The sequence below is a fragment of the Terrabacter aerolatus genome, assembly GCF_007991735.1.
Lineage (GTDB): Bacteria > Actinomycetota > Actinomycetes > Actinomycetales > Dermatophilaceae > Terrabacter > Terrabacter aerolatus.
This window is the reverse complement of sequence record NZ_BJYX01000004.1, coordinates 114,482-227,661: the sequence shown is the minus strand read 5'-3', so window position 1 is coordinate 227,661 and position 113,180 is coordinate 114,482. Positions and strand designations below refer to the sequence as shown.

General features: G+C 71.8%; 101 protein-coding genes, 1 pseudogene and 1 riboswitch (2 of these 103 running past the window's edge). Of the genes and pseudogenes, 51 read left to right on the top strand and 51 right to left on the bottom strand.

Annotated elements, in window-relative coordinates; genetic code table 11:
* Together TAE01_RS20830 and TAE01_RS20825 are read left to right on the top strand one after the other, a co-directional pair.
* Positions 1-68 carry the final stretch of a hypothetical protein gene (locus tag TAE01_RS20830; RefSeq protein WP_147064488.1) on the top strand. Its footprint begins 118 nt before the window's first position, so the window shows 68 of its 186 coding nt (coding positions 119-186); the start codon falls outside the window, past its left edge; its stop codon occupies positions 66-68.
* A 148-nt stretch (positions 69-216) separates the two neighbouring features.
* Positions 217-408 carry a hypothetical protein gene (locus tag TAE01_RS20825; protein WP_147064486.1) on the top strand — a complete coding sequence of 64 codons (192 nt, stop codon included), beginning with the start codon at positions 217-219 and terminating at the stop codon, positions 406-408.
* A gap of 288 nt (positions 409-696) precedes the next feature.
* On the opposite strand, the pseudogene TAE01_RS21160 reads toward TAE01_RS20825, so the two are convergent.
* Positions 697-945, bottom strand: a pseudogene (locus TAE01_RS21160) (phage minor head protein); the annotation flags it as partial.
* A gap of 845 nt (positions 946-1,790) precedes the next feature.
* Here TAE01_RS21160 and TAE01_RS06190 point away from each other — a divergent pair.
* Entirely contained in the window at positions 1,791-2,585 is a 795-nt protein-coding gene (locus TAE01_RS06190) for a maleylpyruvate isomerase family mycothiol-dependent enzyme (RefSeq protein WP_222594076.1), read from the top strand.
* Positions 2,586-2,724: 139 nt separating this feature from the next.
* On the opposite strand, the gene TAE01_RS06185 is transcribed toward TAE01_RS06190, so the two are convergent.
* Positions 2,725-3,348, bottom strand: a complete 624-nt coding sequence (locus tag TAE01_RS06185; RefSeq protein WP_246111176.1) for a dihydrofolate reductase family protein — start codon at positions 3,346-3,348, stop codon at positions 2,725-2,727.
* Positions 3,349-3,646: 298 nt separating this feature from the next.
* The gene (locus TAE01_RS06180; protein WP_147064482.1) at positions 3,647-4,516 is read right to left on the bottom strand and encodes a hypothetical protein; all 870 of its coding nucleotides are present in this window, start codon (positions 4,514-4,516) and stop codon (positions 3,647-3,649) included.
* Positions 4,517-4,752: 236 nt separating this feature from the next.
* Here TAE01_RS06180 and TAE01_RS06175 point away from each other — a divergent pair, with 236 nt between their 5' ends.
* The 5 genes from TAE01_RS06175 to TAE01_RS06155 all read left to right on the top strand — a co-directional run bounded on the left by TAE01_RS06175 (position 4,753) and on the right by TAE01_RS06155 (position 12,189).
* Positions 4,753-6,315, top strand: coding sequence for a phosphodiester glycosidase family protein (locus TAE01_RS06175; RefSeq protein WP_222594075.1), 1,563 nt, complete (start codon positions 4,753-4,755; stop codon positions 6,313-6,315).
* Positions 6,316-6,443: 128 nt separating this feature from the next.
* Positions 6,444-8,654 carry an FUSC family protein gene (locus TAE01_RS06170; RefSeq protein ID WP_147064481.1) on the top strand — a complete coding sequence of 737 codons (2,211 nt, stop codon included), beginning with the start codon at positions 6,444-6,446 and terminating at the stop codon, positions 8,652-8,654.
* Positions 8,655-8,774: 120 nt separating this feature from the next.
* Complete coding sequence (locus TAE01_RS06165; RefSeq protein WP_307723830.1) at positions 8,775-10,433, top strand: DNA polymerase IV; 1,659 nt, start codon at positions 8,775-8,777, stop codon at positions 10,431-10,433.
* Positions 10,434-10,865: 432 nt separating this feature from the next.
* On the top strand, positions 10,866-11,696 hold the full coding sequence (locus TAE01_RS06160; protein ID WP_186815061.1) for a hypothetical protein: 831 nt from the start codon (positions 10,866-10,868) through the stop codon (positions 11,694-11,696).
* A 7-nt stretch (positions 11,697-11,703) separates the two neighbouring features.
* The gene (locus tag TAE01_RS06155; RefSeq protein ID WP_147064475.1) at positions 11,704-12,189 is read left to right on the top strand and encodes a hypothetical protein; all 486 of its coding nucleotides are present in this window, start codon (positions 11,704-11,706) and stop codon (positions 12,187-12,189) included.
* On the opposite strand, the gene TAE01_RS06150 is transcribed toward TAE01_RS06155, so the two are convergent.
* From TAE01_RS06150 to TAE01_RS06130, 5 genes are all read right to left on the bottom strand, one after another.
* Positions 12,171-12,368 (bottom strand): hypothetical protein, encoded by a 198-nt coding sequence (locus tag TAE01_RS06150; RefSeq protein ID WP_147064473.1) that lies wholly within the window; start codon positions 12,366-12,368, stop codon positions 12,171-12,173. The two genes, TAE01_RS06155 and TAE01_RS06150, sit on opposite strands and share 19 nt — an antisense overlap.
* A gap of 56 nt (positions 12,369-12,424) precedes the next feature.
* Complete coding sequence (locus tag TAE01_RS06145) at positions 12,425-13,570, bottom strand: alkaline phosphatase family protein (RefSeq protein WP_246111173.1); 1,146 nt, start codon at positions 13,568-13,570, stop codon at positions 12,425-12,427.
* A complete protein-coding gene (locus TAE01_RS06140; RefSeq protein WP_147064543.1) occupies positions 13,567-14,838 on the bottom strand; it encodes an alkaline phosphatase family protein in 1,272 nt (423 codons plus the stop codon). The genes TAE01_RS06145 and TAE01_RS06140 overlap by 4 nt, the downstream gene beginning before the upstream one ends.
* Before the next feature lie 187 nt (positions 14,839-15,025).
* Entirely contained in the window at positions 15,026-16,324 is a 1,299-nt protein-coding gene (serA, locus tag TAE01_RS06135; protein ID WP_222594074.1) for a phosphoglycerate dehydrogenase, read from the bottom strand.
* Positions 16,321-17,055: a GntR family transcriptional regulator gene (locus TAE01_RS06130; RefSeq protein ID WP_246111172.1), complete on the bottom strand. Its 735-nt coding sequence runs from the start codon at positions 17,053-17,055 to the stop codon at positions 16,321-16,323. Before TAE01_RS06130 ends, serA begins: the two co-directional genes overlap by 4 nt.
* Here TAE01_RS06130 and TAE01_RS06125 point away from each other — a divergent pair.
* Positions 17,054-19,864 carry an FAD-binding and (Fe-S)-binding domain-containing protein gene (locus TAE01_RS06125; protein ID WP_222594073.1) on the top strand — a complete coding sequence of 937 codons (2,811 nt, stop codon included), beginning with the start codon at positions 17,054-17,056 and terminating at the stop codon, positions 19,862-19,864. The genes TAE01_RS06130 and TAE01_RS06125 overlap by 2 nt on opposite strands.
* Before the next feature lie 104 nt (positions 19,865-19,968).
* Here TAE01_RS06125 and TAE01_RS06120 read toward each other — a convergent pair whose 3' ends face one another.
* Both TAE01_RS06120 and TAE01_RS06115 read right to left on the bottom strand, forming a co-directional pair.
* Positions 19,969-21,432, bottom strand: a complete 1,464-nt coding sequence (locus tag TAE01_RS06120) for a glycoside hydrolase family 3 N-terminal domain-containing protein (RefSeq protein WP_147064465.1) — start codon at positions 21,430-21,432, stop codon at positions 19,969-19,971.
* Between the two features lie 145 nt (positions 21,433-21,577).
* Entirely contained in the window at positions 21,578-21,913 is a 336-nt protein-coding gene (locus TAE01_RS06115; RefSeq protein ID WP_147064463.1) for a MerR family transcriptional regulator, read from the bottom strand.
* Positions 21,914-22,059: 146 nt separating this feature from the next.
* Here TAE01_RS06115 and TAE01_RS06110 point away from each other — a divergent pair, with 146 nt between their 5' ends.
* The 4 genes from TAE01_RS06110 to TAE01_RS06095 all read left to right on the top strand — a co-directional run bounded on the left by TAE01_RS06110 (position 22,060) and on the right by TAE01_RS06095 (position 25,016).
* Positions 22,060-22,500, top strand: a complete 441-nt coding sequence (locus tag TAE01_RS06110; protein ID WP_147064461.1) for an Hsp20/alpha crystallin family protein — start codon at positions 22,060-22,062, stop codon at positions 22,498-22,500.
* A 10-nt stretch (positions 22,501-22,510) separates the two neighbouring features.
* The gene (locus TAE01_RS06105) at positions 22,511-22,804 is read left to right on the top strand and encodes a hypothetical protein (RefSeq protein WP_147064459.1); all 294 of its coding nucleotides are present in this window, start codon (positions 22,511-22,513) and stop codon (positions 22,802-22,804) included.
* Positions 22,805-22,971: 167 nt separating this feature from the next.
* Positions 22,972-24,570: a phytoene desaturase family protein gene (locus tag TAE01_RS06100; protein WP_246111171.1), complete on the top strand. Its 1,599-nt coding sequence runs from the start codon at positions 22,972-22,974 to the stop codon at positions 24,568-24,570.
* Positions 24,567-25,016, top strand: a complete 450-nt coding sequence (locus tag TAE01_RS06095) for an SRPBCC family protein (RefSeq protein ID WP_147064457.1) — start codon at positions 24,567-24,569, stop codon at positions 25,014-25,016. The genes TAE01_RS06100 and TAE01_RS06095 overlap by 4 nt, the downstream gene beginning before the upstream one ends.
* Positions 25,017-25,070: 54 nt before the next feature.
* Here the strand turns inward: TAE01_RS06095 and TAE01_RS06090 are convergent, their stop codons facing one another.
* Together TAE01_RS06090 and TAE01_RS06085 are read right to left on the bottom strand one after the other, a co-directional pair.
* Positions 25,071-26,393 (bottom strand): PIG-L family deacetylase, encoded by a 1,323-nt coding sequence (locus TAE01_RS06090; protein WP_147064455.1) that lies wholly within the window; start codon positions 26,391-26,393, stop codon positions 25,071-25,073.
* A 95-nt stretch (positions 26,394-26,488) separates the two neighbouring features.
* Entirely contained in the window at positions 26,489-27,496 is a 1,008-nt protein-coding gene (locus tag TAE01_RS06085; RefSeq protein WP_186815060.1) for an acyl-CoA/acyl-ACP dehydrogenase, read from the bottom strand.
* 248 nt (positions 27,497-27,744) lie between these two features.
* Here TAE01_RS06085 and asnB point away from each other — a divergent pair, with 248 nt between their 5' ends.
* Genes asnB through TAE01_RS06070 form a run of 3 tightly spaced genes read left to right on the top strand, consistent with a single transcriptional unit; the run spans position 27,745 to position 32,704 of the window.
* Positions 27,745-30,501: an asparagine synthase (glutamine-hydrolyzing) gene (gene asnB / locus TAE01_RS06080; protein WP_307723829.1), complete on the top strand. Its 2,757-nt coding sequence runs from the start codon at positions 27,745-27,747 to the stop codon at positions 30,499-30,501.
* Complete coding sequence (locus tag TAE01_RS20820; protein WP_246111170.1) at positions 30,498-31,412, top strand: polysaccharide deacetylase family protein; 915 nt, start codon at positions 30,498-30,500, stop codon at positions 31,410-31,412. Before asnB ends, TAE01_RS20820 begins: the two co-directional genes overlap by 4 nt.
* Positions 31,409-32,704, top strand: coding sequence for a YncE family protein (locus TAE01_RS06070; protein ID WP_147064451.1), 1,296 nt, complete (start codon positions 31,409-31,411; stop codon positions 32,702-32,704). The genes TAE01_RS20820 and TAE01_RS06070 overlap by 4 nt, the downstream gene beginning before the upstream one ends.
* A gap of 78 nt (positions 32,705-32,782) precedes the next feature.
* Here TAE01_RS06070 and TAE01_RS06065 read toward each other — a convergent pair whose 3' ends face one another.
* Positions 32,783-34,003 carry a hypothetical protein gene (locus tag TAE01_RS06065; protein WP_147064449.1) on the bottom strand — a complete coding sequence of 407 codons (1,221 nt, stop codon included), beginning with the start codon at positions 34,001-34,003 and terminating at the stop codon, positions 32,783-32,785.
* A gap of 485 nt (positions 34,004-34,488) precedes the next feature.
* On the opposite strand from TAE01_RS06065, the gene TAE01_RS06060 reads away from it, so the two are divergent.
* From TAE01_RS06060 to TAE01_RS06050, 3 genes are read left to right on the top strand one after another with little or no spacing between them, the layout of a single operon-like run.
* Complete coding sequence (locus TAE01_RS06060) at positions 34,489-35,322, top strand: ABC transporter substrate-binding protein (protein WP_147064447.1); 834 nt, start codon at positions 34,489-34,491, stop codon at positions 35,320-35,322.
* 43 nt (positions 35,323-35,365) lie between these two features.
* Positions 35,366-36,157, top strand: a complete 792-nt coding sequence (locus TAE01_RS06055; protein WP_147064446.1) for an amino acid ABC transporter permease — start codon at positions 35,366-35,368, stop codon at positions 36,155-36,157.
* Positions 36,154-36,924 carry an amino acid ABC transporter ATP-binding protein gene (locus TAE01_RS06050; protein WP_147064444.1) on the top strand — a complete coding sequence of 257 codons (771 nt, stop codon included), beginning with the start codon at positions 36,154-36,156 and terminating at the stop codon, positions 36,922-36,924. Before TAE01_RS06055 ends, TAE01_RS06050 begins: the two co-directional genes overlap by 4 nt.
* 91 nt (positions 36,925-37,015) lie before the next feature.
* On the opposite strand, the gene TAE01_RS06045 is transcribed toward TAE01_RS06050, so the two are convergent.
* From TAE01_RS06045 to TAE01_RS06025, 5 genes are read right to left on the bottom strand one after another with little or no spacing between them, the layout of a single operon-like run.
* On the bottom strand, positions 37,016-38,248 hold the full coding sequence (locus tag TAE01_RS06045; protein WP_147064441.1) for an MFS transporter: 1,233 nt from the start codon (positions 38,246-38,248) through the stop codon (positions 37,016-37,018).
* A gap of 26 nt (positions 38,249-38,274) precedes the next feature.
* Entirely contained in the window at positions 38,275-39,024 is a 750-nt protein-coding gene (gene narI / locus TAE01_RS06040) for a respiratory nitrate reductase subunit gamma (protein WP_147064439.1), read from the bottom strand.
* The gene (narJ, locus tag TAE01_RS06035) at positions 39,021-39,710 is read right to left on the bottom strand and encodes a nitrate reductase molybdenum cofactor assembly chaperone (protein ID WP_147064437.1); all 690 of its coding nucleotides are present in this window, start codon (positions 39,708-39,710) and stop codon (positions 39,021-39,023) included. The genes narI and narJ overlap by 4 nt, the downstream gene beginning before the upstream one ends.
* The gene (gene narH / locus TAE01_RS06030; protein ID WP_147064430.1) at positions 39,707-41,425 is read right to left on the bottom strand and encodes a nitrate reductase subunit beta; all 1,719 of its coding nucleotides are present in this window, start codon (positions 41,423-41,425) and stop codon (positions 39,707-39,709) included. Before narH ends, narJ begins: the two co-directional genes overlap by 4 nt.
* Positions 41,425-45,192 carry a nitrate reductase subunit alpha gene (locus TAE01_RS06025; RefSeq protein ID WP_147064428.1) on the bottom strand — a complete coding sequence of 1,256 codons (3,768 nt, stop codon included), beginning with the start codon at positions 45,190-45,192 and terminating at the stop codon, positions 41,425-41,427. The genes narH and TAE01_RS06025 overlap by 1 nt, the downstream gene beginning before the upstream one ends.
* 355 nt (positions 45,193-45,547) lie before the next feature.
* Between TAE01_RS06025 and TAE01_RS06020 the strand changes: the two genes are divergently transcribed.
* Together TAE01_RS06020 and TAE01_RS06015 are read left to right on the top strand one after the other, a co-directional pair.
* On the top strand, positions 45,548-46,219 hold the full coding sequence (locus TAE01_RS06020) for a helix-turn-helix transcriptional regulator (protein ID WP_147064426.1): 672 nt from the start codon (positions 45,548-45,550) through the stop codon (positions 46,217-46,219).
* A gap of 61 nt (positions 46,220-46,280) precedes the next feature.
* Complete coding sequence (locus TAE01_RS06015; RefSeq protein ID WP_147064424.1) at positions 46,281-46,526, top strand: ANTAR domain-containing protein; 246 nt, start codon at positions 46,281-46,283, stop codon at positions 46,524-46,526.
* Positions 46,527-46,610: 84 nt separating this feature from the next.
* Here TAE01_RS06015 and TAE01_RS06010 read toward each other — a convergent pair whose 3' ends face one another.
* Positions 46,611-46,865, bottom strand: a complete 255-nt coding sequence (locus TAE01_RS06010) for a hypothetical protein (RefSeq protein ID WP_147064422.1) — start codon at positions 46,863-46,865, stop codon at positions 46,611-46,613.
* Between the two features lie 38 nt (positions 46,866-46,903).
* Positions 46,904-47,359: a hypothetical protein gene (locus TAE01_RS06005; protein ID WP_246111169.1), complete on the bottom strand. Its 456-nt coding sequence runs from the start codon at positions 47,357-47,359 to the stop codon at positions 46,904-46,906.
* Between the two features lie 245 nt (positions 47,360-47,604).
* On the opposite strand from TAE01_RS06005, the gene TAE01_RS06000 reads away from it, so the two are divergent.
* The 3 genes from TAE01_RS06000 (at position 47,605) to TAE01_RS05990 (ending at position 50,724) form a co-directional block, all read left to right on the top strand.
* Positions 47,605-49,881 (top strand): molybdopterin cofactor-binding domain-containing protein, encoded by a 2,277-nt coding sequence (locus TAE01_RS06000; RefSeq protein WP_147064421.1) that lies wholly within the window; start codon positions 47,605-47,607, stop codon positions 49,879-49,881.
* An 11-nt stretch (positions 49,882-49,892) separates the two neighbouring features.
* On the top strand, positions 49,893-50,369 hold the full coding sequence (locus tag TAE01_RS05995; protein ID WP_147064419.1) for a (2Fe-2S)-binding protein: 477 nt from the start codon (positions 49,893-49,895) through the stop codon (positions 50,367-50,369).
* A 172-nt stretch (positions 50,370-50,541) separates the two neighbouring features.
* On the top strand, positions 50,542-50,724 hold the full coding sequence (locus TAE01_RS05990) for a hypothetical protein (protein WP_147064417.1): 183 nt from the start codon (positions 50,542-50,544) through the stop codon (positions 50,722-50,724).
* A gap of 162 nt (positions 50,725-50,886) precedes the next feature.
* Here the strand turns inward: TAE01_RS05990 and TAE01_RS05985 are convergent, their stop codons facing one another.
* On the bottom strand, positions 50,887-52,614 hold the full coding sequence (locus TAE01_RS05985; protein WP_186815058.1) for a serine/threonine-protein kinase: 1,728 nt from the start codon (positions 52,612-52,614) through the stop codon (positions 50,887-50,889).
* Positions 52,615-52,864: 250 nt separating this feature from the next.
* Here TAE01_RS05985 and TAE01_RS05980 point away from each other — a divergent pair, with 250 nt between their 5' ends.
* The 9 genes from TAE01_RS05980 (at position 52,865) to TAE01_RS05945 (ending at position 61,279) form a co-directional block, all read left to right on the top strand.
* Complete coding sequence (locus TAE01_RS05980) at positions 52,865-53,974, top strand: YihY/virulence factor BrkB family protein (protein WP_147064413.1); 1,110 nt, start codon at positions 52,865-52,867, stop codon at positions 53,972-53,974.
* A gap of 38 nt (positions 53,975-54,012) precedes the next feature.
* Complete coding sequence (locus tag TAE01_RS05975; RefSeq protein WP_147064411.1) at positions 54,013-55,290, top strand: FUSC family protein; 1,278 nt, start codon at positions 54,013-54,015, stop codon at positions 55,288-55,290.
* A 393-nt stretch (positions 55,291-55,683) separates the two neighbouring features.
* Positions 55,684-56,079: a MerR family transcriptional regulator gene (locus tag TAE01_RS05970; RefSeq protein ID WP_307723828.1), complete on the top strand. Its 396-nt coding sequence runs from the start codon at positions 55,684-55,686 to the stop codon at positions 56,077-56,079.
* A 183-nt stretch (positions 56,080-56,262) separates the two neighbouring features.
* Positions 56,263-56,916 carry an MBL fold metallo-hydrolase gene (locus tag TAE01_RS05965; protein ID WP_147064409.1) on the top strand — a complete coding sequence of 218 codons (654 nt, stop codon included), beginning with the start codon at positions 56,263-56,265 and terminating at the stop codon, positions 56,914-56,916.
* Between the two features lie 22 nt (positions 56,917-56,938).
* On the top strand, positions 56,939-57,745 hold the full coding sequence (locus TAE01_RS05960) for an ABC transporter ATP-binding protein (protein WP_147064407.1): 807 nt from the start codon (positions 56,939-56,941) through the stop codon (positions 57,743-57,745).
* Positions 57,721-59,292: a hypothetical protein gene (locus TAE01_RS05955; protein ID WP_147064405.1), complete on the top strand. Its 1,572-nt coding sequence runs from the start codon at positions 57,721-57,723 to the stop codon at positions 59,290-59,292. Before TAE01_RS05960 ends, TAE01_RS05955 begins: the two co-directional genes overlap by 25 nt.
* A gap of 120 nt (positions 59,293-59,412) precedes the next feature.
* On the top strand, positions 59,413-59,586 hold the full coding sequence (locus tag TAE01_RS20460) for a hypothetical protein (RefSeq protein ID WP_186815057.1): 174 nt from the start codon (positions 59,413-59,415) through the stop codon (positions 59,584-59,586).
* Positions 59,583-60,341, top strand: coding sequence for a cytochrome b N-terminal domain-containing protein (locus TAE01_RS05950; RefSeq protein WP_246111168.1), 759 nt, complete (start codon positions 59,583-59,585; stop codon positions 60,339-60,341). Before TAE01_RS20460 ends, TAE01_RS05950 begins: the two co-directional genes overlap by 4 nt.
* On the top strand, positions 60,338-61,279 hold the full coding sequence (locus TAE01_RS05945) for a serine/threonine-protein kinase (protein WP_147064402.1): 942 nt from the start codon (positions 60,338-60,340) through the stop codon (positions 61,277-61,279). The genes TAE01_RS05950 and TAE01_RS05945 overlap by 4 nt, the downstream gene beginning before the upstream one ends.
* A 151-nt stretch (positions 61,280-61,430) precedes the next feature.
* Here the strand turns inward: TAE01_RS05945 and ppgK are convergent, their stop codons facing one another.
* A complete protein-coding gene (gene ppgK, locus TAE01_RS05935; protein WP_147064400.1) occupies positions 61,431-62,189 on the bottom strand; it encodes a polyphosphate--glucose phosphotransferase in 759 nt (252 codons plus the stop codon).
* A gap of 155 nt (positions 62,190-62,344) precedes the next feature.
* Positions 62,345-63,226, bottom strand: coding sequence for a type I methionyl aminopeptidase (gene map / locus TAE01_RS05930; RefSeq protein ID WP_147064398.1), 882 nt, complete (start codon positions 63,224-63,226; stop codon positions 62,345-62,347).
* A gap of 134 nt (positions 63,227-63,360) precedes the next feature.
* Between map and TAE01_RS05925 the strand changes: the two genes are divergently transcribed.
* The gene (locus TAE01_RS05925; RefSeq protein WP_147064396.1) at positions 63,361-63,567 is read left to right on the top strand and encodes a methionine aminopeptidase; all 207 of its coding nucleotides are present in this window, start codon (positions 63,361-63,363) and stop codon (positions 63,565-63,567) included.
* A 79-nt stretch (positions 63,568-63,646) separates the two neighbouring features.
* Here TAE01_RS05925 and panB read toward each other — a convergent pair whose 3' ends face one another.
* A complete protein-coding gene (panB, locus tag TAE01_RS05920) occupies positions 63,647-64,537 on the bottom strand; it encodes a 3-methyl-2-oxobutanoate hydroxymethyltransferase (protein ID WP_147064394.1) in 891 nt (296 codons plus the stop codon).
* 278 nt (positions 64,538-64,815) lie between these two features.
* On the opposite strand from panB, the gene TAE01_RS05915 reads away from it, so the two are divergent.
* From TAE01_RS05915 to TAE01_RS05900, 4 genes are all read left to right on the top strand, one after another.
* Positions 64,816-67,152: an immune inhibitor A domain-containing protein gene (locus tag TAE01_RS05915; RefSeq protein ID WP_246111167.1), complete on the top strand. Its 2,337-nt coding sequence runs from the start codon at positions 64,816-64,818 to the stop codon at positions 67,150-67,152.
* Positions 67,153-67,344: 192 nt separating this feature from the next.
* A complete protein-coding gene (gene glnA / locus TAE01_RS05910; RefSeq protein WP_147064392.1) occupies positions 67,345-68,682 on the top strand; it encodes a type I glutamate--ammonia ligase in 1,338 nt (445 codons plus the stop codon).
* Positions 68,683-68,761: 79 nt separating this feature from the next.
* Positions 68,762-71,794 (top strand): bifunctional [glutamine synthetase] adenylyltransferase/[glutamine synthetase]-adenylyl-L-tyrosine phosphorylase, encoded by a 3,033-nt coding sequence (locus tag TAE01_RS05905; protein WP_147064390.1) that lies wholly within the window; start codon positions 68,762-68,764, stop codon positions 71,792-71,794.
* A complete protein-coding gene (locus TAE01_RS05900) occupies positions 71,791-73,059 on the top strand; it encodes an MFS transporter (RefSeq protein WP_147064388.1) in 1,269 nt (422 codons plus the stop codon). The genes TAE01_RS05905 and TAE01_RS05900 overlap by 4 nt, the downstream gene beginning before the upstream one ends.
* A gap of 100 nt (positions 73,060-73,159) precedes the next feature.
* Here the strand turns inward: TAE01_RS05900 and TAE01_RS05895 are convergent, their stop codons facing one another.
* The 4 genes from TAE01_RS05895 to glnA (TAE01_RS05880) all read right to left on the bottom strand — a co-directional run bounded on the left by TAE01_RS05895 (position 73,160) and on the right by glnA (TAE01_RS05880) (position 77,849).
* Positions 73,160-74,143, bottom strand: a complete 984-nt coding sequence (locus TAE01_RS05895; RefSeq protein WP_147064385.1) for a peptidoglycan-binding domain-containing protein — start codon at positions 74,141-74,143, stop codon at positions 73,160-73,162.
* 149 nt (positions 74,144-74,292) lie between these two features.
* Positions 74,293-75,843 carry an MFS transporter gene (locus tag TAE01_RS05890; protein WP_246111166.1) on the bottom strand — a complete coding sequence of 517 codons (1,551 nt, stop codon included), beginning with the start codon at positions 75,841-75,843 and terminating at the stop codon, positions 74,293-74,295.
* The gene (locus tag TAE01_RS05885) at positions 75,840-76,283 is read right to left on the bottom strand and encodes a DUF1810 domain-containing protein (RefSeq protein WP_147064383.1); all 444 of its coding nucleotides are present in this window, start codon (positions 76,281-76,283) and stop codon (positions 75,840-75,842) included. The genes TAE01_RS05890 and TAE01_RS05885 overlap by 4 nt, the downstream gene beginning before the upstream one ends.
* 141 nt (positions 76,284-76,424) lie before the next feature.
* Positions 76,425-77,849, bottom strand: coding sequence for a type I glutamate--ammonia ligase (gene glnA / locus TAE01_RS05880; RefSeq protein ID WP_147064381.1), 1,425 nt, complete (start codon positions 77,847-77,849; stop codon positions 76,425-76,427).
* A 196-nt stretch (positions 77,850-78,045) separates the two neighbouring features.
* Here glnA (TAE01_RS05880) and TAE01_RS05875 point away from each other — a divergent pair, with 196 nt between their 5' ends.
* Entirely contained in the window at positions 78,046-78,531 is a 486-nt protein-coding gene (locus tag TAE01_RS05875) for an RDD family protein (RefSeq protein ID WP_147064378.1), read from the top strand.
* 89 nt (positions 78,532-78,620) lie between these two features.
* Here TAE01_RS05875 and TAE01_RS05870 read toward each other — a convergent pair whose 3' ends face one another.
* The 7 genes from TAE01_RS05870 to lipB all read right to left on the bottom strand — a co-directional run bounded on the left by TAE01_RS05870 (position 78,621) and on the right by lipB (position 85,018).
* Positions 78,621-79,355 (bottom strand): DUF4191 domain-containing protein, encoded by a 735-nt coding sequence (locus TAE01_RS05870; protein WP_147064376.1) that lies wholly within the window; start codon positions 79,353-79,355, stop codon positions 78,621-78,623.
* Positions 79,356-79,360: 5 nt separating this feature from the next.
* Complete coding sequence (gene lipA, locus TAE01_RS05865) at positions 79,361-80,386, bottom strand: lipoyl synthase (RefSeq protein ID WP_147064374.1); 1,026 nt, start codon at positions 80,384-80,386, stop codon at positions 79,361-79,363.
* 105 nt (positions 80,387-80,491) lie between these two features.
* On the bottom strand, positions 80,492-81,766 hold the full coding sequence (locus TAE01_RS05860; protein ID WP_147064372.1) for an RNA polymerase sigma factor: 1,275 nt from the start codon (positions 81,764-81,766) through the stop codon (positions 80,492-80,494).
* A gap of 7 nt (positions 81,767-81,773) precedes the next feature.
* On the bottom strand, positions 81,774-82,130 hold the full coding sequence (locus TAE01_RS05855) for a YciI family protein (RefSeq protein WP_147064369.1): 357 nt from the start codon (positions 82,128-82,130) through the stop codon (positions 81,774-81,776).
* 171 nt (positions 82,131-82,301) lie between these two features.
* Positions 82,302-83,348 (bottom strand): hypothetical protein, encoded by a 1,047-nt coding sequence (locus TAE01_RS05850; protein WP_147064367.1) that lies wholly within the window; start codon positions 83,346-83,348, stop codon positions 82,302-82,304.
* A complete protein-coding gene (locus TAE01_RS05845; RefSeq protein ID WP_147064365.1) occupies positions 83,345-84,304 on the bottom strand; it encodes an ABC transporter ATP-binding protein in 960 nt (319 codons plus the stop codon). Before TAE01_RS05845 ends, TAE01_RS05850 begins: the two co-directional genes overlap by 4 nt.
* A gap of 54 nt (positions 84,305-84,358) precedes the next feature.
* Positions 84,359-85,018 (bottom strand): lipoyl(octanoyl) transferase LipB, encoded by a 660-nt coding sequence (gene lipB / locus TAE01_RS05840; protein WP_147064363.1) that lies wholly within the window; start codon positions 85,016-85,018, stop codon positions 84,359-84,361.
* A gap of 36 nt (positions 85,019-85,054) precedes the next feature.
* Here lipB and TAE01_RS05835 point away from each other — a divergent pair, with 36 nt between their 5' ends.
* Together TAE01_RS05835 and TAE01_RS05830 are read left to right on the top strand one after the other, a co-directional pair.
* Positions 85,055-86,122, top strand: coding sequence for a Gfo/Idh/MocA family protein (locus TAE01_RS05835; RefSeq protein ID WP_147064361.1), 1,068 nt, complete (start codon positions 85,055-85,057; stop codon positions 86,120-86,122).
* A gap of 183 nt (positions 86,123-86,305) precedes the next feature.
* The gene (locus TAE01_RS05830; RefSeq protein ID WP_147064359.1) at positions 86,306-87,889 is read left to right on the top strand and encodes a serine/threonine-protein kinase; all 1,584 of its coding nucleotides are present in this window, start codon (positions 86,306-86,308) and stop codon (positions 87,887-87,889) included.
* Here TAE01_RS05830 and TAE01_RS05825 read toward each other — a convergent pair.
* The 3 genes from TAE01_RS05825 to lpdA are packed head-to-tail and all read right to left on the bottom strand — an operon-like array spanning position 87,867 to position 92,006.
* The gene (locus TAE01_RS05825; protein ID WP_147064358.1) at positions 87,867-88,775 is read right to left on the bottom strand and encodes a TIGR01777 family oxidoreductase; all 909 of its coding nucleotides are present in this window, start codon (positions 88,773-88,775) and stop codon (positions 87,867-87,869) included. The genes TAE01_RS05830 and TAE01_RS05825 overlap by 23 nt on opposite strands.
* A 26-nt stretch (positions 88,776-88,801) precedes the next feature.
* Complete coding sequence (gene sucB, locus TAE01_RS05820; RefSeq protein WP_147064356.1) at positions 88,802-90,595, bottom strand: 2-oxoglutarate dehydrogenase, E2 component, dihydrolipoamide succinyltransferase; 1,794 nt, start codon at positions 90,593-90,595, stop codon at positions 88,802-88,804.
* A gap of 31 nt (positions 90,596-90,626) precedes the next feature.
* The gene (lpdA, locus tag TAE01_RS05815; RefSeq protein ID WP_147064354.1) at positions 90,627-92,006 is read right to left on the bottom strand and encodes a dihydrolipoyl dehydrogenase; all 1,380 of its coding nucleotides are present in this window, start codon (positions 92,004-92,006) and stop codon (positions 90,627-90,629) included.
* Between the two features lie 200 nt (positions 92,007-92,206).
* On the opposite strand from lpdA, the gene TAE01_RS05810 reads away from it, so the two are divergent.
* On the top strand, positions 92,207-92,554 hold the full coding sequence (locus TAE01_RS05810; RefSeq protein WP_147064352.1) for a hypothetical protein: 348 nt from the start codon (positions 92,207-92,209) through the stop codon (positions 92,552-92,554).
* A gap of 144 nt (positions 92,555-92,698) precedes the next feature.
* Complete coding sequence (locus TAE01_RS05805; RefSeq protein ID WP_147064350.1) at positions 92,699-92,887, top strand: DUF5302 domain-containing protein; 189 nt, start codon at positions 92,699-92,701, stop codon at positions 92,885-92,887.
* A gap of 74 nt (positions 92,888-92,961) precedes the next feature.
* On the opposite strand, the gene TAE01_RS05800 is transcribed toward TAE01_RS05805, so the two are convergent.
* Positions 92,962-94,431 (bottom strand): leucyl aminopeptidase, encoded by a 1,470-nt coding sequence (locus TAE01_RS05800; protein ID WP_147064348.1) that lies wholly within the window; start codon positions 94,429-94,431, stop codon positions 92,962-92,964.
* Between the two features lie 194 nt (positions 94,432-94,625).
* On the opposite strand from TAE01_RS05800, the gene gcvT reads away from it, so the two are divergent.
* The gene (gcvT, locus tag TAE01_RS05795; RefSeq protein WP_147064347.1) at positions 94,626-95,744 is read left to right on the top strand and encodes a glycine cleavage system aminomethyltransferase GcvT; all 1,119 of its coding nucleotides are present in this window, start codon (positions 94,626-94,628) and stop codon (positions 95,742-95,744) included.
* Positions 95,745-95,830: 86 nt separating this feature from the next.
* Here gcvT and TAE01_RS05790 read toward each other — a convergent pair whose 3' ends face one another.
* From TAE01_RS05790 to TAE01_RS05765, 6 genes are read right to left on the bottom strand one after another with little or no spacing between them, the layout of a single operon-like run.
* A complete protein-coding gene (locus TAE01_RS05790) occupies positions 95,831-96,640 on the bottom strand; it encodes an adenosylcobinamide-GDP ribazoletransferase (protein WP_147064345.1) in 810 nt (269 codons plus the stop codon).
* Positions 96,633-97,247, bottom strand: a complete 615-nt coding sequence (locus tag TAE01_RS05785; RefSeq protein ID WP_147064343.1) for a bifunctional adenosylcobinamide kinase/adenosylcobinamide-phosphate guanylyltransferase — start codon at positions 97,245-97,247, stop codon at positions 96,633-96,635. Before TAE01_RS05785 ends, TAE01_RS05790 begins: the two co-directional genes overlap by 8 nt.
* A complete protein-coding gene (locus tag TAE01_RS05780) occupies positions 97,244-98,137 on the bottom strand; it encodes an ECF transporter S component (protein WP_246111165.1) in 894 nt (297 codons plus the stop codon). Before TAE01_RS05780 ends, TAE01_RS05785 begins: the two co-directional genes overlap by 4 nt.
* On the bottom strand, positions 98,137-99,759 hold the full coding sequence (locus tag TAE01_RS05775) for an ABC transporter ATP-binding protein (protein WP_147064341.1): 1,623 nt from the start codon (positions 99,757-99,759) through the stop codon (positions 98,137-98,139). Before TAE01_RS05775 ends, TAE01_RS05780 begins: the two co-directional genes overlap by 1 nt.
* The gene (locus TAE01_RS05770) at positions 99,756-100,841 is read right to left on the bottom strand and encodes an energy-coupling factor transporter transmembrane component T (protein WP_147064339.1); all 1,086 of its coding nucleotides are present in this window, start codon (positions 100,839-100,841) and stop codon (positions 99,756-99,758) included. The genes TAE01_RS05775 and TAE01_RS05770 overlap by 4 nt, the downstream gene beginning before the upstream one ends.
* 15 nt (positions 100,842-100,856) lie before the next feature.
* Positions 100,857-101,600 carry an SCO2322 family protein gene (locus TAE01_RS05765; RefSeq protein ID WP_246111164.1) on the bottom strand — a complete coding sequence of 248 codons (744 nt, stop codon included), beginning with the start codon at positions 101,598-101,600 and terminating at the stop codon, positions 100,857-100,859.
* 93 nt (positions 101,601-101,693) lie between these two features.
* Positions 101,694-101,842, bottom strand: a riboswitch (cobalamin riboswitch).
* A gap of 34 nt (positions 101,843-101,876) precedes the next feature.
* Here TAE01_RS05765 and TAE01_RS05760 point away from each other — a divergent pair.
* Together TAE01_RS05760 and TAE01_RS05755 are read left to right on the top strand one after the other, a co-directional pair.
* Positions 101,877-102,092, top strand: a complete 216-nt coding sequence (locus tag TAE01_RS05760) for a hypothetical protein (RefSeq protein WP_147064335.1) — start codon at positions 101,877-101,879, stop codon at positions 102,090-102,092.
* Positions 102,089-103,456 (top strand): serine hydrolase domain-containing protein, encoded by a 1,368-nt coding sequence (locus tag TAE01_RS05755; protein WP_147064332.1) that lies wholly within the window; start codon positions 102,089-102,091, stop codon positions 103,454-103,456. The genes TAE01_RS05760 and TAE01_RS05755 overlap by 4 nt, the downstream gene beginning before the upstream one ends.
* Positions 103,457-103,564: 108 nt before the next feature.
* Here TAE01_RS05755 and TAE01_RS05750 read toward each other — a convergent pair whose 3' ends face one another.
* The 3 genes from TAE01_RS05750 to TAE01_RS05740 all read right to left on the bottom strand — a co-directional run bounded on the left by TAE01_RS05750 (position 103,565) and on the right by TAE01_RS05740 (position 105,642).
* Positions 103,565-104,143 (bottom strand): DUF3043 domain-containing protein, encoded by a 579-nt coding sequence (locus TAE01_RS05750; protein ID WP_147064330.1) that lies wholly within the window; start codon positions 104,141-104,143, stop codon positions 103,565-103,567.
* A 69-nt stretch (positions 104,144-104,212) separates the two neighbouring features.
* Positions 104,213-104,800, bottom strand: a complete 588-nt coding sequence (locus tag TAE01_RS05745) for a protein-L-isoaspartate O-methyltransferase family protein (RefSeq protein ID WP_147064328.1) — start codon at positions 104,798-104,800, stop codon at positions 104,213-104,215.
* A gap of 32 nt (positions 104,801-104,832) precedes the next feature.
* Positions 104,833-105,642, bottom strand: a complete 810-nt coding sequence (locus tag TAE01_RS05740) for a methyltransferase domain-containing protein (RefSeq protein WP_147064326.1) — start codon at positions 105,640-105,642, stop codon at positions 104,833-104,835.
* Between the two features lie 127 nt (positions 105,643-105,769).
* Here TAE01_RS05740 and TAE01_RS05735 point away from each other — a divergent pair, with 127 nt between their 5' ends.
* Positions 105,770-107,137: a dipeptidase gene (locus TAE01_RS05735; RefSeq protein WP_147064324.1), complete on the top strand. Its 1,368-nt coding sequence runs from the start codon at positions 105,770-105,772 to the stop codon at positions 107,135-107,137.
* 60 nt (positions 107,138-107,197) lie between these two features.
* On the opposite strand, the gene TAE01_RS05730 is transcribed toward TAE01_RS05735, so the two are convergent.
* Both TAE01_RS05730 and nadA read right to left on the bottom strand, forming a co-directional pair.
* On the bottom strand, positions 107,198-108,079 hold the full coding sequence (locus tag TAE01_RS05730; protein WP_307723826.1) for a metallophosphoesterase family protein: 882 nt from the start codon (positions 108,077-108,079) through the stop codon (positions 107,198-107,200).
* Between the two features lie 6 nt (positions 108,080-108,085).
* A complete protein-coding gene (gene nadA, locus TAE01_RS05725; RefSeq protein WP_147064322.1) occupies positions 108,086-109,294 on the bottom strand; it encodes a quinolinate synthase NadA in 1,209 nt (402 codons plus the stop codon).
* 149 nt (positions 109,295-109,443) lie between these two features.
* On the opposite strand from nadA, the gene TAE01_RS05720 reads away from it, so the two are divergent.
* The 4 genes from TAE01_RS05720 to aat all read left to right on the top strand — a co-directional run bounded on the left by TAE01_RS05720 (position 109,444) and on the right by aat (position 112,982).
* A complete protein-coding gene (locus TAE01_RS05720) occupies positions 109,444-110,610 on the top strand; it encodes a glycerate kinase family protein (protein WP_147064320.1) in 1,167 nt (388 codons plus the stop codon).
* Between the two features lie 173 nt (positions 110,611-110,783).
* Positions 110,784-111,161, top strand: coding sequence for an iron-sulfur cluster insertion protein ErpA (gene erpA / locus TAE01_RS05715; RefSeq protein ID WP_030146316.1), 378 nt, complete (start codon positions 110,784-110,786; stop codon positions 111,159-111,161).
* Positions 111,162-111,269: 108 nt separating this feature from the next.
* Complete coding sequence (locus tag TAE01_RS05710; protein WP_147064318.1) at positions 111,270-112,256, top strand: carbohydrate kinase family protein; 987 nt, start codon at positions 111,270-111,272, stop codon at positions 112,254-112,256.
* A 51-nt stretch (positions 112,257-112,307) separates the two neighbouring features.
* A complete protein-coding gene (aat, locus tag TAE01_RS05705; protein ID WP_147064316.1) occupies positions 112,308-112,982 on the top strand; it encodes a leucyl/phenylalanyl-tRNA--protein transferase in 675 nt (224 codons plus the stop codon).
* Here aat and TAE01_RS05700 read toward each other — a convergent pair.
* On the bottom strand, positions 112,951-113,180 hold the 3' portion of the coding sequence (locus TAE01_RS05700) for a sulfurtransferase TusA family protein (RefSeq protein ID WP_147064314.1). Its footprint extends 34 nt past the window's final position; only the last 230 of its 264 coding nucleotides appear in the window; its start codon lies off the right edge, out of view; it ends in the stop codon at positions 112,951-112,953. The genes aat and TAE01_RS05700 overlap by 32 nt on opposite strands.

Below are 113,180 nucleotides of genomic sequence, written 5' to 3'. Positions count from 1 at the left end.
CGCGGCTGCACCAGGGCTGGCATGCGAACATCGAAGAGGACATCGAGCGGGCGGCACGCCGTGACTGACGCGCCCAGGGCGAACTGCGTCGAGCACGTCTGGTCGAGGACCGGGATGACGATGGACAGCGACGGGACCCATGTCGAGTACGAGTGCACCCGGTGCGGCGCGCTCAGGTTCGAGGGGCCGATTGAGCTCGCAAGGAGGGTCTGACCGGTGCTCATCTGGGTGGGCGCCACAGTCATCGCGCTGGGCCTGGCCGGGGTGATCGTCGGCGCACGCCGTTCGGCTAGCGGCCGCGACCCCGGTCAGCGGGGAGTGTTCGGGATGCAGGCCGGCGGCATCGCCATAGGGTTCGGCGCCCTCGTTGTGCTTCTCGGCATCATGTTGGCCAAGATCGGCGGCTAGGCCACCAACGTTCTTCACAGGCGTCGGTGCCCACGAGTCGCGCCATCCCGACGTCGTCCGCTTCTGCGCGAGGTCTGACCAGCCGACCTTGCCCTGGTCGAGCAAGTCGAGCCAGGACCTGCCCATGATCGTGACCTGCTCCTCTCGCGGGAGACCAGTGAATGAGGTCTGTGCATCGGGCAGGACCGACTCGGGCTCGTCGACGTCGACGCCGAGGTCGCGCCACGACTTCGCGAGCGGCACTCGCGCGCAGCGGCCCTGCTGGTGATCGTCGGGCCCGGGAACGTCGAGCTGGAACGTTTCGCTGTGGCGCGCCCAGCAGGATGGGCAGGTACGGCGGTCGAGCGCCGACACCCACTGCCGTCCACGGAGCACGTCGGCGCTGGCGAGGTCCTGAGCGCGTCTGCCGGCGCGGTGCGCGTCCAGTAGCTCGGTGCGGGCGATGACGAGGGCCCGGTTCCGTCCGCCGTCGAACTCGCAGTGGACGCGGTCGAGCATGCGAGCCGCGGCCATGCGCGGGTTCTCACCGAGTGCGATGCGCGGATCAGAGAGGCGTTCACGGATCGTTCGGCCTGAGCCGACAGTGGCCGCGCGAGCGAGGTGACCTGCTGTGTGGTGCGCTTCACGATCGCCGACAGTGCGGCGTCATCGACCCTCGAGAACGTCGCGATGACCTCGGCCGTAGTGCCGGCCTGGCTCGGGTACTGGGACGCGGTGTTGCGGCGGGACCAGTCGGCGGCGTCCGCCGTGATCTTGGGCAGGACCTGCGTGACGGAGATCGGCAGCTCGTTGGCGAGCTGCTGCAGCGCGTCGCGCGTGATCGCCGTGGCCCGTTGGGTGCGCTTCGCTCGAACGATTTGCGCCCCGGTGGGCGAGCGGCCGTCCTTCGAGAGCGCGGCGAGTTCGGTGAGGGCGGCGCGGAGGAGAGTCGGGCTCGCAGGACAGTGCGGACCTCAAGGCTCGCCTCCGAGCCTTGAGGTAGGACCGGGCAGAGGAGTGGCGGGCGTCAAAGCGTCCGCCAGAGGCGGCACGAGCAAGAGCTGGAGGACGCACCTGGTCCGCAAAAAGTCCGCAAAAACTTCGAGACCCGTCGCACCGAGCCATCCGTCTCAACTTTGCCAACTTGCGTTTTCGCAGGTCAGAGGCCTGGGGCACCAACGGCTGCACGAGTCGATCGACCGATGGCAATCCCCGGCGTATCGACCGGCTCGTCCCTCAGACCTGTGACTGCGGTGACGTGTTTCGAGACCCCGTCGTCGGCGAGCTGTCGTGGGATCCTTCGAGCGCAACACTCGTGCCCGTCTCGGCCGGTCCGGCAAGACCTCAGTGGCGGCGACGCAGCGTCGGCGTCGTCTCAGTCGATGACGTGAGGGAAGAAGGCCGTGGTCTGGACGGTTGCGTCGAAGGTGACCACCCTTGACCGCGTCGTTGCGGCGCTGCACTCCAACCACCACACTCTCGCCACGCTGGCCCCGACCTTGTCCGCGGAGGATCTGGCTGCCCCCAGCGGCGCGTCCGAGTGGAGCGTCGCGGACGTGCTCTCGCACGTCGGCAGCGGCGCGGAGATCGGCCGGAAGCCGATCGCCCGTGCCGCAGGCGAACACGTCGAACCTGAGGACAACCAGGCGATCTGGGCGCGGTGGGATGCCTCCGCCCCGACCGACCAGGCGGCTCAGTTCGTCAGGCACGACGCGGCATACCTCGACACCGTCGACGGGCTCAGCCCCGAGCAACGTGACCGCCTGATGATCGACCTGGGCTTCCTGCCCGAGCCCGTTCCGCTGCTGGTCGCCCTGGGCATGCGTCTCAACGAAGTGGCCAACCACGCCTGGGACGTGCGTGCCGGGCTCGAAGAGGCCGCGACGGTCGATCCCGAGTCCGCCGAGCTGCTCATCACGCTGTTCCAAGAGCCGTTGGCCTTCTTGCTGGGCTTCTCGGCAAAGGCCGACCTGCTCCAACAGGAGGTCCGGCTGACGATTCCCGGCGGTGCACTCGTGATCGCCGACGGGGTGAGCGTGCTCGACTCGGTGGACCGTCCAACGGCCGCGTTCGAGGGCCCGGCGGAAGCCGTGGTGCGGCTCCTCAGCGGGCGCCTCGGGCCCGAGCACTCCGCCGGGGTGAAGGTCACCGGAAACGTCACCCTCGACGAGCTCCGCGCGGTCTTCCCCGGCTACTGAGCCGCGACACGGCGCGTCCCCGCGACGGCGAAGGTGATCCTCCGGAGCGCCGGGACGACGGTCCGGGGTCATGGACGACGGTGGGGGAGAGGCAGGTGCTGAGCCATCCGTCGGGGCCCTCCCGGCATACGCCCCCTCGTCAGGCGTGTGGGACCGAGCCTCGCGCCTTCAGCGGGGACCCGGTGCGCATCGACCGGGCGGGTCCGTCGGTAGTGCGGACGCGATATCTGGTCCGGACGGCCGCCCCTTCCACCTGGACGTCGATGAGGTCCAGCCGCCGCGGCAGCACCCCGGCGGGGAGCGGCGGGCCGTCCATCATGGTCGGGGTGCCGGCCCCGCCGACCAGACCGGGCAGCGTGACGATGTCGAGGATGTCGACGAGTCCCTCTCGAAGGAGCGAAGCATTCAGGGTTCCACCCGAGTCCGCGATGACGCGAGTCGCCCCGAGGCGTCGCCGGATCCGCGCCAGCGCTGCGCGGGGCTCGACGCGCTCGTCCCCGACGACGAAGTAGCCGACACCGAGGTCGCGCAACCGCTGCAGGTAGCCGGCGGGAGTTCCGCGACACACGAGCACATGCAGCTTCAGGTCCGAATCCCCGGTGAAGGACCAGTCGACGCGACCCCGCCCGTCGGCGACGACGAACCACCGTGTCGCCACGTCCGGAAGGTGGTCCTCCCAGAGGAGCTCGTGGTCTGTGGTGGGCTCGGGCCACCGTGGTGCGACCGCGTCCGGGACGACGAACGACCCGCTGCCTTCGAGGATGACCTGAGCATCGATCTGCGCGTGGCGGGTCTCGAAGGCCCCGGGGACCGTGATCGTCTCCCAGCGGGCTCTGACGGGTGGATCGAGAAGCGATTGCTCACGGCCAAGGTGATCCGGCCGTCGACGCTGACCGTCGTCGTCAGCACCACCTCGGGGAGGTCGTCGCGCATGCGGCGACCATAGCGGCGCCCACCCACACCCTCCCGGGCCCGCGTGCAGCTCTCACAGATCGCATGATGCCGGCGTCGCCGACGCGTCGGGCTGATCGGTGCGGGCTGGGTTCGCGACGCTGCCGGGCTCAGCTCGGCCGGGGCGTCGAGCCGTCCGCGGGCTCGGCGTGGTGAAGGAGTGTCCGGGCGGATGCCGCCATCCGGGGCTCGGTGCCCAGCCGCGGGGCGCAGGCCTGGCTGCTTCGGGTGAGGACCGTGCTTGCCGCCGAGAGCGCCTGTCGCAGCTCCGTGGCGTCGAGCCCGGCCACCGTGTCCTCGATCCCGGGTGGCAGGTCGTCGGGGCTGTCGTCGAGGACCTGCGACAGTCCGTGTTGCGGATACGACGTGCCCTTGGCGGCAGCCCACACCTGCCAGATGAAGCCCCGCGCCTCGTGCAACCGACCGTGGGCCTCCCACAGCGAGCCTCGCTGCAGGTACTTGTCGGCATCGAGCAGCGCGCGCCATCCGCGGAACACCCATTCACGTACCTGCTCGGCCGAGACGGAGTACGCGGACTGCTGCGCGGGCGCCGGCCGAGGAGCGGTCTCGGCCCGGTAGACCGTGACGAAGTCGGGCGCGGCATCACCGCGGCGCACCGCGTCCTCGGCGATCACGGCGAGGTCCAGCTGCAGCCGATCGGCGTACTGGACGAAGACGCGCCGGATGACGAGGTCGGGCGAGGCGGAGCCGTCCCGCAGCACGTCGACCACCTCACCGGCCTCTCCGAGTGAGGCGACCAGCGCGCCCTCCACCCGCTCGATCACGTCGCGTCCGTCGTGCCCCGGTGGTGCTGCGACGCCGACTGCGGCATCGACGTCGGACAGCTCGTCGGCGACCCCGCGACCGATCGAACAACCGACGGACAACGACGACACGTCCGCTCGAGTCGAGCACCACGCCGCGAGCCAGTCGATCGCGCCCTGCTGCCGCGCCGGTCCCGGTTTCGACGAACGATCCATGTTCACCCGCCCATCGTCCCAACTCGCCGCCGACGGGAGGCCGGTGACACGTCCAAGGGATCAACGACGGGCGGCCTGACCTCCCCCGAGGTTCACGACTCGTTCACCTGATCGCGGCGTCCTCGGTGCCGTGGACGGTCAGAGTGACTGGCATGTCACTGGCGCGAACCACGGACCGACCCAGGCCGACACGCAGGGCTGCGGCTGGTGCGGCACTCGTCATCGCGGTGGGCTGCGTGACGGCATCGTCCACGCAGGCGGCTCCGCTCCCGATGCGTCACCTGGCGTATGCCGTGTCGGCACCACTGCCGCTGGGGCCCGCCGGGCTCCCCGAGACGCGGTCGACGACGACGGTCGAGCCGGGCGTGACGATGACCCGCATCGTGCGCGGCGCCTTCGACCCCAGCACGCCGTGGGTCGTCGAGCTGAGCATTCCCTCCGGCAGGACCAGTCCCGACCCCGACGCGCCGCCTCGATCGGTCCAGGACCGCGGCAGCGCCGACGACCTGGTGCGCCGCCTGACCGCTTCCGGCTTCGACGCACGCAGCGAAGCGGTGCGACAGCCCGCTGTCGCCGACGTCCCGGCCGGTGTCATCGGCTACCGGGTCCGGACGACGTCCACGTTCACGTCCCGGGCCGACGCCGCGGCATACGTCACCAGGCTTCAGGCCGCGGGGTTCGCGGCTCGCACCTGGTACGCCGGGTGGGACGGGGCCAGCCCCGCGAAGGGCCAGTGGAGCATCAACGTGCTGACCATCGACCCGCGGGAGTTCCGTGGGCACCTCGGCGCGAGCTTCGGCCCCGATCTCGTCAACCGCGAGACCACCACGGCGATCGGCGAGTACGCCCACGCCAGGGCTGCCGTCAACGGCGGCTTCTTCGTCCTGGACCCCAAGGCCGGTGCGCCCGGGGACCCGGCGGGGGTAGGTGTCTACGGCGGCCTCCTGGAGTCCGAGACGGTCGCCGGTCGGCCGGCCCTCGTCCTCGACGACCGGGCTCGGCAGACCCGCATCGCCCGGCCGGTGTGGAAGGGCACCGTGCAGGCGGGATCGTCGACCCTCGAGCTCGACGGCATCAACCGCGTCCCCGGCCTGATCCGCAACTGCGGTGGGGACCCAGGAGACCAGCCGACCGACCACCCCGTGCACGACACGACGTGCACCGACCCGAACGAGCTCATCGCCTTCACCGACGCCTACGGGCCCTCCACCCCCGACGGGCCCGGCAGCGAGGTCGTGCTCGACCGCAACGACCGCGTGGTCCGGGTCGCAGCCGAGCGCGGCACGACGCTTCAGCCCGGACAGCGCTCGGTCCAGGCGACCGGGAACCTCACGCAGATCGTGTCGGCCCTGCGGCCCGGGCACATCGCCCGGCTGGGCCTGAGCCTGACCGAGGCCAATGGGGCCAACCTCATCCGGCCGGGGACGACCGTCGTCAACGGGGGACCGCAGCTGCTCCGCGACGGCGCGGCATACATCACCCAGGGCACGGACGGCATGGTCCACCCCACCGACCCCTCGTTCGCGTACGGGTGGGTGCTGCAGCGCAACCCGCGGACCTTCGCCGGTGCGGACGCGGCCGGGCGCACCCTGCTGGTCACCGTCGACGGGCGACAGCCCGACCAGCTCGGGCTGTCGGTCCCGGAGGAAGCGCGGGTCGCCCAAGCGCTCGGCATGCGCGACGCGATGAACCTCGACGGAGGCGGTTCCACCGCCATGAGCCTCGACGGTCGCCTCGTGACCCACCCCTCCGACGCCTCCGGCGAACGACCCGTCGGCGACGCGATCGTCATCCGCTAGCAGAGCGCGACGAGCACCCGTCGGCGACTGGCCTGCGGACGCGGCGCGGCGCTGACCCGGCCGAGCCCGCACCCCGACTCGGGGCGCGGTGACGCCGCCCACCGGGGAGGCTGGGAGGATCTGTGTCCATGCACCCACCCACCGTTCCCGGCTGGTCCCGGGTGCTGCCGCAGGCCGGGTCGGGGCGGCTCAGGGACGGCCTCCGTGACTCCCGCGACCGGCTGATCGCCTCCGACCCCGGCCTCGGAAGACTTCGCCAGGGACTGAAGGCGGTCCTGGCCGTGGGCACGACGGTGCTCGTGGAGCTCGTCTACGCGCGGGCTGTCGGTGGTCCCGTGACGCTCGCCGTCCTGCTCGGGGCCATCGTGGCCATGCTCGTCTCCACCCTCGTCAGCGAACCCTCCCGGACGAAGACGCTCGGCATGATGGCCGGCGTGCCGGTCGCGGCCACGGTGGGCGCGGTCCTCGGCGTCGTCACGTCCGCGCAGCACGTGCTCGGCCTGGTCACCTTCGTGCTGGTCTCCTTCGCCGCGGTGTGGGTGCGCAGGTTCGGGCCACGGTGGTTCACCTACGGCTTCCTGGCCTGGCAGGGCTTCTTCTTCGCCCTGTTCCTGCACCCGCCGCCCGCTGCCCTGCCGTTCCTCATCGGTGCCATCGCGGTGGCCTCGCTGTGGGTCGGGCTCCTCCTGCTCACGGTGCTGCGTGGCAACCCGCAGGTGCGTCTCGGGCGAACGGTCGACGCTCTGCGAGCTCGGTCCCGCGCTGCCATCGCGGCGATGCTCGACGTCCTCGAGGACCCTGACGCGAACGGCCCTCCGCGCCGGCTGCGGGCGCAGCTCGTGCAGCTGTCGGAGATCGCTTTGCTCATGGACGGCCAGCTGGCCGACCCGAGGGCCGTCCCGTCCGGTCTGCGACGCGGACAGGTCCGCCGGTGGACCGTCGACATCGAGATCGCCATGGACGAGGCCGCCGCCGCGGTGGTCGAGCTGGCGCAACACCAGGCCGGGCTCGCCGCCCCCGTGCGCAGCGACGTCCGTCAGCTGCTCCGGTCACTCGGGTGGGGGACCGGCGAGCAGGCACACCGATGGGTCCGCGCGCTCGAGCAGGAGACCTCCCACGCTCCCGGGGTGCGCCGGCTGGTGTGGGCTGCCACGGACCTGCTGCGGCTGGTCGAGCAGTGGGACTCCGGGCAGCTGGACGACCCGAGGGCGAGCCGTGCAGACGCCCAGGATCCGCTCGACGCGACTGACGCCGACGGCCAGTTCGAGCCCGTCATCACGCTCTTCGCGGGCAACCTGCCGGGGTCGGCGGCCGTGGCCTCCAGCGTGGTCGAGGACGAGAGCGCCCGGGCGTGGTGGTCGCCGGCCCGTCTGAAGCTGACCACGCGCCAGGCATTCCAGGCAGCGCTGGCTGCGGCGCTCGCCATCCTCGTCGGTGAGGCCATCTCCCCACAGCGCTACTACTGGGCCGTCATCACGGCGTTCATCGCCTTCACGGGCGCGTCCAACACGGGCGAGACCGTCCAACGCGGTGTGGCCCGGGTGGCCGGGACCATGGCCGGCCTGCTCGGCGCGATCGCCCTGGCGCACCTGACGACCGGTCATCACGTCGCGGCCCTCGCGGCGCTGTTCGCCAGCATCTTCCTGGCCTTCTACCTCCAGCAGCTGTCGTATGCCGCGATGATCTTCTTCATCACCCTGCTGCTGGGGCAGATGTACACGTTGTTGAACACGTTCACCGACGCGGTCCTCGTGCTCCGCCTCGAGGAGACCGCCGCAGGCGCGGTCATCGGCGTCCTCGTCTCCATCTTCGTCCTGCCGACCGGCACTCGAGCGACCGCGCGCGCCGCTCGCTCCGGCTTCCTCGGCCAGCTGGCCGACCTCATGGACGGGTGTGCCGACCACCTGCGGCTCGACCGGAACGCCGACCTCATCGCCCTCACCGTCGGACTGGACGCGTGGTCTCGGCAGATCGTCAACACCTACCGCGCCGTCGCGCGCGGGGGCCTCATGGGGGTCGACCGTGTGCGGCTGCGGCACCGGCTCAGTCTGTTGGGCGCCTGCGGCGCCCACGCGCGAGCGCTGGCTGCCCTCGTCACGGAGTCCGACGTCGCCTCTGCCGAGCTGGCCGATGCCTGCACCCAGCTCGCTGCGCAGGCCCGGCGCCTCGCGGACCTCGACGCCGTACCGCCACGTTCGGAGCTCGAGGTGGCGGTCGCCGAACGCGAGCGCATCACGTCCTCGGTCGCAGCCCTTGCCGACGCGGACCCGTCGTCCCGGGCGGCCAGCATCGAGGTCGGTCGCGTGGCCGACGTCCTCGCCCTCCTGGCCGCCCCCTGAGCCGGGGGAAGATGGCCCCGCACCGGCGAGGGCGGCCGTCGGCCCGCGTCGACGGCCCCGCTGACGGCATACGGCAGGGTGGAGGGACGACGGGCCGACCCAGGGGTCTGGTGACGGAGGGTGCCGGGGCAGGGCGTGGCGACGTGGTGTCGACAGGGAGGTGGTCGGGTGCGTGAGGACGCGAGCGTGATGCACGTCGACGCCGACTCGTTCTTCGCGTCGGTGGAAACGCGGCAGAAACCGTCCCTGGCGCGGACTCCGGTGCTCGTCGGCGGGACCGGACCGCGAGGTGTCGTCGCGACCGCGAACTACGAGGCGCGCGCGTACGGGTGTCGCTCGGCGATGTCGATGGCCCAGGCGCGGGTCCTGTGCCCGACCGCGACGGTGCTCACCCCACGGTTCCCCGCGTATGCCGCCCACAGCGCCCTGATCATGGACACCCTGCGCGAGCTGTCGCCCCTGGTGCAGCCCGTCAGCCTCGACGAGGCCTTCGTCGACCTGGCCGCAGGCCCGTTCGCGAGCGACCCGGTCGCCGGCGCGGACCTGGCTCGGCGCCTCATCTACAACCGGTCCGGGCTCGTCGTCTCCGTGGGTCTGGGGCGGTCCAAGCTCATCGCGAAGCTCGCGTCCGACGCGGAGAAGCCGCACGGGTTCACCGTCGTGACGGGGGACCTCGAGGACGACTTCCTCCTGAGGAAGCCCGTCGCGGCGTTGTCGGGAGTGGGACCGGCGACCGACACGACGCTGCGCCGGCTCGGCATCGTCACGGTCGCGCACCTGCGCGCCGCCGAGCGCGACGAGCTCGTCCGTACTCTGGGGGAGGCGGCCGGGTGGAACCTCTACCGCCTCGCCCGCGGCGACGACCCGCGCCCGGTCGTCGTCGAACGGGAAGCCAAGAGCGTCGGCGCGGAGCGCACCTTCGCCGAGGACCTGCGCCAGTGGGAGCTGCCGGGCGCCCTCGACGACGTCCTGGCGCGGGCGCTCCGCAGGCTCCAGCGGCACGGGGGAGGCGCGCGGACGGTCACGGTCAAGGTCCGCCTGTCCGACTTCACCACCGTGACGCGCTCGGTGACCGTCGCCCAGCCGACCTCCGAGGTCGAGCAGCTGCGTGAGGCAGCCCGGGGCGCCCTGACGGCAGCCAACCCGACCGAGCCGGTGAGGCTGCTCGGCGTGGCGCTGTCGGGGCTGACCCACTGGGCCCAGCTCCGCCTCCCCACCCCGGAGGACGTCGAGACGGCCTCCCGCGCCGACGGGCAGTCCACTGCGACAGGGCTTCTCGAGTCGACGAACGGCAGGCCGCCCGAGCTGCTCCTGCCGTCCTCCGAGAGCCCGACCGATGCCCTCGTGGCGCATCCGTCGACCGAAGGGGCGGGTGCCCTCACCGAAGCCACCACCGTCGACGTGGACGCCGCCTCGCCGTCGTCCGCAGACTCTCTCGACGACGACGAGGAACGGTTGCCGGCGCCGTTGACGGTTCACACGTGCTCGGTCGGACTCGACGTCGCGCACGAGGCGTACGGGGCCGGGTGGATCGCACGCACGGCTGACGGTGTGGTCACGGTCCGGTTCGAGGGTCCGGGCACGGAGCCCGGCCCCGAGCGCACCTTCGACGTGAGGCGCGAGCTCCTCATGCGGATCGCGCCGCCAGCCCCGTGCCCCCCGCGGCGTCTCACCTCGCTGCCGAGTACTGCCGAGCTCACCGCCGCCGCGCCGCCCGCTCTCGCGGAGGGCGACACGCCGGGATCAGCCGACGCCCCTGCGCCAGACCCCTCCTCGTGAGTCCGTCGCCGCGTTGCGCCGCGCCGTGGCCTCACTCTCGAGGTCGAAGGTCCTAACGTTGCGACGGTGGAGCTGAACACCCGGCGTCGGCGCCGGTGAGCACCGTCGCCGGGCCGCCGCCTCGACGGCGCAGGCGGGTCGTGGCCGTGGGGACGAGTGTCCTTGTCTTCCTGGCCGTGGCGGGCGCGTCCTGGCCCGTCGTCGCCAACGCAGGGAGTGTGACCCTGCAGGTCTTCTCGCTGTGGACGATCGTCAATGCGGCTGGACTCGTGGCCGGGGCGACGTACGACCTCGTCGCGAAGGGAACGCCCAGCAACGCCTTCGGAGCTGCCGAGTCCTGGTGGGTCCGTTGCATCGCCTCCCTGCAGGCGTCGTGGTTCGTCAGCGCTGCCGCCCTCACCTGGAGCGCGGCCCCCGGGTGTCGGGCCGTGGATGCGAATCTGCAGTCTGCTCTGGGTCGCTGTCGCCATCTGGCGCCTTCGAGTGGGCTGGACGCTCGCGCAACGGCTCTCGCGAGCGAAGGGCCAGTCCCCGTCGCCCGGCAGGGGCCCGGCGACCCTCCCGATGGGCGTGGAGCCGGCCGAGGCGCATCGGCAGAGCCGGCCGGCCCGAGCGGGCCAGTGGCTGGCCCACTCGGCACACGGAATACATCGGTGGATCGTCGGTGCGCTCGTCCTGTCGGGAGTCATGTGCTGGTGCGCCCTGGGTGCCTTGCAGCAGCGCAACGAGGCGATGGACCTGAAGGCACACGGCTCGTGGCTCGTCGGCGACCAGGTGGAGGTGCACGTCTACTACGTCAGTGGACGCGGCGGGGACTACCACTCGGTCGACGGAGCACGGGTGACGTTCGCCGGCGCACCGCGGAGCGTCGAGCTCGAGAGCGTGGGAAGCGGGGGTCCGGACGTCGCCATCCACGACGACATCGAGGACGGATGGCAGCCCGCGACCGCCGTCACCGGATACCAACCGCCGCTGGAGGTCCGAGCGAGGCGGGACGGCTCCGGCGCTGTTTCCACTGCGATGGCGAAGCTCGACTACGAGTACTGGGCCGACGGCAACATCGAGCCGGAAGAGGAGATGTCCGTCGCCGTGCTCTGCGTTGCGGCAGCGGTCCTGATGTTGCCCCTGAACCGGCGCTTCCGCGCTCGGGCCGACCGGGCCGAGCTGGAGCGGCGCGCGAGAGTCGCGGCGACCGGCAGGCGAGGCACTGCACGGACGTCGGCCTGGGGATCTGCGGCGCACAGAGCCCAGAGTTCGGCATGATGGCCGCATGACCCTGCCGCATCGCCCGGGACTGCTCGGGACCGTGCGCCCGGCGGCCGGGACGGGTGCACAGGTGGTTCGCACGTGGCGGCCGCCATGGCGGAGAAGGATGTTCGTCATCCGACTGCTCGAGGCGGCGGCCCTCGTGACCCTCTATCTCGGGCCCACGGACCAGGCGCGACCCTCGGACCTCAGGTTCATCCATCTGACGCTGGGCGTGCTCGTCGCAGCCCACGCCGTGACCGAGCTACGCACACGCGTGATGGCTGACGGAGGTGGGCTGGTGATCGTCCACGCCTTCCGTCGCACCCGCGTCCTCTGGAAGGACGTGGTTGAGGTGCGTCCGGGCAGCCGGGGGTTCGGAGCGGGTTGGGTGGAGGTGGTGACGACGCGGGTGGTTCGCGTGCCGGTGGCCGCCGACACCTGTCCAGAGGTGCGGAAACTGTGGGAGCAGGCGACGGGGCCGGTCCGGCATCAGGTGTCGTACTCGTAGCCGTCCCACGGTTCGTAGTAGCAGATGAAGTCGCCCGGCTCGATGGTGACCGTGTACGTGCCGTCGTCGTGGTGGTGGACCTTCCACCCGAACTCGACGCCATCGATCGTCCTGGTGAACGGCTCGGCGGTGATCGTGATCCTCCTGGGGGCGCCGTGCGCCGGTGCCGCATCTGCCATGGAAGGCACTCGTGTCGTGGAAGCGTCTCTCACGAACCCTCCCGGGCGACAGTACGTCAGGGGCGGTTCCACCCGCTGTTGTAGACGTCGAGTCCGAACCGGTTGAGGCCCGTCGTCTGGGCGTACCCGAGGTAGGGCAGCCGGAAGACGTCCTCGATGGAGGCCAGCAGCGAGTAGTGGTTGTAGCTCGTCGTGCTCCACGTGTCGGGTGCCACGTAGCGGGAGAGCACGAGTGCGCCGATGCGTCCGCCGCCGGGGCCGGCGATGCCGGGAAGTGCGGCGTTGGGGCCGGGGCCCTCGTTGCAGCAGGCGGTGGCGTCGGTCTGCGGGCCGTCCGACTCGTCGGCCGTGATGACGAGCATGCCGTCGTTCTTGTAGGCCGGGGAGTTGAGGATCTTCGGCACCCAGATCTTCAGCCAGGCGTCCACGCTGGTGAGGCCGCCGGGCTGGCCGTCGACGCACGGCGAGTCGTGGCCGTCGTGGCACAGGTTCGGCGTGATGTAGCTGAGGTTCGGGGTCGTCGTCGCCGAGGCGAGGTCGGTGCTCAGTGCGTCGAGGCCCACGACGTGCTGGGCGCACGTCGGTGAGCCGGTGATCGACGAGAAGTACATGAACGGGTTGTGCCGCACGGCGTACTGGCTCGCGAGCGTGGCCTTCTGCGTCGTGTCCTGGGCGTTGAGGGCAGGGTGGAGGCAGGGCGTGGCCATATCCTCCATGTAGCCCTTCCACGTCAGCTTCTGCGCGGTCAGCTGGTCCGTGAGGTTGGGCACCGAGCTGGGGAAGACGCAGCCGCTGCCCACGGCCTGACCGGGGGCGGCCGTGCCGGTGCCCGCGAACGCGGAGTAGATCTGGCAGTCGCCCTGCATCTGGGCGTTCGGGCCCTGCCCGGAGATCTGGGCGACGTAGTTGGGCTGGGAGTTGTGCGCGGTGCCGTAGTACGTGTCGAGCAGCACGCCCTGGGAGCGCAGCGTCTGCGACAGGTACGGGGCCGCTGAGCCGGCACCCCAGGTCCTGTCGTAGCCCTTGTTCTCGATGTTGATGACGAAGACGTGCTTGATGGGGGGCACGTATGCCGTGGTGCTCGAGGACGCGTCGCTCAGCGACGGGCCGCGGAGCCCGAAGCCGAGCAGGACGAGCGCAGCGGCCCCCAGCGCCAGCAGCGACCGACGGCCTCGACGAGAGGTCAGGATCGTCGTCTTCACGGGAGGCTCCATCCGTCGGCCGTGGCCTTGGTCTTCAGCTGGGTCCATTCTGACTCCTCCGGACCGCTCACGGCTGCGGGTGCGCAGACTGCTGCGGTGAACGGCGGCACCGTGAAGCGCGGGGCACTCAGGTCCGGCGGGGTCGAGAAGTCGAGGACCTCGGCGATGTTGCGGGCGGCGGAGTCACGAGGCGTCAGAGGCGCCAGCCCCCAGCGCCACTCGATCATCTTCAGGACGGACGTGTGGTCGTAGGTGTTGTGCGCCACGAAGCCGCGCCGGGCTCGCGGGGACACGACGAGCGCCGGCACGCGGAAGCCGCGTAGCGAGGTGCTGGCGCTCGTGTCGGGTGCGGTGCCGGGCGCCACGTGGTCGAAGAAGCCGCCCCACTCGTCGAAGGTGACGACGAGCAGGGTCCGCTCCCAGCTCGGGCTGGAGGTGACGGCGTCGTAGACCTGGTTGAGGAACTGCTCGCCGGCGCGGATGTCGGCGTGGGGATGGTCGTCGCTCGAGGAGCCCGAGCCCTCGTCCTCGAAACGCGGGTCGATGAACGAGACGTCGGGCAGCGTCCCCGCGGCGGCATCGGTCAGGAACGTCGCGAACGGCTTGGCGATGGGCACGTACTTCGTGCCCCAGAGGGCCAAGAACGGCACGTCGGAGAAGTAGTACCTCCCGGTGCGCCCGGCCGCGGCGAGGCGGTCCCAGATCGTCGGCAGGGTCGAGGTCGTCGTCGAGTTGTGGATCCGGTCGGTCTGCGCCGCGTGCAGGTAGAGACGGTTCGGATACGTCTCGGCCATGACGGCCGAGAAGTACCCGTCGCACATCGTCCAGCGCGGGGCCGCCTGACCGAGGAACGCGAGGTCGGCCTGTTCGTAGTAGCCGATGGGCAGCTGGTCGTCCTCGCCGGCACGGAGCCAGCCGTCGGCCTTCCCGCCGTTGAGCTGGATCAGCCCACCCTCCTGGGAGTGGTCGGGATCGTTGTGGCCGCAGCTGGCGTACTCGGTGAGGTGGTGCGTCGCCCGGGCCACCCCGTAGCGGTCGACGTAGGTCAGCCCCGCCTGCTTGCCGTCGGCCCCGGGGAGCCAGCCCATGAAGTGGTCGAAGGAGCGGTTCTCCATCATGACGACCACGACGTGGTCGATGCCGGAGCTGCCGGGGGAGGGGAGGGGCACGGCTGCATCCGCGTGCTCGGGCACGGCCACCGAGGCGCCGCCGGTGAAGGCCAGCGCACCTCCTGCTGCCGCGCCGCCGAGTAGTTGTCGCCGGGTCATCTTCACCCGTTCGACGCTAACGGCCCGTTACGCCGTGAACCAAGGCCAGGACAGGCGGTTGGTCACACGTTCACCGTGAGTTCCCGCCCCGGACACCGTCGCTCGTTCTCGTCGCTCGTTCTCGCCGCACGATCGCGACCTCGCTCAGGCGGCCTGAGGGAGCCCGGGCGAGGTCGAGGACCGGTGGTCAGTCGGAGGAGTCGAGGTGCCAGGTCTCGAGGTGGACGGCCTCGGCGACGTGTCGCAGCGAGGCCAGGGTCTCGGGGGTCACGTGGTCGTCGGTGTCGGTGACGACGTAGCCGAGCTCGCCGCGCGTGGCCAGCGACTGCCCGATGACGTTGGCGCCGGCTTCGGCGAGGGTCCGGTTGATCGACGCCAGCACGCCCGGGACGTTCCGGTGCAGCAGGGCGATCCGGAAGGACCCCTCGCGCGGCGCCGGGGCGACGTCCGGCAGGTTGACCGACAGCGCGGTGGCGCCGTCCAGGATGTAGGCCGACAGCTTGCTCGACACGAACGTGCCGATCTCCTCCTGCGCCTCCTCGGTAGACCCGCCGACGTGCGGGGTGAGGATGACGTTGTCGAGACCGCGCAGCGGCGACTCGAAGAGGTCGCCCTGGGCCTTGGGCTCGACCGGGAAGACGTCGATGGCGGCGCCGGAGAGGTGGCCGCTGAGGATGTGCTCTCGCAGGGCCATGTCGTCAACGACCATGCCGCGCGACGCGTTGATGAACACCGCGCCGGGCTTCATCCTCGCGAACTGCTCGGCCCCGAAGAGGCCGGCGTTGCCGGGGCGCCCGTCGACGTGCAGGCTCACGACGTCTGACTCCTCGAGGAGCTCCTCGAGGGAACCCATGCGCTGGGCGTTGCCGTGTGCGAGGCGGTCGGCGGTGTCGAAGAAGGCCACGCGCATGCCGATGGCCTCGGCCATGTTGGACAGCTGGGTGCCGATGTTGCCGTAGCCCACGATCCCGAGCGTGCGGCCGCGGGTCTCGTAGGCGCCCTTGGCCGACTTGTCCCACACGCCGTCGTGCATGCGCTGGGTCTTCTCCGGCAGGCGCCGGGCGAGCGCGAGGATCTCCCCGATGACCAGCTCGACCACGCTGCGCGTGTTGGAGAAGGGGGCGTTGAACACGCCGACGCCGAGCGCAGTGGCGTGGTCGAGGTCGACCTGGTTCGTGCCGATGCAGAAGCAGCCGATGGCCCGCAGGTCAGGAGCCGCGTCGAGGACGGCCCGGGTGACCTTGGTGTTGGAGCGGATCCCGACGACGGTGACGCCCTGGAGCGCCTCGATCAGCTCGGCCTCGCCGAGCGACCCCGCCCGGACCTCGACCTCGAACCCGTGGCGGCGGAACGTCTCCTGCGCGACGGCATGGACGTTCTCCAGCAGCAGCACCTTCACGCGTGTCTTCTCCTCGTCGTCGTGATCGTGGCTCGACCCGCCGTCAGGGGCGGGATCGTGGTCGTGTCGCCCATCAGGCTGCCTCATCCGGCGGCCGCGGCGTGTCGGTGGGCGCTCTGTGAGACGCCGGGTGGGTCGGAGGAAGGCCCTTGGAGGACCTGCGCGAGAAGGCCTCCGGTGTGCTGGAGGTGGTCACGCATCGCGCTCTCCGCGTCGTCGCCCCGGCGCCCCAGGACCGCGGAGACGATCGGCTCGTGCTCGTCACGGATCTCGGCCAGGGTGCGTCCGGCGGTCGTGGTCGGCGGGCCGAGGAGAGCAGTGGTGGCGCGGAGCCGCTCGATGATCGCAGCCGCTCGGTGGTTGCCGCCGGCCCGCACGAGACGGTCGTGCAGATGCTGGTCGGCGCGCCAGAACCGGTCCTCGTCACCGATCGACGCGCTCAGGGCCTCGAACGCGGCACGGATGGCCGCGTGCTCGTCGTCGGTGGCCTGCTCGGCAGCGCGCCGGGCCGCGGCCGGTTCGAGGGCGAGTCGGATGTCGAAGATCTCCTCGATGTCGTGGGCCTGGGGCAGGACGACCCGGAAGCCGCGGTTGCGGTCGATCTGCACGAGCCCGGCCTCGGCGAGGCGCAGCAGGGCCTCACGCACGGGGCTCCGCGAGACCTCGAGCAGCTCCGCCAGCTGGTAGACGGAGTAGGTCTCACCAGGGAGCAGCTCGCCGGCCGTGACCCCGGCCCGGACCGCCTCGACGACGGCGTCGGCGAGCGAGGGTGCGCCGTGGGGGAGCGACAGCCGGACCATGAGTAACATGTTACCCATGGTCGAGGTCTCCTCAGCGGTGGTGCCCGCGCTCGAGCGCGCCGGGCTCGAGGTCCGCGCCGATGCCGGCACCCGTGCGATGTACGCCTCCGACGCCTCGCTCTACCGCATCCCCCCGCTGGCCGTGGTCCGGCCGCGCGACGCCGACGACGTCGCCGCGACCCTGGCCGTCGCCCGCGAGACGGGTGTCCCGGTCACCTCCCGCGGGGCGGGGACGTCGGTGGCCGGCAACGCCGTCGGTCGCGGCATCGTGCTCGACTTCTCCCGCCACATGGGACGGGTGCTCTCCGTCGACCCCGAGTCGCGCACCGCCGTCGTCGAGCCCGGCGCCGTCCACGCGGTGCTGCAGAGAGCGGCCGCGCCCCACGGCATACGCTTCGGTCCCGATCCGTCGACGCACCCGCGGTGCACGATCGGGGGGATGATCGGCAACAACGCGTGCGGCTCCCGCTCGCTCGCGTACGGCCGTACCTCCGACAACGTCGCCGGGCTCGAGCTGCTCACGGCAGCCGGCCACTCGCTCAGCACCGGCTACGACGAGGGGGGTATGCCGTGTGCCGCGGGCGCCGATGACGTGCTCGCGGGCGTGCGCGCCGTCATGTCACGCCACCTCTCGACGGCCCGGACCGAGTTCGACCGCTTCGGTCGCCAGGTCTCCGGCTACGCCGCGCACCACCTGCTGCCGGAACGCTTCGACCTCACCCAGGCGCTCGTGGGGTCCGAGGGCACCCTCGGGGTCATCACCCGCGCGACCGTGAAGCTCGTCGTCGACGCCTCCGTCCGGGTCGTCGTCGTCCTCGGTTTCGCCGACATCGTGGCGGCCGGCCGGGCAGCGCCGTCGGTCGTCGCCCACGGGCCGACGTCGTGCGAGGGCCTCGACTCCCGGCTCATCGACGTGCTCCGTGTGCGCCGGGGGCCGGACGCGATCCCGCCGCTGCCGCGAGGGAGGGCATGGCTCTTCGTCGAGTTCGCCGGTGACGACCTCGGGGAGGTCACGGAACGGGCCAGACGCCTTGCGGCAGAAGGAATCGCCGACGACTCGGTCGTCGTCGAGGACCCCATCGTGCAGGCACGACTGTGGCGGATCCGTGAGGACGGAGCCGGCCTCGCCGGTCGGGCCCCGTCGGGCAAGCCGGCCTGGCCCGGGTGGGAGGACGCCGCCGTGCCGCCCGCTCGACTGGGCGAGTACCTCGCAGCCTTCGACGAGCTCGTCGGCTCCTACGGCATGACCTCCGCACCGTTCGGGCACTTCGGTGACGGCTGCATGCACGTCCGGCTCGACCTGCCCCTGGACCGACCCGACGGCACGCGGATCATGCGCGACTTCCTCACCGAATCCGCCCGCCTGGTAGGGGGATTCGGCGGTTCGCTCTCCGGTGAGCACGGCGACGGTCGCGCCCGGTCCGAGCTGCTGCCGCACATGTACTCCGCCGACGCCCTCGCCATGTTCGGCGGGATCAAGCACGCCTTCGACCCGGACAACCTGCTCAACCCCGGCGTGCTCGTGGACCCCGATCCCTTCGATGCGGACGTGCGCCCGGCCGCGCACTTCCCGGTGCTCGACCTCGCGATGGCCTACCCCCACGACCACGGGAACCTCGCCCAGGCCGTGCACCGCTGCACCGGTGTGGGCAAGTGCCGAGCGGACAACTCGGCGGCCGGCGGCGTCATGTGCCCCTCGTACCTCGCGACCCGGGAGGAGCAGGACTCCACCCGCGGGCGTGCCCGGGTGCTCCAGGACGTCGTCCGCGGAGACCTCCCCTGGTCGCACCCGTCGGTCCACGACGCGATGGATCTCTGCCTCTCGTGCAAGGGGTGCGCGTCCGACTGCCCGACGGGCATCGACATGGCCACCTACAAGTCCGAGGTGCTCCACCAGACCTACCGCGGCAGGGTCCGGCCGCGCTCGCACTACTCGCTCGGCAGGCTCCCGCTGTGGGCCCGGCTCGGCGGACGGGTGCCCGCCGTGGCGAACCGCATGCTGACGCTGCCGTTCGTCGGCCCGGCGGCGTTGTGGCTCGCCGGCGTCGACCGCCGCCGTTCGATCCCGGCGTTCGCCCGACGGCCCTTCCGGCGGACCTTCACGCCGGCGACCTCGGACCTCAAACCCGTGGTGCTTTTCGCCGACTCGTTCACCGACGCCTTCTCTCCCGAGGTCGCGGAGGCGATGGTGCGCGTGCTGCGCGACGCCGGCTACGAGCCCCGCCTGCCGAGCGGCTCGGTCTGCTGTGGTCTGACGTTAATCACGACGGGCCAGCTGGACTCGGCGAGGAGCATCCTGCGCCGGACCGTGTCGGCGCTGGCTGCCGACGCCCGGGAGGGTGTCCCGATCGTCGGGATCGAGCCGTCGTGCACCGCGGTGCTGCGCTCCGACGTCCACGAGCTGCTCCCCGGCGACGAGGACGCCGCTCTCGTCGCGTCGCAGGTGCGCACCCTGGCCGAGCTGCTCGCCGAGACGCCGGGCTGGACCGCCCCGGACCTGACCGGGACGACCGTCATCGCCCAGCCCCACTGTCACCACCACGCCGTCCTCGGCTGGAAGACCGACGCGGACCTGATCGCCGGCACGGGCGCAGAGGTCCGGACGCTGGCCGGGTGCTGCGGTCTCGCCGGCAACTTCGGTGTCGAGATCGGCCACTACGACGTCTCGCTCGCCGTGGCGGGGCAGAACCTGCTGCCCGCGCTCGACGCCGGACCCGACGCGGTCGTGCTCGCCGACGGCTTCTCCTGCCGCACCCAGGTCGCCGACCTGCGCGACCGTCCGAGCCTGCACCTGGCCCAGCTGCTCGACAGGAGTCGACGCGACTGATCCTCCTCGGTCGCCGGCGGATCGCGAGCACCACCCAGTAAATGATGGAGCCGTGAACCACGCCGCCGTCGGTGCCCTCGTGGTGGTGCTGTGCGTCGTCGCGCTCAGAGCTGGGTGTCGAGGTAGCGCTGCAGCCCCGCGACCGTACGGGAGTTCCACGACGTGGCCCCGTCGAGGTAGAGGCCGAGATAGCTCTGGAGCGCCGCCACCGACCGTGCGCCCCACGTGCCGGTGACAGGGGCCCCGGTCCGGGCCTGCAGGGCACGGATGGTCGCGCTGTCGAGGACGCCGGTCTGGGCGATGCCGAGCCAGCGCTGGAGGGCGGTCTTCGTCAGGCTGCCGAGGTACCCGGTGACCGGCAGTCGCTGTGCAAGGAGCCCGTACTGCGCCTTGACGGTGAGCACGCGGAGCACGGCGGCCTGGACCCGGCTGCGGAAGACGCTGTCGGAGGCAGCCCGGGCGGTCACCGCGCCGACCATCGCCGGGATGACCGACGGGTTGACGGTCAGCACGACGTCCCCGCCGGCGCCGATGAACTGGACGGCTCGTGACCCGGGTGACCAGGCAGCCACCTGCTTGGCGTTGCCGATGTCGTCGCTGACGACGACGCCGGTGAAGCCGAGGTCCCCGCGGATCATGCCCCGGATCACGGTGGGGGAGAAGACGGCCGGGTGGGACGCGTCGATCCGGGAGTAGTAGGCGGACGACACCATGAGCACGTGGGCGCCTGCCGCGACCGCGGCCCGGAACGGCGCGATGTCGGGCGACGTACGCGTCGTGACGGTGTCGGTGACGCCGGCGGTCGTGTCCGTGTTGCCGGTGACGCGACCGAGCCCCGGGAAGTGCTTGGCGGTCATCGCGAGTCCCGACGCCTGCATGCCCTTGAGGAACGTCGTGCCCTTGTCGGCGACGACCGCGGGGGTGTAGCCGTACTCGCGTTGGTAGTAGCCGATGGGCTGGTTGCGGCTGGCGAAGCTCTGCGTGACGGTGTCCATGACCGGGGCGAGGTCGACGTCGACGCCGGAGCGCATCACCTGGGTGCCCCACGTCCTGGCGTATGCCGTGAGCGTCGTGTCCGCCCAGCCACCCTGGGTGAGGGCCGTGGGCATCCGCGAGAAGCCCGGTCCCTGGAGCACCTGCACGTAGCCGCCCTCCTGGTCGGACGCGATGAACAGCGGCACGCCGCCGGTCGCCGTCGTCGTGGCCAGGGTGTCGGCGCGACCGGTCAGGTAGCGCACCGGGGCCGCGCCCGTGGTGGTGCGACCGGTGAGGATGAGGTTGCCCACGTGGTAGGTGCTGACGGCCGTCGTCGTGGCGGACCCCAGTCCGGTCACGTTGCCGCCGACCATGAAGAGCTGTCCGATGCGCTGCGCCGTCGTCAGACGGTCGTAGGTGGCCTGGGCCTGCCCGGCCGACGTCAGGGCGAGCGCAACGGGCACGATGCCAGCGGCGGCGTCGGTCACCCGGGCGGTCTCGGGGACGGGAGGGGCGGCGGAGACGACGAGCGTTCCGGCCCCGAGGGCAGCCAGGAGGGACGCGACGACGAAGGGCGCGGTGCGGTGACGCATGGGGCTCGACCTGCCGATCATCAGGGTGCGGCTCTGGACAGTCCGAGCGTAGGTCGCCGTGGAGGCGGCCGCCCGGGTTTCGTGCGGCGATCTCGGCGGGGGCGCCACGGCATACGACCCCTCACCCGACGGCCGGAACGGACGGCTACCCGGACGGTGCAGGCGTGGGGTCGGCACCCGGTGACGCGGGCCGGCGCAGGCCGACCATCTCCTGTCGCAGCCGCTGGTTCTCGTCCTGCAGCTCGAGCAGCATGCCGACGCCCGTGAGGTTGACGCCGCTGTCCATGAGCGCGGTGATGCGGCGCAGCCGCGCGAGGTCGTTGGCGCTGTAACGCCGGGTGCCGCCGTCGGTGCGCTCGGGCGTCAGCAGCCCACGCGCCTCGTAGAGGCGCAGGCTCGGCGCCTCGAGGCCGACGAGCTCGGCGGCCACGCTGATGCCGTAGACGCCTCGGTCGTCGTCGGGGACGGGCTCGCGTGACATGGGCACCGGCCTCCTCTCCGACTCGTCCTGACCTCTTGCATCACCATCTCGTGAGTGCTACAAAAAATCTACAGCGCATGCCACAGATCGCAACCCGCGACCGTGGTCACCGTGGAGCATCACCAGACACGTTGGAGGTGAAGACGATGCTGATGCGCACCGACCCGATCCGTGAGTCCTTCCGTGACCTCGACCGGATGACCCAGCTGGCCCTCGGAGCCGCCGGTACCCTCGCCCGTCCGTCGGCGATGCCGATGGATGCCTGGCGTGACGGGGACACCTTCCACGTCGAGCTCGACCTTCCGGGCGTCGACCCGGCCTCGATCGACCTCGACGTGGAGCGGAACGTCGTGACCGTCCGGGCCGAGCGCCCGACGAGGGCGAGCGACGCCGACCTCGTCGCAGCCGAGCGGCCGCGGGGCGTCTTCAGCCGACAGCTCGTCCTCGGCGACAGCCTCGACACCGAACGCATCCGTGCCAGCTACGACGCCGGCGTGCTGTCCCTGTCGATCCCCGTGGCGGAGAAGGCGAAGCCGCGCAAGATCACGGTCTCCCATCGCGACGAGCGTCAGGCCATCACCGGCTGACGGCGGGATCATGGTGACCGAGACCGGTCTCGCGGGCCCGCTGCCGACCGACGACGTCAGCACCCGGTTCGTCGAGATCGTCTGCGCCGACGAGGACCTGCTCGCCGCGGAGTTCGAGGCGATCATCTCCGCGAGCTGGCCGCCGTCGCCGGCTCCGCCCCGACCCGACGGTGCCGGGGATTCTCACGTCGAGCAGCCGGTGGAAGGCCCTCGGCCGGCACCTCGTCCTCGGTGGCTGGCGTCGAGAACTCCCCGGCGGCAGCGCTCGCCCCCGCGCCCGGCCCGACGAACGTCCCTCGCGTGAGAGAGAGGTGAACCGCGGAAGACAGTTCTTGCACACAGCAACTCGCCCAGCGGGCCCCCGGACGGCACGAACCCGTCTGGGGGCCCGCCCCGCGAGGGGCCTGACGGTGGGCCGGGTTGACCCGGGTGGGCAGCGGGTACGGCACGACCACCGGACGAGAGGACATCGTGACGACGACGGACGCCGTGGTCATCGGCAGCGGACCCAACGGGCTCGTGGCCGCGAACCTCCTCGCTGACGCCGGCTGGTCCGTGGTCGTGCTCGAGGAGCAGGACACTCCGGGCGGGGCCGTCCGCAGCGACGACGCGGTGGCGCCGGGGTTCGTCCATGACACCTTCAGCTCCTTCTACCCGCTCGCTGCCGGGTCGCCGACCATTCGCGGCCTGCAGCTGGAGGAGCACGGCCTCGAGTGGGTCCAGGCGCCGTCGGTGCTCGGGCACTCCTTCGCCGACGGACGGTGGGGTGTGCTGCACCGCGACCGCTCCGTCACGGCCGCAGCACTCGACGAGCAGGCGCCCGGCGACGGCGCCGCCTGGCTCGCCCTCTGCGACACATGGGACCGGGTCGGCGACGACCTGCTGCGCTGCCTGCTCACTCCCTTCCCGCCCGTCCGTGGCGGTGCCGGGTTCGGTCTCCGAGTGGCCCGACCCGGTGGCCTCGAGCTGGTGCGACAGATGCTCATGCCGGCCCGCAGCCTGACGGAGCGGCTGTTCCGCGGCGATGCGGCCCGGCTGCTCGTGGCCGGGAACGCGGCCCACGGCGACATCGGTCTCGAGGCGCCCGGGTCCGCCGCCATGGGACTGCTGCTCGCCCTGCTGGGCCAGACCGTCGGCTTCCCGGTGCCTCGCGGCGGGGCCGGCGAGCTCACGGCCGCACTCGTCCGCCGCCTCCGGTCGCGCGGGGGCGAGCTGTGTGTGGGGGAACGCGCCGAGGGCATACGCGTGCACGACGGCCGCGCGGTCGCGGTGCGCACGGCGTCCCGAGAGCTGACCGGCCGCCGAGCCGTGCTGGCCGACGTGTCGGCGCCCGCGCTCTACGGCGGGCTCGTGTCGTGGGACGAGCTGCCCACGCGGCTGCGCCGACGCATGGCGCGGTTCGAGTGGGACCCCTCCACGGTCAAGGTCGACTGGGCTCTCGACGGGCCCGTCCCGTGGGAGGGCGCGCCGGAGCGGTCACCGGGCACGGTGCACATCGCCGACTCCCTCGACGGACTGAGCCTGTCGGGTGGCCAGGTGGCGGCGGGCCTCGTCCCCGAGCACCCGTTCCTCCTCGTGGGGCAGATGGGCGTCGCGGACCCCACGCGTGTGCCCCCCGGTCACGAGGCACTGTGGGCGTATGCCCATGTGCCGCAACGGGTTCGGGGCGATGCCGGAGCGCAGCGTTCCGGCCCCGGGGAGATCCGCGGCACCTGGGACGCCTCCGACCTCGAGGAGATGGCCGAGCGCATGGAGCGACGCATCGAGGGCCGAGCACCCGGCTTCCGCAACCGCATCACGGCTCGTCGCGTACTCGGCCCGCGCGAGCTCGAGGCCCGTGACGGCAACCTCGTCGGCGGGGCCCTCAACGGCGGGACGGCCGGTCTGCACCAGCAGCTCGTGTTCCGGCCCGTGGCGGGCTCGGGTAGGCCGGAGACGCCGGTCAAGGCTCTCTACCTCGCCTCGGCCTCGGCCCACCCCGGCGGCGGGGTGCACGGGGCCTGCGGAGCCAACGCCGCCCGGGCAGCCCTGTGGCACCACAAGATCCACCTTCCCTGGAGGAACAGATGAGCACGACGACCCGGACGATCCAGGCCACCCCGGAGGCCGTCTTCGACGTGCTCGCCGACGGCTGGAGCTACAGCCAGTGGGTGGTCGGAGCCTCGCGCGTCCGCGACGTCACCGACGGCTGGCCCGCCGAGGGCACCCACATCCACCACTCCGTCGGGGCGTGGCCGCTGCTGCTCGACGACGCGACGACGGTGCGCTCGTGCGATCGCCCGACGCTCCTCGAGCTCACGGTGCGTGCCTGGCCGTCGGGGGAGGGCTTCGTTCGGCTGACCTGCCGCCCCAACGGGAGCGGCACGGACGTCACGATGGAGGAGGACGCCACCAGGGGGCCGGCCACCTTGGTCCCCAAGGTCGCTCGGGACGTCGTCCTCGACCGGCGCAACCGGGAGTCGCTGCGGCGGCTCGCGATCCTCGCCGAGCGACCGCGACCGGTGGTCTCGCGCTGAGGCTCACCCCGACGCCCTGAGCGGCAGGGCGGACGCGCGGCCCTCAGGCGGTCGTCACTCGGGTGCCGCGAGATGGGCCGAGGTGCGTGAGAACACGTCCAGCCGGAAGTCCGCCTCGAGGTGGGTGGCGACGACGGGGAGCGCCGACTCCTCCTGCCAGATCTCGTGCACGCGTGCACCGTCGAGGGGCCAGCCGCGCACGGGGTGGCGCCAGTGGCACAGCACGACGACGCCGTCGTCGGCGAGCGCCGTCCCCACCCGGGCGACCAGTCGGCGCAGACGTTCCGGGCCGAGGAAGTAGCCCACCTCGGAGACCACGACGAGGTCGAAGCGTCCGGACGGCCACTGCTCCGGCACGCTGGCCCGCAGGACGCGAACCCGACCGCGATCGCGGACAAGGTCTGGGTCGTGGGCAGCCGGGGCAGCGCCGGCGCCGCCCGAGAGCGCCGCGCGGGCGGAGGCCGTCGCCGCCGCACTCTCGTCGACGACGACGAGCTCGTCGCACCGGCGCGCCAGGTCTGCGGCGAGCGCCCCGACGGACCCCCCGACCTCGAGCGCGCGCCCGTAGCGGGGGTGGGGGAGAGCGGACAGCGTCACGAGGCGCTTGCGCTGCTCGTACCAGCTCGTGCGCACCTGCCACGGGTCGTCGACGGCGTCGTGGAGGCGGTCGAGGCTGTCGTCCGGGGCGACGCCGAGCCGCATGAAGACCTCGAACGGACCGCGCGCGTGCGCGACCACGTCGACGTCCGGCCCCGATTCGTCTCCGATGGGGTCCGACGGCCGATCGACGTCCGCACGGCGGTGCCCGACCGCGGAGTCCTTGGCTGCCTGCACGTCGTCGGGGAGCGGCAGCAGGTGGAAGTCCGCCCAGGGCGCCTGCGCAGGGTCGCGCCGGTGCCACAGCCACAGGGGGTACTCCCACAGCGTCGCGTCGCAGCGCCGGGCGGCGACGGCAGCCGCACGTCCCGCGGCGTCGTGGTCGGCCTGGCCGTCGTCGCGCCAGGGTGCCACGAGAACGGTGTCGGGCCCGTCCTCGCCGACGACGTCGACGAGGGCCGTCACGACGTCGTCCTCGTGGTCACGGACGGTTCCGTGGGGCAGGCCGAGGCGGTGCTCCGTGCCGGAGGGAGCGAGTCGGTGCACCGCAGGCCCCGCCGCCTCGACACGGCGCGCGGCCGACCGCACGGCGCGCCGCCCATCTCGGGTCGTCAACGAGCCGGGGGACGACGCCTCCTCGTCCGTGAGCAGCACGACGACCACCTCGAGACCCGCTCGCGCGGCCACGGCCATCAGGCCACCGACCGCCACGGTCTCGTCGCCCGGGTGAGCGGCCACGACGACGAGGCGTGTGGCTCCCTCGGACGACGGCTCGGGCATGGGACGTGCGAGCTGCCACTCGGCGCGCTCGCGCCATCTCCGGTCGAGTGGGCCCGGCTGGAACGTGGGGGAGGCGGGGGCGGAGGCGCCGCAGGTCACCACGGCGGCTCGGAGGCGTGGGCGTCGAGCAGGTGACGTCCGAGGGCTGCCGCGTCGCGCTCGGCGTGCTCCTGCCGCAGGTAGAGGTGGAGGTCGGCCACCCGTCGGGCATGGTCCTCCTCGAGGGCGAGGGGCGCCGGCCCGGTCGCGTGACCGACGTGCCCGAGCACGGACTCCGCCGCACCGGCCACGACGTGGCGGACCCGCAGGGCGAGGGCGGCGCCGGCTGCACCGGTCGCGTGTCCGTCGTCGACGAGCCGGGCCGCCTCGGCGAGCGTCGCGCGAGCTGCCCAGAGCGAGGCGTCGACGGCCCCGACGTGCATCTGGGCCACCTGGTCCGGCTCACGCCTCGGGCGCAGCAGCCGTCGGGCGACTCCCACCGCGCCGCCGTACCAGATCGCCGCCACACCCATCCCGCCCCATGCGAACCCGGGCCGCTCGAGGTACCAGCCGGAGGGGCCGATCGGGACGGCCTCGGTGTCCTCGAAGGTCACCGGACCGCTGGGCACCTCGCTCAGCCCACGGGCGTGCCAGGTGGCCGGCTGGACCGTCACGCCGTTCGCCGGACCCAGCCGGACGGCATACAACCTCCGGGTCGACCCCGTGTCCCAGGCGGTCACGAGCGCGTGGGAGAGGCTACCCGCGAGGGAGCACCAGGGCTTCGTGCCGGACAGTCGGGCGCCCGAGCGGTCGCCGGTCTCGGTGGCCACGAGCCGCGAGCCGGGTCCCTCGGCAGCGAAGACGCCCCACGTGGCGTCCCCGCCCGTCTCGGGCACCGGGTGGCCGGCCGTTCGGGCCTCGGCGAGGATGGCGAGGGCGTCGAGGTGCGGCTCGACGGCCCGCGCCGCGGTGAGGCTCGTCGCCGCGACGGTCGCCAGGCTCTCCCACAACGACAGCGTCGCGCCACGCCCGGGTGGGGGGAAGGCGTCGGGCCGGCGCCTGACCAGTTCGAGCGCCGAGGTCGGATCCGTGGACGTGGTGACGTCGCCGAGGCCGGCGGTCACCGTGTGTGCCGCATCACCTCGGCCGGCCGGGGTGAGGTGCACGGCTCCGTTCACGAGGTGGTCGCCCCGGTCGCGGAGACGCACCGGATCGCGGGCAAGATCATGCGCGACACATACCCAGGAGTGCGCAGGACCCGGCCGGGTCTGGGAAACTGGTCTGCAACTGCCCTCCCAGCACAGGATCAGCGTCTTTTCAGACGCGTCTGTCAGACATGGGGGTCAGACGATCGTTGCGGGAGGGACTGCACGTGTGTGGAATTGCCGGATACTTCGGGCTCGAGTCGGACCATGGTCTGCTCGAGCGGATGGGCACCGCCCAGCGACACCGGGGTCCCGATGACCAAGGGACCTTCGTCGACGGTCCCGTCGGCCTGGCCCACCAGCGCCTCTCCATCATCGACCGTGAGGGCGGGCACCAGCCCATGGCCACGCCGGACGGTGGGTACGTCCTCGCCTACAACGGCGAGGTCTACAACTACCGCGCCCTGCGCACGGAGCTCGAGGCGCTCGGCCACGCCTTCGTGACGCACAGCGACACCGAGGTCGTGCTCGAGGCCTTCGCCGAGTGGGGCGCCGAGTCCTTCGACCGCCTCAACGGCATGTTCGCGATCGCCGTCTGGGACCGGGACGAGCAGACGCTCACGCTCGCGCGCGACCAGTTCGGGATCAAGCCGGTGCACCTGACCCGCGTCACCGACCCCCACGGGCGGGGCGAGGGCGAGGCATGGCTCTTCTCGAGCGAGATCAAGGCGATCCTCGCCAGCGGTCGCCACGAGCCCGCCCCGAACGAGCGGATCATCTACCGCTACCTGCGCCACCGCGTCCACGACGACGGCGTCGAGACCTTCTTCGACGGCATCGAGCGCCTGCTGCCCGGCGAGATGGCCACCATCAGCTCGCGCGGTCTCGAGCGCCGCCAGTACAGCACCCTGCAGCAGGACCTCATGAGTGCCACCCCGCCGCCGACCGGCGCGGGCCCCGACACCGTCGCCGCCTTCCGCGAGGGTCTGGCCGAGTCGATCGCGCTGCGACTGCGCTCCGACGTGCCCGTGGGCACCTCGCTCTCGGGTGGCCTCGACAGCTCTGCCATCGCGGTCGGCATCGACCGCATGCTCACGGCGCACGACGCGTCGGCCGAGGCCGTCGGCCACCGCCAGCAGACGTTCTCCGCCGTCTTCACCGGCTACCGCAACGACGAGGAGCGCTGGGTCGACGACGCCGTCGCCGCCTGCCACGGCGCCGTCGAGTCGCACCGGATCCGACCGACGTCCGCCGAGATGCTCGAGGACCTCACGGACTTCGTGCGCACCCAGGAGGAGCCGACCGTCTCGACCGGGCCCTACGCGCAGTACCGCGTCATGCAGGAGGCCAGCAAGCACGTCACGGTCATGCTCGACGGCCAGGGCGCCGACGAGATGCTCGCCGGCTACGTGCCCCAGACCGTCTCGCACCTGCGCAGCCTCATGGCGCGCGACCGTCGTGCCGGCATCAAGGAGGTCGTGGCCTCCCGTGACGTGCTCAGCACCGTGGTGCGGGCCCGCCTGCGCACGCGCCTCCAGGGCGGAGGCTCCTTCGGTGAGCTGCTGAGCCGCGACTTCAAGGCCGCCCACGCCGACGACTCCTACACCGTGGGCGGCGGCGCCAACCTGCGCCAGCGCCTCGTGCACGACCTGTTCGTCGCCTCCCTGCCGGCCCTGCTCCGCTACGAGGACCGCAACTCGATGCGCTTCTCCGTCGAGGGTCGCGTGCCCTTCCTCGACCCGAACCTCGTGCGCGCCGTCTTCGCCATGCCCGACGACGCGGTCATCAAGGACGGCTGGAACAAGGCGGTGCTGCGCGACGCCGAAGAGGGCATCCTGCCCGCCTCGATCGTCCGGCGTCGCAACAAGATCGGCTTCACGAGCCCGCAGAACGACTGGTTCCGCGAGCAGAAGGAGTTCATCTACCAGGTGTTCCTGTCCGAGTCGTTCGCGAGCCGCCCGTACTTCAACCGGACCGAGGTGCTCAACGCGTTCGAGCTGTGGCTGAGCGACTCCGGGTCGCTGGACTCCATGGCCTTCTGGCGCATCCTCAACGTCGAGCTGTGGCTGCGTGAGTTCATCGACCCCAAGCCGTCCGCGGAGACGGAGCAGCCCCAGGCCGTCGAGTCGGCGGAGCCCGTTGCGGCCGTGGCCGGGCCGGTGACCAACGAGGGCAAGTCGCTCGACCTCGTGCTGCCCGACCGCTCCACGGTCCGACGTCACCCCGTGCGCACCCCGCTCGTCACCGCCTCCGACGACCTGACCAAGCTCGTCGTCGACCACGTCACCGACCACCTCGAGGTGCTCGGTGACGGGCGCACCGTCTCCGGCTCGGCGTTCGACCGCTGGTACGTCTTCGTCTCGGAGAAGGTCGTGGCCACGACGCAGCGCCGCTCCTTCTACGTCTGGGACATCCCGGTCACCCGGTCGGCCCGGCTCCTCAGCCGCCACGTGACGCGCACCCCGGCCGGGATCGGCCTGGGCTCGCCCTTCACGATGCAGCTCGCCATCGACGAGGTCGGTCTGCCCCGCGTGCTCGTCGCCGCGGCCGCCGGCGGCGTCGGTCGCCTCGTCGGGCGCCGCGGCGTCTTCTACACCGTGGCCGGCGGCGACGTGCGCGCCATCGACGGCCCCACCGAGTACTCCGTCGCGCCGGCGAACATGTCGGCCAAGCTGGGACCGAAGGACCCCTCCGCGGTCGCGGCGACGCTGTCCGCGGCGATCCGCTCGGCGCTGCCCGAGGGCCTCGCGGCGACCTTCGCCGGCACGGTCGTCGTCGACGCCAACGACCTCGGCTGCAACGTCCTCGGCACCGACGCCTCGACGCCGGTGGAGCGCCTCGAGCGCATGTTCGCCGACAACCCACTGGGGCAGGGCTCGCAGCAGACCCCCCTGGCCGTGGTGCTCGACAGCGTGCGGTCCGAGGCGGACCCGTCCACGACCGGCCCCTCCCACGCCGGCCGCGCGACGGGCGGTCAGGCATGACGACGTCCGAACCGCAGGCGCAGCAGCCCGACGGTGACGACGTCGCCAACCCCGCCGGGCCGGGGCCCTCGCACGAGGCGGAGTCACGCCGCGCGTCGAGGCGCACGGTGCTCGCGGCCGCCGCCGGTGCCATCGGCACCATCGGGGTGGCTGCCTGCTCGGCCGCCGGTGACGGGGGAGCCGCCCAGGCGTCGGGCGCCCACGGCTCGGCCACGTCAGCAGCCGCACCGGGTTCGACCGGCTCGGCTCCGGCGACCAGCTCGGGAGCCTCAGCCTCGCCGACCCAGGCGCGTGACGCCGTCCTCGCCTCCGCGGGGCCCGACATCGGCTCCGGACCGCGGGACGCGCCGCTCGTCGCCCTGACCTTCCACGGAGCCGGGGTGCCGGCACGCACACGCGCCGTGCTCGAGATCGCACGGGCCCACGACGCGCACCTCACCGTGTTCGCCGTCGGTCAGTGGCTCCAGGCCAACCCGGACCTGGGCAAGGCGATCCTCGCCGCCGGACACGACCTCGGCAACCACACCTGGAGCCACCAGGCGATGCGTCACCTCTCCGCGTCCGAGGCGGAGGCCGAGGTGAGCCGCGGCGCCGCCCAGGTCGCCGCGGTGCGCGGGTCGGCCGGACTGCTCTTCCGGCCGTCCGGCACGCCGACGAGCACGCCGGTCATCCGGGCGGCTGCCCGGACCTCCGGCTACCAGCGCTGCATCTCCTACGACGTCGATCCCCAGGACTACCTGGACCCCGGCGCCTCTGCCGTCGAGTCCCGCACGCTCGCGGCGGTGCGGGCCGGCAGCATCGTCAGCCTCCACCTCGGTCACGAGGGCACGGTCGCAGCCCTGCCGGGCATCCTCGCCGGCCTCCGCTCCCGGGGCCTGCGCGCCGTCACGGTGTCGGAGCTGCTCGCATGACCGGCCTGACTCGTGCCGCGTCGCGCTCGCGCTCCGCGGCCGCCGCTCTGACCGCCCTCGTCGTCCTCGGGGCCGGATCGGTCCTCGCGGGTTGCTCGGTGGCACAGACCTCCGCGACCGACGGCGCCGGCTCGACGACGGGTGCCACCGCCGGCACCGGTGTGGCTGCCGGGTCGAGCTCCACGGCCACCACGAGCGCCACGCCCTCGCCGACTCCCACCACGACCCAGCCGTACGCCCTCACCGGCGCGGCGGACCTCTCGGCCGAGGCGCGCCTCGCGCGCCCCCTGGTCTACGTGCCCAACCAGCAGGCGGGCACCGTCCAGATCATCGACCCGAGGACGTATGCCGTCATCTCCACCCGGGCCGTTCCGCGCTCACCCGAGCACGTGGTGCCCTCGCCCGACCTGCGGCGGCTCTGGGTCAACAGCGACGCCGGCAACGCGCTGACGCCGATCGACCCGAGGACGGGCAAGGTCGGCAAGCCCGTCCCCGTGCTCGACCCGTACAACCTGTACTTCACGCCCGACGGGAAGTACGCCCTCGTCATGGCGGAGCGGCTGCGCCGGATCGACGTCCGCGACGCCCACACGATGGCCCTGAAGCGCTCGGTGCCCGTGCCGTGCAAGGGGGTCAACCACGCCGACTTCACGGCTGACCTCAAGAAGATGCTCGTCAGCTGCGAGTTCAGCGGACAGCTCGCCGAGCTCGACGCCTCGGCGACCAGGGTCATCAAGATGATCGACCTCAACAAGGTCAGGACCCCCGGCGCGACCGACCCCGCGATGGCCCGGTCCATGGGCGGTCCCGCGGCCACGCTCGCAGCCGGGGCGAGCTCGATGCCCCAGGACGTGCGGCTCGCACCGGACGGCAAGTCCTTCCTGGCCGCCGACATGCTGCGCAACGGCGTGTGGGTCATCGATGCCACGACCTTCACGATCACCCGGTTCGTCCCCACCGGCCGTGGCGCGCACGGGATCTACCCCTCGCGCGACGCGCGACGGGTCTACGTCAGCAACCGCGACGAGGGCAGCGTCAGCGTGCTCGATGCCGACACCCTGCGGCAGCTGGCCAAGTGGCCCATCCCGGGCGGTTCGCCGGACATGGGCGGCGTCACCGCCGACGGTCGCGAGCTGTGGTTCTCCGGGCGCTACTCGTCCGTCGTCTACGTCATCGACACGGTGACCGGCAAGGTCACCCACAAGATCCCGGTGCTCCCGGGACCGCACGGTCTGCTCGTGTGGCCGCAGCCGGGCCGCTTCTCGCTGGGCCACACCGGCAACATGCGCTGACGACGGAGCTCACGACGGAAGGGACCGGGGTCGCCCCGGTCCCTTCCGTCGTGACGGGGCTCCCCAGCCCGGCTCCCGTCAACCGCCGCCGATGCGTCCGGCGATGATGCTGGTGACGACGACGGAGGTGATCGTCACCGTCGAGAAGCCGGCGACGATCATCTTGGGCAGGATCTCGTGCTCGATCGTCGCCACCTCCTCCAATGTCTCACCGGCACCCTTGGCGGCCTCCTGCGACAGGATCATCGTGCCGGGGAAGCCGTAGAGCGACGTGAGCCCGATGGCGACCGACATGGGGACGCTGTAGCCGAGCAGCTTGCCCACGAGCGCCGAGAAGCCCGCGATCCCGACCACGCCGAAGACGAAGGCGATGAGGAGGGGACCGGCGAGCGCGGCCACGTCGGAAGGCTTCACGGTGGCGAGCGGCCCGAAGACGAGGATCATGATGGCGATCATCATGAGGCCGAATGCGTCGATCCCCGACAGCACGGACGGCTTGAGGACTCGCGTCGTGCGCAGGACGATCCCGAGGATGAGCGCGACGACGAAGGTGTTGAGGATGCCGTCGGTGAGGTTGTTGACTCCGAGGCTGACGAGGACGACGACACCGACGACGAAGAGCGTCCCAGCGGTCGTGCGCAGGGCGGCGGGCAGCCGGGACTGCTGCGCGTCGGCCTGGTTCGCCTCGTCGCCTGCCACCTCGACGGGGGTGAGGTTCCCGGCGCGGTACTCCGCCTTGAGCCGGGCGGCCTCCCTGCGCAGGATCACCGAGGTGAGCGGGAAGCCGATGAGGCCCTGGAGGGCCGCGATGAGCACCGGGAACACGGCGATGCTCGTCAGCCCGACCCCGAGCGCCGCTTCCTGGACGATGAGGACCGAGATGGTGCCTCCGCTCAGGGCGCCGGTGCCGGCGATGACGAAGTCGAGTGCCTGCGCGTAGCCGTCTGCGGCCGACCCCGAGATGCGGGGACCGAAGAGGAAGCCGGCGAGCAGCAGGGTCAGGCCGATGCCGATGACGGTCGCGATGCCGACGAGCAGCGTCTTCCACTGCTTCTTGAAGTCGTCGAGGCTGATCATGGTGCCGAGGTGGACGATGACGAAGCCGACGACGACGCCGGCCAGGGCGAGCAGGCTCGAGCTCGCGAGCAGGTCCTCGGGGAAGATGCCGGTGAGGAAGCCGACGAGGAAGATGATCGAGGCGACGAACAGTGACGACAGCAGCGACTGCGTCCTCTTGGCGACGAGGTCGCTGACGGTCCAGACGAGCATGACGATGACGAACGCGAGCACCGGGTTCACGGCGGCCTCAGCTTCCTCGTGTCGGGTCGGTGGGTCGTGAGTGCTGGTCCGAGCCTGCCGGAGGTGGCGGCGTGCGGATTCCCCCTCGGTGGGTGATCCGCGCCGTTTCCGGCGTTGCGCCGTGCGTCGGTCCTGCCCTTCCTGAGCACTGTCGACCGCGTATGCCGTGAAGCCGGGGTGGGCGATCCCCGGCGTTCGACGGCCACGGGGAGGGAGGCCTGCCGACCGCAGGGTCACCCCCTGTGACGGAGGAGCCGACAGGGACCCCGGGTATCACGATGAGTTACGTGTCCTATAACGTTCTGAATGTGAACGGTGCATGGCGCCGGACGCCCGCCGAGCGGCGGCGCCGTCCTCCGCCGCGGCCACGGGCGCTCAGGGCCCCCGCCGGCGTCAGCCGGCACCGTTCCTCCCAGCCAGCACCGTTGCTCGGCGCGCCGGCCAACGGCGCGCCCTGACCTGCCCGAACGCGAAGGACCACACCCATGACACTGCTCAAGCGCTCCCTGGCGGCTGCCTCCGCCGCCCTCGTCTCGCTGTCGCTCGCCGCCTGCGCGGGTGGCTCGTCATCGAGCCAGACGTCCGCCGACAACCCGTACGACCTCCAGGAGCCCGGCACCCTGCGGGCCGGCACGCTGACCGACGCGCCGCCGAACGTGTTCGTCAAGGACGGGAAGTTCACCGGCTTCGACAACGACCTGCTCACCGCCGTCGCCGGCAAGCTCGGCCTCAAGGTCGAGTTCGTCGGCACCGAGTTCAGCTCGCTGCTCGCCCAGGTCAAGACCGGCAAGTTCGACGTCGGTTCCTCCTCGATCAGCATCACCGAAGCGCGCAAGAAGACCGTCGACTTCACGAACAGGTACGACTTCGGCTTCCTCGGGCTCGACGTGCCGAAGGGTTCGAGCCTCACCTCCTTCGACCAGCTCCCGGGCAAGCGGGTCGTCGTCGTCCAGGGCACGGTCCAGGACGACTACGCGACGCGCGAGAACCTCAACCCGGTACGCGTCCCCGACTACAACGCGGCGCTCAACCAGCTGCGCGCCGGCACCGCCGACGCGTGGATCACCCCGGCCGAGATCGGCGAGAAGACCGCGGGTGACTCGGGCGGCAAGGTGCTCGCGGTGGCCAAGCAGCTCGACCCGGGCGGCATCGCGTACGCCGTCGCCCCCGGCAACGACAAGCTGCGCGCCGCGCTCGACCAGGGGATCGACGCGGTCGTCGCCGACGGCACGTGGGCCAAGCTGCAGAAGCAGTACTACCCGAGCCGCGAGATCCCGGCCGACTTCAAGCCCGGCAGCGGCTCCGCGGCCGCGCAGTGAATCCTCACGCCCTGGCCGCCCCCACCCTCGAGAGGAGGACCGGATGGACATCCTGACCACGTTGCGGGAGACGTTCTTCGACCTCGACGCCATGCGCGCGGCGCTGCCGGACCTGCTGCGCGTCGGCCTGCCCAACACGCTCCTGCTCGCCCTCACCTCGGCGGTGATCGGCACCGTGCTGGGCATGCTGCTCGCCGTCTGCGGACTGTCGCACAGACGCTGGTTGCGTTGGCCCGCAAGGGTGTTCACCGACATCTTCCGGGGCTTGCCCGCGGCGGTCACGATCCTGCTCATCGGGGTCGGCCTGTCACCGGTGGGGCTGCAGGTCTGGGGCCCGAACCCCTACCCGCTGGGGATCTTGGCCCTGTCACTCATCGCGAGCGCCTACATCGGTGAGATCTTCAGGTCCGGCATCCAGAGCGTCGACGACGGGCAGCTCGAGGCGGCGCGGGCCCTGGGCTTCAGCCGGCCCTCCGGGATGGGGCTCGTCGTCATCCCTCAGGGAGTTCGGCGGGTGCTCCCTGCCCTGGTCAACCAGTTCATCGCGCTGGTCAAGGAGTCCTCACTCGTCTACTTCCTGGGCCTGCTCGCGAGCCAACGTGACCTCTTCCGCATCGGACAGGATGCGGCTGCCAACAGCGGCAACCAGTCGGCGCTCGTCCTCGCCGGCCTGTTCTACCTTCTCATCACCGTCCCGCTGACCCACGTCGTCAACGCCGTCGACCGGCGCCTGCGCGACGGCCGACGCGCGGACGGCGCCGCTCGTCCCGACGACCCCGACGGGGGCGTCCGTCCCTCTGACGCCCCGCTCGCCCCGGCCCAGGAGGCCCGATGACCACCACCAGCCAGTCCGGCACCGAGGCGTCCGCCGCAGTCGGGGGTGTCGCCGTGTCGACCCGCGACGTCCACCTCGCCTTCGGCTCCAACCAGGTCCTGCGCGGGGTCGACCTCGACGTGCCCGCGGCCACGACGGCCTGCGTCATCGGGCCGTCGGGCTCGGGGAAGTCGACGCTGCTCCGCATCGTCAACCGGCTGCTCGAGCCCGACCGGGGAGACGTCCTGCTCGACGGCCGGAGCGTGCTGAACGACAACCCCGACGCCCTGCGGCAGCGGGTCGGCATGGTCTTCCAGCACTTCAACCTCTTCCCGCACAAGACCGTCCGGGCCAACGTGACTCTTGGCCTGACGCGGCTCAGGGGGCTGTCCAAGGACGACGCCGCCGAGCGGGCCGAGCACCACCTCGAGCGGGTCGGTCTGGCGCACAAGGCCGACGTGCGCCCCGGCAACCTCTCCGGGGGCCAGCAGCAGCGCGTCGCCATCGCGCGCGCCCTCGCCATGGAGCCCGAGGTGATGCTCTTCGACGAGGCGACCTCGGCCCTCGATCCGGAGCTCGTCAAGGGCGTCCTCGCCACGATGGCGGACCTCGCGTCGGAGGGGATGACGATGCTCGTGGTGACACACGAGATGGGTTTCGCCCGTTCCGTCGCTCAGCAGGTGCTCTTCATGGACCACGGCCGCGTCGTCGAGTCGGGGGAGCCGGACCGCGTCTTCGAGACGCCCGGGACGGATAGGCTCCGACGCTTCCTCTCGCAGGTGCTCTAGGGACGGGCCCGTTCGTACCGACGACACCGGCGCAGGTCCCGTGGCTCGGCGAGAGCTCGAGCGTCGGTCACACGGATCGCCACCGCAGACCTCAGGCCCGTCGCGCCGTGCGGCCCGACGCCCTGATCCCGAGCTGTGAGAAGACGAGCGCGGTCGCCGCGACGACGGCGAGGAGCACGAGGCCGACGCCGTACTGGGGGAGCAGCTTCTCGTAGGTGGCGCCCAGCACGAGAGGTGGGAAGTACCCGCCGAGTCCGCCCGCGGCCCCGACGAGCCCGGTGACGCTGCCCACCCGCTTCGCCGGTGCCGCCTTGGCAACCCAGGCGAAGACGCCGCCGGTGCCGAGGCCGAGGAAGAAGGCGATGGCCACGAACGACAGGCCGGCGGGCAGCTCGAGCGGGGGCCGCAGGGCGAGCAGCACGGCCATGACGGTGGTGCCGGCGAGTGAGATCCCCAGGACGGTGCGCGGACCGATGCGGTCGCTGAGGGTGCCGCCGATCGGCCGTGCCAGCACGGCGGCGACAGCGAACCCGGCCGTGCGGGTACCGGCAGCCGTGAGGTCGAAGGAGTAGACGTCCTTGAGGTAGGTCGGCAGGTACGTGGAGAACGCGACGAAGCCACCGAAGGCGACGGCATACAGGAACGACATCTGCCACGTGATGGGCAGACGCAGAGCCGCGCCGAGCTTGGGCAGGACCGGGTCGGTGTTGGGGTGCCAGGCGGGGGAGTTGCGCATCCACGTCCAACAGATGGCGGCGGTCGCGGCCAGCGCCACCGCGAGCACGACGTGCGTCGTCGTGTAGCCGAACCACGTGACGAAGCGCGGCGTGAAGAAGGCCGACAACGCTGTCCCGCCCATGCCTGCCCCGAAGACGCCCGTCGCGAAGCCGCGCCGGTCGGCGTTGAACCACGCGTTGACGAAGGGGATCCCGATGGCGAACGTCGTGCCGGCGATGCCGAGGAAGAAACCGAAGAGGAGCATGAGCGGGAAGGAGTGTGCGTTGCCCGCGACGGCCACGAGCAGCACGAACGGGATGCTGGCGACCGTGAGGATCGGGAACATGACGCGTCCGCCGAACCGGTCGGTCAGGGCTCCCACCGGAATTCGACCGACGGAACCCACGAGCACGGGGGTGGCGACGAGGAGTGCCTTCTGGCTGCTGCTGAGGCCCATCTGCCCGGTGTAGCGCACCCCGAGCGGCCCGATGATGTTCCAGGCCCAGAAGGTGATGGTGAAGGCGAACAGGGCGAGCGCGAGGTTGCGGTTCTGACCGGACAGGTCGGACTCGGCACCGGCTCGAGAGGTGGCCGCGGTCTGGCTCATGGAGGCTCCTGGGTGAAGGGAATGGCTCAGTGACGTCGGTCGCGGTCGGTGGTGCCGACCCCACTCCAGCCGGGACGGGCCGCGCGGTTGCCGGAGGTCTGCCGGTCACGGGACCGGTAGACGATGTAGGGCCGGAAGAGGTAGTGCAGCGGCGCGGTGAAGGCGTGCACGAGCCGCGTGAACGGCCACAGCGCGAAGAGCAGCATCCCGACGATGGCGTGGACGTGGAACTGGATCGGTGCAGCGGCCATCGACGCGACATCCGGCCGAAGCAGGAACACCGATCGGAACCACGGCGAGACGGTCTCGCGGTAGTTGTGCGCGTCGCTGCCGGCGCCGACGCTGACCAGGGTCGTCCAGAGACCGAGCACGATGGCGGTGACGAGCAGGACGTACATCAGCTTGTCGTTCTTCGTGGTCGCCATGAAGACGGGGCCCGTCGTGCGCCGCCGGTAGACGAGGATGAGGATGCCGACGAGCGTGCAGACCCCCGCGAGACCACCGAAGAGCAGCGCGTTGAAGTGGTAGAGCCCCTCGCTGACGCCGACGGCGTCGGTCCACGACTCGGGGATGACGAGCCCGCCGACGTGCCCGAAGAAGACGAGCAGGATGCCGACGTGGAAGAGCGGCGAGCCGATGCGCAGCAGCCGCGACTCGTAGAGCTGCGACGAGCGGGTCGTCCACCCGAACTTGTCGTAGCGGTAGCGCCAGACCGTGCCGCCGACGAGGCTCGCGACGCACAGGTAGGGGAGCACGCCCCACAGGAAAGTGTTCATGAAGGCGCCCGAGAGGCGACGCCCGGCGAGACCGGTTGCAGCGGAAGGAGCCTCGGGTCGTAGGGCTCCAGTCCGACCGCCTCGGTCGGGTGGGGGCCGGTCATCCCGACCATCTCCATGACCGCAGCACGATCGGGTGGCGACTCCCCGGGAAGTGTCGCGCACACGGCGACGACGGCACCGGCATACGCGCTCTGCTTCTCCTGCAAGGCGATCCGCAACAGCTCGAGGCTCGCACGGTACTCCTGGAGGATGGCGCGGCCCGCATCGGCATCCACCCGCGCGGTGAACTCGAGGACCATCGGGAGGTAGTCGGGCAGCTCTCCGTGGGTGTCGACGACGGCGCCACTGCTGCGGTATGCCGTCTTGAACCGTCCCAGGACCTCACCGCGCCGCCGGGTGTCCCCGTCGGTCCAGTAGGACAGGTAGAGCGCGTGCTTGCGACTGAGGTCGAAGGTGTCGACGTAGGTGCGCTGGAGGTCAGCGAGCGTGCCGGAGCCGAGATGCTCCAGAAGGCTCGAGAGCCGGCTCGCAGCGAGCGGGTCGTCCTGCTCGGACAAGGCCTGACGCATCCCCGGAACGGCGGCGACGAGATCCGCGTCGGGGTAGTCGAGGCACCGCCCTGCCACGAGGTGCACGACGCGGTCGTCGCTGGTCCGCGGCGCACGGCGGCGGAGCCCGATCATCGCGTCCCCTCCGTCGTGGCCGTGTCGGGCGGCCCGTCGGACGAGCCACCCGGGAACAGACCGTCGGGGGCACCGTTGCCGTCCCAGTTGAGCAGGTTGACACGGCCACGCAGCCCACCGCTCGGGGTGGTCGTCATCGCGGAGTCGGACGTCTGCCTCTGCTTCAGGGCGTTGAACGTCTCCACGGCCACAGGCGCCGGTCGCCCGCTCGCCTCGCCGAACGGGCCGGACTCGTACATCCCCGGCCCCTCGTCGAAGTCGAGCGAGCAGCCGATCTCCTCGAGCTCGTGGGCGCGCTCGACGTGGGCGGTCGGGATGACGTAGCGGTCGGCATACTTCGCGATCGCCATGAGGCGGTACATCTCGTAGAGCGTCTCCTCGCTCATGCCGACGGCCTCCGGGATCGCGGGGTCGCCGTCACGGCCCAGCGACACGTCGCGCATGTAGGCGCGCATCGCGGCGAGCTTCTGCAGCACGCCCGTGATGATGTCGGTGCGCCCGGCGGTGAAGAGCTCGGCGAGGTAGTCGACGGGGATGCGCAGCGCCTCGATCGCCCCGAAGAGCACGGTGCGGTCCTCGGCGTCGTGACCCTGCGACGACAGCACGTCGACGATCGGCGAGAGCGGCGGGACGTACCAGACCATCGGCATCGTCCGGTACTCCGGGTGCAGTGGCAGGGCCACCCGGTAGGTCTTGGCGAGCGCGTAGACCGGCGAGCGCCGCGCCGCGTCCATCCAGTCGTCCGGTATGCCGTCACGCCGAGCCGCCGCGATCACCTCGGGGTCGCTCGGGTCGAGCAGGAGGTCGAGCTGCGCCTCGTAGAGGTCGCCCTCGTCCGGGGTCGCCGCAGCGGCCGTGACCCGGTCGGCGTCGTAGAGGAAGAGGCCGAGGTAGCGCAGCCGTCCGACACACGTCTCGGAGCAGACCGTCGGCAGCCCCACCTCGACGCGGGGGTAGCAGAAGGTGCACTTCTCGGCCTTGCCGCTCTTGTGGTTGAAGTAGATCTTCTTGTACGGGCATCCGGTGATGCACTGCCTCCAGCCGCGGCACCGGTCCTGGTCGACGAGGACGATGCCGTCCTCCTCGCGCTTGTAGATCGCGCCGGAGGGGCACGACGCCATGCACGACGGGTTGAGGCAGTGCTCGCAGATGCGCGGGAGGTAGAACATGAAGGTCTTCTCGAGCTCGAACCTGACCTTCTCCTCCGAGTCGCGACGCACCGAGGCGTTGAGCTTGGCGACGATCGGGTCGAGGTGGCCCATCTCGCTCGAGCCACCGAGGTTGTCGTCCCAGTTGGCCGACCACGTGATCTTCGTGTTCTCGCCGGTGATGAGCGACTTGGGCCGGGCGACGGGGAAGTCGTCGCCCAGCGGGGCCTCGATGAGGGTCTGGTAGTCGTAGGTCCAGGGCTCGTAGTAGTCGGCGAGCTTGGGCTGCACCGGGCTTGCGAAGATGCCGAGGAGCTTCTGCACCCTGCCACCGGCCTTGAGCTTGAGGTTGCCCCGGTGCGTGAGGGTCCAGCCGCCCTTCCACGTCTCCTGGTCCTCGTAGCGGCGCGGATAGCCCTGCCCCGGCCGGGTCTCGACGTTGTTGAACCAGACGTACTCGGTGCCGGCACGGTTGGTCCACGCCTGTTTGCACGTGACCGAGCACGTGTGGCACCCGATGCACTTGTCGAGGTTCATCACCATGCCCATCTGGGCCATGACTCGCATCAGTACGTCACCTCCTGGGAGCGCTTGCGCACCGTCGAGACCATGTCGCGCTGGTTGCCGGTCGGCCCGAGGTAGTTGAACGCGTAGGACAGTTGGGCGTAGCCGCCGATGAGGTGCGTGGGCTTGACGAGCAGACGTGTCACCGAGTTGTGGATGCCCCCGCGGCGACCGGTCGTCTCCGACTTCGGGACGTCGATCGTGCGCTCCTGCGCGTGGTGGACGTAGACCACACCCTCGGGCATCCGGTGGCTCACGATGGCCCGCCCGACGAGCACACCGTTGGTGTTGAGGCACTCCACCCAGTCGTTGTCCGCGACGTCGATGGAGCCGGCGTCCTGCGGGCTCATCCACACCGTCGGGCCACCGCGTGAGAGCGAGAGCATGAGCAGGTTGTCCTGGTACTCCGAGTGGATCGACCACTTGGAGTGCGGCGTCAGGTAGCGAACGGTCACCTGCTTCGAGCCGTCGGGCCCCAGCTTCGGCTCGCCGAAGAGGCGGTGCATGTCGAGCGGTGGTCGATAGATCGGCAGCGCCTCGCCGAGGTCCTGCATCCAGTCGTGGTCGAGGTAGAAGTGCATCCGACCGGTCAGGGTGTGGAAGGGCTTGAGCCGCTCGATGTTGACCGTGAACGGTGCGTAGCGGCGGCCGCCGGTCTCGGAACCCGACCACTCCGGCGAGGTGATGACCGCGACCGGGGCGCCCTGCGTGTCGGCGAAGGTGACGTGCTTCTCCTCCGACCCCTCGGCGAGGTCGGCGAGCTTCTTGCCGACACGCTCCTCGAGGGTGCGGAAGCCCTGCACGGCCAAGTGGCCGTTCGTCGTGCCCGAGAAGGTGAGGATCGCCTCGGCCATCTTCGCGTCGGTGTCGATCGCCGGCCGGCCGTCGCCGGCGCCGCCGAGCATGACTCCGTTCTTGGCAGCAAGCCGGGCCACCTCCTCCCCGACCCGGTAGGTGACGTTCTTGACCGTGAAGCCGAGGCTGTCGGCGAGCGGGCCCACGGTGGCGAGCTTCTCGCTGATCGCGGTGTAGTCGCGCTCGACGAGCTGGAAGACCGGCATCGTCGTGCCGGGCGTGCCTGGCTGGCCCGTGGTGCGCCAGTCGATGGCACGTCCCCCGGGCTGCGCCGTCTCGCCCGGCGTGTCGTGCATGAGCGGCACGCTCACGAGGTCCTTGCGCACGCCGAGATGGGTGCGAGCCAGGTCCGACAGCTTCTCGGCGAGCAGGTGGAAGAGCTCGAAGTCGCTCTTGGCCTCCCACGGCGGGTCGATGGCCGGGGTGAAGGCGTGCACGAACGGGTGCATGTCGGTCGAGCTGAGGTCGTGCTTCTCGTACCACGTCGCCGCGGGCAGCACGATGTCGGAGAGCAGGGTCGTCGACGTCATGCGGAAGTCGGCGGAGAGCAGCAGGTCGAGCTTGCCCTCGGGCGCCTCGTCGTGCCACTTCACCTCGGACGGCTTCGGTGCGTTGGGGTTCTCGCTGCCCAGGACGTTGTGGTGCGTGCCGAGCAGGTTGCGCAGGAAGTACTCGTTGCCCTTGGCGGAGGAGCCCATCAGGTTGCTGCGCCAGAGCACCAGCGTGCGCGGCCAGTTCTCGGGCGCGTCGACGTCCTCGATCGCGGACGTGAGGGAGCCGTCGTGGAGGGCGCCGGCAACGTATGCCGCGGGGCTGGCAGCGGCTCCCGCGTCGACGGCGGCCTGGGCGTCCTCGGCCACCTGGAGCGGGTTCGTCCCGAACTGCGGGTAGAACGGCATCCAGCCCATCCGGGCGGACTGCGCGATGGTGTCGGCGGTGTGCTTGCCTGCCAGGTGCCCTCGGGCCAGGGGAGAGTTGAGCGAGTCGGCCGAGTAGCCGTCGTTGCGCCACTGGTCGGTGTGCATGTACCAGTAGGACGTTCCGGTCATGGTGCGCGGGGGGCGGCCCCAGTCGAGCGCATTGGCGAGGGAGATCCACCCCGTGATCGGCCGGCACTTCTCCTGGCCGACGTAGTGCGCCCAGCCGCCGCCATTGCGGCCCATGCAGCCGGTGAGGATGAGCAGCGAGAGGATCGCGCGATAGGTGGCATCGCCGTGGAACCACTGGCAGATGCCGGCGCCCATGATGATCATCGAGCGGCCCTGTGACTCCTCGGAGTTGGTCGCGAACTCGCGGGCGACGCGGATGCACTGCTCCGCAGGGACGCCGGTGATCTCCGCCTGCCACGCGGGCGTGTAGGGCTCGGAGACGTCGTCGTAGCCGGCGGGCCACGTACCCGGCAGACCCGGTCGTTCGACACCGTACTGCGCCAGCATCAGGTCGTAGACCGTCGTGACGAGGTGACCCCCGACCCGGCGCGCGGGCACGCCCCGGCGGAGCACCGACCCGGTGCCGTCCGGCTCGACGAAGGCCGGCAGCAGCACCTCGACCGGCTCGGCGCTGTCGCCGGCCATCGTCAGGGCCGGGTTCACGCCCTCGAGGTCGAGGTTCCACCGGCCCTTGCCTGAGTCGGCGTAACGAAAGCCCATCGAGCCGTTCGGCACCACCGGCTCTCCGGTCGTGACGTCGAGCAGCACTGTCTTCCAGGCCTCCTCGTCGGGAACTACAACGCCCGACTCGGCGAGGTCGGCCGCGGTGAGGAACTTGCCGGGCACGAGAGGTGCGGCACCAGCGGCCCCCGACGTCGCGGCATACCCCTCCTCGGGAGGCTCCAGACGGATGAGGAAGGGCAGGTCGCTGTAGGTGCGGACGTAGTCGGTGAAGAAGTCGACCTTCCGGTCGACGAAGTACTCCTTGAGCAGCACATGGCCCATGGCCATCGCGAGGGCCGCGTCGGTGCCTGCCTGCGCGCGCATCCACTCGTCGGCGAACTTCGTGTTGTCGGCGTAGTCGGGGCTGACCGTGACGACCTTGGTGCCGCGGTAGCGGACCTCCGCCATCCAGTGCGCGTCGGGCGTTCGTGTGACCGGGACGTTCGAGCCCCACATCATGAGATAGGTCGCGTCCCACCAGTCTCCCGACTCGGGCACGTCGGTCTGGTCCCCGAAGACCTGGGGGCTCGCGATCGGCAGGTCGGCGTACCAGTCGTAGAAGCTCGTCATGACGCCGCCGATGAGCTGGATGAAGCGGGTGCCGACACAGTGCGACACCATCGACATCGCGGGGATCGGCGAGAAGCCGGCGACCCGGTCGGGACCGTACTCCTTGATCGTGTGCACGTGGGCCGCCGCGGCGATCTCGACGGCCTCGCCCCACGAGGCCCGAACGAGTCCACCCTTCCCGCGGGCGCTCTGGTAGCGGCGCCGCTTCTCGGGGTCGGTCGTGATCTCGTGCCATGCCGCGACCGGGTCACCCAGCCGCGCCTTGGCCTCGCGGTACATCTCGAGCAGGACGCCACGCACGTAGGGGTAGCGCACACGGGTGGGGGAGTAGGTGTACCAGGAGAAGGCCGCGCCGCGTGGGCAGCCGCGAGGCTCGTACTCCGGCCGGTCCGGGCCCACCGAGGGGTAGTCGGTCTGCTGCGTCTCCCACGTGATGATCCCGTCCTTGACGTAGACCTTCCACGAGCAGGAGCCGGTGCAGTTGACGCCGTGGGTGGAGCGCACCACCTTGTCGTGGCTCCAGCGGTCCCGGTAGAAGACGTCTCCGGCCCGGCCTCCTTCGCGGAACACCGCGCGGCCGTCGTCGGACTCCTCCCACCGGGTGAAGAACCGTCCGATCTTGAGCAGGGCCGCAGAGGCCGGGCCGTCGACACCCCCGACGGCCTCGGTTCCGCCACGGCGGCGGGCGCTCACGGTCGAGCCGTAGACGGGACAGGACGGTGCAGAAGGGAGTGCACGGATCCTCCAAATCGGCGACGGAGATCATCCAAACCAAGCGGTGGCAACTCGGCCGAGGAGGGGTGGACGTGCCGCCGTCCCCTCGGATTGGCCCAACGTTACTGGTGCGAGTGAAGTTTGGCGCGGCAAACGCAGGTCCGGAGGGGCTGGATCGCGTCCTGCTGACTCGGGTCACGCCAATGGTCGCTATCCTCTAAATGAACGAAATGGAGGACCGGTGCCCGAGATCGACGACATCCTCACGTCACCCACGCGACGAGCCATCATCGAGCTGTTGCGGCGCGTGGGTACAGCGCACGATGAGGTGCCCGTGCCTTCGTCGGTGGGCGGGGCTCCGCACGAGCTCCCGGCACTCGGACTCGGCGCGAGTGAGACGGCCGACGCGCTGGGCCTTCACGTGACGACAGCTCGCTTCCACCTCGAGCGAATGGTCGCCGCCGGCGTCGTCACGACCACGCTGCGGCGCGGTTCGGTCGGACGTCCTCGCAAGCTCTACCTCGCCGCCGAGGATGCCGCCCCGTTGGCGACGCCAGAGGCTCTGGCGGCGTTCACGGAGCTGCTGACCAGTGCCTGGTCCGCCGCCTCGGACGGGTCGCCGACCGATCCCGAACACGCAGGGCGCAGGTGGGTCGAGGAGCACAGTGACGCGGTCGTCCCGCCGCCGGCCGCCAGCGCCGGCTCGTGGCTCGGCAAGGTCGGGGCGGCGGTCGACCTGCTCGAGGAATGGGGATACCAGCCAGAGCTGCGGACGGGCGCCGGCGGGCGCACCGTGGAGCTGACGCTCAGCGCGTGCCCCTTTCTCACGATGGCCCGGGCCCACCCCGACGTCGTCTGCGGCATCCACCGCGGACTCATCCTCGGGACCATGGCCGCCGTCGGTGAGCCCGGCTCGGAGGTGGAGCTGGAACCGTTCGTCACCGAGCGTTCCTGTGTCGCCCGGCTCACCACGACGGCCGCCTTCCGCAGGCCGGTCCATCGTTGAACCCACCGCCGGCTCTCGAACCGGCGTGCGGTCCGGGCGCATCGCTGGGTATGTCATCGTCGTGAGCGAGTCAACGACCGCCGGACGCCCCGAGGCCGAGCAGACGGGCGCGTCCAGGGCGTCGGTCGCACGTCGGCCTCACGGCCTCGACCTCGCGGTGGCGGTCGACCTCGTCATGATCGAGCGCGGACTCAGCGAGGACGAGGCCTACGAGCTCATGCGTCGGGGCGCGGAGAGGTCCGGTCGGGACCTCCGTTCGGTGGCCGACGACGTCATCGACCTGGGCACCTCGCGCCTGCCACGGTGACCGGCCCGCGCACTGACCCGCGCACTGGCCCGGACGTCGGGGCCAGGTGACGGCGCTGTCCGGCGGCTGGATGGCGGGTGGCTCCTAGAATGAAGGATCCGCCGGGGGCGTCTGCGGGATCTCGTCGTTGGCCACCGCCTCGACCCAGTCGACCCCGGCGTCGGACAGGGAGAGCCCGCGGTTCCCGTCGCGGTCGGCCCACCACGCATCGGCGCCCACGTGCCCCTCGACCCGGAGGATGTCCGCGACGACCGCGTCGGGCAGCGGCTCACCGTTGTGCGCGACGAGCCACTCGCGGGTCTCGGGACGCACCTGCGCCCACCACGTCTCCAGCGACATGTCACCACCGTCGCAGCAGTGGCCCGGCGCGTCGACCCTCAGGACGCCGTGCTGACCATGGGCGTCCGGGCGGTCAGCAACCACCGCACGGCGAGGCGCGCGAGGAGCAGGGTGATGATGAGCAGGGTCACGGAGAGGAAGCCGCCGAGGCTGACATGATCCCCGAAGAGGAGGTCGACGGCCTCGAGCACGACGAACTTGCTCCCCACCAGTACCGCCCAGAGCAGCAGCCCGGCTCCTGCCTTCCCGAGAGCGGTCCCGGCCGCGGTGAAGCGTGCCCGGACGCGCTTCTTCACGATGACCACGAGCTCGAGAACAGCCTTGAGCAGGACGGCCGTCAGCAGTGACAGCGTGAAGCTCTCGCTGATCACGGCGGGGAGGTACTCGACGAAGAGGTTGAGCACGACCACGTAGACGAAGACGTCGACCGCATCGACCGCGTCGACCAGGCGACCGACGGTCACGGACGGCGGTGGGGTGTCCTCGGCAGGCACACCGCCACTGTAGGACGGGTGTGGAGGCCGTGCCCGTGACATCGGAGCGGCCCGGTCGTTGGGCAGGGCAATCCGGACACGTCGCGGGGACGAAGCACGGATGCACGACCCACGAGCGTGACCTGCCCCACCCCGGCGACCCGGCCGCTCGTGCCGTTCCGAGAAGGGACCTGTCAATGACGACAACGCCCGACCAGTCACACCCCGGACGCCCCAGGCGAGACCCGGGCTCCCCACCGGACGGTGTGAGCCGCAGGAGCTTCCTCGGCTTCGTGATCGCCGGAACCACCCTCACCGTCGCGGCTGAGGTGGGAGGTGCGCCGCCGGCGTCGGCCGCCGTCCCCACGGCCCCCCAGGTCGCCGAGCTCTACGACCTCGGCGACCTCCAGACCCACTCCGCGCTGCCGACGTCGCAGCTCATCCGGATCACCGTCGACGACCACGGGCTGGCGCACTTCGCGATCCCTCGCATGGAGGTCGGCCAGGGCATCACGACGGCCGCGTCGATGATCATCGCCGACGAGCTGTCGATGCGTGTCGAGGACGTCCGCGTCACCCTGGCGCCCGCGCGCCCGGAGCTCGTCTTCAACCAGCTGACCGGCGGTTCCAACACGATGGAGTCGATGTTCACACCGATCCGCGTGGCCGCGGCCGTGGCTCGAGGCGCTCTGCTCCAGGCGGCGGCGACCGCGCTCGGCGCGACGGTGTCCTCGCTCGTCGTCAAGGGCGGCGTCGTGACCGCTCCCGACGGCAGCACCCGGACGTATGCCGCCCTGTCGGGGGCCGCTGCCAGCTCGACGACGACGGCCGTCCGCGTCGAGCTCGCGCCCACCAGCTCGTTCGACGTCGTCGGCACCCCGCGCGGCAGGGTCGACGCCCTCGAGGCGGTCACCGGGCGCAAGCGCTTCACGATGGACCTCGACGTTCCCGGTGCCCTGCCGACCATGGTGTGCCGGCCGCCGACGCTCAACGGCTCTCCCCGGAGCGTCGACAACCTCTCCGCGGTCCGGGCGATGCCGGGGGTCACCGACGTCGTGGTCGTCGACACCGGGGTCGCGGTGCGCGCCGAGACGTTCGGCCAGTGCATCGACGCCGTCCGTGCCCTGCGGGTGACATGGGCGGGTGGCCCCGTCGAGGGCGAGTCCGACGACACCGTGCTGAACCGCCTCAAGGCCGCCGAGCTGCCCATGGCCGTGCCGAAGGTGCCGCTGCTGACCCAGACCGTCGACATGAGGTTCGAGTTCATGTTCCGCAGCAGCGCGGCGCTCGAGCCCAACTGCGCCATCGCCGACGTCCGCGACGACCACGCCACCGTCTGGGCCGGCCTCAAGGCGCCGATCGTCGCCCAACGCAACATCGCCAAGGCGCTCGGCCTGCCGATCGCCCAGGTCGCGGTCAACGTCGTGACGGGCGGAGGGTCCTTCGGGCACAAGCTCTTCGGTGACGCCGCGATCGAGGCGGCCACGATCTCGCGGGCCATGGGCAAGCCGGTGAAGCTCATGTGGCACCGGGCTGACGAACCCCGCCAGGGACGCACGCACCCCATGGCGACCTCACGCATCCGGGCCACGCTCCTCGCGGGGGAGGTGCTCACCTTCGAGCAGCGCCACACCAGTGTCCGGACGGACTTCTCGCACGGCCTGGGGGAGCGGCTCACCGCGATGGCGGCGGAGCTGCCCGCCGGTCTGGGCAATCTCGGGCTGGCCGAGTCCATCTTCACGCTGACCCAGGAGCTGCCCTACGACTTCGGGGTCGTGACCCAGCTGCTCGACGAGGTCGACATGGGCTTCAACACCGGCAGCATGCGCAACATCTACTCGCCCGACGTCGCCTGCGCCAACGAGCTGTTCATCGACCAGCTCGCACGGAAGATGCGCAAGGACCCCCTGGCCTTCCGCCTGGCCTTCCTGCGCAGCGAGCGCGTCAAGGCCTGCCTGCGCAAGGTCGCCGAGGTGGGCCAGTGGGGACGCGCGATGCCGACCGGCACGGCCCAGGGCATCGCCGTCCACTCGGAGTACAAGGGCGCCACGGCGGTCCTCGTCGAGATCGACTGTCGTCCGGAGACCGTCGGCCGGCAGGTCCGCGACGCCGTGACCGGGCCGCGCGTCACCCGGGCGGTCATCGCGATCGACGCGGGGCTCGTCGTCAACCCGCTCGGTCTGGAGGCCCAGATGATGGGTGGCGTCTCCGACGGCATCGCCCTGGCGCTGACGAGCAGCAACCACCTCGTCGACGGTCACTTCCTCGAGGCCAGCTGGGACAACTACTTCTACACCCGACAGTGGAACGTCCCGCCGAGCTTCGAGTGCGTCGTCATGCCCTCGGACGCCTCGCTGCCGGGCGGGGCCGGCGAGGCCGGTGTCGCGGCCTCGGTCGCGGCGACCGCCTGCGCCTACGCGCGAGCGACGGGCACCGTCCCGACCCGGTTCCCGGTCAACCACGGGACCGTGTCGTTCACGCCCAAGACCTTCGTCCCCCCGGTGCCGCCGTCGCCCACCGACGGCCTGGCCCACACCTACTGAGGAGCATCCCCATGGCACAGCACACCTTCCGGGTGAACGGCGAGGCCGTCACCGTCGACGTCGCCGACGACGTCAGGCTCCTCTGGGTCCTGCGCGACGTCCTCGGCATCACCGGGCCCAAGTACGGGTGCGGGATCAACGTCTGCAAGGCCTGCACCTCGCACATCAACGGCAAGGCCTTCAACCCGTGCTCGGTCCAGGTCAAGGACGTCGGCCCCGACGACGAGATCACGACCATCGAGGGGCTGCCCGACACGGTCGGCGCCGACCTGCACCCCATGCAGGAGGCGTGGCTGGAGCGCGACGTCGCCCAGTGCGGCTACTGCCAGCCCGGCCAGATCATGGCCGCGGTCGCGCTCGTGCACCAGGTGCAGGCCGGGGGCCGCCAGATCACCGATGACGACCTGGACGGCATACGCAACGTCTGTCGGTGCGGCACGTACAACCGGATCAGGGAGGCCGTGCGCGACGGAGCCGCCCGGATGTGACTCCCTCTCCCGGTCGCCACGAGGGCCTCCGCTTGTCGTCCCTTGCAACTTTCTTGAGACTTTCTTGCAGAAATCGGGCATTGGGGATGAATCGATCGAACCGGACTGGTACACCTGTTCCCGGGACACCGGCCACTGGGTTGAGCCGGGTGCTACGACCAGGGAGACCTCGATGAGCGCAATGACGCCGGGCGACGACGAGACCAGCGCGACCGTGATGACGGGCACCGAGCGAGCAGCGATGCTCGAGCGCCTCGTGCAGGCCTGCACCACCAGCGTCGTCGCTCCCGTCGGTGCGTCGCGGAACCGCGCGGGGCACTCCACGCGTTCACTGGTCATGTGGCGTTGCCCGTGACGGTCTGACCGTCACCGGACCACCCGCATCACACGAGCACCCCGCCGGCCGCGGCGCCCCGCCCCAATGATCTGAGGGCATGGCCACCCGAACGCGGCCGGTGGGGGCTCGAGCGAGGTCCGCGCGGACGCGTCCGGTGCCTGGGCGCGGATGACGCCCGGGTCAGAGCTGGCGGCTGCTGAGCACCGACGAACGGTCGATCTTGAGGATGCCGCCGTCCTCGACGAGGGTGTAGGAGGTCCGTTCCTCGAAGCGCCGGCCGTCGGAGAAGGCGTATCGGAGCGTGGCCACGACCGAGCCCGGAGCAGACCCGGTGGCCTGGGTGACCTGGACCGAGTCGACCGAGGCCCAGAAGCGGTCATAGGTCGAGCGGCTCCCGGCAGTGGTCGACCGGTAGTGGTCGGTCAGTCGCGCCCAGCCGGCGGCGGTGTTGCCGGGCAGCAGGGCGTAGTAGTCGCGCACGGCGCGCGTCAGGTCGGCCGCGCTCGTGCCGGCCGGTGGCGCGGACGAGGTGGGCGGCGCAGGCGTCGTGGTCGGCCTCGTGGTCGGTCTCGAGGCCGTGGGCCGGCTCGTGGGGCTCGTGGACGGCGACGGCCGTGGGGCGGTCGACGTGCTGGGCGCCGCCGTGCTCGCCCGTGGCGTGGCGACCGACGTCGCCGGGGGACGGGCTGCCTGTCCGCTGGGGGCGGCACCGTCGCCCTGCAGCGCCCACACGACGAAGCCGAGGCCGACGAGGGCGACCAGCCCGACGAGCAGCACGAGCCCACGCCCGCGCCGGCGCGCATCGTCACGGGCCGCGGGGGTTCCGGGCGTGGCGGGCGGGGTCGTGGCGCCCGACGGGCGGGCGTATGCCGTGTCGTCGGCCGTGGCCGCCGGGACCAGGGGCGTCGTGGGTCGCGTCGGGGGGCCCTGGACGGCCCGGGGTCCACCCCCGTCGCCCGTCGCGGGGGACGGGGCCGGGCCGCCGGCGCCGGGGGATGGCGCGGGGAGCGCCGCCGCACCGGCCGCCGGGAGCACCCGGGTGCGGTCGGGGCGACCTGCCGGTGCGCCCGTGGCCGCTCCGGGGCCGCCGGTCGCGGCGATCTCGGCGAGCTCGGCCGACACGTCCCGCATCGACGGTCGGTCCGCGGGGTCGGCCGCCAGCATGGCGCCGAGGACGCCGGCCAGCGGTCCGTCCGAGGGTGGCGTGATGGACCCGGAGGCGACCCGGTGCAGCAGCGCCATGGCGTTGTCGCCCGTGCCGAAGGGCGGCGCTCCCTCGACGGCGGCGTAGAGCGTCGCGCCGAGGGAGAACACGTCGGACGCGGCGCTCGACGAGGTGCCGCGCGCCACCTCCGGCGCGAGGTAGGCGGGCGTGCCGGTGACCATCCCCGTCGAGGTCAGGGACGCGTCACCGAGTGCGTGCGAGATGCCGAAGTCGGTGATGCGGGCCGTGCCGTCGTCGGCGATGAGGACGTTGCCGGGCTTGACGTCCCGGTGGACGATGTCCGCGCGGTGCGCTGCTGCGAGGGCGGACGCCAGCTCCGCACCGACCTTCGCCACCTCACGCGCCGGGAGCGGTCCCCGCTCGGTGAGCACCGCCTGGAGGCTGCGGGACGGGAGGTACTGCATGACCAGGCAGGGGGCGCCGTCGTGGTCCACGACGTCGAAGACGGGCACGGCGTTGGGGTGGTGCAGCCGCGCCGTGATGCGCGCCTCGCGCATGGCGCGGTCCTGCGCGACGCGGGCCTCGTCCTCGGGGAGGCCGACGGGCGAGTGCAGCTGCTTGACGGCCACGGCGCGGTTGAGGCGCTCGTCCCAGGCCAGCCACACGTGGCCCATCCCGCCGGCGCCGATCCGGTTCATCAACCGGTAGCGCGCAGCGATGAGGACCGGCTGCTCGTCCACCATCCTCGACTCCCTCCGGAGCGTGCTCGGGTTGCCTCTGGTCCGCACGGCTCTCACCGCCGCGGGCGCGGTCGTCAGGTCGTCGGGTCGTCTCTGCCGACCGTCGCGCAGGAGTCGGCGCCCGGGTGGCTCGTACCCAGACCGGCGCCCCATGCTGCCACTGCCGCCGGGGTCCCGGTGACCCGGCCCCGTCCCGGCCCCGTCCCGGTCACGTCTCGGTGCGGGCGCACAGCCCACTGGGTACGCGTGGGGCATGGCAGCAGCAGACGACCACGCGCGCGACTCGGTCCGCGATCCCCTGGAGACGACGGACGATGTCGGCCGCCACAGCGAGCAGCACCCTGGGCACCGGGAGCAGCGCGGACCCCGCCGGGACGGGGCGGCCCCGGACGCGGAACCCGAGAGCCCGACCGACCTGCCGCGGGCGTCGCTCGTCGCCGTGCTCAAGCGGGCGCGCGCCGAGTTCAAGCGGGACAACCTGACCGACCTGGCCGCCTCGCTGACGTACTACGGACTGCTGTCCATCGCACCGGCGCTCGTCGTGCTCGTCGCCGCGCTCGGCCTGCTCGGCCGGGACGCCACCTCGCAGGTGGTCAGCCAGGTCCAGGCCATCGCCCCCGGCTCGAGCGCGGACTTCGTGCGGACCCTCATCGCCCAGGCGCAGGCCAACCGGACCGGCGCCGGACTCGGAGCGGTCCTCGGCCTGCTCGTGGCACTGTGGTCGGCGTCGGGCTACGTCTCCGCGTTCATGCGCGCCTCGAACGTCATCTACGACATCCCCGAGGGCCGCCCGATCTGGAAGACCGTGCCGATCCGGGTGGGAGTGACCCTCTTCGCGGTCGTCGTCATGATCATCAGCGCCGTCATCGTCGTGGTCAGCGGCCCGGTCGCCCAGCAGGTCGGCGGTCTCGTCGGCGCCGGCGACACCTCGCTGCTCGTCTGGGGGGTGCTCAAGTGGCCGGTCCTGCTCGTGCTCGTGTCGGTCCTCTTCGCGGTGCTCTTCTGGGCGAGCCCCAACGCGAAGCAGGGCGGGGTGAAGTGGGTCAGCCCCGGTGGCGTCATCGCCGTCGTCATCTGGCTCGTCGTCTCGGGACTCTTCGCCGTCTACGTGGCCTTCTTCTCGTCGTACAACAAGACCTACGGCTCGCTGGCCGGTGTCGTCGTCTTCCTCGTCTGGCTGTGGCTGACGAACATCGCGATCCTGCTCGGCGCCGAGGTCAACGCCGAGCTCGACCGCAGCCGGGCCATCGCCCAGGGCGTGCCCGAGGACCTCGAACCCTTCGCCGAGCCGCGTGACACGCGAGCCATGGACGACGTGGACCGGCGTGCGGCCGCCGAGGCAGCCGAGCGGCGGTCGGTCTGAGCGCCACGGGCCTAGGCTGGGCACGTGGGAGACGCGGCATGCGCCCCGCTCGACGGGTCGGCATCGTGCGGGGGCGGCGGCTCGTGAGCCAGTGGCAGGACGACACGAGACAGCGCATCCATGCGCTGGGTCGGGCGATGCGTCAGGCCGGACCCGAGCGCGACGCCCTCCTCCTGCTCGTCAAGGCCGCCGTCGCCACCGTGCTCGCCTGGCAGTTCGCCGTCCGGCTGCTGCACAGCCCGGTACCGTTCTACGCGCCGATGGCGGCGCTCCTCGTCGTCGACCGCACGATGGTGAGGTCCCTGTCGGCGAGCGCGCAGCGCATCGCGGCGGTCGTCCTCGGCCTCAGCGTCGCCTGGGTCGTCGCGACCGTCTTCGGCGTCTACTGGTGGACGATGTTCGGCGTCATCCTCGTCGCCCTCGTCATCGGGCGCTGGTCCCGGCTCGGCGACCACGGGATCCAGGTCCCCGCTATGGTGCTGCTGTCGCTCATCACCGCCAAGGGGACGAACGCGCAGTTCACCTACCTCACCATCGTCGAGACGATCGCGGGCGGCGTCATCGGCGTGGCCACCAACGCGATCGTCCTCGCCCCCCTGCACCTGACCAAGCCCCGCCAGCGGGTCTCGGCGCTGGCCCGGCAGGTCCGCGAGCTCCTCGACGAGATGGCCGAGGGACTGAGAGGTGACTGGGACACCAGGTCCGCCAACCGGTGGTACCGCCGCGGGAGCGAGATCGCGGACCGGGCGCCGTTCGTGCTCGAGGACATCCGCACCGGCCGGGAGAGCATGCGCTTCAACCTGCGCGACAACATCCGACCGGCCGACGTCGACTGGGAGGGCTACGAGCACACGGTGACCACGCTGCGCCGCACCCTGTGGCAGGCGACGGGGATCGCGCGGACGCTCGTCGACGCCGCCGACGAGAGCCGGCACCAGCCGACGCCGTCGGAGTCGTTCCTCGTCGAGTACGCCGACGCCCTCTCGGGACTGGCCGAGGCCGTGTCCCAGTTCGGGCGCCACGACGACGCCGCCGCGGCCGCGTTCGACGCCGGCATCGCCAAGGCGTCCCGCGTCCTGACGAAGCTGAGGGAGGAGGTGCGCACGACTCCGCTCGACGACCCCGACGAGTGGCCGGTCTACGGTTCCCTCATCAGCGACTCCCTCCGGGCGATCGGCGAGCTCGAGTCAGCTCGGGACTCCGCCGTGGTGCCCAGCGACACCGGAGCGCTGCGCCTGCCCCCGACCTCGTCACCCGTCTGGGCGCGTCTGCGCCGGCACGGTCGCGGACGTCAGGCGGATCACACTCCACGCTGAGGTGCGGCGCATGACCCGGGGCGGCTCGACCTCGTTACCAGGGCGCCACCACGTGCCGTCCTCCCGGAAGGCCCCGTTGCCGTTGCCGCTGCCGGTGTCGTGACCGGGATCCCGCCACGTGGCCGGCTGCCGTCGAGTGATCGTCGAGAGGAGCCTCCCGTGCCGGAACCGACCTGCAGCTCGCGCCCGTCCGTGACCCCGCCTGTCGCGTCGTGCGAGTGCTGGACGTGGCCGGCGGCGCAGCACCGGCTGAGCGCGTCCGTCGGCCGTCCCGGCCGGCGCGGGCAGCGCCGCACCCGAGGCTCGACCTGTCCCGGGGGCCCGGGCCGGCGCGGGCGCGAGTCCTCGCCGCCGGCTTGACTTCGAGTGCACTCCAAGGCCGACCATGGGCGGGTGACTGTCACCGCACCGGTCGAGGGAATGACCATCGCCGAGGCCGCCGAGCGCACCGGCCTGACCCCGCACACGCTGCGCTACTACGAGAGGGACGGGCTCATGCTGCGCAGCGTGGGCCGCACGACCTCCGGGCACCGCGTCTACACCGACCGTGACCTGACCTGGGTCACGATGCTGACGCGCCTGCGTGCCACGGGCATGTCGATCCGCGAGGTCAAGGCGTATGCCGCGTTGTGCCGCCAGGGCGCCGGGAACGAGGCCGAGCGGCTGGCGCTCCTCCAGACCCACCGTGCGCGGGTGCTCGCTCAGCTCGCCGAGGTGCACGAGCACCTCGAGGCCATCGACGTCAAGATCGGGATGTACGCGTCCACGATGGCCCGCGCCGACACGTGACACGGCATCGACCCCAGCGGCGCGGGGCGTCGCGCACGTCGACGACGAGCGCGACGACGTCGGCCACGAGCACCCAGTACGTGACGACCCACCCGTGGCTCCCACCCCGCTCCCACCGAAACACCGTCCTGTGGTGAGTCTGTCGTCCGGCCTGCGCCGTCCGCAGCGTGGTTAGGTGGTGCCATGCGCGTGACTCACCTCGGCCATGCCTGCCTCCTCGTCGAGGCCGCTGACCGCCGCATCCTCATCGACCCGGGCAGCTTCTCGTCGGGGTTCGACGAGCTCACCGGGCTCGACGCCGTCCTCGTGACCCACAACCACGCCGACCACTTCGACCCCGAGCGGGTCAGCGCCCTGCTGCGGTCGAACCCCGGGGCCACGGTCCACACCGACCCGCTCACCGCGGAGAAGCTGCGCGCCGAGGGGCTGGCCGCGGTGCCGTCCCGCCAGGGCGAGGACTTCACCGTGGGTGACGTGGTGGTGACGCCGGTCGGTGAGCTCCACGCGTTCAACCACGCGGCGATGCCGCGCATCCCCAACGTCGGGGTCGTGCTGCGAGCCGAGGGCGAGCCCTCGCTCTTTCACCCCGGTGACGCCTACGACGGGGAGCCCGGCCCGGTCGACGTGCTGGCCCACCCGCTCAGCGCCCCGTGGGCCGCGAGCCGTGACTCCATCGCGTTCGTCGGCCGCATCGCACCACGCACCTTCATCCCGATCCACGACGCGCTGCTCAGCGAGGTCGGGCACCGGATGTACTCCGGCCACATCGAGCAGTTCTCCGGTGTCGAGGGCCTGACGTACGTCCCGCTGCGCGACGCCGAGTCAGCGACGTTCTGACGCTCGAGCTCGGGGGAGTGGCATGAGCGACATCGCGGATCTGCCTGTACCGCAACAGCGTCCGACGGGCGGGCCGGCCATCGCACTGCGGGGCCTGGGCAAGCGCTTCGGTGACCTGATCGCGGTCAAGGGCATCGACCTCGACGTGCCCCGCGGCTCGTTCTTCGGGCTCGTCGGCCCCAACGGCGCAGGCAAGACGACGACGCTGTCGATGGTCACGGGCCTGCTGCGTCCTGACGCGGGCCACGCGTTCGTCCTCGGCCGCGACGTGTGGTCCGACCCCGTCGCCACCAAGCGACTGGTCGGCGTGCTCCCCGACGGGCTCAAGCTCTTCGACCGGCTCACCGGCCTCCAGCTGATCACGTATGCCGGGCTCCTCCGCGGCCTGTCCCGTGAGCTCGCGTCGGAGCGGGCGGCCGAGCTCGTGGCCGCGCTCGGTCTCACGGAGGCCCAGGGCAAGCTCGTCGTCGACTACTCGGCCGGCATGACGAAGAAGGTGACACTCGCCTCGGCGCTCGTCCACGCCCCCCGGGTCCTCGTGCTCGACGAGCCGTTCGAGGCCGTCGACCCGATCTCGGCGGCGACGATCCGCCGCATCCTCACCGGCTTCGTCGAGTCCGGGGGCACCGTCGTGCTCTCGAGCCACGTCATGGACCTCGTCGAGCGCATCTGCACCCACGTCGCCGTCATCTCCGACGGGCTGGTCCTCGCCGCGGGTGAGCTCGACGCGGTCAGGGCAGGGCGCTCGCTCGAGGAGCGTTTCGTCGACCTCGTCGGCGGGTCGACCGAGGTGGTGGGGCTGTCGTGGTTGCGCACCTCGTCCGACTGAAGCTCGCCCTGCTGCGCAACATCTTCAGGCGCAGTCGCGCCCAGGCGATCGGGGCGATCGTCGGCATCGTCTACTTCGCGGTCCTCGTCGCCGGACTCGCCGTCATCCTGGCCTCCTTCCGAGCGTCGCTCGACGCGGCGCGTGTCGTCCTCCCGCTGGCCGGCGCGGCCGGCATCGTCCTCTGGACCGTCGTGCCGCTCTTCTCGTTCGGCTCCGACCCGACGCTCGACCCCGGGCGCTTCGCCACCTTCGCGGTCCCGCACCGGGAGCTGGCGGTCGGGCTCGTGGCGGCAGCGCTCGTCGGCCTGCCCTCCATCGCCTCGATGGTGCTCTCGGCCGGCGTCGTGGTCGCGTGGTCGCACACTCCGGCGTCGACCCTCGTGGCCGTCGTGTCGACGTTCATCGGTCTGCTGACCGCCATCACCACGAGCCGCTGGGTCTCGGCCGTCATGACGAACGCGATCTCGAGCCGTCGCGGCCGAGACGTCATCGCCGTGCTCGGGCTGCTGCTCCTCGTCGTCGTCGGGCCGGCGGTCTCGTTCGTGGCCAACCTCGGGGGCGACCTGAGGGGGATGGCGACGGCCACCGCTCGGGTCGTCGCGTGGTCCCCGCTCGGGTGGGCGTGGGCTGCGCCCGGCGACGTCGCCGCCGGGGAGGTCGGGACCGGGCTGGTGCGCCTGGCGCTGGCGGCCGCCCTCCTCGTGCTCGTCTTCGCGCTGTGGTCGCGGGTGCTGCGTGGCGAGGTCGACGACCCACGTGCCGTGTCGCGGACCGACTCCGGGACCTCGATGGGCGACGACCTGGGGCTGCTGACGCGGTTGCCGGGCACCCCCGCGGGGGCGGTCGCGGCGCGGGTGCTGACCTACTGGCGTCGCGACCCGCGCTACCAGATCAGCATGGTGATGACGCCGCTCGTCCCGCTCGCACTGCTCATCCCGTTCTACACGGGCCATCTCGTCTGGACACCGCTGCTCATGGGCCCGCTCGTCTCCTTCCTGGTCGGGTGGAGCGAGCACAACTCCGTGGCCTACGAGTCCGACGCCCTGTGGCTGCACATCGTCTCGGGCACGTCGGGTCGCGACGACCGGGGCGGTCGTCTCGTGCCGGCGGTCCTGCTCGCGGCCGTCCTCGTCCCGGCCTACGTCCTCGTCGGCGTGGCCGTCGCGGGTCGGTGGGACCTGCTGCCGGCAGTCCTCGGCCTGTCCGTGGGGCTGCTCGGCGCCGGGTATGCCGTCTCGAGCGTCATGAGCGTCGTGCTGCCCTATCCCGTCGCGGAGTCGGGAGAGAGCCCCTTCAACGCTCCTCCGGGTGCAGCGGGGATCACGATGGCCGCGCAGTCGCTGGCGAGCGTCGCCACGCTCGGGCTGGCGTCGCCCACCCTCGTGCTGGCCTGGGTGGCCTGGCAGGGGTCGGAGTGGGCGGTCTGGGGGGCCGGTGTCGTGGGCCTCGGGCTCGGGGGCGCCGTCGGCCTCACGGGTCTGCGCGCAGGAGCTCGGCTCTTCGACCGGCGGGCCCCCGAGCTGCTCGCGACCCTCCGGCGTGTCTGAGGTCACCGACCGAAGATCCCATTCCGGTCCGCACCGGGACCACGCGCCCTACTCTTACGTTGTGTAGTAGATCTGCACCGGGCAGGAGGACTCACAGCTTCGCGCACCCGGAGGCCAGAGATGATCACCCAGTTCCTCGCCGCATCACAGCCAGTGCCTGCAGGTCCCGTCGTCCAGTGGGGCTGGCTGACGATCACCGTCGCCAACCTCGTCGTCATCCTCCTGATGATCGTCGTCTTCATGCTCGCGCTCGTGCTGCCCTTCCCCTCCTCGCGTGAGGACGAGGATCGATGAGCCGGGCCCCGGCCTCCGTGCGCCCGACGTCGGCGGAGCCAGCCCCCCGCCGCGGAAGTGACACCTGGACCGCAGCCCTGACCCGGTGGGTCGAGGGTCTGGTGCCCAAGGGGCAGTGGCTGCCGGACCGGCAGCCGGCCTACGTCGCCTCGTGGATCTACGTCTTCGGGGTCGCGTGCCTCGCCAGCCTCGTCGTCATCATCGTCTCGGGCCTCGTGCTGACGCTGGGCGGCGTCACCTGGTGGCACTCGAACTCGCTCGGGCACTTCGTCAACTCGGTGCACCTCTGGAGCGTCGAGCTCTTCTTCGCCACCATGGTGATCCACCTCTGGGGCAAGTTCTTCATGGCCTCGTGGCGCGGCAACCGCGGGCTCACCTGGGCCACCGGCGCGCTCGCGTTCTTCGGATCCCTGGGAACGGCCTTCACGGGCTACCTGATCCAGACCAACTTCGACTCGCAGTGGATCTCCACCCAGGCCAAGGACGGACTCAACGCTGCCGGGATCGGGGCCTACTTCAACGTCATGAACCTCGGCCAGATGGTCCTGTGGCACGTCTCGCTCCTCCCACTGGTCGTCGGTGGCATCGTCGTGGTGCACCTCGTCCTCGTGCGGCGTCGCGGTGTCGCCCCACCCATCGGCGCGGAGGACCCCGCGCTCTCGACGGCGGACGAGCCTGCTCGTCCGACCACTCCCGGCACTCCCGCCACGGCCCCGGTGCCCGCGGTGCCCGTCCGTCAGGGGCCGGAGTCATGAGTGCCCGCACCGGCGGCTGGGGGATCACGCCCGACTCGCACGCCTTTCCCACCCGGCGCTACGACCTCGTCAAGGAGTTCGTCATCGCGCTCGCGGTGGTGACGATGCTCAGCGTCGTCGCCGCGCTCGTCTTCTCCTCGCCCGACGATCCGGCGATCTCCTTGCAGCAGTGGGCGCGCCAGGCCCCGGCCGACGTCGTCGCGACGGCGGCCGGTGAGCTCGCCGGCACGACGACGAGCGCCGGCTACGGGGCGCCCTACAACACGGCAGGCACCGGACAGACGCTGGGCCCGGTCAACCTGCAGACCCTGCCGGGAGTGACCCAGCCCGTGGACTCGGCCAAGGACCTCGTCCTCGACCCCGTGCGCACGCTCACCTCGGACGCCGCTGCGGTGGCGGCCGTTCGGGTCTGGGAGGCAGCTTCCGCCGACCGGCAGCAGGCCTGGGCGACCGCGTACTCGGACGCCCTGTCGAAGGCGCCGGACGGTGACCCCGCGAAGGTGGCCGCCGGCGACTACGGACCGGTCCCGGCCATCGCTGCGGCCGAGCTGCAGCTCGCCGAGAGCGGGTCCCTCGAGGGACTGCTCACCTCGCGGACGAGCTTCTTCGGCGTCGACAGCACCAAGGCGCTGCTCCTGCTCGCCGACGGGACCCACCTCGAGGACCTGGCTCGGGCGCAGAACCTCGGCGGCGACCAGTGGGGCATCATGAACGAGACGGGAAACTACCCCGGCCAGCCGTGGCTGTGGCTCTACTCGCTCTGGTACCAGGTGCCGCCCTTCGCGACGTCCGACAACGCCGACATCCAGGTCTGGGCCCTCATGATCCTGCTGAGCATCGGCTTCATCTGCATCCCGTGGATCCCGGGACTGCGCACGCTGCCCCGACACCTGGGCGTGCACCGGCTCGTCTGGCGCAGCTGGAACCACCGACGCTGAGGCACGGCCCGGGGGCCGACGACGGCGGTCCGGGCCGGTGCACACGGGGTGCGCCGGCCAGGACCGCCTCCGGCTCCAGTGGCTCCAGTGGCTCCAGTGGCTCCAGTGGCTCGGGCGGCTCGGGCGGCTCGGCTCGAGGTGGGCCGGGGCCTCAGGCCAGGTCGGCAGCCAGGTGCGCCGCGCCGATGATGCCGGCCTGGTTGCGCAGCTGCGCCGGGACGATCGGGCAGCGCAGCTTCAGCTTCGGCAGGAAGTCGTCGCTGTCCTTGGAGATCCCGCCGCCGACGATGATGAGGTCAGGGGAGAAGAGCTTCTCGATGGTGTCGTAGTAGGTCTGGAGCCGCTCGACGTACTCGTCCCAGGAGAGGCCCTCGGCGTCCTTGACCGACGATGCCGCGCGGTCCTCGGCGTCGTAGCCGTCGATCTCGAGGTGGCCGAGCTCGGAGTTCGGCACGAGCCGGCCGTCGTGGATGATGGCGCTGCCGATGCCGGTGCCCAGGGTCGTGAGGATGACGAGACCCTGCACGCCCTTGGCCGCGCCGTAGTACATCTCGGCGAGACCGGCCGCGTCGGCGTCGTTGAGCACGGTCACGGCGCGACCGGTGTGCTCCTTGATGAGGGCCTCGGCGTCGGTGTCGATCCACGACGGGTCGATGTTGGCCGCCGAGAGCACCGTGCCGCGGATGACGACGGCCGGCACGGTGACGCCGATGGGGGAGTCGCCGGTCACGTCGGCGAAGTGGTCGACGATCTGGTCGACGACCTCGGCCACGGCATCGGGGGTGGCCGGCTTGGGCGTCAGGATCTTGAGCCGCTTGCCGGCGAGCTCACCCGCCTTGAGGTCGACGGGCGCCCCCTTGATGCCGCTGCCGCCGATGTCGATGCCGAGGGGCTTGCCGTGCTTGGCCATGGTCCGTGCTTCCTTGTCGAGGGCGTGGTCGGGGGTCAGTCGGTGTCAGTCGGGGTCAGTCGGTGTCAGTAGGGGTCAGCTGGTGGATCGGGTGCTGCATGGTGCTGCACGGTACTGCGACGCGCGGGACTCGCGCGACGACGCGGGGCGTCGGCTCAGGCGGCCGGCTCGCCCTCCGGGAGGGTGAGGATCTCGTTGCCGTCGTCGGTGATGACGATGGTGTGCTCGAACTGGGCCGAGCGCCGGTGGTCGCGGGTGACCACGGTCCAGCGGTCGTCCCACATGTCCCACTCGTGGGTGCCGAGGTTGAGCATCGGCTCGATGGTGAAGGTCATCCCCGGCTCGATGACCGTCTCGTAGTGGGGGGCGGCGTCGTAGTGGGGGACGATGAGGCCCGAGTGGAACTCCAGACCGATGCCGTGACCGGTGAAGTCGCGCACGACGCCGTAGCCGAAGCGCTTCGCGTAGCTCTCGATGACCCGGCCGATGACGTTGATCTCACGGCCGGGGCGGGCCGCGCGGATGCCGCGCATCATGGCCTCGTGCGTGCGCTCGACGAGCAGGCGCGACTCCTCGTCGACGTCGCCGACGAGGTAGGTGGCGTCGGTGTCGCCGTGGACCCCGTGGATGTACGCGGTCACGTCGATGTTGACGATGTCGCCGTCCTCGAGGGGACAGGCGTCGGGGATGCCGTGGCAGATGACCTCGTTGACGCTCGTGCACACGGACTTCGGGAAGCCCTTGTAGCCCAAGGGCGACGGGTAGGCGCCGTGGTCGAGCATGTACTCGTGGGCGACGGCGTCGAGCTCGTCGGTGGTGACACCGGGGGCGATGGCCTTGGAGGCCTCGACCATCGCCGTGGCGGCGATGCGTGAGGCGATCCGCATCTTCTCGATGGTCTCGGCGTCCTTGATGCGCAGGTCGCCGTCCTCGCGCGGGTTGGGCACGTCGACGTAGTGCGGCCGTTCGATCGAGGCGGGCACCGGTCGGCGCGGACTGAGGGGGTGTGGTGACACCCGCGGCTGGAGCAACGGCATACGGTGGAGTCTAGGTCGTCGGCGGGTGCCGTCCACGCGTGGCGTTCACGGGGCGGACCCGCCCGGACCGGGTGTGAAGTCGCAAGGGTCCGCAGAGGGCTCGCAGAGAGTCCGCAGAGAGAAGGAGTCCGCAGGTGAGCTTCTGGTACAACGTCGACACGGGTCAGGTCGAGACCGATGACAACCGCAGCCGCGGCGAGCAGGTGCTCGGCCCGTACGCCACCGAGGCCGAGGCGCAGGCCGCGCTCGAGACGGCCCACAAGAAGACCGAGCAGTGGGACTCCCAGGACCGTGACTGGAACGAGCGCGGGACCGGCGGATCGGGCGCCGGCGACGACTGAGCCGCGTCCGGCGCCACCCTGTCGCAGGTTCGCGAGAGCCCGTCCGGTCACGACCGGACGGGCTCTGACGTCGGCGCCGTCAGGCGTCGAACGAGTGCTCCGCGTCGGGGAAGGCGCCTGACTCGACGTCCGCGGCATACGCCTGCGCCGCCTCGAGCAGGGTGCCGCGGAGGTCGGCGTACTTCTTGATGAAGCGTGGTGCCTTCCCGGAGCGCAGCCCTGCGAAGTCGCTCCACACCAGGACCTGCGCGTCGGTGCCGTTGCCGGCCCCGATGCCGATCGTCGGGATGCTGAGGACCTCGGTGACGCGCGCGGCGACGGGCGCCGGCACCATCTCGAGCACGACGGCGAAGGCGCCGGCGTCCTGCAGTGCGCGTGCCTCCTCGACGAGGGCGTCGGCCGCGTCGCCGCGACCCTGCACCCGGTAGCCGCCGAGCTGGTGCTCGCTCTGCGGGGTGAAGCCCAGGTGCGCCATGACGGGGATGCCGGCGTCGGTGAGCGCCTTGACGAGCGGGGCCATCGCCGTGCCGCCCTCGAGCTTCACCCCGTGCGCCAGACCCTCCTTCATGAGCCGGACGGCGCTCGCGAAGCCCTGCTCGACGGAGGCGCCGTAGGCGCCGAACGGCAGGTCGGCCACGACGAGCGCCCGGCGGGCGGCCGTCGAGACGGCCCGGACGAGCGGGATCATCTCGTCCAGGGTGACGGGGACCGTGGTCTCGTAGCCGAAGACGTTGTTGCCCGCCGAGTCGCCGACGAGCAGCACGGGTATGCCGGCCTCGTCGAAGATCTGGGCGGCATACATGTCGTATGCCGTGAGCATCGCCCACTTGCGGCCCTCGGCCTTCATGGCGTGCAGGTGGGGGATGCGCACCTTGCGGGGCGACGGGGCGCCGTCAGCCACCGGGGCGGGGGACGGGCCCCGGCTTCCCGCACCGTAGGGACTCTGCTCCTCGGGGGCGTCTGCGCTCATCCGGGGAGCATATCGGGGGAGTGACGGGCCCTTCGGGGCCTGTCGGCGGCCGCCGTCGTAGGGCTGCTGGGACGGCTGTGACGCGTAGCCGATGCCGCTCGGGATGCCAAGACCCAGCGGCCACTCCTTTACGAAGAATTTACGTTCCTTGCGTCGAACTGCCTTGAAGCACAAGTTTTTTCGATTTACCTGTGACTGGGCGCCACATTGTCTGAGATCTGTGTTCTTATACCGCGAGGTGCCCGATATGAGGCGCCTTGTATCCAGGAGGACAGATCGTGAACAAGCGCCATTGGAGTGCTGTCTCGGGATTGGCCGTGGGGGCGCTCGTCGTCGCCGGGTTCGCCGCGCCGATGCAGGCTCAGGCAACCCCGCTTGCGAAGGCCCCGGTGAGCGGAGACCCCGCCGCTGCGCAGGCCTCCCGCCCGGACAACCTGCCCAACCCCCTCGCCGAGGCCCAGACCGCCGAGCGCAAGGATGCCGTCGCCAAGCTCCTCAAGGGCGAGGCCACGACCAAGACCATCAACGGCAACCGCGTCATCGAGGTCAAGGACAAGGGCAAGGACAAGAACGGCAAGCCCAAGAAGTCCAAGTACGTCAACTACCCGGTCAACCGCGAGGAGGACATCTTCACGATCCTCACCGACTTCGGCGACAAGACCTACCCCGGTCAGTCGACGGCGGCCGGCCCGGTGCACAACCAGATCGCGGCACCCGACCGCAACTGGGACGGCAACAGCACCGACGACAACTCGACGTACTGGCTCAAGGACTTCAACCGCCAGCACTACATGGACATGATGTTCGGCGACGGCGAGTCCTTCAAGGACTTCTACCAGAAGCAGTCCAACGGCCGCTTCCTCGCCAAGGGTGACGTCTCCGACTGGGTCAAGGTCCCCTACAACGAGGCGCGCTACGGCTCCAACACGGTCCCGCAGTCCAACGGCTACTGGGCCTACATCAACGACACGGCCCAGGCGTGGTACGCCGACCAGAAGGCCCAGGGCAAGACGACGGAGCAGATCCGCGCCTACCTCCAGCAGTTCGACAAGGTCGACCGCTACGACTCCAAGGGCGACGGCGTCTACAACCGCCCTGACGGCTACATCGACCACTTCCAGGCCATCCACGCCGGTGAGGGTGAGGAGGCCGGCGGTGGTGCGCAGGGCACCGACGCGATCTGGTCGCACCGCTGGTACGTCAACTCCACCGGTGCCGGCAAGGTCGGCCCGGAGGGCAACAAGCTCGGTGGCATCCAGATCGGTGACACCGGCATCTGGATCGGTGACTACACGACCGAGCCCGAGAACGGTGGCCTCGGCGTCTTCGCCCACGAGTTCGGCCACGACCTCGGTCTGCCCGACCTCTACGACACCCAGGGCGGCGACAACAGCACCGCCTTCTGGACGCTCATGAGCGGTGGTTCGTGGCTCAACCACGGCACCGACTCGATCGGCACGACCCCCGGCTACATGGGTCCGTGGGAGAAGCTCCAGCTCGGCTGGCTCGACCACAAGGTCGTCCCGTTCGGCACCGACACCACGGTCAAGCTGAGCCAGGCCGACCTGGCGACCAAGAGCGACTCGGTCCAGGCCCTCGTCGTGCCGCTGCCGGAGCGCACCGTCACCACGAAGCGCAACACGCCCCACTCGGGCAAGGCCGAGTGGTGGAGCGGCTTCGGCGACAACCTCAACTCGACGCTGTCGCGACCGGTCGACCTGACCGCCGCCACGACCTCGGCGTCGATCAGCGCCTTCGTCCAGGGCAACCTCGAGCAGGACTACGACTACATGTACGGCGAGGTGTCGACCGACAACGGCGCCACGTGGACCCAGGTCGGCACGCCCGTCAACGGTGTCTTCGGCTGGGCGCAGAAGTCGTGGGACCTCTCGGCCTACAAGGGCCAGAACGTCCAGTTCCGCTTCCGCGTCGCCACGGACGGCGGCGTCTCGAGCGAGGCCTTCGTCGACGACATCGCCGTCACCACCGACGGCGTGACCGGGAAGGTCGACGACGTCGAGTCCGGCGCCGGCGCCTGGGTCGCCAAGGGCGGCTTCGCGATCAGCAACGGCACGACGTCCAAGCAGGTCCAGGACTTCTACTTCGCCGAGAACCGCACCTACAGCGGCTACGACAAGACGCTGAAGACCGGCCCGTACAACTTCGGCTGGGGCAACAGCAAGCCCGACTGGGTGGAGCGCTTCCCGTACCAGAACGGCATGCTCGTCTGGTTCGCCAACGGTGAGTACGGCGACAACAACACCTCCGCCCACCCCGGCGGCGGCGAGATCCTGCCCGTCGACGCCCGACCGGCACCGATCATGCTCAACAACGTGGACGGCACACGGACGATGCTGGGCAACCGGCGCCAGCCGTTCGACGCCACGTTCGGGCAGGAGAAGACCGACGCGGTGACCTTCCACCGCAACGGCGTCGCCACCAAGGTCCCGTCGCAGCCCGCGATCCCGACCTTCGACGACCGCGACCCGAACCGCTACTGGACGGCCGACAACCCGTGGGCGTCCACCAAGGTGGCCGGCTCCGGCACGACCATGACCGTGGCCAAGACCCGTCAGGGTGGCAACGAGCTCGAGGTCAAGGTCCAGTTCAAGTGACCGAACCCGTCATGACCCTCGGGTCATGACAGCGAGGGCCCCCGGGACGTGTTCCCGGGGGCCCTCCGCGTCGCCCGCCCAGCGACGAACGAGGCAGGCGCACCCCACGAACCACCCGGCATACGACAGGCCTCTCGTCCCGAGCTCGTGTGTCGCAACATCCGTGAAACACCCATGCGGCAGGATCGACACATGAACCGTCAGGAAGAGTTCGTGCTGCGCACGATCGAAGAGCGAGACATCCGCTTCGTCCGTCTGTGGTTCACGGACGTCCTCGGCACGCTGAAGTCGGTGGCCGTCGCGCCGGCCGAGCTCGAGGGGGCCTTCGCCGAGGGCATCGGCTTCGACGGTTCGGCCATCGAGGGCTTCGCCCGGGTCTACGAGGCCGACATGCTGGCCAAGCCCGACCCCTCGACCTTCCAGATCCTCCCGTGGCGCGGAGACCCGCCCGGCACGGCCCGGATGTTCTGCGACCTGCAGCTGCCCGACGGCACGCCGAGCTTCGCCGACCCGCGCCACGTGCTCCAGCGGGCCCTCGGCAAGGCCGCGGACCTCGGCTTCACCTTCTACACCCACCCCGAGATCGAGTTCTTCCTGCTCGAGCAGGGCAGGGACGCCGACGGCCGGCCGATCCCGGTCGACGACGCCGGCTACTTCGACCACGTGCCGCACGGCACCGGTCACGACTTCCGTCGTGCGGCCATCACGATGCTCGAGAACATGGGGATCTCGGTCGAGTTCAGCCACCACGAGGGCGCGCCCGGTCAGAACGAGATCGACCTGCGCTACGCCGACGCCCTGAGCACGGCCGACAACATCCAGACCTTCCGAACGGTCGTCAAGGAGGTCGCCCTGACGCAGGGGATCTACGCGACCTTCATGCCCAAGCCGTTCTCCGAGCACCCCGGCTCGGGCATGCACACGCACCTCTCGCTCTTCGAGGGCGACTCCAACGCCTTCTTCGAGGCCGGTGCCCCCTACCAGCTGAGCAAGGTCGGGCGGCAGTTCATCGCCGGACTGCTGCGCCACGGGGCCGAGATCGCGGCCGTCACCAACCAGTGGGTCAACTCCTACAAGCGGCTCTGGGGTGGGGGAGAGGCCCCGGCGCACCTGACCTGGGGTCACAACAACCGGTCAGCGCTCGTGCGCGTCCCCATGCACAAGCCCAACAAGGGTCAGTCGACGCGCGTCGAGGTCCGCTCGCTCGACGCCGCGTGCAACCCCTACCTCGCCTTCGCCGTCCTGCTCGGGGCGGGCCTCAAGGGCATCGAGGAGGGCTACGAGCTGCCGCCCGAGACCGAGGACGACGTCTGGAGCCTCACCGACTCCGAGCGCCGCGCCATGGGCATCAAGCCGCTTCCCTCCTCGCTCGGCCGCGCGCTCGAGGTCATGGAGGAGAGCGAGCTCGTCGCCGACATCCTCGGCGAGCACGTCTTCGACTTCTTCCTGCGCAACAAGCGGCAGGAGTGGCTCGACTACCGTCACGAGGTCACCCGCTTCGAGCTCGAGCGCTACCTGCCCCGGCTCTGACGCACCCTCCGACTCCGAGCGCGCCCGAGCGCGTCCGAACGACCCCAGCGACCCACCGGCACCTAGCGATTCGACCCCCATGTCATCACGCACCAGCACGACCGAGGGCGCCCTGGCCCGGCTCGGCTTCGCCGACCCCGATCGCGCCGTCGGCCTCATCGACGACCGCGCGCTGCTGCCGATCCGGTCCGCCGTCGACGGCGGCCAGCTCGACGACCTCGCAGCCGTGATGGGCGACACCGCCGACCCCGACCAGTGCCTGCTCGGGCTGGTGCGCGTCATGGAGGCGCTCGGGCGTCTCGACGACGCCCCGGGCTGGGGTGTGTCGGCGTTCGCGACGGAGCTCGCGACGGCGGGAGTCGGCCGGGTGCGCGTCCTCGGTGTGCTCGGCGCCTCGACCGCCCTCGTCGACGAGCTGGTCCGTCACCCGGAGCACTGGGTCGACGCCGCCCGCGCCGAGCGACACACGGGAGAGCAGGTGCGCGCCGAGCTCGTCTCGGCCGTGGCCGAGGGCCGGGGCGAGCTCACGGCGCACGACGCGCTGCGCATCGCCTACCGCCGTGGCCTGCTGCGGATCGCTGCGCTCGACGTCACGGCCGCGGACCCGCTGGGGGAGATGCCGGCCGTCGGTGAGGCACTCGCCGAGCTGGCCGAGGCCGCCCTCGAGGCGGCCCTCGTCATCGCCCGCGAGGAGCACGGCCCCGGTCACGAGGCCTGTCGGCTGGCGGTCATCGGGATGGGCAAGACCGGTGGTGGCGAGCTCAACTACGTCAGCGACGTCGACGTCATCTTCGTCGCGGAGCCGGCCGAGGGGGCCGACGAGGAGACCGCTCTGCGCGTCGGCACGGCGTTGGCGACGGCCCTGATGCGGGCCTGCTCGGTCCCGACGCCGGAGGGCAGCCTGTGGCCCGTCGACGCCGCGCTGCGCCCCGAGGGCAAGCACGGACCCCTGGTGCGCACCATCAGCAGCCACAAGGCGTACTACGAGCGCTGGGCCAAGACCTGGGAGTTCCAGGCGCTGCTCAAGGCGTGGGTCTCCGCCGGCGACAAGGAGATCGGCCTGCGCTACAAGGCCGAGATCTCGCCCATGGTGTGGGAGGCCGCCGGTCGCGACAACTTCGTCGAGGACGTCCAGGCCATGCGGCGCCGGGTCGAGCAGCACGTGCCGGCCAACGAGGCCGCGCGTCAGCTCAAGCTCGGCCCGGGTGGCCTGCGCGACGTCGAGTTCAGCGTGCAGCTGCTCCAGCTCGTCCACGGGCGCACCGACCCCAGCCTCCGGTCGGCCACGACGCTCGAGGCGCTCTCGGCCCTGGCTCGCGGCGGCTACGTCGGTCGCGAGGACGCAGCCGTCCTCGACCGCGCCTACCGGCACCTGCGCTGCCTCGAGCACCGCATCCAGCTCCACCGGCTGCGGCGCACCCACCTCATGCCGGTGACCGAGGCCGACCTGCGCCGCCTCGGTCGCGCCATGGGGCACCGCACGCACCCCGAGCGCGCCGTCGTCGCCGACCGCCAGGCCTCGGCCCGGGAGGTGCGCCGCCTCCACGAACGACTCTTCTACCGGCCCCTGCTCGCGGCGGCGGCCAAGCTCAGCCCCACCGAGTCCAGGCTCAGCCCGGAGGCGGCACGACAGCGCCTGGCAGCGCTCGGTTTCCGCGACCCGGCGGGCGCGCTGCGCCACATCGAGGCCCTGACGACGGGTGTCAGCAGGCGGGCCGCGATCCAGCGGACGCTGCTGCCCGTCATGCTCGGGTGGTTCGCCGACGAGGCGGACCCCGACGCGGGCCTGCTGTCCTTCCGGCGCGTGTCCGACGAGCTCGGCACGACGCACTGGTACCTCAAGATGCTCCGCGACGAGGGTCGGGCCGCCGACCGGCTCGCGCACTGCCTGGCCCGCAGCAGGTATGCCGCCGACCTCCTCGTCCGCTCACCGGAGAGCGTGTCGATCCTCGGTGACGACAACGGTCTGACGCCCCGGAGCCGTGAGGCCGTCACGGCGACGATGCAGTCGGCGGCCGGCCGGCGCGACTCCGCCGCCGACGCGGTCGCGGCGATCCGCGCGATCCGGCGACACGAGCTGCTCCGCATCGTCATGAGCGACCTCGTCGGGGTCATCGACCTGGCCGGGGTCGGCGCTGCGCTGGCCGACCTCACGGGAGCCACGATCCAGGTCGCTCTCGAGGTCGCCACGCGCGAGGTCGAGCGGCGCGAGGGCGCGCCCGTCGGCGGAGACGTCCTCGTCGTCGCCATGGGCAGCTTCGGCGGCCGTGAGCTCGGCTACGCCTCGGACGCCGACGTCATGTTCGTGCACCAGCCGCATCCGGGTTCGTCGGAGCAGGAGGTCCAGGCGCGCGCGACGCTCGTCGTCCAGGAGCTGCGCAAGCTGCTGTCCGGCTCGGGGCCCGACCCCGGCCTCGGCCTCGACGCCGACCTGCGTCCCGAGGGCAAGGCGGGCCCGCTCGTGCGCAGCGTCGACTCCTTCCGGACCTACTACGAGCGGTGGGCGCTCACCTGGGAGTTCCAGGCCCTGCTGCGCGCCACGCCGGTCGCCGGGCCGCAGTCGTTGGCCGCGGCCTTCCTCGAGCTCATCGACCCGCTGCGCTGGCCGGAGGGTGGGATCACCGAGAGCCAGGTCCGCGACATCCGCACCCTCAAGGCTCGGGTGGAGAGCGAGCGCCTGCCGCGGGGCGCCGACCCGCGGACGCACCTCAAGCTCGGGCGCGGTGGTCTCACCGACGTCGAGTGGGTCGTCCAGCTGCAGCAGCTGCGGCACGCCCACGCCCGGCCCGCCCTCCGGGTGACCGGCACGATGGCCGGGCTGGCTGCCCTCCGCTCCGAGGGGCTCGTCCCCGCCGAGGACGTCGACGCCCTCCGGGAGGCCTGGCAGCTCGGCGCGCTCATGCGCAACGCCGGCGTCCTGTGGCGCGGTCGGCCCATCGACAGCGTGCCGTCCGACCTGCGTGACCTCGACGGCGTCGGTCGGATCATGGGCCGATCCGCCGGTGAGGGCGCCGCCCTCGCCGAGCTGTGGCGCCGGGTGGCGAGACGGTCGCGTCACGCCACTGATTTCAACTTTTACGAGTCCCCACCTCGGGGTAGCGTCGTCCCGTGACTCGGAGCGAGGGCCAGGGCGGCAGTGTGCCGACGTACGGCGCCGTCCTCCGGGTGCCCCGTTACCTGCCGATCTTCCTGGCCAACGCCCTGTCGATGTGGGGCGACTACATCGCCCGCGTGACGATCGCCGCCGTGGTCTACGAGCGCACGTCCTCGCCGCTGGCGACGGCGACGACGCTCGCGGTGAGCCTCGTCCCGACGTTCTTCGGGCGCAGCCTCGTCGGTCCGGTCGTCGACCGGTTCCCGTACAAGTGGGTGCTCATCTGGTCCCACCTCGTCCGGGCGGCCTGCGTGCTGGGGCTGATGTGGCTCGTCTTCGCCGGTTCGACCTTGTGGCTGATGTTCCTCGTCCTCTTCGCCCTCGAGCTGGTCGGGGGCGCGTCGACGGCGTCCAACATGGTGCTGCTCACCGATCTCTTCGAGGACCGCCACCTCTACGCGCGCGCCGTGGGCCTGGGCGCGATGTCCGAGCAGTTCAACCAGGCGATCGGGCTCGCGGTCGGTGGCGGCATCATCGCCCTCGTCGGCCCCGAGACGGGGCTGCTGCTCGACCTGCTCACCTTCGTCGGAGCTGCTCTGGTCATCCTCTTCGTCGTGCCGCTGCGACCGGTCCGGGGCGATCGTGGCCGCGGGTTGCGCGGCTTCGTCCACGACCTGTCGACCGCGGCCGGCGACCTGGCCCGCCACCCCGTCCTCGCCCGGCTCGTGACGCTGAGCGCGGTGGCCAGCCTCGGCATCGCCGCCCCCGAGGCCCTCGCCATTCCCATCGCCGGGCGCAACGGGTGGGGCGGCATGCTCATGGCGGCCCCCATCGTCGGCGCCATCGTCGGCATCATCGTCATCGGGCGCCGCGACGTGCGCCAGCAGAACCAGTCCATCGTGCCGCTCGCACTGCTCATGCCGGTGCCGCTGCTGCTGACGTTCCTGCAGCCGCCGATCTGGGTCGTCGCCGCGCTCTTCTTCGTCTCGGGCACGCTCCAGGCGTTCATGGTGCCGTTGCAGGCGACCTTCGCGCTCGTCACCGAGCCGGCCCTGCGCGGTCGCATCTTCAGCCTCGCCGGCAGCGTGTCCATCGCAGCCGCCGGCCTGTCGTTCCTCGCCGCCGGCTGGGTCGGGCAGCACACGAGCGCCCCCACCGGGGTCTCGGTCTGTGCTGCGGCCTGTCTCGCGCTCATCGCCGTCGTCGCGGCGACGTGGCCCCACCGTCGGGTGCGGACGGCCGTCGACCACGCGTATGCCGCCACGTCGTCCCGCGCCGCCTGACCGATCGCGCTCGACGGCCTGAGCCATCCGGCCCGAGGGCCGGACCGGTCCTGCTGCGGACCGCCGTCGGGGTTGCGTGCCCCGACGGCGGTCCGGCGGGTCAGTGGTGCATGCCGTTCGCCGCGAGCAGGGCGCGCCAGGTCGACGCGTCGGCGATGCCGCTCGCCGCGACGCCGTGCCTGGTCTGCCAGGTCTTGAGCCGGCTCGTCGTGACCGACGCGAAGGTGCCGGTGACGGGGGAGACGCCGACGGCCTTCTGGAGCGAGGACACGGCTGGCCCGGCCATGCCGGGTCGCAGGACCATGCCGGACCGGGGCACGAGCTCCTTGAGCAACGCGCTGGCGCCGGTCGGGGCCTTGACGGTCGCGTAGCGGGGGCAGGGCCTGGGGTTCGGGGCGGCGTTGCCGGACGACCAGTTGAGGTCGGCGGGCCGGCACGGGCCCCAGTCCACCGGCGCGACCGCCTTCGTCCAGAAGGACGTGCGACCGTTGGCGCCCTCCCAGGAGAGGCTGATGTGGATGTGGTTGCGGTGGCAGGCCGTGTCGTAGGCGGCGGACGGTGTCGTCGCGCACGTGCTGTAGGGCCGCCATCCCTCGCCGGAGCGGTAGGAGCTCCACATCTTGTTGTTCCAGATGATGTACATGACGCCGAGACGCCGGGCGTTCGCGTACTGGTTGCCCGCCTTGTCGGTGCTGAGCAGCCAGCTGAGGACGGCATTGGCCTCGGCGCGCTCGGTGGCGTTGCGCACGTTGAAGAAGGTGTCGACGGCCCGACCGTCGAAGTGCTCGGACGACGGCGTGGTCGCGGAGGTGCAGCTGCGCGACAGTCCGTAGGTGTTCGCGTAGGTCGCCTGGATCAGCTTGGCGAGCTTGACGGAGCCGGTCCGGGCGCGCAGGTCGCACCCGGTCGGGGGGACGTAGGGCGAGAGTCCCTCGATCGTGGTGGGCAGGCCGGTGGGGGTGGCGGGGACCGCGCCCCCCACCGCCGAGGCGGTGGGGGCCGCGGCCGCGAGGAGGGTGAGTGAGGCGAGGACGGCGAGCACCGGGCCGAGGCCGCGGCGTCGAGGAAGGAGGAGGAGGTTCATCGGGGACGTCCAGACTGAGGTGTCGAGGTGGCTGTCACCCGGCAGGACCGCCCGGGCGTAGACCGATTCAAACCTTTTGTCCGTTTCCGTGCGGGCAGTTCGCGGAAATCCGTCCCGTCGGCCGGTGGGACGGATTTCCGCGGATACCGTCAGGCGGGCTCGCGCCCGCGGTCGAGCCGGCGACGCTGGCGCAGGTCCGCAGCGCTCGCGGCCAGGGCGACGGCGACGAGCCCGGCTGCGACGCGGAGGGCGCCGGCGGCATCGAGGCCGTGTCCGGACGTGGCCCCGGAGTAGAAGACGGCACCGACGAGGGCGATGCCCGCGGCCGTGCCGATGCGCTGTCCCGTCTGAAGGAGCCCGCCGGCCGTCCCGGCCCGCTCCACGGGCACCTGGTCGACGGTCAGGGTGATGTTGGGGGAGATCACCAGGCCGCTGCCGACGCCTGCCACGAGCAGGGGACCGGCCAGCCACCAGCCCAGCGACGAGCCGTCGACCGACGCGAGGACGACGTCGACGCCGACCACACCGACGAGGACCACCGTCAGCCCGACCGTGACGAGCGAGCGCTCGAAGCGGCTGACGAGGCGTCCGCCGATCGCGGACGTGACGGCCGATCCGGCGGCGAAGGGCGTGACGGCGAGACCAGCGAGCAGGGGCGTGTAGCCGAGGCTCTCCTGGAAGAAGATCGTCAGCACGAAGAAGATCCCGGTGAACCCGGCGAAGTAGATGGTCCCCACAGCGGCACCCGATGCGTAGCCGGGCACGCCGAAGAGGGCCAGGTCGACGAGCGGGCTGCGGCCCCTGCGGGTGTAGGCGCGCTCCCACCCGAAGAACGCGCCGAGGAAGGCCAGGCCCAGCACCGCCACCCACCACGGGATGCCGGCGCCGCCACGTCCCGACTCGACGACGGGGAGCAGGACGCCGAGCACACCGGCGCCCAGGAGGACGACGCCGACGGGGTCGGCGTCGATCCGTCGTGTGTGGTCGCGGGGCGGCGGGTCGGGCAGCCAGCGCATCGCGAGGACGACTGCCGCGACGGCGATCGGGAGGTTGACGAAGAAGATCCACCGCCAGCCGCTCTGCTCGCCCAGCCCGTCGAGGATGACCCCGCCCACGACCGGGCCGACCGCGGTCGAGATCCCGATCGTGGCGCCGAGCAGCCCGAAGGCGCGGCCGCGCTCCGCACCGCGGAAGAGCTGCTGGATCAGTCCCGACACCTGCGGGTTGAGGATGCCGCCGGCTGCTCCCTGCACGAGCCGCGCCACGACGAGCAGGGCGCTGTTCGGGGCCAGGCCGCACGTGAGGCTGGCGAGGCCGAAGAGCACCACCCCGACGACGAAGACGGTGCGGCGGCCCAGGACGTCGCCGATGCGCCCCGAGGGCACGAGGGTGAGCCCGAACGCGAGGGCGTAGCCGGACACGACCCACTGCAGGTCGCTCGGGGTGGCGTGGACGCCGCTCTGGATCGACGGCAGCGCGACGTTGACGATGCTGACGTCGAGCAGGGTCATGAAGCCAGCGACGAGGCAGACCCACAGCGCCTTCCAGCGGCGGGGGTCCTCGCCCTCCTGCACCTGCCCCCGCCGAGCGGTGAGGGCGTCTCTCGAGGGCGGTCTCCTCGTGCCACGCGCAGCGCCGTCGTCGCCCGCGTCAGGGGTCCCGACGACGGCCTCGTCCGTGCGGACGCCCTCCTCGCTCACGATGCGAGGATCTCGGTCGTCGCGTCGTCGCGCCGACCGTCGAAGAAGTGGTCGAGCACGCCGACGAAGGGGGCCGCCTCCGCGGCGTCGACGGCAGCCAGCTCGAAGAGGGTCATCGACGATCGCAGCTTCGCTGCGTCCACGGCACCGAGCACCTCGACGGGGTCGGACGTCGCCAGCCCGGTCAGGGCCTGCGCGCACTCGCGCAGGCGAGGCCCGAGAACCGGGTGGCGCAGGTAGGCACGTGCCTCCGGCAGGCCGGACACGGCATACGCCCGTGCTGTCTCGCTGCGGCCGAGCCCGGCGACCTGCGGGAAGACGAACCACATCCAGTGCCCCCGCTTGGCGCCGGCCCGCAGCTCGGCCAGCGCGGAGGGGTAGGTGGCGCCGGCGTCCTGGGCGCGCACGAACCGCTCGAGGTCCGGGGAGTTCTCGGTCATGGCAGTGTCGTACCCGGCGGGGGAGAGGGCCCGACGCAAGGGTGGACAGGTGCTCTGCCCGCCGGCGTGCGGTCGTCCGGCAGGACGCAGAACCGCCCCCGACGTGGTGCACGTCGGGGGCGGTTCTCGCGTCGCGGGGACTCAGATGTCGAAGTACATCTCGAACTCGTGCGGGTGCGGACGGAAGCGGATCGGGTCCACCTCGTTCTTGCGCTTGTACTCGATCCAGGCCTCGATGAGGTCCTGCGTGAACACGTCACCCTCGAGGAGGTAGTCGTGGTCGGCCTCGAGCGCGTTGAGCACCTCGGGCAGCGAGCCGGGAACCTGCTCGATCGCGGCGTGCTCCTCGGGCGGCAGCTCGTAGAGGTCCTTGTCGACCGGCTCCGGGGGCTCGATGCGGTTCTTGATGCCGTCGAGACCGGCCATGAGCTGCGCGGCGAAGCACAGGTACGGGTTGGCCGACGGGTCCGGCACGCGGAACTCGATGCGCTTGGCCTTGGCCGACGTGCCCGTGATCGGGATGCGGACGCAGGCCGAGCGGTTGCGGGCGGAGTAGACCAGGTTGACCGGCGCCTCGTACCCGGGGACCAGGCGGTGGTAGGAGTTCACCGTCGGGTTCGTGAAGGCCAGCAGCGAGGGAGCGTGCTTGAGCAGGCCGCCGATGTACCAGCGCGCGATGTCCGACAGGCCGCCGTAGCCGCGCTCGTCGTAGAAGAGCGGCTCGCCGTCCTTCCAGAGCGACTGGTGCGTGTGCATGCCCGAGCCGTTGTCGCCGAAGAGCGGCTTCGGCATGAAGGTCGCGGTGTGACCCTGCTTCCACGCGGAGTTCTTGACGACGTACTTGAACTTCATGAGGTCGTCGCCGGAGTGGAGCAGCGTGTTGAAGCGGTAGTTGATCTCCATCTGGCCCGCGGTGCCGACCTCGTGGTGGCTGCGCTCGACGTTGAGACCGACCTCCTTGAGCTCGAGGCAGATCTTGTCGCGGAAGTCCGCGAAGTGGTCGACGGGCGAGACGGGGAAGTAGCCACCCTTGTAGCGGGTCTTGTAGCCCTTGTTGCCACCCTCCTCCTCGCGGCCGGTGTTCCACGCGGCCTCGACGGAGTCGATGAAGTAGTAGCCGGCGTTCTGCTTCGTCTCGAAGCGGACGTCGTCGAAGATGTAGAACTCGGCCTCGGCGCCGAAGTAGGCCGTGTCGGCGATGCCGGTGGACTTGAGGTACTCCTCGGCCTTGCTCGCGATGTTGCGCGGGTCGCGGCTGTAGCGCTCGTCCGTGAAGGGGTCGAGGATCGAGAAGTTCATGACCAGCGTCTTCTCGACGCGGTAGGGGTCGATGAACGCGGTGGCGGGGTCGGGCACGAGCTTCATGTCGGACTCGTGGATCGCCTGGAAGCCACGGATCGAGGAACCGTCGAACATCTGACCAACGGTGAAGAAGTCCTCGTCGACCGACTCAGCCGGCACGTTGAAGTGCTGCATGACACCGGGCAGATCGCAGAACCGAATGTCGACGAACTTGACGTCCTCGTCCTTGATGAACGTGAGGACCTCGTCAGCTGAGCTGAACATCCAACCTCCTGATGTGGGGCGAGGTCGTCCCGGACCTGCCCTCGCGGGAGCGGCAGGGATCGAGGGACGGCCTCGTGCTGTCGGTGTCGACCCTACCGAGCGCCGATTTCTCTGCAATGACCCTCATGTTTCGCGGGTGTTACGGATGGACAGGCCCGGGCAAAGGCACCGGCCGTGGTCTCGTTACGCTGGTCCGGTGGTGGACCGCAAGGATTTCGGGTCATGGCTCCAGGGCCCCCGTGAGCGCACGAGCGCCGACGAGCAGTACCGGGGGCGTGATCTCGGGCTGCCGCCGCGAGGGCCCGGGTCGGTGGCCGGCTTCGGCATCCGGACCGTCGGGGTGCTCATCGACTGGGGCATCGCCTCGGTCATCGCCCGGGGCCTGTTCGGCGTCCCGTTGCCGTTCTCGCAGCCGCCCGCCTCGGGCGGGCAGGGCTTCGTCGTGCTCGCGGTGTTCGGTGTCATGCACCTGCTCCTCGTCGGCACGGTCGGCTTCACGATCGGCCACCGGATCATGGGTCTGCAGGTCCGCTCCCTGGGTGGCAGCGGCCGCGTCCTGCCGGTGCAGGCCCTGGCGCGCACCGTGCTGCTGTGCATGTTCATCCCGGCCGTCGTCTGGGACCGCGACGGGCGCGGCCTGCACGACAAGGCGCCCGGGACGGTCATCGTGCGCACCCGCTGACGACCACTGCGTCGGTATGCCGAAGGGCCGGCTCCCCGGGGAGCCGGCCCTTCCGCACATCTCGGGTCGCGCCGTGGCAGCGGCCGGGATCACTTGCCGCGCAAGGCCTTGCGGTCCATGCGTGCCCGCATCGGGTCGACGCCGGGCGGCAGCGGGGCACGGAGGCCACCGAGGGCCTTGAGGCGCTTGTTGACGAGGGCCATCTCGTCCTTGGTGATCTGCGGCTTGAGGCGCTGGACCTTGCTCGCGAGCTTGGGCAGGGGCACCTCGTTCTCGCCGGAGCCGACGCGCAGCGTCGTGACCGGTACGCCGGGGGCGACGCGCTCGACGCGCTTCTTCTCGGTGGCGAGCAGCTTCTGGACGCGGGCCGTCGGGCCCTCGCCGACGAGGACGACACCGGGGCGCCCGAGGGCGCGGTAGACCATCGCGGCGGAGTTGATGTCGCCGGGGCGGGCGACGTCGGCGGCGACGGGCTCGCGGTCGGTGTACCAGCCGCGGCGGATCGAGGTGAGTGCAGCGCCGGCGGCACCGGCCTGGCCCTCGATCTGGCTGTACGCGGCGCGCTCGGCGCGACGGCTCATGATGATCGTCGCGGCGAGGATGCCGAAGAGCACGCCGAAGATGCCGAAGATCCACGGCAGCTTGACGATGAAGCCGACGACGAGGAGCACCCCGAAGACGACGAGGAACGACAGCAGCATGTACCAGCCGATGACCGGGTCCGCCTGCTTGGAGACCCGGTAGACGTCACGGATCTGGGACAGCCGTCCCTGCTTCTTCTCCTGGGGCGCACTGCTCGCGTCGCCGTCCTTGTTGCGTGCCATGGTGCTCAGGATACGGCGCTCTGGGAGCGGGCCACCAACGACGCCGCCTCCTGGCGGGCGGGGGACTCGGCGGCCTCGGCGAGGTGCGACAGGTGGGCGGGGATCTCGCGCCCCCACTTGCGCATCGCCGTGGCCCACAGGCGCCCGGCGCGGTAGGAGGAGCGGACGAGCGGCCCGGCCATGACGCCCTTGAAGCCCATCCCGTCGGCCACCTCGGACCAGTGCACGAACTCCTCGGGCTTGACCCACCGGTCGATGGGGTGGTGCAGCTTTGAGGGGCGGAGGTACTGGGTGATCGTCAGGATGTCGCAGCCGGCGTCGTGGAGGTCGCGGATGGCCTCCTCGATCTCGGTGTCGGTCTCGCCCATGCCGAGGATGAGGTTGGACTTCGTGACGAGCTCGGCCTCGCGCGCCATGCTGAGCACCGCGAGGGACTTCTCGTAGGTGAAGGCGGGGCGGATGCGCCGGAAGATGCGCGGCACCGTCTCGAGGTTGTGGGCGAAGACCTCGGGGCGTGCGTCGAAGACCTGCCCGACGAGCTCGGGCTTGGCCCCGAAGTCGGGCGGGAGGATCTCGACGCCGGTGTTGGGGTTGAGCAGGTGGATCTGGCGGATCGTCTCGGCGTAGAGCCCGGCGGCCCCGTCGGGCTGGTCGTCGCGCGCGACCCCGGTCACCGTGGAGTAGCGAAGGCCCATCCGGGCCACCGACTCGGCGACCCGGCGCGGCTCGTCGAGGTCGAGGGAGGTGGGCCGGCCGGTCGCGATGTCGCAGAAGTCGCAGCGCCGGGTGCAGACGTCACCGCCGATGAGGAAGGTCGCCTCCTTGTCCTCCCAGCACTCGAAGATGTTGGGGCAGGCCGCCTCCTGGCACACCGTGTGCAGGCCCTCGGACTTCACCATCGAGTGCAGGGCGGTGTACTCGGGACCCATCTTGGCGGTGGTCCTGATCCAGGACGGCTTGCGCTCGATGGGGGTCTCGGCGTTGCGCGCCTCGACGCGCAGCAGACGACGGCCGTCGGGAACGACAGACACACGGGCTCCTTGGTCGGGATTTGCTGCTTCGCACAGGTTACGCCCGTTCAGGGACACACCCGACCCGGGTGGTGTGCCGTGGGTCCTGCAGGGCGCGGGGCGTCCTCATCCCCGGAGGTGCGCGCGCACCTCGTCGAGCCGGGAGGCGAGGAAGGCCCGCTCGACGTCGTTGCCGGCCAGCGCGAGCGCCTCCTCGTAGGCGACCTCGGCCTCGTCCCACCGCTCGAGGCGGCGCAGCAGGTCGGCCCGAGCGGCGCTGAGGTAGGGGTAGGTCGCCACCATCGGGTCCCCGAGCAGGGGCTGCAACGCGCTCAGCCCGGCCGCGGGGCCGTCGCGGTAGCCCACCGCTGCGGCGCGGCCGAGCGCGACGACCGGCGAGGGCCAGAGCACCTGCAGCACGTCGTAGAGCCCGACCACCTCCGTCCAGTCGGTCGCCTCCCAGGTCGGTGCCTCGGCGTGGACGGCGGCGATGGCGGCCTCGACGGTGAAGCGGTCGGGAGGCGCGGCAGCCAACGACGAGGCGATGAGGGCCGAGGCCTCCTCGATGAGGGGCCGGTCCCACCGGCTGCGGTCCTGGTCGGCGAGCAGCACGAGCGTGCCGTCGTCGGCGACCCGGGTCGCGCTGCGGGCCCGGCCGAGCAGCATCAGCGCCAGCAGCCCCGTGACCCCGGGCTCGTTCGGCAGCAGGTCGTGCAGCATGCGACCCATCGAGACGGCGACGTCGACGAGGTCCTCACGGACGTGCTCGGCTCCGGTGGGCGATGCGTGACCGGTCGTGAACACGAGGTGCACGACCTGGGTCACGAGCGGCAGGCGCTCGGGCAGCTCCTCGCTCGAAGGCACCCGGTAAGGGATCCGTGCCGTCGCGATCTTCTTCTTGGCGCGGGTGATCCGGGCCGCCATGGTCGCCTCCTGGACGAGGAAGGCGCGCGCGACCTCGGCGGTCGTCAGGCCGCAGACGAGCCGGAGGGTGAGGGCGACCTGCGCCTCCGGGGACAGCGCCGGGTGGCAGCAGGTGAAGACGAGCCTCAGCCTGTCGTCGGGGAGGAGCGGGCCGGCATACGACTCGGCAGCGGCGGCGTCGGCCCCCTCCTCGCCGTCGATGACGAGGAGGGGGAGCAGCCGTCGGGCGTGCGCCTCGCGTCGCACGACGTCACGAGCCCGGTTGCCGGCGACGGTCGTCAGCCACCCACCCGGCCGATCCGGTATGCCGTCCGCCGGCCACCGCGCGAGGGCGCGCTCGAAGGCGTCCTGGGTGCACTCCTCGGCGAGGTCGAGGTCGCGGGTGACCCGGGCGGTCGACGCGAGGACGCGAGCCCACTCGTCGCGGTGGGCCCGCGCGACGGCGTCGACGACCTCGCGCGGCAGCCGGCCGGGCATCGGAGGGTCAGCCGTGGTCGACGATCGGACGCACCTCGACCGCGCCGTGCTGCTCTCGCAGCTCGGGGAGCATGCGGGCGAGGGTGACGGCCGCGTCGAGGTCGGGCACGTCGACGATGTAGAAGCCGCCGAGAGCCTCCTTGGTCTCCATGAAGGGACCGTCCGTGACGATCGGGGTGTCGCCACCCGAGGCGCGCAGCGTCGTGGCCGTCGTCACCGACTCGAGCTCCGCTCCGCTGAGGCGGCCGGCACCGGCCGCGGTGGAGAAGGCGATGTGGCCGGACTCCTTGGCCTTCAGCTCCTCGGGCGTCTGGGCGTCCCACTCCTGCTCGCTGCCGTAGATGAGGACGAGGTACTTCGCCATGTCGTGCTCCTTCGTGTGGTCGGGGCCGGTCCCTCCGGCTCGCAGGTACGACGAACGGGTCCCGGCCGGATCGACAGGTCTCCGGGGCCGATCTCCCGATCTCTGCTGTCCCGAGCGGCCGTGCCCGGTGGTCCAGGACTCGCTGATGCAGGCCTCGGTGGTCCCGACCCGTCAGCCGACGTCGCGGCGGCGGAACGTCAGCACCCCGGCGAGGGTGACGCCCAGGACGACGCAGAGCAGGAACACCCACCCGTGCGTGTAGGTGATGGTGTGCTCGACGTACTCGCAACGCGCGTCCGAGCACGTGTTGGCGTAGTACGTCGCCTTCTTGTCGAGGAAGGCCTCGACGTTGTGCAGCACCGACCACTGCTGCAGCCGGCCACCGAGGAACGACTGCACGACGATGCCCTCGACGACCACGGCATACCCGAGCACGACACCGATGATCGCGGCGGTGTGGCGCAGCATGAGACCGAGCGCGGCACCGACGAGCCCCGCCCCGACCGCGAGCGCCACGACGCGCAGGCCCAGCACGGCGAGGGGGTCGGCGAGCGCAGGGGGAGCGGGCAGGACGAGGTCGTCACCGGGCCGGTTGACGACGGCGACCATGCGGGCTCCGAGGTGGCCGAGCGTGAGACCGACGACGGCGAGGCCCGCGCCGCCGAGGCCGGCAGCGACGAGCTTGCTCGTGGCGACCCGCAGGCGGCGGGGTTGGAAGGTGAGCCAGGTTCCCATGGCTCCCGTGGTGAACTCCGCCCCGACGAAGCTCGCGCCGAGCAGGAGCGCCAGGAAGGCGAGCACCAGCGCCGCCGTCCGGGCCATGCCCTCGCTCATGGTGTCGGGGACGGGCAGCATGAGGCCCATCTGGTCGAGAGTCGGAGGGGTCTGCTGGTCGCAGCCGAAGTCGATCGAGGGGTCTCCGGCGCGGTCCCGCTCGATCGCCTCCTGCTTCTTGCAGTCCTCGATCATCTGGGGGGCCTGCTTGACCATGAGCTTGTAGTCGTCCAGCTGCTGGGCCAGCCGTTCGGGGGCGCTCGCGGTGTAGGCGTTGTAGACCATGGCACCGGTGAAGACGACGACGGCGACGAGCGCGGCCTTGGATAGCCGGCGCCACCACAGCCGTCGCGTCTCGACCCCCACGAGCCCGGCGAACGAGGTCCCCCGTGGTCGCAGCTCGGCACGCGGGCGCGACTCGGGTGCCGTCAGGAGGCTGCTCATGCCGCACCCCGGCTGCCGTCGCGCGCGGACCGGTCGGCGGGGCTCCCGAGGCCTTCGTCGGCCGTCAGGGCGAGGAACGCCGACTCGAGGTCGGGACGGACGGGCACCAGCTCGCTGACGTAGAGGCCCTGTCCGGCCAGGGCGCGGGTGACGGCGGAGGGATCCTCGGCACCGACGAGGAGGTGCTGCCCCTCGCGGGTCGGGTCGAACCCTGCGTCGCGCAGGACCTGCTCGGCGCGCTCCGGCGAGGAGACACCGACGCGCACCTGAGCCAGCCCGTTTCCGCCGAGGATGTCGGCGACGCGGCCCTCGGCCAGCATCCTGCCGTGGCCGATGATCGAGACGGTGTCGGCGACCTGCTCGACCTCGGCGAGGATGTGCGAGCTGACGAGCACCGTCCTGCCCTGCGCGCCGAGCGACCTCATGGTGTCGCGCACCTCGCGGATGCCGGCAGGGTCGAGGCCGTTGGTCGGCTCGTCGAAGATGAGCAGGTCGGGCTCCTTGAGGAGTGTCGCGGCGATCGCCAGCCGCTGCTTCATCCCGAGCGAGAAGCCCGCGTAGCGGTCCGATCCTCGGTCGCGCAGGTGGGTCGCCTCGAGCACCTCGTCGATCCGCGAGCTCGGGGCTCCGATGGCCCCGGCCAGCAGTCCGAGGTTGCGGCGTGCGGTGAAGGCGGGGAAGAACTTCGGCGACTCGACGATGGCGCCGACGCGGTCGATGACCGTGGGGAGCGCCCTCGGGACCTCGTGGCCGAACACCTCGGCGGTGCCGGAGTCGGCCCGGGCGAGGCCGAGGAGCATGCGGATCGTCGTGGTCTTGCCCGAGCCGTTGGGCCCGAGGAAGCCGTGCACCCCGCCGACGGGCACGGCCATCGACAGGCCCCGCACGGCGATGCGGCGCGACCCGCGACTCCAGTACGTCTTGCGCAAGTTGACGGTTCGGACGGCGACGTCCATCGATCCCCCTGAGAGTCGGCTGTGAGCAAACCCTAGGGGCAGAAGGGGCCCCTGTCAGGCCAGGACGCGGCGGTTCGGCCGGAGCGTCGGCAGGATGTCGGCGAGGTGCTTCTCGACGTGGGGGAGCACCTCGGTGACCGGCACGTCCCGCCCGAGCTCGAACGACAGCGACGTCACGCCGGCACCGACGATGCCGCACGGGATGATGACCTCGCCCCACGACAGGTCGGGGTTGCAGTTGAAGGCGAAGCCGTGCATCGCGACCTGCCGGCTGACGCGGATGCCGATGGCCCCGATCTTGCGGCGCGGTCCGCGGTCGTCCGCGGCGATCCACGTGCCGCTCTCGCCCTCGACCCGTCCCGCCTCGACGCCGAAGTCCGCACAGACCCGGATCATCATCTCCTCGATGTGCCGCACGTAGCCGACGACGTCGATCGGGGCGGGCAGGCGCACGATCGGGTAGCCGGTGATCTGACCCGGACCGTGCCAGGTGATCTTGCCGCCGCGGTCCACGTCGATGACGGGGGTGCCGTCGTTGGGGCGCTCCTGGGGCTCGGTGCGCTTGCCCGCGGTGTAGACGGCGCGGTGCTCGAGGAGGTAGACGGTGTCGGGCTCCTCACCCGCCACGACCTTGGCGTGGGTGTCGCGCTGGACCTGCCAGGCCTGCTCGTAGTCGACGAAGTCGGGGTCGAGGCCGAGGTGCACGAAGCGCATGCGGTCACCCTACGCCGGGCCGCATACGATGCCGGAATGCCTGTCACCGAACCGTCCCCGTCAACTCCGCTGCGCGTCGGGCTCGTCGGCTACGGCTCGGCCGGACGCGGCATCCACGCTCCCCTCATCGTGCGGGCCGGCCTCACCGTCGCGGCGGTGTCGACGGCGAACGCGACGCGTGCCGACGAGGTGCGCGCCGACCTGCCCGAGGCCGAGATCGTGCCCGACCTCGAGACGCTGCTCGGGGTCGACGGCCTCGACCTCGTCGTCCTCGCGTCACCGAGCGGTGTCCACGCCGAGCAGGCCGAGCGCGTCATCGAGGCGGGCCTCCCGCTCGTCGTCGACAAGCCGCTCGCCGTCGACGCGAGCCGGGCGCTCGACGTCGTCGACCAGGCGACGCACCGCGGGGTGCCGCTCACCGTCTTCAACAACCGACGTTTCGACCCCGAGCTCGCGGCCCTGCGCATCGTGCGCGACGAGGAGCTCGTCGGTGAGATCTGGCGAGCCGAATACCGTTGGGACCGTTGGCGTCCCGTGCCCAAGCAGCGGTGGCGGGAGCAGGTGTCGGCTGCGGAGGGCGGTGGGCTGCTCCTCGACCTGCAGACCCATCTCGTCGACCAGGCCGTCCTGCTGCACGGTGAGGTCGAGTCGGTCTACGCCGAGGTCGACTCGCGAACCACGGTCGCCGAGGACGACACCTTCCTCGCCTGCCGGCACACCTCGGGCGTCGTCAGCCACGTCCTGTCGAGCTCGGTCAACGGTGCCCCGGGTCCGCGTGCCCGGGTCAACGGGTCGGCCGGGTCGTTCGTCATCGGGCGGCAGCTCGACGACGTCAGCGCGTTCACGGAGTTCGAGAACGACGGTGACGCCGTCGGCTGGATCGTCCGTGGTGACGAGCGCGAGCGCGGTCCCGTCGTGACCGACGCCGACCAGGCGGACTTCTACCGCGCCGTGGCGGGCGCGTTGGTGTCGTCGGACCCGCAGGCGACGATGCCCGTCGACCCGCGCGACGCCGTGCACGTGCTGGCCGTCGTCGACGCCGCGCGGATCAGCGCCCGCGACCGACGCGTCGTCGAGGTCGTGACGCCCGGGCAGACACCCTGACGTCGGGGGTCACGTCGGACAGGCCTGCGTATGCCGTGTGGTGGGCTCACCGCATGAGCCCTCGGCTCGTGGGCGGCTGACCCCACCGGGGCGCGGATCGTCGGGCCCCGTCGCCCGGGACGGCCCGGTGGGACCTGTGGACGAGTCGCTCGCCGAGCGGTGCGAGGCTGCTTGCATGAACGGATGACCGACACCGCCCTGACTCAGCCACTCGTGCCGCCGGACGTCCCGGGGCACCGGGTCGAGGGAGTCATCGGCGCGGGCGGTTCTGCGGTCGTCTGGTCGGGCACCGACGCCGGCGGGCGGCGGGTCGCGATCAAGGTGCCGCACCGCGGTCGGGACGAGCTCGACCGCCGGCAGTCGGTCGCCGAGCAGCAGGTCCTGCTCGCCGTGCAGCACGAGCACCTGGTGCCGCTGCGGTCGGTGGTGCCGCTCGCCGACGGCCGCGAGGCCCTCGTCTTCGACCTCGTCCGGGGCGCCCGGCTCGACGGCATGGTCCGCAGTCGCGGCCACCTCAGGCCGGGAGAGGTCGTCACCGTGCTCACCCCGTTGTGCGAGGCGGTCGCGCACCTGCACGCGGCGGGTGGCCTGCACACCGACATCTCGGCGGCCAACGTGACGGTGACGCCCGACGGCCGCCCCGTGCTCCTCGACCTCGGTTCGGCGCGCGTGGCGGGTCGTGAGCCCGGTGGCGTGCACGGGACCCCGGGGTTCGTCGCGCCGGACGTGCGGCTCGGCGCCGAGCCCGACGAGGCCGCCGACGTCTACGCCCTGGGCGCCGTCGCATGGTTCTGCCTCACCGGCAACGGGGCTCCCGACACGATGACCCGCCTCGACCACGAGATCGTGGTCAGCCATGTCGGACCGGAGCTCGCCGGGGTCGTCGCGGCCGCCATCGACCCCGACCCGGGGAGGCGGCCCGATGCTGCCGGGCTCGCACGCCTCTTCTACGACTCCGTCGAGCCGGAGGCGGTCGAGGTCGTGGTCGGCGCCGACGTGGCCTCGGCCCTGACCCACCGTCTGCGAGCCGACGCGGGCCGCGATCCGGCTCCCGCCGCTCCGCCTCCGCGCCGGTGGCGGGCCCGGGTGCTGGGGGCCGCAGTCGTCGCACTCCCACTCCTCGCGGCAGCCGCGTGGGCTCTGGCTGCCCGCGGCCCGGGAGCGTCGCAGGAGCTGACCTCAGCCACCGTCGCCCCCCGCGCCGCGGCGCCCACGGCCGCGACCGGCTCGACGACTCCGGCGGCAACCGGTCGTCGCACGGTCCCGGTCGGGTCGGCAACGGTCACGGCTGCTGGGGCGACGGCCGTCCCGGCCACGGCTGCTCCGCGGGTTCCGTCGCCGCCGCCGTCCGACGAAGTGCTCTCCGACGCCACGAGCCCGTCCGCACGGGCCCGCGAGCTCATCCAGGCCCTGAGCGACCGCCGCGCGACTGCGCTCGTCGAGCGTGAGACGTCCAAGCTCTCGGCCGTGCACGCACCCGGCTCACCGAGCCTGGCGAGCGACCGGGAGCTCCTGTCGGGGCTCGTCGCCCAGAGCACCCACTGGGAGGGGCTGCGCCTCGAGGTCGCCCAGGCCGTCTTCGTGTCGGGGTCGGCATCCGAGGCGGTCGTGCGCGCCCGCGTGGACTGGACGGCCTACGTCGTCGTCACCGGGGCAGGCGCACGCGCCGATCGACCGGCCGACATCGGGCGTCAGCTCGACTTCCGGCTCGTGCGAGGCGCCCAGGGCTGGCGCATCAGCGCGATCAGCGCTGCACCAGCCACCTGACCGCGCCCTCGAGGTCAGGGTGCTCGAAGGTGAACCCGGACGCCAGCAGCGCCTGCGGCTCGACCCGCTGGCTGGCGATGACGTAGTCGGCGAACTCACCGATGACGACCCGGAGGGCGAAGTGCGGGGCGGGGACCACCGCGGGACGCGACAGTGCCGATCCGATGGCCGAGGCGATCTCCCGCTGGCGGGCAGACCCCGGCGCGGTGAGGTTGAACGGGCCGGTGAGCTCGGGGTGGTCGACGAGGTGCAGGATGGCACCGACCTCGTCGACGAGGGTGATCCACGGCCACCACTCCCGGCCGGAGGCCATGGGGCCGCCGAGGCCGAGTCGTCCGAGCAGCACCACCTGCTCGAAGGCACCGCCCTCGTGAGCCATGACGAGACCGGTACGAGCGAACGCCACGGGCAGGCCGGCATCGACCGCGGGCTGCGCGGCTCCCTCCCAGCGCACGACGACGCCTGCGAGGAAGTCCTGCCCGGGTGGGCTCGTCTCCGTCAGGTGCTCCTCGCCGCGGTCGCCGTAGTAGCCGACCGCCGAGGCGTTGACGAGACGGATGCTCTCGCCCGTGCGCTCGTGGTGAGCGACGAGGGCCTGGGCCACCGTTCCCGTGGCGTCGGTGCGCGAGCGCTCGACCTCGCGCTTGTGCTCGGCGTTCCAGCGTCGGTCGCCGATGCCGACCCCGGCGAGGTTGACGACGGCGTCGACGCCCTCGAGCGCCGTCGGGTCGAGCCGGCCCCTGGCAGGGTCCCACTGGACCTCGTCGGGAGCCGAGGGGGAGTGGCGCACGAGGCGGACGACCTCGTCGCCGCGCTCGGCGAGCGCACGACGAAGCGCGCCGCCGATCAGGCCGGACGAGCCGGTGACGGCGACGCGCTTCGTCATGGGGTGCTCCTCATGGTGGGGGGACCTCAGGCCTCGAACTGGCCCTCTTCGAGCCGGGCCTTCATCGTGCCGAGGAACCGAGCGGCGTCGGCCCCGTCGACGATGCGGTGGTCGTAGGACAGCGCGAGGTACATCATCGAGCGGATCGCGATGGTCTCTCCGCCGTCGGCGTCGGTGACGACGACGGGCCGCTTGACGATCGCGCCGGTGCCGAGGATGGCCACCTGCGGCTGGTTGATGATCGGCGTGTCGAAGAGCGCGCCACGGCTGCCGGTGTTGGTGATCGTGAAGGTGCCGCCGGCGAGGTCGTCGGGCGTGATCTTGTTGCTGCGCGTGCGCGCGGCGACGTCGGCGATCGCGCGGGCCAGCCCGGCGATGTTGAGGTCACCGGCGTTCTTGACGACCGGGACGATGAGGCCCTTCTCGGTGTCGACGGCGATCGAGAGGTTCTCGCTGCCGTGGTAGACGACCTCGTCGCCCTCGATGCTCGCGTTGACCATCGGGTGCGCCTTGAGCGCCTCGGTGGCGGCAAGGGCGAGGAAGGGCAGGAAGCTCAGCTTCGTGCCCTCGCGGGCCTCGAAGTCGCTCTTGACCTTCGCACGCAGGCGGGCGACCTTCGTCAGGTCGACCTCGACCACGGTGGTGAGCTGAGCCGAGACCTGCAGCGACTCGACCATCCGCGTGGCGATCACCTTGCGCAGGCGGGTCATCTTCTCGCGCGTGCCACGCTTCGGGGAGACCGACGACGAGGCGCCGGTGGCCGGTGCTGCCGCGGGTGCGGACGGTGCTGCGGACGCGGCCGGCTGAGCAGCCGGGGCCGGTGCCGACGCGGCCTTCGCGGCCTCCGCTGCGTCGAGCACGTCCTGCTTGCGGATGCGGCCGCCGACGCCCGTGCCCGTGACGGAGCCCAGGTCGACACCGTGCTGGCCCGCGAGCTTGCGCACGAGCGGCGTGACGTAGGCGGCAGCGTCGTCACGCGACGGCGCGGCCGCGGGCTGTGCGGCGTCGGGGGACTGCTGCGCGGGCGCACGCTCGGCATCGGCGGGCTTGCCGGCCGCCTCCTGCGCAGCCTCCTCCGGCTGCTCCTGGGCCGGGGCCTCGGGCGCCGTGGCTGCGGGCTCGGGTGCCTTCTCCGGCTCGGGTGCCGACGCCGGCTCTGCAGCAGCGGGCGCGCCGCCGATGACGGCGAGGTCGGCGCCCACGGGGACGGTGTCGTCCTCCTGGACGAGGATCTTGGTCAGGGTGCCGGCGACCGGGGAGGGGATCTCGGTGTCGACCTTGTCGGTCGAGACCTCGAGGAGGGGCTCGTCGACCGCGACCTCGTCGCCCTCCGACTTCAGCCACCGTGTCACGGTGCCCTCGGTGACGGACTCGCCGAGGGCCGGCATCGTCACCGTCTGGCCCTCGCCGCCGGACGAGGAGGAAGCCGCCGCCTGGGGCTGCTCGGCCTGCTGGGCCTCGGGCTCGCTCGTCGCCGGCTGGGGCTCCTGCTCGGTGCTCGGTGCCTCGGGCGCGGGCTGCTCCGACTGGGGCTCGGGCTGGGACTCGGCGGCAGGGGCGTCGCCACCGGCCGCCGGGGCCTCCCCGTCACCGATGACGGCGAGGTCGGCGCCCACGGGCACGGTGTCGTCCTCCTGGGCGAGGATCTCCTGCAGGGTGCCCGCCACCGGGGAGGGGATCTCGGTGTCGACCTTGTCGGTCGAGACCTCGAGCAGCGGCTCGTCGACCTCGATGCGGTCACCGACGTTCTTCAGCCAGCGGGTGACGGTCCCCTCGGTGACTGACTCACCCAGGGCCGGCATGGTCACGCGTTCTGACATGACGTGTTCTCTCCTCTTCCCAGTTTCTGGCTCAAGCGTGTGCGTGCAGGGGCTTACCCGCCAAGGCCAAGTGTGCCTCGCCGAGCGCCTCGTTCTGTGTGGGGTGCGCGTGGATGAGACCCGCGACGTCCTCCGGGTGCGCCTCCCAGTTGACGATCAGCTGCGCCTCGCCGATCTGCTCGCCCATTCGGGCGCCGATCATGTGGACGCCGACGACCGGTCCGTCGACCTGGCGCACGAGCTTGACGAAGCCCTGCGTGCCGAGGATCTGGGACTTGCCGTTGCCGCCGAGGTTGTACTCGTACGTCGCGACGTCTCCGTGCTTCTCACGTGCCTGGGCCTCGGTGAGACCGACGCTCGCGATCTCGGGGTCGCAGTAGGTGACGCGCGGGATGCCGGTCTCCTCGATCGGTGCCGGCGCGAGGCCGGCGATCTCCTCGGCGACGAAGATGCCCTGGGCGAAGCCGCGGTGGGCGAGCTGGAGCCCCGGCACGATGTCGCCGACGGCGTAGACGCCCGGGACGTTCGTGCGCAGGCGCTCGTCGGTCGACACGAAGCCGCGGTCGACGGTGACGCCGGCCTCCTCGTAGCCGAGGCCGGCAGTGACGGGACCGCGGCCGACGGCGACGAGCAGCAGGTCGGCCTCGATCGTCTCGCCCGACTCGAGCGACACCGTGACGACCTCGCCCTGCTGGGTCGCGCCGGCGAAGCGCACTCCCGTCTTGAAGGCGATCTTGCGCTTGCGGAACGAGCGCTCGAGCTGCTTGCTGATGGCCTCGTCCTCGGCCGCGACGAGCCGCGGCAGCGCTTCGACGATCGTCACCTCGGAGCCGAAGCTCCTGAAGACGGAGGCGAACTCGACGCCGATGACACCGCCACCGAGCACGACGACCCGGTCCGGCACGTGGTCGATCGACAGGGCCTGCTCGCTCGTCATGATGCGTCCGCCGATCTCGAGCCCGGGCAGCGACTTCGCGTAGCTGCCCGTGGCCAGCACGACGTTGCGGCCGGTGACGCGGCGGTCGCCGACGACGACGGTGTGGGGGCCGTCGAGGACGCCCGTACCCTCGACGTACTCGATCTTCGCAGCCTTCACGAGACCTTGCAGGCCCTTGTAGAGGCGACCGACGACGCCGTCCTTGTACGTGTTGACGCCCGCCATGTCGACGGACTCGAGAGTCGTCCTCACGCCGAACGACGCGCCCTCACGGGCGACGTCGGCGACCTCGGCGGCGTGCAGCAGCGCCTTGGTCGGGATGCAGCCCTGGTGCAGGCACGTGCCGCCGAGCCGGCCCTTCTCGACGAGGGCGACCGAGAGCCCGAGCTCCGCCGACCGGAGCGCGCAGGCGTAGCCGCCCGAGCCTCCACCGAGAATGACGACGTCGTAGTCGCTGGCGGCATCAGCCGGCATGGGGGTGTTCTCCTTCGGGGCGAATCGTCCTCTCCGACTGTGGTGCAGCCGGGGAGGGGGACGTGCGGGAGTACGCGCTGGTGGGCGTACGGGCGTCGTGCAAGAGCATCTTGTCATTGATCCTGTGTGAGGGCACAGGCAGGTCACGGCGCCGCGTGTGCTGCCCTCGTGGGCACGGCTCGACCACGTACAGTGCCGCCATGGGCTGGTTCTCACGACGCGGCAGCCACAAGGGTGCCGTGCGCCTCGGCCGTTCCGACGGACCCAAGATGGAGATCGACCGGAAGGCGGTCGAGCAGCACCTGCGCTCGTTCGTCGAGTCCCGTCTCGGGGTCGAGGCCTACGTCGAGCCGGCCACGAGCGTCACGCCCACCACCATCGTGCTCATCGCGTGGGACGGTGAGTGGACGCGTCGGGCCGTGGGCTCGCCCAAGGACGGGTTCGAGATGAGCCAGAAGCTCGGCGTCCCCGTGTACGACGTCAACCAGACCGGCTATCCCAACCGGATGCGCGAGTGGAGCAAGCGCCGGCGGCAGGGGGACGCCTGACCGGGCCACCCGGCATACCCGAGATCGGGAGCCGAGGGTCCGGCCGGCAGAAAAGGCAGTGGACCGGGTGCCGGTCCACTGACAGGGTGAAAAGTGTCCATTCCGTGCCGAGTTCGGCGCCACAGCACAACAGGAGGTCCTCGAATGTCGAAGCAGGATGGCGAGTCCAACGGTCCGAGCGAGGAGATGAAGGCCAAGTTCCGCGCTGCCCTCGACAAGAAGCACGCGCACGGTGGCAAGGACGTCTCCGACGACAACGACCGCACCAAGGTCCACGGAGCGCACGGCCCCGCCAAGGCCCAGCAGATGTTCCGACGCAAGTCCGGCGGCTAGTCACCGCCTGCGACGCGCAGGGGCCACGTTCCCGACGGGAACGTGGCCCCTGCGCATGGCGGGGTCGGGGCCGCTCAGACGTAGGACTCGGCGAGCCCCACGAGGGTGCGCACGCCGAAGCCGGTGCCGCCCTTGGGCCAGTAGCCCGTGGGCGCCTTGTCGTTGAAGGCCGGGCCGGCGATGTCGAGGTGGCTCCACGGGATGCCCTCGCCGACGAACTCGGACAGGAAGATGCCGGCCGTCAGCATGCCGCCCTCGACGCCACCCTTGTGGGCCAGGTCGGCGTTGATGGACTCCAGTGCGGAGCGCAGCTCCTGCGGCAGCGGCATCGGCCACATCGCCTCGCCGACCGTCGAGGCGGCCTCGAGCACCCGGGTGCGGAAGGCGTCGTCGTTGGCCATGACCGCGCCGGTGTTGGCGAGCGCCACGACCTGGGCGCCCGTGAGGGTGGCGATGTCGACGATGGCGTCGGGCTTGCTCTCGGACGCGAGGGCGATGCAGTCGCCGAGCACCATGCGGCCCTCGGCGTCGGTGTTGAGCACCTCGACGGTCTTGCCGCCGCGCATCGTCACGACGTCGCTCGGGCGCTGGGCCGTGGCGCTGGGCATGTTCTCGGCCAGGCCGAGGTAGCCCGTCACGGCGATCGGCAGGCCGAGCTCGGCGATCGCGAGCACGGCGCCCGCCACGGCCGCGGCACCGGCCATGTCGCACTTCATCGTCAGCATGCCGTTGGCCGGCTTGATGCACAGGCCGCCGGAGTCGAAGGTGATGCCCTTGCCGACGAACGCGATCGAGGCCTTGGGCCGCGTCGGGGTGTAGCTGAGGACGGCGATGCGGGGGTCGTTGGCCGACCCTTGGCCCACGCCGACCGTGCCGCCGAAGCCGCCGGCCCGCAGCGCCTTCATGTCGTAGGACTTGAGCTTGACCTTGGTGCCCTTGACGCGGTCGGCGAGGGAGTCGACGAAGGTCTCGGGGTAGAGCAGGTTGGGCGGCAGGTTGACGAGGTCGCGGGTGTAGGCGACCGCCTCGCCGAGGGCCGCGGCGCGCTTGACCGCCTTGCGCGACGCCGCGTCGGCGGGACCGACGAGCGCGACGGCGTCGACGGCATCGGTGCTCGTCGTGCCGGCCTTGGAGACGGCGTAGGCGCCGAGGGCCACACCCTCGGCGACGGCGGAGACGACCTCGACCGACGTGCCCGGGACCACGACGGCGACCTTCTTCTTCTTGGTGAGCGATCGGATCGCCCCGCCTATGCCCTTGCGGAGGTCCTCGAGGGCGGCGGTGCCGCTCGCGAGCGCACCGACCCCGACGAGCACGACGAGCTTGGCGGCGACCTCGGGCACCGCGGCGAGGGTCGTCACCTCGCCGACCTTGCCGGCCAGCTCGAGGTCGGCCACGACGGCCTTCAGGTGCGAGACCGTCTTGCGCGGGAGGCCGTGCCCGGGCGCGAGCGTCGCGCCACCGTCGGCGGGCACGAGCGCCACGACGAGGGCGTCACCCGGCGTGTCGGCGGCCGAACGGTTGGAGATGGTCAGGTTGGCCACGAGGGGACTCCTTCGTCGAGGTGCTTCCGGGCGCACCGGGTCGAGCGTTCCGGGGTGCGGTGAGAGCGGGTCTGGTGGTGCGCGTCGCGGTGCAGTTCCCGCTGCAGTCACGGTGCGACGTCGCCCCGAGGTTGGGCGGCGTTCGATGATAACGAGCGAGGGGCGTCGACCCGGTGGGCGGTAGGTTGACGCCCATGACGACAGCGACGTCGGGGACGACCTCCCCGCTCACCTCACCCCTGCACGACCGCCACGTCGCCCTGGGCGCCAAGATGGCCGACTTCGGCGGCTGGGACATGCCGATCGAGTACCCCGGCGGCGGCGTCGTCGCCGAGCACACCGCGGTGCGCGAGCGCGTGGGCGTCTTCGACGTGAGCCACCTCGGCAAGGCCTCGGTGACCGGTCCCGGCGCGGCCGACTTCGTCAACGCGTGCCTGACCAACGACGTGCGCCGCATCGAGCCGGGCTCGGCGCAGTACACCCTGTGCTGTGACGACTCCGGCGGCGTCGTCGACGACCTCATCGTCTACCTCAAGTCCGACGACGACGTCTTCCTCATCCCCAACGCCGCCAACACCGCCGAGGTCGTGCGGCGCCTGCAGGCCGCGGCTCCCGAGGGGATCACGGTGACCAACCTGCATCGCGACTTCGGCGTGCTGGCCGTGCAGGGTCCCAGGAGCGACGAGGTGCTCGAGGCGCTCGGGCTGCCCACCGGGCACGACTACATGTCGTTCGTCGAGGCCGACTGGCAGGGCCGACCCGTCATCGTCTGCCGCACCGGCTACACGGGTGAGCGTGGCTACGAGCTCGTGCCGCGCTGGGACGACGCGCCGGCACTGTGGGACGCGCTCGTCGAGGCGATCTCGCCGTTCGAGGGCAAGCCGTGCGGCCTCGGAGCGCGCGACACGCTGCGCACCGAGATGGGCTACCCCCTGCACGGACAGGACCTGTCGCTGCAGATCTCGCCGGTGCAGGCGCGTGCCGGGTGGGCGGTCGGCTGGAAGAAGGACACGTTCTGGGGCAAGGCTGCCCTCGAGGCCGAGAGGGCCGCCCCCACCCGTCTCATGCGCGGACTGCTCGTGACGGGCCGTGGCATCCCGCGTGCCCACTGCACGGTCTCGAGGGGAGGCGCGGCTGCGGGAGAGGTCACCTCCGGCACGTTCTCGCCCACCCTGAAGCAGGGCATCGCCCTGGCCCTGCTGAACCCGGAGATCACCGACGGGGAGACGGTCGAGATCGACGTGCGCGGGCGCACGCTCGAGGCGACCGTCGTCAAGCCGCCCTTCGTGCAGGTCCAGGTCCGCGAGCCCTGAGCGGCCGTCACCGACGACGGATGCCGGGTGGTGGCTTCGGAGCCCGCCACCCGGCATACGGCATGCTCCGTCCCGACTCGACGGGCTCAGGGGTGGGGGAGGGCCGTGACGACGACGGCGGCCGTGACGAGGCCGGCGGAGAGGGCGATCTCGAGAGCGGCCCCGATGACGTCTCCGGTGATCCCGCCGAGCCGACGCACCGCATGGCGACGGGTCACGAGTGCGGCGCCGGCAGCGCAGAGGACCACCGCGCCACCGGCGAGCGCGGTGGCCCACCGGGGAACGCCCGTCTGTCCACCGGGCACACCCGCCCCGACGAGGGCGGCCACGGATGCGGCGAGCACGACGAGCCCGATCAGGGATGCCCGCGCCACGGTACCGGCGACACCCTGACCGAGCCCGTCCGGGCGGGCCGAGCGGATGCCCTCACGGGCGCAGACGGCGCAGGCGAGCCGGCTCGCCGCTAGCGCGACCACCGCCAGTATGGCGCCACGCGTGCTGGTGAACAGGACTGCGAGACAGGCGGAGTCGAGGAGGAGCGCGAGGACGACGGCCGCGGCTCCTGCCGGTCCGGTGTCCCCGCGCCGCATGACCGCGAGCGACCGAGCCGGGTCGTGGCCCGAGGTCAGCCCGTCGGCGAGGTCGGCGAGACCGTCGAGGTGCAGGGCGCGGGAGGCGAGCGCCGTGACGACGAGCGCCAGCACCGCCGTCACGGCCGCCGGCGCCCACCCCCGTGACGACGCCACCCCGAGACCGAGCCAGACGAGGGCCGAGGGCGCGGTGGTCAGAGGGGCGAGCAGCATCGCGCGGCCGAGGACCGAGCGGTCGACGTGCCCCGGATGCCGCACGGGCAGCGCGGTGAACGTGCCGAACGCGAGCCGCCAGGCGTCACGCATCCAGCGTCCTCGACCGCGGCTGCCAGGCCACGACCGGAGCGTCCCCGAGGTCGAGGACGCGTCCCGCGACGACGAGGTGCACGCGGTCCGCCACCCGCGAGACGAGGGCGTTGAGCCGACCCAGCTCGTCCTGGAAGAGGCGACCCGAGGCGGTCGTCGCCACGAGCGACCACCCGACCTCGTTGGTGACGACGACGACGGGAGACGTTGCGGCGCAGAGCGACTCGACGAGGCGGTCGACCTCTCGTCGCACGGTCGCGGAGGCGGCGTCCAGGTCGTCCCACCCGGTGCCGTCGACGACGGCCGTGAGCCAGGTGCCGAGACAGTCGACGAGCAGCGGACCGGTCGCGCGGTCGACGGCCGTGGCCACGTCGGTCGTCTCGAGCGTGCGCCAGGTCTCCGGTCTGCGGTCGACGTGGCCGGCCACCCGCCGGCTCCATTCGGGGTCGGCGGGGTCGGAGCGCCGCCCGGTCGCGACGTAGGTGACGTCCGGGTGGGCGCTGAGGAGGTCCTCGGCGTGGCGGCTCTTGCCGCTGCGGATCGGACCGGTGACGAGCGTCGTCGTCCTGGCCCTCCCGGGGGCAGCCGCCTCGGGCTGAGCCTTCACCGGGGGTGCTCCGCGTCGTGCAAAGGGACCACGGGCGGCTCGTCGTGCGGCTCGGCGGGCTCCCTGTGGGGGGCCGCGTCCCTGCCCGGGGCGGGTGCGAAGACGACGGGTACGCCGAAGGCGGCGCGGCGGGCGCCCCGTCGGAAGACCCGGAGCAACGCCGGCCCGGCGACGAGCACGAGGACGGCGTTGAGCACGCCACGGGGCAGGTCCCAGCCCAGCGACGTCGCGAGGTAGAAGAGGCCGTAGTGGGCGAGGTTGTCCTGGAGCGGGGCGCCCGGGACGAAACCCATGCCCGTCGGGGCACCGGTGCCCAGGAACGGCCAGAACCACAGGTTCATGAACAGCCCGAACACCAGGCCCGTCACGAGGGCGTAGGCCGCCAACGCCCAGCGCTCCACGCGACTCCCGGCACGGACGGGCAGGAGGCCGGCGCCGAGGCCGATGCCGCCGGCGCAGATCATCTGGAAGGGCAGCCAGGGGCCGACCCCTCCCGTGAGCAGCGCACCGGTCGTGACGGCGAGGGCCCCGGAGACGAAACCGACTCCCGGGCCGAGGACGCGCCCCGCGACGATGACGACGAAGAACATCGGCTCGAGCCCCGCGGTGCCGGCACTGAGGAGCCGGAGCCCCCCGCCGGCCGCTGCTGCCACACCGAGCACCGCGATCGTCTTGGCGTCGAGCCGGCCGGCCGTCACCTCGGCGAGGCAGACGACGGCGAGCAGCCCGAGAAGGACGGCGAAGAGCCAGGGCGCGTCGTTGCCGTGGTCGCGGGCGACGTCGGCGGTCACGAAGAAGGGCCAGGTGAAGGCGACGAGGCCCACGATCCCGACGACCCCGACGGCGACGGCCGCCGGCCAGCGCAGCGGGATGACGCGGCGCCCGGTCATCATGCGATCCTCGCGAGGGCGCCGGCGACCTCGGCGACCGTGAGCCAGGTCTGGGGGAGCAGGACCTTGGTCACCTGCGGCGCGAACGCCGGCGACGACGCGAGCACCTCCCGTGCGGGGCCGTCGGTGACGATCTCGCCGTCCGCGAGGATGACGACCCGGTCCGCGACCTCGGCCGCGAGCTCGACGTCGTGCGTGGCCAGCAGGACGGTCGTCCCCTGGGCGGCGAGGCCGGTGAGCACCTCGCCCAGCCGCTTCTTGGCGCCGTAGTCGAGGCCACGGGTCGGCTCGTCGAGCAGCAGGACCTCGGGCGACCCGGCGAGGATGACCGCGAGCGCGAGCTCGAGCCGCTGCCCCTCGGACAGGTCCCGGGGGTGGACGCTCGGGTCGACACCGCCGGAGATGCGCTCGAGGAGGGCGCGCGCGGTCCCGGACGGTGCCCCGAAGTCGTCGTCGGCGGCGGCGCACTCGGCCGCGACCGACTCCGCGTAGAGGAGCAGCTCGGGCTGCTGGGGGACCAGCCCCACGGTGCGCACCCGCTCGCGGGCGGACCTGCCGTGGGGATCGATACCGGCGGCTCCCACCCGCACGCGCCCACCGGAGAGCCGGTGCTGCGCGGCGACGGCCCCGAGGAGCGTCGACTTCCCGGCCCCGTTGCGGCCCATGAGGGTGGTCACGGATCCGCGTGCGACGGTGAGGTCCACGCCGTCGAGCACGACCCGCCCGCCGCGGGAGACCCGGACGCCGGTGAGGTCGACGGCATCGGCTGGCCCGATGACCCTCAGGTCCGCGACCGGGCGCGGGGCGCTGGCACCGAGGGCCTCACGCAGGGACGAGGCCTTGCGGCGGGCGTCGCGGATCGACAGGGGAGTGGGCGACCAGCCGACGAGGCGCGACAGCCCCACGACCGGGGGGTAGATGTGGGAGCGCAGCATGGCCTCGGCGGGGTCGAGCAGCTCGGACACGCGCCCCTCCTCGACGAGGACGACGCGGTCCGCGTGGTGGACGACGCGCTCGAGTCGGTGCTCGGCCAGCACGACCGTGACGCCGAGGTCGTGCACGATGCGATGCAGCGAGGCCAGAACCTCTTCTGCGGCAACGGGATCCAGCGCCGACGTCGGCTCGTCGAGCACGAGCACCCTCGGCCCGGCGGCGAAGAGGGCCGCGATCGCGACGCGCTGCTGCTGGCCGCCCGACAGGGTTCGTAGGGAGCGGGCGCGCAGCGGGGTGAGGCCGAACAGGTCGAGGGTCTCCTCGACCCGGCGCCGGATCGTCGTCGAGTCCAGGCCCATCGTCTCCATGCCGTACGCGACCTCGTCCTCGACGACGTCCGTGACGAACGTCGACGACGGGTTCTGCTCGACGAGCCCGACGACGGTCGCGAGGTCGCGCGGGCGGTGCTCCGCCGTGTCGAGGCCGTCGACGGCGACGCGACCCGTCAGGGTCCCGCCGCTGAAGTGGGGCACGAGCCCGTTGATGGTGCGCAGGAGCGTCGACTTGCCGCTGCCCGTGGGACCGACGACGAGCACGAGCTCGCCCTCGGGGATCTCGAGCGTGACGTCGTGGAGGCTGGGAGCGGGGGCATCGGCGTACTGCACCGACACGTGCTCGAAGGTGATCACGGGGCGACCTCCCGGGGGCGGGGCGTGAACCAGGCGGGTGTCGCGGAGACGAGCACGGCCAGGACGGCGAGCAGGGGCACCTCGGGGAGCTGCGCCTGCTGGCTCGGCACGACGCCCGGCCAGCCCCCGGCCGAGGCGATGACGAGGACCGCCGCCGGGACGGCACCGGCGAGGACGGTAGTCGTCGCGGTCCACGTCCACCGGTCGCGGCGGTGACCGGACCGTGGGTCGCGCGAGGCCCCCACCACGAGGCTCGAGCCGGCGAGCAGGGCGCCCAGCACGAGGACCGGGAGCCCGAGCACCCCGCCGGCCGAGGAGTCGAGCAGACCGTAGAGCCCGGCGAGGACCCCGACCAGACCGGCGAGGGCGAGCCCGGTCGCGGCGCGGCGGCTTGTCGTCGTCGACCGCACCGACCGGCCGTACCCGCGGGACTCCATCGAGGCCGCCAGCCCCAGGGACCGCTCGAACGCCGTCTCGAGGACCGGCACCGTCAGGCGCGCCATCTCGCGCACACCCCTGCCGTCACGCCCGCGCAGCGTGCGAGCCGCGCGCACGTCGCGGGCGTCGGTGAGCAGCTGGGGTGCGAACGTCAGCCCCACGACGACGGCCGTGCCGACGTCGTAGAGCGTGGCCGGCAGGTAGCGCAGGAGCCGGCGCGGACTCGCGAGCGCGTTGGCGGCGCCGAGGCACGCCAGCACGGCGGCGAGGCGCAGGGCGTCGTAGGCGGCATACAGCAGGGACTCGAGCGTCACCGTGCCCCCGATGCGGACGCTCGCCGCCCAGTCCGGGAGCGGCACGCTCGGCAGGGTCACGACGACGGTCTGCCCGACGAAGCCGTTGCCGAGCAGTGCCGTCATGACGATGCGGAACACGACGATGACGGCGCCGATGACGAGGAAGGCCGGCAGCGGGTTGACCGTGGCCGGGTCGTGCCGCTCGGCGACGACGACCACGCACACCCCGACGACGAGCAGCAGCAGGACCGGGTTGGTCGTGCGCGACGCGGCCGTGGCGAGGCCCAGCCCCCACAGCCACCAGGCTGCGGGGTGCTGGAGCCGGGGCCTGAGCTCGAGTCGCGCCACCCTGCTCGAGGCTCCTCAGCCGTCCCGGCGGGCGCGTGACCGCGATCGCACGAGGAGGTAGGCGATGAGGGCGAGCAGGACGAGACCGGCGATCACGTAGGCCGCGACGGTCCCGCCGGAGGTGCCCGACGTCGGCGCGGCGGCCACGTCGGTGGCCGAGGCGGACGGGCTCGTCGCGCTGGACGAGGGCGTGGCCGCCGGCGCGGCGATCGTGACGGGCTGGTCGGCCGCCTTGGCCTCGGGACTGACCTCCTTGACGGCGCCGCCGCAGTCACTCGTCGGGTAGCCGGCCACGCCGCAGACGAGCCCCTTCTCGGTGCGCACGTCGCCGGCCGCGGCGAGCACCGCCGCGCTCGTCGCGTCGCTGGCGACGACCGCACACAGCGCCTTGGGCGCCGGCGGTGTCGCTCCGTCGGCGGAATCCGCCGGACGGCCGAAGTCCACGACCAGACCGACCCGCTTCTTGCCGGACTCGGCAGGCGTGGAGCCGCAGACCTGGTCGAACGTCAGGACCGCGCGGGGGTAGCGGGTCGAGGCCTCGTCCGCGACGGCGAAGCGCCAGCCGTCGACGCTGCCGTCCTTGGGCATGGTCTGGTCCGGCCCCTTCTGTGCGAACGCCCAGCTGCTGCCGGTGAGCTGGTAGAAGCCCCAGTAGCGGTAGGCGGCGGCCTGGGCGGGCCCGACCGTCAGGGCGGACAGCGCCGCAGCGACGAGGGCGGCGAGCACGAACCGGAGCGGGGCACGACGGACAAGGGACACGGTTTCCTCCTCGCGGTCGGACACCATGTCGGGTCTGCTGGCTGACGCCGGCCCGGCGGGGTGACTCCGGTCCGCATTCCACGACAGACTGACAAAGGAGCCGGTGGGACGCGGGTTTTCCGACTGGTCACCCCTGGCCGCTGGCGGCGGGGAGTGGCATCACGGTTGCGGGTCAGCGCCGGAGTCGCACCGGCTTGCCCCATCGTCCTTCGGTTAGGCGAACCGTCGCACGACGGGCAGCCGCCCGTCAAACGAGCCGCCAACTAGGGTGACGGTATGAGTGCTGACTGGTCCTGGCTGTTCCTCGACGCCCACGGGAACCCGATGGAGGGAGCGGCCGTGACGATCACGGGCTTCCCGACCCAGAGCGACGCCGAGAGCTACCTCGGCGAGTCCTGGCGCGAGCTGCTCGAGGCGGGGGTGGAGTCGGTCACCCTCCGTGAGCACGACGTCGTCGTCTACGGCCCGATGAGCCTGCGGGCGGCGGAGTGAGCTCGGCGTCGGCCGGCGCGTCCGTCCCCACCCTGTCGCCGGGGCTCGAGCGCGACCTGCTCGGGCGCGTGGTCGCGGCGCAGCGCTCGTGGCGCGCGCCCGGCGTCAGCGTCGGCGTCGTGCGTGACGGGCACCTCGTCTGGTCGGCTCACGTGGGGTCGGCGCGGCTCGGCGCCGGTCCGGTGCCGGCCACCGACGACACCCAGTTCATGATCGGCTCGGTGACCAAGACGTTCACGGCGCTGGCGGTCATGGCACTGCGCGACGACGGACGGCTCTCCCTCGACGACACCCTCGAGGCCTACCTCCCCGGCACCACGCACGCCCGGGTTCCCTTGCGCCAGATGCTGGCTCACGCCTCCGGTCTCCAGCGCGAGCCCGTCGGCCACATCTGGGAGAGCCTCGAGGCCCCGGAGCGCGACGAGTTCCTCGCGGGTGTCGAGCAGGCCGAGCAGGTGCTCCCCGCGCATCATGCGTTCCACTACTCGAACCTCGCCTACGGCCTCCTCGGCCAGGTCGTCGAGCGGGTCACGGGCCAGGACTGGGAGCACGTCGTCCGCGAGCGCGTCCTCGACCCGCTCGGCATGACGCGGACCGGGCTCGTCCCGGCGGACGACCGGGCCATCGGCTACCAGGTCGACCCCTACGCCGGCACGGCGAGCGAGGAGCCGCTCTTCACCCTCAACGCGACGGCGCCGCTCGGGGGCCTGTGGTCGACCGTCGCCGACATGGCGCGCTACGCCGCCTACGTCGCGAACCCCGACGACCGGGTCGTGCGCCCCGAGACCGTCGAGGAGATGTGCCGGCCGATCATCATGACCGACACCGACGGCTGGACCGGCGCCTACGGACTCGGTTTCGGGATGGGCCGGCGCGGCGACCGGGTCTACGTCGGCCACGGCGGGGCGATGCCGGGCTTCCTCACCGGCCTGCGGGTCCGGCGCAAGGACGGCATCGGCGCGGTCGTCTTCGCCAACGCGACGTCCGGTGCGCTGACGCTGGCGCTGGCGACCGACCTCGTCGAGGCGGTCCTCGACACCGAGCCGACGCTCGCCGCCGCCTGGGTGCCCGAGAGGGAGCAGCCGGCCCTGGCCGAGCTGCTCGGCCTGTGGTGGTCCGAGGGGTCACCGCTGACGTTCTTCGTGCGCGATGCAGAGCTGTGGTCGCGGCTGGCCGAGGACGAGCAGCTCTCCGAGACCCGCTACGCCCCGGAGGGCGCCGACCGCTACCGCGCGGTCGAGGGCCGGGAGCGCGGTGAGGTCCTCGAGGTCGTGCGTGCCCCTGACGGTTCGGTCGAGAAGCTCTACTTCGCCACGTATGCCGTCACGCGGGCACCGCTCGCGTTCGCCGATCTGCAGCCCTGACGTCCACCGTCGACCGCGTGACGCCGTGACGTCGTCGGGCGGGCTGCCGAGCCGAGCTCGAGCGTGCTCGAAGGGGCTCGGCGGGGCTAGACGGGGCTCGACGGTGGCTCAGGCCGGGTGCTGGCCTCGGTCGACCTGGGGCTTGGGCATCCGGGTGCGGCGCATCTGGAAGGCGCGCATGATGGCGTACCATGCGTCGCCCTTCTCGGCGCCGCCGAACTTGTCGTCGACCTTGCGACGGGTCCGACGCCACATGAGCAGCGCGTCACCGATGGCCACGAGGATGAGTCCGTAGACGAGCACGAAGACGAGCAGGAGCGCCCAGCTCTGACGGACGAAGCTGAGCAGCAGCACGATGAGCATGATCGGCAGCATGAACTCGCCGACGTTCCAGCGGGCGTCGACGGTGTCGCGGATGAAGCGGCGCCGAGGACCCTTGTCGCGGGCCGGGAGGTACTTCTCGTCGCCGGTCATCATGCCGGCGCGCTGCTTGGCCATCGCCTCGCGGCGGGCCGCCTTGTCCTGCGCACCGGCCGCCTTGCGGTCGGTGACGATGAGCGGACGCTTGTTGAGGGCCTCCTGCTCGCGCCGCTTCGGCGTGGGCCGGTTCTTGGCGCCGGGCCGCGCGGGGTCGGTCGAGACCGGGGTCGCGAGCTCGTCGTTGAGGGTCTTCTTGCGTCCGAACACGGGGACACTCTAAGCCGAAGCGCGCCCCGGCCCCGCATCGAGACCGCGGGCTACCGGCCCGGGAACCTCTCACGTCGCCGGGTCGGTGTCCGAGCGGAGGGGCACGAACCGGTAGTGCCCGTGGTGGCTGCTGACGAGTGAGCCGTGCTCGCGCACGACGAGCGTCATGGTGCCGGCCACGGGCAGCACGAGCCGACCGGGATCGCCCAGCTGCTCGACCAGCGACCGGGGGAGAGCCGGCGCGTCGGCGGAGACGAGGATCCGGTCCCACGGACCGTGCTCGGGGTCACCGAGCACGCCCGGCGCGGACCGGTGGACGGTCGCCCACGGCATACCTGCCCTCGCGACGTTGGCGGCGCCCCAGCGAGCCAGGTCGGGCTCCAGCTCCACGCCGACGACCTCTCCGGCCGCACCGGTGAGGTGGGCCAGCAGGGCCGTCGTCCAGCCCGACCCCGACCGGACGTCGAGCACCCGCTGGCCCGGCCTCACGTCGAGCAGGCGCAGCATGTCGCCGACGGTGCGGGGCTGGGAGCTCGTCTGGCCGCGGCCGATGAGGATCGGGATGTCCTCGCCGGCGCGCGAGCGCGCCCCGCGGGGGAGGAAGTGGGCTCGCGGGACGGCGGCGAACGCCTGCTGCACGCGGTCGGCTTCGTCCATGTCCCGAGCCAAGCACGGTCGGGCCGCGTGCGTCAGGTGCGTGGTCGCGCGACGACGTGGACAAGGGTGCCGAGGGCGCGGTACGGGTCCGTCGCGCCCAGCCGCTCCTCGACGTCGAGGAGCGTGGCCAGCGCGTCACCCGCGGGTGCGGGCTCGTCGACCGCGACGTCGTCGCTGGCGACCCTGATGCCGTACCAGGCGACGACGTCCAGGTCGGCGGCCTCGCAGTCCGCGGTGAGCGAGGCAAGGGTGTCGGCGCGGGCATCCACGCCGATCTCGTTGCGGTAGCGGGCATCCCGGCCCTCGGCGGCCGCTCGCCGCGTCTCGTCGAGCATGGCGAGCGCGGCGCTCCAGTCGTGCCGGGCCGCCGGGCGCCAGGCCATCGCACCGCCGTTGCGGGCCACGATCGACACGACGCCGCCGGATGCCGTGCGGCGGGCGAGCGCGGCCACCGCTGAACGGCTCTCGGGGAGGTACATGAGGACCCCGTGGCACATGACGACGTCGTATGCCGTCGGCTGCGTGACGCTGGCGAGACCGGCGAGGTCGGTGGCCACGAGGGTGACGTGCTCGCGCTCGCCGGGGGTGAGCCCGGCGGCGGCCTGCTCGAAGGCGGCCCGCATGCGTCCGTCCGGCTCGACCGCGGTGACGGAGTGGCCGCGCCGGGCCATCCGCAACGCCTGCGTGCCCTGGCCGGCGCCGACGTCGAGGACACGGAGGGGACCCCTGGGCAGGTGGGCCTCGAGCTGTCGGGTGACCAGCTCCTGGCGCACGACGTTGCGCAGGTTGCCGAGACGCTCGAGCCAGGGCTGCTGGCCGGCGACGAACGTGTTGTCTCCCATGGGGCGAACCTACCGACGGGCTGCGACAGCCCGGACGCCGGTGGCGGGCGACCACCTCTGGTCGGCGGGCCGGAGCGGACCGTGCCGGGCGTCGTCGCAGCGAGCGCCCGTGGGTAGGGTCGGGATCGTGACTGACGATGCCCTCACCCCTGACCAGATCCAGCAGATTCGCGACCGCGTGGCCGAGCTCATGCCCCAGGTGCGGGCCGACCTCGAGGAGCTCGTGCGCATCCCGAGCGTGTCCGCGACGTCGTTCGACCAGTCCCAGGTGGCGCGCAGCGCCGAGGCCGTGGCCGAGCTGCTGCGCCGTGAGGGTCTCGAGGTCGACATCGTCGTCGAGGGCGGTCGTCCGGCCGTCATCGGCCACCTCGACGGCCCCGAGGGGGCCCCGACGGTGACCCTCTACGCTCACCACGACGTGCAGCCCCCCGGCGACGACGCCGACTGGGACACCCCGCCGTTCGAGCCGACCGAGCGCGACGGGCGTCTCTACGGTCGGGGCGCCGCGGACGACAAGGCCGGCGTCATGGCGCACGTCGCCGCCCTGCGGGCGCACGCGGGCCACCTGCCCGTCGGCGTCACCGTCTTCGTCGAGGGCGAGGAGGAGTTCGGTTCGGCCTCGCTGCCGACGATCCTCGAGAAGCACGGGCACCGACTCGCGGCCGACGCGATCGTCATCGCCGACTCGGGCAACTGGGCCATCGGCGAGCCCGCCCTCACGACGACGCTGCGTGGCGGCGTGCGCGCCGTGGTGCGCGTCGAGACTCTCGACCACTCGGTCCACTCCGGCATGTTCGGCGGAGCGGCACCCGACGCCGTCACCGCGCTCGTGCGCCTGCTCGCCTCGCTCCACGACGACGGGGGCAACGTCGCGGTGCAGGGTCTCGACGAGGGCACGGCCGCCGAGCTCGACTACGACGAGGCCCGCTTCCGTGAGGAGTCCGGACTGCTCGACGGCGTCGAGCTCATCGGCTCGGGCTCGATCCTGACGCGCCTGTGGAACAAGCCGTCGATCACCACCATCGGGATCGACGTCACCTCGGTCGACAAGGCCTCCAACACCCTGGCCGCACGCGCCGCCGCCAAGGTGTCGATGCGCCTGGCCCCGACCCAGGACCCGCAGGCCGCCTTCGAGCTGCTGCGTGATCACCTGCTCGTGCACGCGCCCTGGGGCGCGAAGGTGACCGTCGACCTCGAGGAGCACGGCTCCGGCTTCGCCGCCGACGCCGACGGGCCCGTCTACGACGAGGCACGTGCGTCGTTCGCCGATGCGTGGGGCACCGAGCCCGTCGACATGGGCGTCGGTGGTTCGATCCCGTTCATCTCCGACTTCGTCGCGCGCTTCCCGGAGGCCTCGATCATCGTCACCGGCGTCGAGGACCCCGACACGCGGGCCCACGGGGCCAACGAGTCGCTGCACCTCGCGGAGTTCGAGAAGGTCTGCGTGGCCGAGGCCGTCTTCCTCGCCCGCCTGGGAGCGCTGCAGCGCAGGTGACGCCCCGCGGCTCCTCCTCGGACGCGACGTCCGAGGAGGAGGGCCCCGGACGCACGGAGGTCAGGACGGGCGTCCCGCGCCCCGGTAGACCTGGTCGCGCAGCTCGCGGGCGTAGGCGTCCACGTCGGGCATGCCGAGGTCGCGCGCGGCGTCGATCTCGGACTCGATGTCGTAGGGCACCCGGACGAAGTTGACCGAGAAGCTCTGCGGCACGAGCGAGTCGCTGACCCCCTCGAGGATGCAGTAGGGCGCGCTCGGCCCGTCGAGATGGTTGCCGACGGCCCCGGCGTTGAAGAGCACCAGGCCCTCGTCGGCCTCGAGGTAGGCGCCGTGGATGTCGCCGTAGCCGACGACGTCGGGCGTGGTGCCGACGGGCCACGTGTCGACGGGCCACGTGTCGACGGGCCAGGTGTCGACGGGCGAGGCGTCGTCGGGCGAGGTGTCGTCGGGGTGGCCCCGCCGGGCGGGCGCCCACGGGCCGGTGAAGTCGGTGTTGGTGAACATGCCGCGGAACTCGTCCATCGTGTGCGCCGCTCGCACGCGCACGAACTCGCTCGTCTGCGAGGCGTGGAAGAGCCGGATGCGCTTGCCGCTGAGGACGAGGTCGTACGCGTTGGGTAGGCCGAGGAGCCACGCGGCGTCCTCGTCGGTGAGCTCGTCACGCGTCCACTGACCCGCGTCGAAGCGAGGCACGTCGCCGCGCTCGACGAAGCCCTCCCAGTCGCCGATGAGGGTGTCCCAGTTGCCGCGGACGGTCACCTCGCACGAGTCGCGGGTGCGCTTGATGGCCTCGGAGCCGCGCGGACCCTTGCCGACGACGTCGCCGAGGTTGAGGACGCGCGTGATGCCACGCGCCTCGATGTCGGCGAGGACGGCCTCGAGCGCCGTGATGTTGCCGTGGACGTCGGAGATGACCGCGATCCGGTCGAGCGCCAGCGTCACCGGCCGTCAGTCCTTGTGGGTCTTGCCGGGCAGGGCAAGCATCCGGTCGAGGGCTGCGCGGGCCTCGGCGGCCACGGTCGGGTCCACGCGGATCGGGTTGACGACGCGGCCGTCGACGAGCGACTCGAGGGCCCACACGAGGTGGGGCAGGTCGATGCGGTTCATCGTCGAGCAGTAGCAGACGTTCTTCTCCAGGAAGGCGATCCGCTGCTCGGGGAACTGCTGGGCGAGGCGTCGCACGAGGTTGAGCTCGGTCCCGACGACCCACGAGGTGCCCGCCGGGGCGGCCGCGATGGTCTGGATGATCTTCTCGGTCGAGCCCACCTCGTCGGCCAGCTCGACGACGTCGTACTGGCACTCCGGGTGCACGATGACCTTGACTCCGGGGATTTCGCGGCGCGCGGCCTCCACGGCGTCGACCGAGAACCGGCCGTGCACCGAGCAGTGCCCGCGCCAGAGGATCATCCGGGCGCGCTCGAGCTCATCGCGCGTCAGGCCGCCGTTCGGGCGGTGCGGGTCCCACACGACGCAGTCGTCGAGCGAGAGCCCGAGCTCGCGGACCGCCGTGTTGCGGCCGAGGTGCTGGTCGGGCAGGAAGAGCACCTTGCCGGTGCCCGAGCCGTCGAGACCCACCCCGCCGACCTGTTCGAAGGCCCAGTCGAGGGCCGTGCGGGCGTTGGACGAGGTGCAGATCGTGCCGCCGTGGCGCCCGGTGAACGCCTTGATCGCGGCCGAGGAGTTCATGTACGTCACCGGGATGGTCTCTCCGGCGACGCCGGCCGCCTCGAGCTGCTCCCAGCAGTCCTCGACCTGGGCGATCGCGGCCATGTCGGCCATGGAGCAGCCGGCGGCGAGGTCGGGCAGGATCACGGTCTGCTCGTCGCTCGTGAGGATGTCGGCGGACTCGGCCATGAAGTGCACGCCACAGAAGACGATGTAGGGGGCGTCGGGCCGGGCAGCCGCGTCGCGCGCCAGCTTGAACGAGTCGCCGGTGACGTCGGCGAACTCGATGACCTCGTCGCGCTGGTAGTGGTGACCGAGCACGAAGACCCGGTCCCCGAGCGCGGCCTTGGCAGCACGGGCCCGCTCGACGAGACCGGGGTCCGAGGCGGCCGGCAGGTCACCGGGACACTCGACGCCGCGCTCGGTGTGCAGGTCGGTGCCCCTGCCGAGGACGAGCAGGGGGAGCGGTGCCGAGGCCGTGTCGGTCGTCATGAGCAGATCGTATGCCGCCGCCGATCGGGTCGATGACGAGGCGACGCCGTGGTCGTGACGGGTGGTGACGAGGTGGTGACGGGGTGAGGTCGGCGTCGGGTCCGTCCCACGGTGACCTCGGCACCGGAGGCAGTGGGAGGATTCCGGACGTGCACGTCATCATCGCGCCCGACTGCTACACCGGCACCCTCACCGCCTCGCAGGCCGCCGCTGCGATGGCCGACGGCTGGGCCCGCCGGGCGCCCACGGACCGGTTGACGCTCGTCCCGCTCTCCGACGGCGGCCCCGGCTTCGTCGACGTCCTCGCCGAGAACCTCCCCGGCGAGGTGCACGCGGTCGTCACGACCGACCCGCTCGGTCGCGAGGTGCCCGGCACCATCCTGCTGACGAACGGCGCCGGCGGGCGCACGGCATACGTGGAGTCGGCCCAGGCAGCGGGGCTGCACCTGCTGGCCCCGGACGAGCGCGACCCGACGCGCACGACGACGACCGGAGTCGGCACGCTCGTGCTCGCGGCCCTCGACGCCGGCGCGCGACGGGTCGTCATCGGGCTCGGCGGCTCGGGGACGAACGACGCCGGCGCCGGGCTGCTCGCGGCCCTCGGGGTCGGGCCAGCAGCCCGTCTCGCCCAGGGCGGACTCGCGCTCGGCGCCACGACGGCGGACGACGTCGCCGGCCTCGACGCCGCCCGGGACCGGCTGCGCGGCGTCGACCTCGTCATCGCGAGCGACGTCGACTCGCCCCTGCTCGGGCTCAAGGGCGCCAGTGCGGTCTTCGCACCCCAGAAGGGCGCGTCGGAGGAGGACGCGCAACGGCTCGAGAACGCGCTCGGCCACTTCGCCAGCGTCGTGGCACGGGTGCGGCCCCCGGCCCGGGACCTGCTGACGGGCACGCTGCTCAAGCCCGAGCGCGAGCCGGGCGCCGGCGCTGCCGGGGGACTCGGCTACGCCCTGCACCTGCTCGGCGCCCGTCGCGTCTCCGGGGTGGAGGCCGTCCTCGACGCCGTCGGCTTCGTCGACCTCGTCGCCTCCGCCGACCTCGTCGTCACGGGGGAGGGCACCTTCGACTGGCAGTCCCTGAGGGGCAAGGTCGTCGTCGGTGTCGCGGAGGCCGCGGCCCGCGTCGGGGTGCCCGTCATCGCCGTGCCGGGACAGTCGCTCGTCGGTCGCCGCGAGGCCATGACCGCCGGCCTGTCGGGGGTGTATGCCGTCGCGGAGCGCCCCGACCAGGTCGCCGCGGCGCTCGCCGAGCCCGCCGCCCGGCTCGCCGACCGCACGGCACGCGTCGCGAGGACCTGGTCGCCCTCGGCCCTCTGAGGGTCCGTGAGGGGTGCGGGCACCTCGCGGAGACGGGGCCTCACGACGCCGGTCCGGGACGTGATGCCCGGTTCGGACGGCCTCCGACGTATCCTTGGTGGTGCCGGGAACACATCCGGCGCGGCATGGGTTCTCACCTCCGACCCATGTTCCACGACGTGAAGGACCAACACATGAGTGTCGAGACGAACGCATCTGCCGCCGAGGTTCAGACCGAGGCTCCCGCCCACGGTGTCGTCCTGACGGACGTCGCGGCCACGAAGGTCAAGAGCCTGCTCGAGCAGGAGGGTCGTGACGACCTCCGCCTCCGTGTCGGCGTCCAGCCCGGTGGCTGTTCCGGCCTGATCTACCAGCTCTACTTCGACGAGCGCAGCCTCGACGGTGACCTCGTCCGCGACTTCGACGGTGTCGAGGTCGTCGTCGACCGCATGAGCTCGCCCTACCTCGAGGGCGCGACGATCGACTTCGCGGACACCATCGAGAAGCAGGGCTTCACCATCGACAACCCCAACGCGGGCAGCAGCTGCGCCTGCGGCGACTCCTTCAGCTGAGCCGCCACCAGCACGATGCACGCCCGAAGGGCCCGGCCGTCACGGTCGGGCCCTTCGTCGTACCCGGGTCGGCGTCGGAGGCACGCTCCCGGCGGGTAGGTTCGTCCCGTGCAGATCGCCATCACCGGTTCCATCGCCACCGACCACCTCATGACCTTCGACGGGCTCTTCGCCGACTCGCTCGTCGTCGAGCAGCTCGACAAGATCTCCCTGTCGTTCCTCACCTCCGACCTGCAGGTCCGGCGGGGCGGGGTCGCGGCGAACATCGCGTTCGGCATGGCCAACCTCGGCCAGCGCCCGCTGCTCGTGGGTGCCGTCGGCGAGGACTTCACCGACTACCGCAGCTGGCTCGAGCGGCACGGTGTCGACTGCGGCGGCGTGCACTACTCCGAGTCCCAGCACACGGCGCGCTTCATCTGCACGACCGACCGTGACATGGCCCAGATCGCCACCTTCTACGCCGGCGCCATGACCGAGGCCCGCGACATCGAGCTCGCGCCCGTCGCGCAGCGCGCCGGAGGCCTCGACCTCGTCGTCGTCGGCGCCAACGACCCCGAGGCCATGCTGCGCCACTCCGACGAGTGCCGCTCGAGGGGCATCCCGTTCGCGGCGGACCCCTCGCAGCAGCTCGCCTTCTGCGACGGCCCGACCATCGCCCGCCTCATCGACGGGGCCGAGTACCTCTTCACGAACGAGTACGAGAGCCACCTCGCCTGCCAGAAGACCGGCTGGACCGAGGACGAGCTCGCCGACCGCGTGCGCGTCCAGGTCAAGACCCGCGGCAAGGACGGCGTCACGGTCCGCGTGCGGGGCGAGGACCCCGTCGAGGTCGGCATCGCCCGTGAGGTGCGCAAGGCCGATCCCACGGGTGTCGGCGACGCCTTCCGCGCCGGCTTCCTCACCGGCCTCGCCGTGGGCCTGCCGGTCCGTCGCTGCGCCGAGCTCGGCTCGATGCTCGCGACGTACGTCATCGAGACGGTGGGCACCCAGGAGTACGTCCTGGGCAAGGAACGCTTCCTCGAGCGTCTCGCCGAGGCCTACGGCCCCGAGTCCGCCGCCGAGATCGGCCCCCACCTGACCTGCCCGCGGCCGTGACGCCGTCGCGCACCGGTCGCTGACCGGCATCCCACGAGTCCGGTCCCGTCCGTGCCCACGCCGCCGCCGCCCACCCCCTGGGACTTCGCCCTCGAGCGCGTGACGCCGGGCGAGGACCTCATCGGCATCGGCGCGGACCTCGACCTCTCGACGCTCTTCGAGGCGTACTCCGTCGGGGTCTTCCCGATGGGCATCGGCGAGCAGGGGGCCGAGCCGATCGGATGGTGGTCGCCGGACCCGCGCGGCATCCTGCGGCCCCGTGAGCTCAAGGTGAGCCGGTCGCTGCGCAAGGCGGCCGCGCACTTCGAGGTCCGCGTCGACACCGACTTCCGCGCGGTGGTCGAGGCCTGCGCCGCTCCCGACCGCGACGGGCGCTGGATCACCCCCGAGATCGTCGACTCCTACGTCGGGCTGCACGAGGCCGGGTGGGCGCACTCCGTCGAGGCCTGGCAGGACGGCCGGCTCGCCGGCGGCCTCTACGGCGTCGCGATCGGCGGCCTCTTCGCCGGCGAGTCGATGTTCCACCACGTGCGGGACGCCTCGAAGGTCGCGCTCGTCGGGCTGCGCGACCTGCTCGTCGCCGACGGCGACCCGCGCCGGCTCGTCGACGTCCAGTGGCAGACGCCGCACCTCGCGACCCTCGGCGTTCGGGAGGTCCCGCGCGAGGAGTACCTCGCGATCCTGCCGACCGTCCTCAGGGCCCCGCTGCCGGCCTGCTGGGCCTGACCACCTCGACGACGTATGCCGTGTGGCCGTCCTCCGCACGCGCCTCGACGAAGCGGTGGCCGCGCATCCGGCACCACGCCGGCACGTCGTGCGCGGCGGCGGGGTCGGTGGCCAGCACCGTGACGAACCGCAGGTGCGGCCGCTCGGCCACGCGTCGCGCGAGCCGGATGACCGGGAGCGGGCAGCGCTCACCGCGTG

What these genes read in the sequence shown, in the direction of transcription:
- TAE01_RS06180 (WP_147064482.1), bottom strand. Translation starts at nt 4,516, where the DNA reads ATGGATCGTTCGTCGAAACCGGGACCGGCGCGGCAGCAGGGCGCGATC.
- TAE01_RS06170 (WP_147064481.1), top strand. Translation starts at nt 6,444, where the DNA reads ATGCACCCACCCACCGTTCCCGGCTGGTCCCGGGTGCTGCCGCAGGCC.
- TAE01_RS06160 (WP_186815061.1), top strand. Translation starts at nt 10,866, where the DNA reads ATGCGAATCTGCAGTCTGCTCTGGGTCGCTGTCGCCATCTGGCGCCTT.
- TAE01_RS06155 (WP_147064475.1), top strand. Translation starts at nt 11,704, where the DNA reads ATGACCCTGCCGCATCGCCCGGGACTGCTCGGGACCGTGCGCCCGGCG.
- TAE01_RS06150 (WP_147064473.1), bottom strand. Translation starts at nt 12,368, where the DNA reads ATGGCAGATGCGGCACCGGCGCACGGCGCCCCCAGGAGGATCACGATC.
- TAE01_RS06140 (WP_147064543.1), bottom strand. Translation starts at nt 14,838, where the DNA reads ATGACCCGGCGACAACTACTCGGCGGCGCGGCAGCAGGAGGTGCGCTG.
- serA (WP_222594074.1), bottom strand. Translation starts at nt 16,324, where the DNA reads ATGAGGCAGCCTGATGGGCGACACGACCACGATCCCGCCCCTGACGGC.
- TAE01_RS06125 (WP_222594073.1), top strand. Translation starts at nt 17,054, where the DNA reads ATGGTCGAGGTCTCCTCAGCGGTGGTGCCCGCGCTCGAGCGCGCCGGG.
- TAE01_RS06130 (WP_246111172.1), bottom strand. Translation starts at nt 17,055, where the DNA reads ATGGGTAACATGTTACTCATGGTCCGGCTGTCGCTCCCCCACGGCGCA.
- TAE01_RS06120 (WP_147064465.1), bottom strand. Translation starts at nt 21,432, where the DNA reads ATGCGTCACCGCACCGCGCCCTTCGTCGTCGCGTCCCTCCTGGCTGCC.
- TAE01_RS06115 (WP_147064463.1), bottom strand. Translation starts at nt 21,913, where the DNA reads ATGTCACGCGAGCCCGTCCCCGACGACGACCGAGGCGTCTACGGCATC.
- TAE01_RS06110 (WP_147064461.1), top strand. Translation starts at nt 22,060, where the DNA reads ATGCTGATGCGCACCGACCCGATCCGTGAGTCCTTCCGTGACCTCGAC.
- TAE01_RS06105 (WP_147064459.1), top strand. Translation starts at nt 22,511, where the DNA reads ATGGTGACCGAGACCGGTCTCGCGGGCCCGCTGCCGACCGACGACGTC.
- TAE01_RS06095 (WP_147064457.1), top strand. Translation starts at nt 24,567, where the DNA reads ATGAGCACGACGACCCGGACGATCCAGGCCACCCCGGAGGCCGTCTTC.
- TAE01_RS06090 (WP_147064455.1), bottom strand. Translation starts at nt 26,393, where the DNA reads ATGCCCGAGCCGTCGTCCGAGGGAGCCACACGCCTCGTCGTCGTGGCC.
- TAE01_RS20820 (WP_246111170.1), top strand. Translation starts at nt 30,498, where the DNA reads ATGACGACGTCCGAACCGCAGGCGCAGCAGCCCGACGGTGACGACGTC.
- TAE01_RS06070 (WP_147064451.1), top strand. Translation starts at nt 31,409, where the DNA reads ATGACCGGCCTGACTCGTGCCGCGTCGCGCTCGCGCTCCGCGGCCGCC.
- TAE01_RS06060 (WP_147064447.1), top strand. Translation starts at nt 34,489, where the DNA reads ATGACACTGCTCAAGCGCTCCCTGGCGGCTGCCTCCGCCGCCCTCGTC.
- TAE01_RS06055 (WP_147064446.1), top strand. Translation starts at nt 35,366, where the DNA reads ATGGACATCCTGACCACGTTGCGGGAGACGTTCTTCGACCTCGACGCC.
- TAE01_RS06050 (WP_147064444.1), top strand. Translation starts at nt 36,154, where the DNA reads ATGACCACCACCAGCCAGTCCGGCACCGAGGCGTCCGCCGCAGTCGGG.
- TAE01_RS06045 (WP_147064441.1), bottom strand. Translation starts at nt 38,248, where the DNA reads ATGAGCCAGACCGCGGCCACCTCTCGAGCCGGTGCCGAGTCCGACCTG.
- narI (WP_147064439.1), bottom strand. Translation starts at nt 39,024, where the DNA reads ATGAACACTTTCCTGTGGGGCGTGCTCCCCTACCTGTGCGTCGCGAGC.
- narJ (WP_147064437.1), bottom strand. Translation starts at nt 39,710, where the DNA reads ATGATCGGGCTCCGCCGCCGTGCGCCGCGGACCAGCGACGACCGCGTC.
- narH (WP_147064430.1), bottom strand. Translation starts at nt 41,425, where the DNA reads ATGCGAGTCATGGCCCAGATGGGCATGGTGATGAACCTCGACAAGTGC.
- TAE01_RS06010 (WP_147064422.1), bottom strand. Translation starts at nt 46,865, where the DNA reads ATGTCGCTGGAGACGTGGTGGGCGCAGGTGCGTCCCGAGACCCGCGAG.
- TAE01_RS05995 (WP_147064419.1), top strand. Translation starts at nt 49,893, where the DNA reads ATGGCACAGCACACCTTCCGGGTGAACGGCGAGGCCGTCACCGTCGAC.
- TAE01_RS05990 (WP_147064417.1), top strand. Translation starts at nt 50,542, where the DNA reads ATGAGCGCAATGACGCCGGGCGACGACGAGACCAGCGCGACCGTGATG.
- TAE01_RS05985 (WP_186815058.1), bottom strand. Translation starts at nt 52,614, where the DNA reads ATGGTGGACGAGCAGCCGGTCCTCATCGCTGCGCGCTACCGGTTGATG.
- TAE01_RS05980 (WP_147064413.1), top strand. Translation starts at nt 52,865, where the DNA reads ATGGCAGCAGCAGACGACCACGCGCGCGACTCGGTCCGCGATCCCCTG.
- TAE01_RS05975 (WP_147064411.1), top strand. Translation starts at nt 54,013, where the DNA reads ATGCGCCCCGCTCGACGGGTCGGCATCGTGCGGGGGCGGCGGCTCGTG.
- TAE01_RS05965 (WP_147064409.1), top strand. Translation starts at nt 56,263, where the DNA reads ATGCGCGTGACTCACCTCGGCCATGCCTGCCTCCTCGTCGAGGCCGCT.
- TAE01_RS05960 (WP_147064407.1), top strand. Translation starts at nt 56,939, where the DNA reads ATGAGCGACATCGCGGATCTGCCTGTACCGCAACAGCGTCCGACGGGC.
- TAE01_RS20460 (WP_186815057.1), top strand. Translation starts at nt 59,413, where the DNA reads ATGATCACCCAGTTCCTCGCCGCATCACAGCCAGTGCCTGCAGGTCCC.
- TAE01_RS05950 (WP_246111168.1), top strand. Translation starts at nt 59,583, where the DNA reads ATGAGCCGGGCCCCGGCCTCCGTGCGCCCGACGTCGGCGGAGCCAGCC.
- TAE01_RS05945 (WP_147064402.1), top strand. Translation starts at nt 60,338, where the DNA reads ATGAGTGCCCGCACCGGCGGCTGGGGGATCACGCCCGACTCGCACGCC.
- ppgK (WP_147064400.1), bottom strand. Translation starts at nt 62,189, where the DNA reads ATGGCCAAGCACGGCAAGCCCCTCGGCATCGACATCGGCGGCAGCGGC.
- map (WP_147064398.1), bottom strand. Translation starts at nt 63,226, where the DNA reads ATGCCGTTGCTCCAGCCGCGGGTGTCACCACACCCCCTCAGTCCGCGC.
- panB (WP_147064394.1), bottom strand. Translation starts at nt 64,537, where the DNA reads ATGAGCGCAGACGCCCCCGAGGAGCAGAGTCCCTACGGTGCGGGAAGC.
- glnA (WP_147064392.1), top strand. Translation starts at nt 67,345, where the DNA reads ATGAACCGTCAGGAAGAGTTCGTGCTGCGCACGATCGAAGAGCGAGAC.
- TAE01_RS05905 (WP_147064390.1), top strand. Translation starts at nt 68,762, where the DNA reads ATGTCATCACGCACCAGCACGACCGAGGGCGCCCTGGCCCGGCTCGGC.
- TAE01_RS05895 (WP_147064385.1), bottom strand. Translation starts at nt 74,143, where the DNA reads ATGAACCTCCTCCTCCTTCCTCGACGCCGCGGCCTCGGCCCGGTGCTC.
- TAE01_RS05885 (WP_147064383.1), bottom strand. Translation starts at nt 76,283, where the DNA reads ATGACCGAGAACTCCCCGGACCTCGAGCGGTTCGTGCGCGCCCAGGAC.
- glnA (WP_147064381.1), bottom strand. Translation starts at nt 77,849, where the DNA reads ATGTTCAGCTCAGCTGACGAGGTCCTCACGTTCATCAAGGACGAGGAC.
- TAE01_RS05870 (WP_147064376.1), bottom strand. Translation starts at nt 79,355, where the DNA reads ATGGCACGCAACAAGGACGGCGACGCGAGCAGTGCGCCCCAGGAGAAG.
- TAE01_RS05860 (WP_147064372.1), bottom strand. Translation starts at nt 81,766, where the DNA reads ATGCCCGGCCGGCTGCCGCGCGAGGTCGTCGACGCCGTCGCGCGGGCC.
- TAE01_RS05855 (WP_147064369.1), bottom strand. Translation starts at nt 82,130, where the DNA reads ATGGCGAAGTACCTCGTCCTCATCTACGGCAGCGAGCAGGAGTGGGAC.
- TAE01_RS05850 (WP_147064367.1), bottom strand. Translation starts at nt 83,348, where the DNA reads ATGAGCAGCCTCCTGACGGCACCCGAGTCGCGCCCGCGTGCCGAGCTG.
- TAE01_RS05845 (WP_147064365.1), bottom strand. Translation starts at nt 84,304, where the DNA reads ATGGACGTCGCCGTCCGAACCGTCAACTTGCGCAAGACGTACTGGAGT.
- lipB (WP_147064363.1), bottom strand. Translation starts at nt 85,018, where the DNA reads ATGCGCTTCGTGCACCTCGGCCTCGACCCCGACTTCGTCGACTACGAG.
- TAE01_RS05835 (WP_147064361.1), top strand. Translation starts at nt 85,055, where the DNA reads ATGCCTGTCACCGAACCGTCCCCGTCAACTCCGCTGCGCGTCGGGCTC.
- TAE01_RS05830 (WP_147064359.1), top strand. Translation starts at nt 86,306, where the DNA reads ATGACCGACACCGCCCTGACTCAGCCACTCGTGCCGCCGGACGTCCCG.
- TAE01_RS05825 (WP_147064358.1), bottom strand. Translation starts at nt 88,775, where the DNA reads ATGACGAAGCGCGTCGCCGTCACCGGCTCGTCCGGCCTGATCGGCGGC.
- sucB (WP_147064356.1), bottom strand. Translation starts at nt 90,595, where the DNA reads ATGTCAGAACGCGTGACCATGCCGGCCCTGGGTGAGTCAGTCACCGAG.
- lpdA (WP_147064354.1), bottom strand. Translation starts at nt 92,006, where the DNA reads ATGCCGGCTGATGCCGCCAGCGACTACGACGTCGTCATTCTCGGTGGA.
- TAE01_RS05810 (WP_147064352.1), top strand. Translation starts at nt 92,207, where the DNA reads ATGGGCTGGTTCTCACGACGCGGCAGCCACAAGGGTGCCGTGCGCCTC.
- TAE01_RS05805 (WP_147064350.1), top strand. Translation starts at nt 92,699, where the DNA reads ATGTCGAAGCAGGATGGCGAGTCCAACGGTCCGAGCGAGGAGATGAAG.
- gcvT (WP_147064347.1), top strand. Translation starts at nt 94,626, where the DNA reads ATGACGACAGCGACGTCGGGGACGACCTCCCCGCTCACCTCACCCCTG.
- TAE01_RS05790 (WP_147064345.1), bottom strand. Translation starts at nt 96,640, where the DNA reads ATGCGTGACGCCTGGCGGCTCGCGTTCGGCACGTTCACCGCGCTGCCC.
- TAE01_RS05780 (WP_246111165.1), bottom strand. Translation starts at nt 98,137, where the DNA reads ATGACCGGGCGCCGCGTCATCCCGCTGCGCTGGCCGGCGGCCGTCGCC.
- TAE01_RS05760 (WP_147064335.1), top strand. Translation starts at nt 101,877, where the DNA reads ATGAGTGCTGACTGGTCCTGGCTGTTCCTCGACGCCCACGGGAACCCG.
- TAE01_RS05745 (WP_147064328.1), bottom strand. Translation starts at nt 104,800, where the DNA reads ATGGACGAAGCCGACCGCGTGCAGCAGGCGTTCGCCGCCGTCCCGCGA.
- TAE01_RS05740 (WP_147064326.1), bottom strand. Translation starts at nt 105,642, where the DNA reads ATGGGAGACAACACGTTCGTCGCCGGCCAGCAGCCCTGGCTCGAGCGT.
- nadA (WP_147064322.1), bottom strand. Translation starts at nt 109,294, where the DNA reads ATGACGACCGACACGGCCTCGGCACCGCTCCCCCTGCTCGTCCTCGGC.
- erpA (WP_030146316.1), top strand. Translation starts at nt 110,784, where the DNA reads ATGAGTGTCGAGACGAACGCATCTGCCGCCGAGGTTCAGACCGAGGCT.